This window comes from Rhodobacter viridis (assembly GCF_003217355.1).
GTDB lineage: Bacteria > Pseudomonadota > Alphaproteobacteria > Rhodobacterales > Rhodobacteraceae > Rhodobacter > Rhodobacter viridis.
Genome location: NZ_QJTK01000003.1, coordinates 205449 through 316773 on the forward strand (window position 1 = coordinate 205449; position 111325 = coordinate 316773).

Annotated in this window: 107 protein-coding genes and 1 pseudogene (1 of these 108 running past the window's edge); 59 read left to right on the forward strand and 49 right to left on the reverse strand. The window is 65.6% G+C overall.

The window, feature by feature from the left end; genetic code table 11:
- Positions 1 to 159 precede the first annotated feature (159 nt).
- Positions 160 to 2439 carry an NADP-dependent malic enzyme gene (locus tag C8J30_RS06480; RefSeq protein WP_110805029.1) on the reverse strand — a complete coding sequence of 760 codons (2280 nt, stop codon included), beginning with the start codon at positions 2437 to 2439 and terminating at the stop codon, positions 160 to 162.
- A gap of 87 nt (positions 2440 to 2526) precedes the next feature.
- Between C8J30_RS06480 and C8J30_RS06485 the strand changes: the two genes are divergently transcribed.
- From C8J30_RS06485 to C8J30_RS06505, 5 genes are all read left to right on the forward strand, one after another.
- Entirely contained in the window at positions 2527 to 2976 is a 450-nt protein-coding gene (locus tag C8J30_RS06485) for a cytidine deaminase (RefSeq protein WP_394341916.1), read from the forward strand.
- Positions 2976 to 4295: a thymidine phosphorylase gene (locus C8J30_RS06490; protein WP_110804897.1), complete on the forward strand. Its 1320-nt coding sequence runs from the start codon at positions 2976 to 2978 to the stop codon at positions 4293 to 4295. The genes C8J30_RS06485 and C8J30_RS06490 overlap by 1 nt, the downstream gene beginning before the upstream one ends.
- On the forward strand, positions 4295 to 5506 hold the full coding sequence (locus C8J30_RS06495; protein WP_110804898.1) for a phosphopentomutase: 1212 nt from the start codon (positions 4295 to 4297) through the stop codon (positions 5504 to 5506). The genes C8J30_RS06490 and C8J30_RS06495 overlap by 1 nt, the downstream gene beginning before the upstream one ends.
- 12 nt (positions 5507 to 5518) lie before the next feature.
- On the forward strand, positions 5519 to 6151 hold the full coding sequence (gene upp / locus C8J30_RS06500) for a uracil phosphoribosyltransferase (protein WP_110804899.1): 633 nt from the start codon (positions 5519 to 5521) through the stop codon (positions 6149 to 6151).
- A 141-nt stretch (positions 6152 to 6292) separates the two neighbouring features.
- Positions 6293 to 7936, forward strand: a complete 1644-nt coding sequence (locus C8J30_RS06505) for an SPOR domain-containing protein (RefSeq protein WP_220033704.1) — start codon at positions 6293 to 6295, stop codon at positions 7934 to 7936.
- A 64-nt stretch (positions 7937 to 8000) separates the two neighbouring features.
- Here the strand turns inward: C8J30_RS06505 and C8J30_RS06510 are convergent, their stop codons facing one another.
- A complete protein-coding gene (locus C8J30_RS06510) occupies positions 8001 to 9026 on the reverse strand; it encodes a hypothetical protein (RefSeq protein WP_110804901.1) in 1026 nt (341 codons plus the stop codon).
- Positions 9027 to 9235: 209 nt separating this feature from the next.
- Here C8J30_RS06510 and C8J30_RS06515 point away from each other — a divergent pair, with 209 nt between their 5' ends.
- From C8J30_RS06515 to C8J30_RS06525, 3 genes are all read left to right on the forward strand, one after another.
- Positions 9236 to 10135, forward strand: a complete 900-nt coding sequence (locus tag C8J30_RS06515; RefSeq protein WP_110804902.1) for a DMT family transporter — start codon at positions 9236 to 9238, stop codon at positions 10133 to 10135.
- 9 nt (positions 10136 to 10144) lie between these two features.
- The gene (locus C8J30_RS06520; protein ID WP_110804903.1) at positions 10145 to 10792 is read left to right on the forward strand and encodes a sulfotransferase family 2 domain-containing protein; all 648 of its coding nucleotides are present in this window, start codon (positions 10145 to 10147) and stop codon (positions 10790 to 10792) included.
- Positions 10793 to 10982: 190 nt separating this feature from the next.
- On the forward strand, positions 10983 to 11648 hold the full coding sequence (locus C8J30_RS06525; RefSeq protein WP_110804904.1) for a Hint domain-containing protein: 666 nt from the start codon (positions 10983 to 10985) through the stop codon (positions 11646 to 11648).
- 57 nt (positions 11649 to 11705) lie between these two features.
- Here C8J30_RS06525 and C8J30_RS06530 read toward each other — a convergent pair whose 3' ends face one another.
- The 7 genes from C8J30_RS06530 to C8J30_RS06560 form a co-directional block, all read right to left on the reverse strand.
- Positions 11706 to 12494 carry an amino acid ABC transporter permease gene (locus C8J30_RS06530; protein WP_110804905.1) on the reverse strand — a complete coding sequence of 263 codons (789 nt, stop codon included), beginning with the start codon at positions 12492 to 12494 and terminating at the stop codon, positions 11706 to 11708.
- Positions 12491 to 13267: a transporter substrate-binding domain-containing protein gene (locus C8J30_RS06535; protein WP_110804906.1), complete on the reverse strand. Its 777-nt coding sequence runs from the start codon at positions 13265 to 13267 to the stop codon at positions 12491 to 12493. The genes C8J30_RS06530 and C8J30_RS06535 overlap by 4 nt, the downstream gene beginning before the upstream one ends.
- Positions 13268 to 13327: 60 nt before the next feature.
- Positions 13328 to 14356 carry a HesA/MoeB/ThiF family protein gene (locus C8J30_RS06540; protein ID WP_110804907.1) on the reverse strand — a complete coding sequence of 343 codons (1029 nt, stop codon included), beginning with the start codon at positions 14354 to 14356 and terminating at the stop codon, positions 13328 to 13330.
- Positions 14357 to 14359: 3 nt separating this feature from the next.
- On the reverse strand, positions 14360 to 14827 hold the full coding sequence (dut, locus tag C8J30_RS06545; protein WP_110804908.1) for a dUTP diphosphatase: 468 nt from the start codon (positions 14825 to 14827) through the stop codon (positions 14360 to 14362).
- Positions 14828 to 14915: 88 nt separating this feature from the next.
- Entirely contained in the window at positions 14916 to 16112 is a 1197-nt protein-coding gene (gene coaBC / locus C8J30_RS06550) for a bifunctional phosphopantothenoylcysteine decarboxylase/phosphopantothenate--cysteine ligase CoaBC (protein ID WP_110804909.1), read from the reverse strand.
- Positions 16113 to 16163: 51 nt separating this feature from the next.
- Entirely contained in the window at positions 16164 to 16973 is an 810-nt protein-coding gene (locus C8J30_RS06555) for a ChaN family lipoprotein (RefSeq protein WP_110804910.1), read from the reverse strand.
- Positions 16970 to 17848: an RNA polymerase factor sigma-32 gene (locus tag C8J30_RS06560; protein ID WP_110804911.1), complete on the reverse strand. Its 879-nt coding sequence runs from the start codon at positions 17846 to 17848 to the stop codon at positions 16970 to 16972. The genes C8J30_RS06555 and C8J30_RS06560 overlap by 4 nt, the downstream gene beginning before the upstream one ends.
- A gap of 177 nt (positions 17849 to 18025) precedes the next feature.
- On the opposite strand from C8J30_RS06560, the gene C8J30_RS06565 reads away from it, so the two are divergent.
- A complete protein-coding gene (locus C8J30_RS06565; protein ID WP_110804912.1) occupies positions 18026 to 18736 on the forward strand; it encodes a glutathione S-transferase in 711 nt (236 codons plus the stop codon).
- Between the two features lie 44 nt (positions 18737 to 18780).
- Positions 18781 to 20295, forward strand: coding sequence for a YifB family Mg chelatase-like AAA ATPase (locus C8J30_RS06570; RefSeq protein WP_110804913.1), 1515 nt, complete (start codon positions 18781 to 18783; stop codon positions 20293 to 20295).
- On the opposite strand, the gene C8J30_RS06575 is transcribed toward C8J30_RS06570, so the two are convergent.
- Genes C8J30_RS06575 through rsmI form a run of 4 tightly spaced genes read right to left on the reverse strand, consistent with a single transcriptional unit; the run spans position 20261 to position 23453 of the window.
- Positions 20261 to 21184, reverse strand: coding sequence for an alpha/beta hydrolase fold domain-containing protein (locus C8J30_RS06575; RefSeq protein ID WP_110804914.1), 924 nt, complete (start codon positions 21182 to 21184; stop codon positions 20261 to 20263). The genes C8J30_RS06570 and C8J30_RS06575 overlap by 35 nt on opposite strands.
- On the reverse strand, positions 21184 to 22128 hold the full coding sequence (gshB, locus tag C8J30_RS06580; protein WP_110805030.1) for a glutathione synthase: 945 nt from the start codon (positions 22126 to 22128) through the stop codon (positions 21184 to 21186). The genes C8J30_RS06575 and gshB overlap by 1 nt, the downstream gene beginning before the upstream one ends.
- Before the next feature lie 57 nt (positions 22129 to 22185).
- Positions 22186 to 22545 (reverse strand): YraN family protein, encoded by a 360-nt coding sequence (locus C8J30_RS06585; protein ID WP_110804915.1) that lies wholly within the window; start codon positions 22543 to 22545, stop codon positions 22186 to 22188.
- Complete coding sequence (rsmI, locus tag C8J30_RS06590) at positions 22542 to 23453, reverse strand: 16S rRNA (cytidine(1402)-2'-O)-methyltransferase (RefSeq protein WP_110804916.1); 912 nt, start codon at positions 23451 to 23453, stop codon at positions 22542 to 22544. The genes C8J30_RS06585 and rsmI overlap by 4 nt, the downstream gene beginning before the upstream one ends.
- A gap of 93 nt (positions 23454 to 23546) precedes the next feature.
- Between rsmI and C8J30_RS06595 the strand changes: the two genes are divergently transcribed.
- From C8J30_RS06595 to murJ, 3 genes are all read left to right on the forward strand, one after another.
- Positions 23547 to 24722, forward strand: coding sequence for a penicillin-binding protein activator (locus C8J30_RS06595; protein WP_110804917.1), 1176 nt, complete (start codon positions 23547 to 23549; stop codon positions 24720 to 24722).
- A gap of 62 nt (positions 24723 to 24784) precedes the next feature.
- Positions 24785 to 27547, forward strand: a complete 2763-nt coding sequence (locus C8J30_RS06600; RefSeq protein WP_110804918.1) for a [protein-PII] uridylyltransferase — start codon at positions 24785 to 24787, stop codon at positions 27545 to 27547.
- The gene (gene murJ / locus C8J30_RS06605) at positions 27544 to 29094 is read left to right on the forward strand and encodes a murein biosynthesis integral membrane protein MurJ (protein WP_110804919.1); all 1551 of its coding nucleotides are present in this window, start codon (positions 27544 to 27546) and stop codon (positions 29092 to 29094) included. The genes C8J30_RS06600 and murJ overlap by 4 nt, the downstream gene beginning before the upstream one ends.
- Here murJ and C8J30_RS06610 read toward each other — a convergent pair whose 3' ends face one another.
- Complete coding sequence (locus tag C8J30_RS06610; protein ID WP_110804920.1) at positions 29095 to 29778, reverse strand: rhomboid family intramembrane serine protease; 684 nt, start codon at positions 29776 to 29778, stop codon at positions 29095 to 29097.
- An 86-nt stretch (positions 29779 to 29864) separates the two neighbouring features.
- Here C8J30_RS06610 and trpS point away from each other — a divergent pair, with 86 nt between their 5' ends.
- Positions 29865 to 30917 (forward strand): tryptophan--tRNA ligase, encoded by a 1053-nt coding sequence (trpS, locus tag C8J30_RS06615; RefSeq protein WP_110804921.1) that lies wholly within the window; start codon positions 29865 to 29867, stop codon positions 30915 to 30917.
- A 108-nt stretch (positions 30918 to 31025) separates the two neighbouring features.
- Here trpS and C8J30_RS06620 read toward each other — a convergent pair whose 3' ends face one another.
- The 3 genes from C8J30_RS06620 to C8J30_RS06630 are packed head-to-tail and all read right to left on the reverse strand — an operon-like array spanning position 31026 to position 33288.
- Entirely contained in the window at positions 31026 to 32351 is a 1326-nt protein-coding gene (locus tag C8J30_RS06620) for an MATE family efflux transporter (RefSeq protein ID WP_110804922.1), read from the reverse strand.
- Positions 32348 to 32854, reverse strand: coding sequence for a PaaI family thioesterase (locus tag C8J30_RS06625; RefSeq protein WP_110804923.1), 507 nt, complete (start codon positions 32852 to 32854; stop codon positions 32348 to 32350). Before C8J30_RS06625 ends, C8J30_RS06620 begins: the two co-directional genes overlap by 4 nt.
- Positions 32851 to 33288, reverse strand: a complete 438-nt coding sequence (locus C8J30_RS06630) for a PaaI family thioesterase (protein ID WP_110804924.1) — start codon at positions 33286 to 33288, stop codon at positions 32851 to 32853. Before C8J30_RS06630 ends, C8J30_RS06625 begins: the two co-directional genes overlap by 4 nt.
- Positions 33289 to 33410: 122 nt before the next feature.
- Between C8J30_RS06630 and C8J30_RS06635 the strand changes: the two genes are divergently transcribed.
- The 3 genes from C8J30_RS06635 (at position 33411) to C8J30_RS06645 (ending at position 36200) form a co-directional block, all read left to right on the forward strand.
- Positions 33411 to 33779 carry a MerR family transcriptional regulator gene (locus tag C8J30_RS06635; protein ID WP_110804925.1) on the forward strand — a complete coding sequence of 123 codons (369 nt, stop codon included), beginning with the start codon at positions 33411 to 33413 and terminating at the stop codon, positions 33777 to 33779.
- Between the two features lie 228 nt (positions 33780 to 34007).
- Positions 34008 to 34382 carry a MerR family transcriptional regulator gene (locus C8J30_RS06640; protein WP_110804926.1) on the forward strand — a complete coding sequence of 125 codons (375 nt, stop codon included), beginning with the start codon at positions 34008 to 34010 and terminating at the stop codon, positions 34380 to 34382.
- A gap of 42 nt (positions 34383 to 34424) precedes the next feature.
- Complete coding sequence (locus C8J30_RS06645; protein WP_110804927.1) at positions 34425 to 36200, forward strand: acyl-CoA dehydrogenase C-terminal domain-containing protein; 1776 nt, start codon at positions 34425 to 34427, stop codon at positions 36198 to 36200.
- Positions 36201 to 36375: 175 nt separating this feature from the next.
- Here C8J30_RS06645 and C8J30_RS06650 read toward each other — a convergent pair whose 3' ends face one another.
- Positions 36376 to 37137 carry a DUF1013 domain-containing protein gene (locus C8J30_RS06650; RefSeq protein WP_110804928.1) on the reverse strand — a complete coding sequence of 254 codons (762 nt, stop codon included), beginning with the start codon at positions 37135 to 37137 and terminating at the stop codon, positions 36376 to 36378.
- Between the two features lie 134 nt (positions 37138 to 37271).
- On the opposite strand from C8J30_RS06650, the gene C8J30_RS06655 reads away from it, so the two are divergent.
- Positions 37272 to 37907 (forward strand): ribonuclease T2 family protein, encoded by a 636-nt coding sequence (locus tag C8J30_RS06655; RefSeq protein ID WP_110804929.1) that lies wholly within the window; start codon positions 37272 to 37274, stop codon positions 37905 to 37907.
- 80 nt (positions 37908 to 37987) lie between these two features.
- Here the strand turns inward: C8J30_RS06655 and C8J30_RS06660 are convergent, their stop codons facing one another.
- Both C8J30_RS06660 and C8J30_RS06665 read right to left on the reverse strand, forming a co-directional pair.
- A complete protein-coding gene (locus C8J30_RS06660) occupies positions 37988 to 38956 on the reverse strand; it encodes an NAD(P)H-quinone oxidoreductase (protein WP_110804930.1) in 969 nt (322 codons plus the stop codon).
- Between the two features lie 17 nt (positions 38957 to 38973).
- Positions 38974 to 39654, reverse strand: a complete 681-nt coding sequence (locus C8J30_RS06665; protein ID WP_110804931.1) for a COQ9 family protein — start codon at positions 39652 to 39654, stop codon at positions 38974 to 38976.
- Between the two features lie 105 nt (positions 39655 to 39759).
- Between C8J30_RS06665 and rpsU the strand changes: the two genes are divergently transcribed.
- Positions 39760 to 39966 carry a 30S ribosomal protein S21 gene (gene rpsU, locus C8J30_RS06670; RefSeq protein WP_011748553.1) on the forward strand — a complete coding sequence of 69 codons (207 nt, stop codon included), beginning with the start codon at positions 39760 to 39762 and terminating at the stop codon, positions 39964 to 39966.
- Positions 39967 to 40060: 94 nt separating this feature from the next.
- Here rpsU and C8J30_RS18840 read toward each other — a convergent pair whose 3' ends face one another.
- The 3 genes from C8J30_RS18840 to C8J30_RS06685 form a co-directional block, all read right to left on the reverse strand.
- Entirely contained in the window at positions 40061 to 41767 is a 1707-nt protein-coding gene (locus C8J30_RS18840) for a methyl-accepting chemotaxis protein (RefSeq protein WP_110804932.1), read from the reverse strand.
- 1 nt (position 41768) lies between these two features.
- A complete protein-coding gene (locus tag C8J30_RS06680) occupies positions 41769 to 42044 on the reverse strand; it encodes a hypothetical protein (protein ID WP_220033706.1) in 276 nt (91 codons plus the stop codon).
- Positions 42045 to 42147: 103 nt separating this feature from the next.
- Positions 42148 to 42606 carry an Lrp/AsnC family transcriptional regulator gene (locus tag C8J30_RS06685; protein WP_110804934.1) on the reverse strand — a complete coding sequence of 153 codons (459 nt, stop codon included), beginning with the start codon at positions 42604 to 42606 and terminating at the stop codon, positions 42148 to 42150.
- A gap of 138 nt (positions 42607 to 42744) precedes the next feature.
- Here C8J30_RS06685 and ald point away from each other — a divergent pair.
- Positions 42745 to 43863: pseudogene (gene ald / locus C8J30_RS06690) on the forward strand (alanine dehydrogenase).
- A 102-nt stretch (positions 43864 to 43965) separates the two neighbouring features.
- Positions 43966 to 44667, forward strand: a complete 702-nt coding sequence (locus C8J30_RS06695) for a glutathione S-transferase N-terminal domain-containing protein (protein WP_110804935.1) — start codon at positions 43966 to 43968, stop codon at positions 44665 to 44667.
- Here the strand turns inward: C8J30_RS06695 and C8J30_RS06700 are convergent.
- From C8J30_RS06700 to C8J30_RS06715, 4 genes are all read right to left on the reverse strand, one after another.
- Positions 44658 to 45311, reverse strand: a complete 654-nt coding sequence (locus C8J30_RS06700; protein ID WP_146227872.1) for a hypothetical protein — start codon at positions 45309 to 45311, stop codon at positions 44658 to 44660. The two genes, C8J30_RS06695 and C8J30_RS06700, sit on opposite strands and share 10 nt — an antisense overlap.
- Positions 45312 to 45412: 101 nt before the next feature.
- Entirely contained in the window at positions 45413 to 46204 is a 792-nt protein-coding gene (locus C8J30_RS06705) for an inositol monophosphatase family protein (RefSeq protein ID WP_110804937.1), read from the reverse strand.
- Between the two features lie 61 nt (positions 46205 to 46265).
- Entirely contained in the window at positions 46266 to 47462 is a 1197-nt protein-coding gene (locus C8J30_RS06710; RefSeq protein ID WP_110804938.1) for an MFS transporter, read from the reverse strand.
- Positions 47463 to 47549: 87 nt separating this feature from the next.
- Positions 47550 to 48455, reverse strand: coding sequence for a LysR family transcriptional regulator (locus C8J30_RS06715; RefSeq protein ID WP_110804939.1), 906 nt, complete (start codon positions 48453 to 48455; stop codon positions 47550 to 47552).
- A 92-nt stretch (positions 48456 to 48547) separates the two neighbouring features.
- Between C8J30_RS06715 and metF the strand changes: the two genes are divergently transcribed.
- Positions 48548 to 49414, forward strand: coding sequence for a methylenetetrahydrofolate reductase [NAD(P)H] (gene metF / locus C8J30_RS06720; RefSeq protein ID WP_110804940.1), 867 nt, complete (start codon positions 48548 to 48550; stop codon positions 49412 to 49414).
- Between the two features lie 143 nt (positions 49415 to 49557).
- Complete coding sequence (locus tag C8J30_RS06725; RefSeq protein ID WP_110804941.1) at positions 49558 to 50049, forward strand: PaaI family thioesterase; 492 nt, start codon at positions 49558 to 49560, stop codon at positions 50047 to 50049.
- Here C8J30_RS06725 and C8J30_RS06730 read toward each other — a convergent pair.
- Positions 50001 to 51149 (reverse strand): DUF2235 domain-containing protein, encoded by a 1149-nt coding sequence (locus C8J30_RS06730; RefSeq protein ID WP_110804942.1) that lies wholly within the window; start codon positions 51147 to 51149, stop codon positions 50001 to 50003. The two genes, C8J30_RS06725 and C8J30_RS06730, sit on opposite strands and share 49 nt — an antisense overlap.
- A gap of 127 nt (positions 51150 to 51276) precedes the next feature.
- Positions 51277 to 52422: a type III PLP-dependent enzyme gene (locus C8J30_RS06735; protein WP_110804943.1), complete on the reverse strand. Its 1146-nt coding sequence runs from the start codon at positions 52420 to 52422 to the stop codon at positions 51277 to 51279.
- Between the two features lie 233 nt (positions 52423 to 52655).
- Between C8J30_RS06735 and C8J30_RS06740 the strand changes: the two genes are divergently transcribed.
- The 3 genes from C8J30_RS06740 to C8J30_RS06750 all read left to right on the forward strand — a co-directional run bounded on the left by C8J30_RS06740 (position 52656) and on the right by C8J30_RS06750 (position 56886).
- Positions 52656 to 53087 (forward strand): Lrp/AsnC family transcriptional regulator, encoded by a 432-nt coding sequence (locus C8J30_RS06740; protein ID WP_110804944.1) that lies wholly within the window; start codon positions 52656 to 52658, stop codon positions 53085 to 53087.
- A gap of 84 nt (positions 53088 to 53171) precedes the next feature.
- Positions 53172 to 53942 (forward strand): VOC family protein, encoded by a 771-nt coding sequence (locus tag C8J30_RS06745; protein ID WP_110804945.1) that lies wholly within the window; start codon positions 53172 to 53174, stop codon positions 53940 to 53942.
- Between the two features lie 76 nt (positions 53943 to 54018).
- Positions 54019 to 56886 carry a valine--tRNA ligase gene (locus C8J30_RS06750; RefSeq protein ID WP_110804946.1) on the forward strand — a complete coding sequence of 956 codons (2868 nt, stop codon included), beginning with the start codon at positions 54019 to 54021 and terminating at the stop codon, positions 56884 to 56886.
- Positions 56887 to 57029: 143 nt separating this feature from the next.
- Here C8J30_RS06750 and C8J30_RS06755 read toward each other — a convergent pair whose 3' ends face one another.
- Positions 57030 to 58469, reverse strand: a complete 1440-nt coding sequence (locus C8J30_RS06755) for a UbiA family prenyltransferase (RefSeq protein WP_110804947.1) — start codon at positions 58467 to 58469, stop codon at positions 57030 to 57032.
- 2 nt (positions 58470 to 58471) lie between these two features.
- Positions 58472 to 59341, reverse strand: a complete 870-nt coding sequence (locus tag C8J30_RS06760; RefSeq protein ID WP_110804948.1) for a lytic transglycosylase domain-containing protein — start codon at positions 59339 to 59341, stop codon at positions 58472 to 58474.
- 322 nt (positions 59342 to 59663) lie between these two features.
- Between C8J30_RS06760 and C8J30_RS06765 the strand changes: the two genes are divergently transcribed.
- The 16 genes from C8J30_RS06765 (at position 59664) to C8J30_RS06840 (ending at position 72210) form a co-directional block, all read left to right on the forward strand.
- Complete coding sequence (locus C8J30_RS06765; protein WP_110804949.1) at positions 59664 to 59858, forward strand: hypothetical protein; 195 nt, start codon at positions 59664 to 59666, stop codon at positions 59856 to 59858.
- A 249-nt stretch (positions 59859 to 60107) separates the two neighbouring features.
- Positions 60108 to 60302, forward strand: coding sequence for a hypothetical protein (locus C8J30_RS06770; RefSeq protein ID WP_110804950.1), 195 nt, complete (start codon positions 60108 to 60110; stop codon positions 60300 to 60302).
- Between the two features lie 290 nt (positions 60303 to 60592).
- The gene (locus tag C8J30_RS06775) at positions 60593 to 60787 is read left to right on the forward strand and encodes a hypothetical protein (protein ID WP_110804951.1); all 195 of its coding nucleotides are present in this window, start codon (positions 60593 to 60595) and stop codon (positions 60785 to 60787) included.
- A 198-nt stretch (positions 60788 to 60985) separates the two neighbouring features.
- On the forward strand, positions 60986 to 61180 hold the full coding sequence (locus tag C8J30_RS06780) for a hypothetical protein (RefSeq protein ID WP_110804952.1): 195 nt from the start codon (positions 60986 to 60988) through the stop codon (positions 61178 to 61180).
- A gap of 218 nt (positions 61181 to 61398) precedes the next feature.
- Complete coding sequence (locus C8J30_RS06785; protein ID WP_110804953.1) at positions 61399 to 61593, forward strand: hypothetical protein; 195 nt, start codon at positions 61399 to 61401, stop codon at positions 61591 to 61593.
- Positions 61594 to 61763: 170 nt separating this feature from the next.
- Entirely contained in the window at positions 61764 to 61955 is a 192-nt protein-coding gene (locus tag C8J30_RS06790; protein WP_110805031.1) for a hypothetical protein, read from the forward strand.
- Positions 61956 to 62083: 128 nt separating this feature from the next.
- A complete protein-coding gene (cpaB, locus tag C8J30_RS06795; protein ID WP_110804954.1) occupies positions 62084 to 62959 on the forward strand; it encodes a Flp pilus assembly protein CpaB in 876 nt (291 codons plus the stop codon).
- Positions 62960 to 63151: 192 nt separating this feature from the next.
- The gene (locus tag C8J30_RS06800) at positions 63152 to 64570 is read left to right on the forward strand and encodes a type II and III secretion system protein family protein (RefSeq protein WP_110804955.1); all 1419 of its coding nucleotides are present in this window, start codon (positions 63152 to 63154) and stop codon (positions 64568 to 64570) included.
- Between the two features lie 25 nt (positions 64571 to 64595).
- A complete protein-coding gene (locus tag C8J30_RS06805) occupies positions 64596 to 65243 on the forward strand; it encodes an OmpA family protein (protein WP_245909717.1) in 648 nt (215 codons plus the stop codon).
- A gap of 236 nt (positions 65244 to 65479) precedes the next feature.
- Complete coding sequence (locus C8J30_RS06810; RefSeq protein WP_110804957.1) at positions 65480 to 66745, forward strand: AAA family ATPase; 1266 nt, start codon at positions 65480 to 65482, stop codon at positions 66743 to 66745.
- Positions 66746 to 66766: 21 nt separating this feature from the next.
- Positions 66767 to 68245, forward strand: coding sequence for a CpaF family protein (locus tag C8J30_RS06815; protein ID WP_110804958.1), 1479 nt, complete (start codon positions 66767 to 66769; stop codon positions 68243 to 68245).
- A gap of 14 nt (positions 68246 to 68259) precedes the next feature.
- Complete coding sequence (locus C8J30_RS06820) at positions 68260 to 69228, forward strand: type II secretion system F family protein (protein ID WP_110804959.1); 969 nt, start codon at positions 68260 to 68262, stop codon at positions 69226 to 69228.
- 10 nt (positions 69229 to 69238) lie between these two features.
- Positions 69239 to 70252, forward strand: coding sequence for a type II secretion system F family protein (locus C8J30_RS06825; protein WP_110804960.1), 1014 nt, complete (start codon positions 69239 to 69241; stop codon positions 70250 to 70252).
- 3 nt (positions 70253 to 70255) lie between these two features.
- On the forward strand, positions 70256 to 70819 hold the full coding sequence (locus C8J30_RS06830; RefSeq protein ID WP_110804961.1) for a tetratricopeptide repeat protein: 564 nt from the start codon (positions 70256 to 70258) through the stop codon (positions 70817 to 70819).
- A gap of 25 nt (positions 70820 to 70844) precedes the next feature.
- Positions 70845 to 71705, forward strand: a complete 861-nt coding sequence (locus tag C8J30_RS06835; protein WP_110804962.1) for a tetratricopeptide repeat protein — start codon at positions 70845 to 70847, stop codon at positions 71703 to 71705.
- A gap of 1 nt (position 71706) precedes the next feature.
- Positions 71707 to 72210: an A24 family peptidase gene (locus C8J30_RS06840; protein ID WP_110805032.1), complete on the forward strand. Its 504-nt coding sequence runs from the start codon at positions 71707 to 71709 to the stop codon at positions 72208 to 72210.
- Here the strand turns inward: C8J30_RS06840 and C8J30_RS06845 are convergent.
- The 3 genes from C8J30_RS06845 to C8J30_RS06855 all read right to left on the reverse strand — a co-directional run bounded on the left by C8J30_RS06845 (position 72203) and on the right by C8J30_RS06855 (position 76540).
- Positions 72203 to 73063, reverse strand: coding sequence for a 4-(cytidine 5'-diphospho)-2-C-methyl-D-erythritol kinase (locus C8J30_RS06845; RefSeq protein WP_110804963.1), 861 nt, complete (start codon positions 73061 to 73063; stop codon positions 72203 to 72205). The genes C8J30_RS06840 and C8J30_RS06845 overlap by 8 nt on opposite strands.
- On the reverse strand, positions 73050 to 74768 hold the full coding sequence (locus C8J30_RS06850) for a tetratricopeptide repeat protein (protein ID WP_110804964.1): 1719 nt from the start codon (positions 74766 to 74768) through the stop codon (positions 73050 to 73052). Before C8J30_RS06850 ends, C8J30_RS06845 begins: the two co-directional genes overlap by 14 nt.
- A 110-nt stretch (positions 74769 to 74878) precedes the next feature.
- Positions 74879 to 76540: an electron transfer flavoprotein-ubiquinone oxidoreductase gene (locus C8J30_RS06855; RefSeq protein ID WP_110804965.1), complete on the reverse strand. Its 1662-nt coding sequence runs from the start codon at positions 76538 to 76540 to the stop codon at positions 74879 to 74881.
- Positions 76541 to 76794: 254 nt separating this feature from the next.
- On the opposite strand from C8J30_RS06855, the gene greA reads away from it, so the two are divergent.
- Together greA and C8J30_RS06865 are read left to right on the forward strand one after the other, a co-directional pair.
- Entirely contained in the window at positions 76795 to 77265 is a 471-nt protein-coding gene (gene greA / locus C8J30_RS06860; RefSeq protein WP_181420797.1) for a transcription elongation factor GreA, read from the forward strand.
- Positions 77266 to 77290: 25 nt separating this feature from the next.
- A complete protein-coding gene (locus C8J30_RS06865; protein ID WP_110804966.1) occupies positions 77291 to 78331 on the forward strand; it encodes a hypothetical protein in 1041 nt (346 codons plus the stop codon).
- A gap of 33 nt (positions 78332 to 78364) precedes the next feature.
- Here C8J30_RS06865 and C8J30_RS06870 read toward each other — a convergent pair whose 3' ends face one another.
- A complete protein-coding gene (locus C8J30_RS06870) occupies positions 78365 to 79810 on the reverse strand; it encodes a tryptophanase (protein ID WP_110804967.1) in 1446 nt (481 codons plus the stop codon).
- A gap of 165 nt (positions 79811 to 79975) precedes the next feature.
- Between C8J30_RS06870 and C8J30_RS06875 the strand changes: the two genes are divergently transcribed.
- The 5 genes from C8J30_RS06875 (at position 79976) to C8J30_RS06895 (ending at position 86588) form a co-directional block, all read left to right on the forward strand.
- Positions 79976 to 80188 (forward strand): hypothetical protein, encoded by a 213-nt coding sequence (locus tag C8J30_RS06875; protein ID WP_110804968.1) that lies wholly within the window; start codon positions 79976 to 79978, stop codon positions 80186 to 80188.
- 399 nt (positions 80189 to 80587) lie between these two features.
- Positions 80588 to 81799 (forward strand): acetyl-CoA C-acetyltransferase, encoded by a 1212-nt coding sequence (locus C8J30_RS06880; protein ID WP_110804969.1) that lies wholly within the window; start codon positions 80588 to 80590, stop codon positions 81797 to 81799.
- A complete protein-coding gene (locus C8J30_RS06885; RefSeq protein ID WP_110804970.1) occupies positions 81799 to 82296 on the forward strand; it encodes a cupin domain-containing protein in 498 nt (165 codons plus the stop codon). The genes C8J30_RS06880 and C8J30_RS06885 overlap by 1 nt, the downstream gene beginning before the upstream one ends.
- Positions 82293 to 84479 (forward strand): 3-hydroxyacyl-CoA dehydrogenase NAD-binding domain-containing protein, encoded by a 2187-nt coding sequence (locus tag C8J30_RS06890; RefSeq protein WP_110804971.1) that lies wholly within the window; start codon positions 82293 to 82295, stop codon positions 84477 to 84479. The genes C8J30_RS06885 and C8J30_RS06890 overlap by 4 nt, the downstream gene beginning before the upstream one ends.
- A gap of 93 nt (positions 84480 to 84572) precedes the next feature.
- A complete protein-coding gene (locus C8J30_RS06895; RefSeq protein ID WP_110804972.1) occupies positions 84573 to 86588 on the forward strand; it encodes a M3 family metallopeptidase in 2016 nt (671 codons plus the stop codon).
- A 105-nt stretch (positions 86589 to 86693) separates the two neighbouring features.
- On the opposite strand, the gene C8J30_RS06900 is transcribed toward C8J30_RS06895, so the two are convergent.
- Both C8J30_RS06900 and C8J30_RS06905 read right to left on the reverse strand, forming a co-directional pair.
- Positions 86694 to 87575: a cation diffusion facilitator family transporter gene (locus C8J30_RS06900; RefSeq protein WP_110804973.1), complete on the reverse strand. Its 882-nt coding sequence runs from the start codon at positions 87573 to 87575 to the stop codon at positions 86694 to 86696.
- A 51-nt stretch (positions 87576 to 87626) separates the two neighbouring features.
- Positions 87627 to 88166, reverse strand: coding sequence for an SH3 domain-containing protein (locus C8J30_RS06905; protein WP_181420798.1), 540 nt, complete (start codon positions 88164 to 88166; stop codon positions 87627 to 87629).
- A 168-nt stretch (positions 88167 to 88334) separates the two neighbouring features.
- On the opposite strand from C8J30_RS06905, the gene C8J30_RS06910 reads away from it, so the two are divergent.
- Positions 88335 to 89321 (forward strand): 2-hydroxyacid dehydrogenase, encoded by a 987-nt coding sequence (locus C8J30_RS06910; RefSeq protein WP_110804975.1) that lies wholly within the window; start codon positions 88335 to 88337, stop codon positions 89319 to 89321.
- Positions 89322 to 89351: 30 nt separating this feature from the next.
- Here the strand turns inward: C8J30_RS06910 and C8J30_RS06915 are convergent, their stop codons facing one another.
- On the reverse strand, positions 89352 to 89945 hold the full coding sequence (locus C8J30_RS06915; RefSeq protein WP_110804976.1) for a hypothetical protein: 594 nt from the start codon (positions 89943 to 89945) through the stop codon (positions 89352 to 89354).
- A 340-nt stretch (positions 89946 to 90285) separates the two neighbouring features.
- Here C8J30_RS06915 and C8J30_RS06920 point away from each other — a divergent pair, with 340 nt between their 5' ends.
- Positions 90286 to 92784, forward strand: a complete 2499-nt coding sequence (locus tag C8J30_RS06920; protein WP_110804977.1) for a GcvT family protein — start codon at positions 90286 to 90288, stop codon at positions 92782 to 92784.
- A gap of 162 nt (positions 92785 to 92946) precedes the next feature.
- Here the strand turns inward: C8J30_RS06920 and C8J30_RS06925 are convergent, their stop codons facing one another.
- The 6 genes from C8J30_RS06925 to C8J30_RS06950 all read right to left on the reverse strand — a co-directional run bounded on the left by C8J30_RS06925 (position 92947) and on the right by C8J30_RS06950 (position 101219).
- The gene (locus C8J30_RS06925) at positions 92947 to 93786 is read right to left on the reverse strand and encodes a GH25 family lysozyme (RefSeq protein ID WP_110804978.1); all 840 of its coding nucleotides are present in this window, start codon (positions 93784 to 93786) and stop codon (positions 92947 to 92949) included.
- A 97-nt stretch (positions 93787 to 93883) separates the two neighbouring features.
- On the reverse strand, positions 93884 to 94243 hold the full coding sequence (locus tag C8J30_RS06930) for a carboxymuconolactone decarboxylase family protein (protein ID WP_110804979.1): 360 nt from the start codon (positions 94241 to 94243) through the stop codon (positions 93884 to 93886).
- A gap of 44 nt (positions 94244 to 94287) precedes the next feature.
- The gene (locus tag C8J30_RS06935; RefSeq protein WP_110804980.1) at positions 94288 to 95361 is read right to left on the reverse strand and encodes an NAD(P)/FAD-dependent oxidoreductase; all 1074 of its coding nucleotides are present in this window, start codon (positions 95359 to 95361) and stop codon (positions 94288 to 94290) included.
- Between the two features lie 248 nt (positions 95362 to 95609).
- A complete protein-coding gene (locus C8J30_RS06940) occupies positions 95610 to 96311 on the reverse strand; it encodes a porin (RefSeq protein ID WP_110804981.1) in 702 nt (233 codons plus the stop codon).
- 162 nt (positions 96312 to 96473) lie between these two features.
- Complete coding sequence (gene carB, locus C8J30_RS06945; RefSeq protein WP_110804982.1) at positions 96474 to 99806, reverse strand: carbamoyl-phosphate synthase large subunit; 3333 nt, start codon at positions 99804 to 99806, stop codon at positions 96474 to 96476.
- Positions 99807 to 99908: 102 nt separating this feature from the next.
- The gene (locus C8J30_RS06950; RefSeq protein ID WP_181420799.1) at positions 99909 to 101219 is read right to left on the reverse strand and encodes a glycosyltransferase family 87 protein; all 1311 of its coding nucleotides are present in this window, start codon (positions 101217 to 101219) and stop codon (positions 99909 to 99911) included.
- Between the two features lie 168 nt (positions 101220 to 101387).
- Here C8J30_RS06950 and aspS point away from each other — a divergent pair, with 168 nt between their 5' ends.
- From aspS to C8J30_RS06965, 3 genes are all read left to right on the forward strand, one after another.
- Positions 101388 to 103169, forward strand: coding sequence for an aspartate--tRNA ligase (aspS, locus tag C8J30_RS06955; RefSeq protein WP_110804984.1), 1782 nt, complete (start codon positions 101388 to 101390; stop codon positions 103167 to 103169).
- A gap of 98 nt (positions 103170 to 103267) precedes the next feature.
- On the forward strand, positions 103268 to 104641 hold the full coding sequence (locus tag C8J30_RS06960) for a DUF1800 domain-containing protein (RefSeq protein WP_110804985.1): 1374 nt from the start codon (positions 103268 to 103270) through the stop codon (positions 104639 to 104641).
- A gap of 4 nt (positions 104642 to 104645) precedes the next feature.
- Positions 104646 to 105875 carry a DUF1501 domain-containing protein gene (locus C8J30_RS06965; RefSeq protein ID WP_110804986.1) on the forward strand — a complete coding sequence of 410 codons (1230 nt, stop codon included), beginning with the start codon at positions 104646 to 104648 and terminating at the stop codon, positions 105873 to 105875.
- On the opposite strand, the gene C8J30_RS19230 is transcribed toward C8J30_RS06965, so the two are convergent.
- A complete protein-coding gene (locus tag C8J30_RS19230; RefSeq protein ID WP_281269372.1) occupies positions 105876 to 106010 on the reverse strand; it encodes a hypothetical protein in 135 nt (44 codons plus the stop codon).
- A 136-nt stretch (positions 106011 to 106146) separates the two neighbouring features.
- On the opposite strand from C8J30_RS19230, the gene C8J30_RS06970 reads away from it, so the two are divergent.
- Positions 106147 to 106854 (forward strand): GNAT family N-acetyltransferase, encoded by a 708-nt coding sequence (locus C8J30_RS06970; protein WP_110805034.1) that lies wholly within the window; start codon positions 106147 to 106149, stop codon positions 106852 to 106854.
- Between the two features lie 84 nt (positions 106855 to 106938).
- Here the strand turns inward: C8J30_RS06970 and C8J30_RS06975 are convergent, their stop codons facing one another.
- On the reverse strand, positions 106939 to 107649 hold the full coding sequence (locus C8J30_RS06975) for a response regulator (protein WP_110804987.1): 711 nt from the start codon (positions 107647 to 107649) through the stop codon (positions 106939 to 106941).
- Positions 107650 to 107790: 141 nt separating this feature from the next.
- Between C8J30_RS06975 and mce the strand changes: the two genes are divergently transcribed.
- Positions 107791 to 108195, forward strand: coding sequence for a methylmalonyl-CoA epimerase (mce, locus tag C8J30_RS06980; RefSeq protein WP_013066282.1), 405 nt, complete (start codon positions 107791 to 107793; stop codon positions 108193 to 108195).
- A gap of 18 nt (positions 108196 to 108213) precedes the next feature.
- Here mce and C8J30_RS06985 read toward each other — a convergent pair whose 3' ends face one another.
- Both C8J30_RS06985 and C8J30_RS06990 read right to left on the reverse strand, forming a co-directional pair.
- Entirely contained in the window at positions 108214 to 108903 is a 690-nt protein-coding gene (locus C8J30_RS06985) for an EI24 domain-containing protein (RefSeq protein ID WP_110805035.1), read from the reverse strand.
- On the reverse strand, positions 108900 to 109505 hold the full coding sequence (locus C8J30_RS06990; RefSeq protein WP_110804988.1) for a nitroreductase family protein: 606 nt from the start codon (positions 109503 to 109505) through the stop codon (positions 108900 to 108902). Before C8J30_RS06990 ends, C8J30_RS06985 begins: the two co-directional genes overlap by 4 nt.
- A 93-nt stretch (positions 109506 to 109598) precedes the next feature.
- Here C8J30_RS06990 and C8J30_RS06995 point away from each other — a divergent pair, with 93 nt between their 5' ends.
- The 3 genes from C8J30_RS06995 (at position 109599) to C8J30_RS07005 (ending at position 110998) form a co-directional block, all read left to right on the forward strand.
- Positions 109599 to 109847 carry a DUF167 domain-containing protein gene (locus tag C8J30_RS06995; protein WP_110804989.1) on the forward strand — a complete coding sequence of 83 codons (249 nt, stop codon included), beginning with the start codon at positions 109599 to 109601 and terminating at the stop codon, positions 109845 to 109847.
- A gap of 230 nt (positions 109848 to 110077) precedes the next feature.
- Positions 110078 to 110341, forward strand: a complete 264-nt coding sequence (locus tag C8J30_RS07000) for a hypothetical protein (RefSeq protein WP_110804990.1) — start codon at positions 110078 to 110080, stop codon at positions 110339 to 110341.
- A gap of 9 nt (positions 110342 to 110350) precedes the next feature.
- A complete protein-coding gene (locus C8J30_RS07005) occupies positions 110351 to 110998 on the forward strand; it encodes a DUF1523 family protein (protein ID WP_110804991.1) in 648 nt (215 codons plus the stop codon).
- Between the two features lie 152 nt (positions 110999 to 111150).
- Here C8J30_RS07005 and C8J30_RS07010 read toward each other — a convergent pair whose 3' ends face one another.
- Positions 111151 to 111325, reverse strand: partial view of an aldehyde dehydrogenase family protein gene (locus C8J30_RS07010; protein WP_110805037.1) — the 3' portion only. 2165 nt of this gene lie beyond the right edge of the window; only the last 175 of its 2340 coding nucleotides appear in the window; its start codon lies off the right edge, out of view — the gene reads right to left on this strand; its stop codon occupies positions 111151 to 111153.

Sequence of the window (111325 nt, forward strand, 5' to 3'; positions counted from 1 at the left end):
AGGTTTGTGCAAGATTGTTACCGCTGCAGGTGCACGGTTGAGCCCGAAATTTGCAGAAGCTGGCCCGGCTGTTGCCGCAAACTTTTGCAAACATTGCGATTCTATGAATGTCGCCGCGAAAGCGAAAAGCGTTTTGCAAAGTTGCCCGGCTTTGCAGAATCAACCGTAAGCGGCAACCGGGGTGCCCGCCAGCACGGCGACGTTCAGCAGTCCGCGCGTGGTGATCGAGGGGGTCACGATATGCGCCCGGTTCCCCATGCCCATGAGAATCGGCCCCACCTCGAGCCCGTTCGCCTTCGCCTTGAGGATGTTGCGCACCCCCGACGCGGCATCGGTATTGGCAAAGACCAGCACATTCGCCGCCCCCTCAAGCCGCGAGTCGGGCAGAAGCCGGGTGCGGATCTGCGGATCGAGCGCGGCATCGATATGCATCTCGCCCTCGTAAACGAAATCGGGCTCGCGGGTGTCGAGCCGCTCCAGCGCCGCGCGCATCCGCCGCCCGGAATCGGTGTCGAGGTTGCCGAATTGGCTGTGCGAGCACAGCGCGACCTTCGGCGCCAGACCGAAGCGACGCACATGCCGCGCCGCCGCCATCACCGTGGCGGTGATCTCGTCCGGCGTCGGTTCGTGATGCACATGGGTGTCGGCGATGAAGAGCGGCCCGTCTTCGAGGATCATCAGGCTGAGCGCGCCGACCGGGTGCAGCCCGCCCCGCGCCAGCACCTGCCGCACATAGCCCAGGTGCCACAGATATTGCCCGAAGGTGCCGCAGATCAGGCTGTCGGCATCGCCCTGATGCACCATGATCGCGCCGATGGCGGTGGTGTTGGTGCGCAAGATCGCCCGGGCCAGATCGGGGGTCACGCCGCGCCGCGCCATCAGCCCGTAATAGGTCTCCCAATAGCTGCGGTAACGGGCGTCGTGTTCGGGGTTCACCACCTCGAAATCGCGCCCGGGCACGAGCGAGAGCCCGGCCCGTTCCGCTCGACGCTCGATCACCTCGGGGCGGCCGATCAGGATCGGTTTCACCGTGGTTTCCTCGATCATCGCCTGCGCCGCGCGCAAGACGCGCTCATCTTCGCCCTCGGCAAAGACGACGCGCCGCGCGGCGGTGGCAGCGGCCTCGAAGACCGGCCGCATCAAGAGCGACGAGCGCACGACCGAGCCTTCAAGCTTGCGCCGGTAGCCGTCCAGATCGGCAATCGGCCGGGTGGCGACGCCGGTTTCCATCGCCGCCTTGGCGACCGCGGTCGAGACAGTGGCGATCAGGCGCGGATCGAAGGGTTTCGGGATCAGGTAATCGGGGCCGAAGGTCAGCTTCTCGCCCCGGTAGGCGGCGGCGGCTTCGGCGACGGTGGTGGCGCGGGCAAGCGCGGCGATGCCTTCGATGCAGGCCAGCTGCATCTCATCATTGATCGTTGTCGCGCCGACGTCCAGAGCGCCGCGGAAGATGAAGGGGAAGCACAGGACGTTGTTGACCTGATTGGGAAAATCGCTGCGGCCGGTGGCGATGATCGCCTCGGGCGCGACGGATCGCACGGCCTCGGGCAGGATCTCGGGCGTCGGATTGGCGAGCGCAAAGACGATCGGGCGCGGCGCCATCCGCGCCACATGCTCGGGGGTCAGCACGCCGGGACCGGAGAGGCCAAGGAACAGATCCGCCCCCTCGATCACGTCATCGAGCGTCCGCTTCGTCGTCGGCTGCGCATAGGCGGCCTTGAGCGGGTTCATGTCGACCTCGCGGCCCTGATAGACCAGCCCGTGAATGTCGCAGAGCCAGACGTTTTCGCGCCGCACGCCCAGTTTCACCAGCATGTTCAGACAGGCGATCCCCGCCGCCCCGCCGCCGGTCGAGACGATCTTGATCTCGTCAAACCGCTTGCCCGCGATGCGCAAGGCATTCGTGGCCGCCGCGCCGACGACAATCGCCGTGCCGTGCTGGTCGTCGTGAAACACCGGGATCTTCATCCGCTCGCGGCAGATCCGCTCGACGATGAAGCAATCGGGGGCCTTGATGTCCTCAAGGTTGATGGCGCCGAAGCTGGGTTCGAGCGCGCAGACGAGATCGGCCAGTTTCTCCGGGTCGGGCTGGTTCACCTCGATGTCGAAGGCGTCGATATTGGCGAATTTCTTGAACAGAACCGCCTTGCCTTCCATCACCGGTTTCGCGGCCAAGGGGCCGATATTTCCCAGCCCCAGAACGGCCGTGCCATTCGTCACCACGGCGACCAGATTGCCCCGCGCGGTGTAGCGCGCCGCCTCGGCCGGGTCGGCCTTGATCTCCAGACAGGCTTCGGCCACGCCCGGCGAATAGGCGCGGCTCAGGTCAAGCCCGTTCGCCAGCGGCTTCGTGGCGCGGATTTCCAGCTTTCCGGGCTTCGGAAATTCGTGGTAATCCAGCGCCGGATGGCGTGCGGACGGGTGCCGATCGGTGGTCATCATGCCTCTCCCTGAAGATGGTTGAGCCTTAAACCAATTCCAGATCGTCGGGAAGCGTTGATAGCGCAAGCAGGCACCCCCCTTGCGCTGCCGCCCCGCCCGGCGCAGGATCACTCGAACCGAACCCTTTGCCGGAGGCGGACGATGTCCCTGCTCGATGCCGCGCGCGATGTGCGCGAGAATGCCTATGCCCCTTATTCGAAATTCAAGGTGGGGGCGGCGGTGCGGGGGGCCTCTGGCACGATCTATCGCGGGGTGAACGTGGAAAACGTCGCCTACCCCGAGGGCACCTGTGCCGAGGCGGGCGCGATTGCCGCGATGGTGGCGGCGGGCGAGACGGAACTGGTCGAGGTTGCGGTGATCGCCGACAGCCCGGCCCCGGTGCCGCCCTGCGGTGGCTGCCGGCAGAAACTGGCCGAGTTCGGGCGCGGTTCTGTGCCGGTGACGCTGGCGACGACCGCGGGGGCGCGGCTCGACACCACCATCGGCGATCTGCTGCCGGGCCGGTTCGACGCCAGTCACATGGACAACGTCTGATGGACGCCCGCTCGATCATCATGGCCGTGCGCGACGGCGCGGGCCTTGCCCCCGAGGCCGCCGCCTGGTTCGCCAAGGGGCTGGCCGATGGCACCGTCTCCGATGCGCAGGGGGGGGCCTTCGCGATGGCCGTCCTGTGCCGCGGCATCGGTCCCGCGGGCCGGGTGGCGCTGACGCAGGCGATGCGGGACTCGGGACAGGTGGTGCGCTGGGATCTACCCGGCCCGGTGGTCGACAAGCATTCGACGGGCGGCATCGGCGATTCCGTTTCGCTGCTGCTCGCCCCGGCGCTGGCGGCCTGCGGCGTCTATGTGCCGATGATCTCGGGGCGGGGGCTGGGCCACACCGGCGGCACGCTCGACAAGATGGAATCGATCCCCGGTTACAAGGCGCTGCCCGGCATCGAGGCGCTGCGCAAGATCGTGGGCGAGGTCGGCTGCGCCATCGTCGGCGCGACCGACGAAATCGCCCCGGCCGACAAGCGGCTTTACGGTATCCGCGATATCTCGGGCACGGTCGAAAGCATCGATCTGATCACCGCCTCGATCCTGTCGAAGAAACTTGCGGTCGGGCTTGGGGCCTTGGTGCTCGACGTTAAGGTCGGCTCGGGCGCCTTCATGGCCACGGTCGAGGACGCGCAGGCGCTGGCGGAAAGTCTGGTGAAGACGGCGAATGACGCGGGCTGCCGGACCTCGGCCTTGATGACCGACATGAACCAGAGCCTCGGGCAATCGGCGGGCAATGCGCTGGAAGTGCTTGAGGTGATGGAGACGCTGACCGGCACCTCGGTCAACGAGGCGCTGTGGGATGTGACCTCGGCTTTGGGGGGCGAGGTGCTGATGCTGGCGGGCAAGGCGGCGAGCCTTGATGATGGCGCCGCGCTGATCGACACGGCGATCGAGACCGGCCGCGCCGCCGAGAAATTCGGGCAGATGGTGGCGGCGCTGGGCGGGCCGCTCGATTTCGTCGAGCGCTACCCCGACCGGCTGCCGGCCGCGCCGGTGATCGTGCCGGTGCCCGCGCCGCGCGCAGGCTTCGTGGCGCGGGTCAACGGCCGCGCGCTGGGCGAGGCGGTGGTGCGTCTGGGCGGCGGGCGTCTGGTTGGCAGCGACCGCATCAACCCCTCGGTCGGGCTGACCGGGCAGGCGGTGATCGGCGAGGAAATGGTGCGCGGCGAGGCTTTGGCGCTGGTCCACGCCCCCGATCAGGCCCGGGCCGAGCGGGCGGTTGCGGCGGTTCTGGCCGCCTACGAACTCTCCGAGGAGCCGCCCGAGGAGCCGCCGCTGATCCATTGCCGGATCGGGCCGGAGGACGTCTGATGGCCCGTGCCTTTCTGATCGTGATGGATTCCGTCGGTATCGGGGGCGCCCCGGATGCCGCCGACTTCTTCAACGAGGGCCGCCCGGACACCGGGGCGAACACGCTTGCCCATATCGCCGCGGCCTGTGCCGAGGGTCGGGCGGAGGAGGGGCGCTCCGGTCCGCTCAAGCTGCCGCATCTGGATGCGTTGGGCCTTTCGGCGGCTGTTGACCTTGCCTCCGGCACCGCCCCCGCCGGGCTTGGCGTCGCACCGCAGGGCCTTTGGGGCGCCGCGACCGAGGTCTCGCGCGGCAAGGATACCCCATCGGGTCACTGGGAGCTGGCGGGGGTGCCGGTGCCGTGGGACTGGCATTACTTCCTTGACACGAAAGACAGTTTTCCGCCCGATCTGGTCGAGTTCGTCGCGAAAGCCGCCGGAACCGAGGGCATTCTGGGCAATTGCCACGCCCCGGGCACCGCGATCATCGAGCGGCTTGGCGCGGAGCATCTGCGCAGCGGTTGGCCGATCTGCTACACCTCGGCCGACTCCGTGTTCCAGATCGCAGCGCATGAGGAGAGCTTCGGGCTCGACCGGCTCTTGCAGCTGTGCCGCGACGTGGCCCCCCGCCTGCATGCGATGAAGGTCGGTCGCGTCATCGCGCGGCCCTTCACCGGCACGCCCGGCGCCTTCACCCGAACCCCGAACCGGCGCGATTTCGCCATCGAACCGCCTGCGCCGACCGTGCTCGACTGGGTCGAGGGCGCGGGCCGCGTGACCCATGCCATCGGCAAGATCGGCGACATCTTTTCCCATCGCGGCATCACCCATCTGCACAAGGGCAAGAACGATGCCGATCTGATGGAGCATCTGATCCGCCTTGGGTCCGAAGCCGAGGAGGGCAGTCTGACCTTTGCCAATTTCGTCGAATTCGACAGCCTCTGGGGGCATCGGCGCGACGTGTCGGGCTATGCCCGCGCACTGGAATGGTTCGACGCCTGTCTGGGCCGCTTCCTGCCCAGCCTTCGCCCGGGTGATCTGGCGCTTTTCACCGCCGATCACGGCAACGACCCGACCTGGTCGGGTACCGATCACACCCGCGAGCGCGTGCCGGTGCTGGGTCACGGGCTTGGGTTGCGCCCGGTGGGGCAGGTCGCCTATGCCGACATCGGCGCGTCGATCGCGACGCATCTGGGCGTGGCCCCGCACGGCCCCGGCCGCAGTTTTCTTTGAAAGGACAAGACCATGGATCAACAGGTCACCGTCGTCGATCACCCGCTGGTGCAGCACAAACTGACCTTGATGCGGGAAAAGGATACCTCCACCGCCTCCTTCCGCCAGCTTCTGCGCGAAATCAGCCTGCTGCTCGCCTATGAGGTCACGCGCGGGCTCGATCTGACCACGAAGCGCATCGAGACGCCGCTGTGCGAAATGGATGCGCCGATCCTTGAGGGCAAGAAACTCGCGCTGATCTCGATCCTGCGGGCGGGGAACGGGCTTCTCGATGGCATCCTCGAGCTGATCCCGGCGGCGCGGGTGGGCTTTGTCGGGCTTTACCGCGATCCCGAGACGCTGCAGCCGGTGCAATATTACTGCAAGGTGCCTGCGGAGCTTGAAGACCGGATGGTGATCGTCGTCGATCCGATGCTGGCGACGGGCAACAGTTCGGTCGCGGCGGTGCAGCTGATGAAGGACAAGGGGGCGAAGAACATCCGCTTCCTGTGCCTGCTCGCCGCCCCCGAAGGCATCGCGCGGATGCGCGCCGCGCACCCCGATGTGCCGATCGTCACCGCCGCGATCGACAGCCATCTGAACGATCACGGCTATATCGTTCCGGGGCTAGGGGATGCGGGCGATCGGATGTTCGGCACCAAATAGGCGGATTTTCCTTTACTCTGCAACAATTGTGCTGCAATTTTTCCGCAAAGATCATCGGGGGATGACATGCGGCGGTACGGTTGGTTGTTGGCTGCGACGGCAGTCGCGGCCGCAATGGGTGGCACGGCCGCCCTTGCGGAGATGAATCTCAATGGTCCGGCAGAAGTGCCGCCCCTGTCGTTCAAGGGGCGGCAATATGTCGACAGCGCGGGCTGCGTGTTCGTTCGCGCGGGCTATGGCGGCAATGTGAACTGGGTGCCGCGCGTCGATCGCACGAAGAACCAGCTTTGCGGCTACACGCCGACCCTCAAGGGCAATGAGCCCGTGATCGATATTGCCAAGGTCGCGCCCGCTCCGGCGACGACGCCGGTGGCCGCTGCGGCCACGCCGACAGGCACAGCCGCACCGACGGCAGTTGCAACGTCGGCGCCGGTCAAGCCCTCGAAATCGCCCTTCGAGCCCACGCCTTTCGTCGGCAAGCCGATGGAAACCATCGCGACCACCGAGGCCCCGCCCCGGATCGGTCTCGGCGTTGCCGCGGCACCACGTCCCGTCGCCGCGCCTGCCCGCGTGCCGTCGCCCGCGCCGGTTCAGGTTGCTGCGGCGCCGGTCGTGGTTGCCGTCGCGCCCCCGGCCCCTGCGCCGGTGATCGCGCCGACGCCCGCGGCGATGCCGACGCGCTCGGGCTATGTCTCGCCCTATGCGCTGAACGGGGGCATGGTCGCGTCAACGCCTGCCCCTGCGCCGGTTGCGCCGCCCGTTCGTGGCAGCGTGCGCTATCACAACACCCTTCCCGTTCCGGTCCAGATCGTCGGCACCGAGACGGTGGCTGCGACCGCGACCTCCTGCCCGGCGGGCACCAGCGCGGCGCAGCGCTACCTGCTTTCGGATGGGCGCTCCGTCGTGCGCTGCGGTGGCGCGGCCGCCAACCCGGAGGCCTTCATCAATGCCGCCGCCGTGCCGGGACTGGTCGTCGGCTCCGCGCCGATGGTGGGCGGCACGGGCTATGGTCCCTCGGCCTATGACGCAAGCGCCTATCCGGTCACCACAACCGCGCCGATGGTCGGTGGCACCGGCTACGGTGTCAGCTATTCGACGCAGGCCATGACGACGGTCTCGGGCGGGATGACGCCGCAGCAGGCCTATGCCACTGCCAGCCCCTACAGGCTGAACGGCGGTACGGTTGCGGTGCCGCAGACCGCCGGGCGGGTGTCGTCGAACAGCTATACCCCGCCGCCGGTCTATGTGCGCTCGCCCTCCGGGCAGTCGACGTTGACCCCGATCGAAGTGGCGACCGATGCCGGCCCGACAGGCTATGCCCCGGCCTTTGATGACGGGCGGCTCAATCCGTTCCGCGGTCCGCGTACGGCGATGGGCGATGCCCAGCAGGGCGTGCTCTGGACGAACGAGGTGCCCGCACGCCCGGTGACCGCAAAGACCCCGGCGCGCAAGCGGATCGTTCCGGCCGAGCCGGTCTATGTCGCGGCCCCCGCCTATGCCGTGCCCTATGCGCCGGTGGCAAGCCGGGTGTCCTCGAAATCCGTGGTGACCCCGGTGGCCCCGGCGCCGCAGGCGGCCGGGCCGCGCTATGTGCAGGTGGGAACCTTCGCGATGCCCGGCAATGCCGAGGCCGCCAAGGCGCGTCTGGCCGCGGCGGGCCTGCCGGTCTCGTCCGCGCAGACCGGACGTGGTCTGGTGGTGGTTCTTGCCGGTCCCTTCGCCGATGCGCGTCAGGCGCTGGCGACGGTGCGGGGTGCGGGCTTTGCGGATGTGATCCTGCGCTGAGCCGATCGTTCAAAGGATATCGCGGGCGGTCCCCTCACGGGCCGCCCGTTTCCGTTGCAGGCGTTCAGGAGCAGATGTCTTTCAGCGCCAGCCATTGATCGTCGGCCAGAACCGGTTCCGGCGCCGGCGAGCCGCGGAACGGATCGGCCTCGATCAGGCCCAGCGCCGCTTCGCCCGTCGGATCGATCGCATAGGCATAGGGCGTCGAGGACACGCCCGCGGCCTTGAAGGCGGCCAGCAGCGCATCGGTCTCGGCCTCGCTGTGCGTGATCGCCGTGGGCGTCGCCAGAACCGCGGCGCCAAACCCCTGCATCCGCTCGGCGGGCAGATCCCCCGTGGTCAAAAGCGTCAGCGCCGCGCCGCTGCCCGCCCAGGCCAGCGCCGCATGCAGCGGGTCTTCGGCCGCTTGCGCCTGCTGCGCCGCAAGGATCGCCCCCGCTGCCACCTCGGGCGTGTCGGGGCCGGTCAGCGTATCGGTGCCAAGCGCGACGACGCCACCGGGCAAGATCCGCGCCCCCTTCAGCCCGCGCGGCACGACCGCGATTTCGCTGATGTCCTGCAACCGGTTCGCCAACGCCTCAAGCGCGGCATCGCCCTCGGTCGAGTGACAGGCGACTCCGGTGCTGCGCTCCATGTCCATCAGCACCATGCGGCCGATATCGGTGCGCTTGGCGATCGGCACCACCCGCACCGCCTGATCGATCATCGCGCCGGGCAGCCAGAACACCGCGCCGATGCTCAAGGTCACCAGCCCGAGCCCCCAGCCGATCCGCCGCAGCCGCCCCGGATGCGGGCGCCGGGATTCAAGCACCGCCTGAACCTTCTCGATCGCCTCGACCATCAGCTCATCGCCGATCTCGAGTTCCTCGCCCGGCTCCTCGGAGGGGGTGTAAAGCGCGGGCTTGCCACCCGGATTGCGCCGGATCAGCGCCGCCAGCGACCAATGCGCCAGCGCCCGGTCGGAAAGGTTGTCGCGGATCACCAGAGTCGCATCGCCAAGCGACAACAGAACAAGCCGCCGCTGCGCCTGCGGCGTTTCCCGCCACAGTCCCTGCGCGGTCAGCATTTCATATTGCGGCAGCGCGGTCATTTTCGGCTTCGACTAAGGCTTGAGGCTTTTGCTCTCTTCACCTCAAAGAATAGCGATTGGGGCAGCGGGGTCAATTGCGTGATTCGTCACCCCGCAGACAGAGCGCAAGAGGTCGTTTTCACGCCGAATGGCGTCTCATGTGTCGGGATTGGACGCGCCAAACCGCAAAGCGACCGTCACACCTTGGTGAGGGACAGGGAGCAGCCGCAATGACGGACAAGAACCACACCGCGCTCGCCGCGGCGGCGATATCGGGCTATGCGCTGATCATCGGCTTTACCGACAATTACGTGCGCGTCATCGCCTCGGAAATCGGGTTGTGGCAATTTCACCTGACGCGCTCGCTGATGGTGGCGGTGCTGCTGCTGGTCGCCGTGCCGCTGTTCCGTCTTGATCTGCGGCCGCGCAACTTCCGTGCCGTCGCGGCACGCTCGGCCGTGCATGGCGTGGCGATGCTGTGCTATTTCGGCAGTCTCGGCTTTCTGCCGGTGCCGCAGGTGGCGGCGGGCCTGTTCACCGCGCCGATCTTCGTTTTGCTGATCACCCGCTTCGTCTATGGCGAGAGCATCGGCCTTGTCCGCATTGCCGCCGTGGCGATGGGCTTTGGCGGTATCCTTCTGGTGCTTGGCCCCGAGGCGGCGCGCATCGGCCCCGCCGCGGTGATCCCGGTTCTGGGCGGGGCGCTTTATGCGCTGGGCAATATCGCCACGCAGCGCTGGTGCCCGGGCGAGGGGGCGGTGACGCTGACGGCGGGCTTCTTCACCATGCTCGGCATCCTTGGCGCCTGTGGGCTGGGGCTTTTGACCCTTTTCCCGATGGCGGGCGAGGGGCCTTTGGCCTTCATCCTGCGCGGCCCCGCGATGCCCTCGAACACGGTGCTGTTCTGGGTCTTCGCGCAGGCGCTGGGGTCGCTGGTCGCCGTGGGGCTGATGGTGAAGGGCTATCAGCTGGCCGATGCCACCCGCGCCTCGGTCTTTGAATATACCGTGCTGCCCGCCGCCGCGCTCTGGGGCTTTCTGCTCTGGGCCGAGGTTCCGGGCCTGCGCGAATGGGCGGGCATGGGGCTGATCTGGCTCGCGGGTCTCGCGATCGTCGCGCGGGGGCGCTAGACTGCCCGCATGATCATCTCTCCGGGCCGTCGCTTCATCTTCGTCCATATCCCGAAAACCGGGGGCACGGCGCTCGCGCTGGCGCTGGAGGCGCGGGCGATGGCCGATGACATCCTGATCGGCGACACGCCGAAGGCGCAGCGGCGCAAGGCGCGGCTCAAGGGGGTGACGACGGCGGGGCGGCTGTGGAAGCATACGACGCTGGCCGAGGGGATCGGGCTTTACACCGAAGCGCAGGCGCGGGACTGGTTCACCTTCACGCTGGTGCGCAACCCCTGGGACCGGATGGTGAGCTATTACCACTGGCTGCGGGCGCAACGCTTTGCCCATCCGGCGGTGGCTCTGGCGCAAGGCCATGATTTCGCGGGCTTCGTCGCGCATCCGCAAACCGTCGCCTCGGTCGGAGGCGCTCCCTATGGCAGTTACCTGCGCCTGCCCGATGGCACCGAGGCCGCCCGCGCCTTCCTGCGGCTCGAGCATCTCGAAGAAGACGGCGCGGCGCTCGAGGCGCATCTGGGCTTCCGGCTGTTTCCGCTTGCCCGGGCCAATGCCTCGGACCGGCGGGCGGATTGGCGCAGCTATTACGACGACGCGAGCGCCGAACAGGTCGCGCGGATCGCGGCCGCCGATATCGACCGCTTTCACTATTCCTTCTGAGCCGTTTACCTTCACCCCCGGAATTGTCGATCGGGCGCGCAAAGGTTCTGGCCGCCGGCGCTCATTGCCGTCGCCTGCGGAAACAGTGCCTTGATTGCGCCCCAAACATGCCCCGGAAACTTCCTTTGAATCACCCGAAATGACCTCAGGAAACGCGGGTCCCACCCGGTAGAATACGAGGGGAAGACGGATGTTCGGACTGACCACTGCCAAACGTGCCGATGCCTGGGATCATGCCCGGGACTTCGACGAGCTCTTCGTGTCGCAGCGGTTCGAGACGAACTCCGGTCTTGGGCAATCGCAGGGCATCGTCGCCGGAACCCGCATCGCCACCGAGATGGGTTGGCGCCCGGTCGAGGCGATCGCGCCCGGCGACATGGTGATGACCTTCGATCATGGTCAGCGCCCGGTGGTCTCGGTGCATCGCAGCCATCTGTTCGCCGGTCGCAATGCCTGCCCGCGTCCTCTGATGCCACTTGCCGTGCCGGTGGGGGCGCTGGGCAATGCCAGCCCGATGCTGCTTTTGCCCGAACAGAATGTGCTGGTGGAAAGCGATCTCGCCGAGACGGTCTTCGGTGACCCCTTCGCGCTGATCCCGGCGGCCGCGCTCGAAGGCTATCGCGGCATCGACCGCATCACGCCGCATCAGCGCATCGAGATCGTCACCCTGCAATTCGCCGAGGAAGAGGTGATCTATGCCAATGGCACCGGCATGATCCATTGCGGCTCGGTCGCGGGTCTCTCCTTCGGCGCGATGAGGGTGGATGCGATCGGCTACAGCGCGTTGCCGATGGACATGGCCCGCGCCATCGTCGCGCAGTTGATCGAGACAGACGATCAGGGCTCCTCTCTCTGACACCCGGACACCTGCCTGATCGTCGAAAGGCCGCCGGTCCGTCCCCCGGCGGCCTTTTCAATCGCGTTCAGGCGCCCCACGTTTGCGCAGATGCGCCTCGAGCTTGCGCAAAGCCAGCGACAGCGTGACCGTCATCGCCAGATAGATCAGCGCGACGACGTTGTAGGTCTCGAAATAGCGGAAATTGCCCGCGGCCGTGACCTTGCCGAGCTGGGTGATATCGGCCACGCCCAGCACCGACACAAGCGAGCTGTCCTTCACCATCGCGACGAAATCATTGCCCAAGGGCGGCAGCACGGTGCGGAAGGCCTGCGGGAAGATGATCAGCCGGAACCGCAGCCAGCCGTTCAGACCGAGCGCTTTCGCCGCCTCGATCTGGCCGCGCTCGACCGAGAGCAGCCCAGCCCGAAAGACCTCGGCCAGAAAGGCGGCATAGGCGAGGATCAGCGCCAGCACCGCCCTTGCGAGCAGCGGGAAATCCCGCACCGAGGCCTCGGGCAGACCAAGCGCATTCCAGCCCGCCACCACCGCGGGCACCAGCGCGAAGGCAACGTAGAGCAGCATCACGATGATCGGCACGCCGCGGATCACCTCGGTGTAAAACCGCGCAAGCTGGCGCCAGATCAGATGGCGCGAGAGCGAGGCGACAGCCAGCACCAGCCCCAGAACCAGCGCGCCCGCAAAGGCGAAAAGCGTCACGAAGACAGTGATGCCGATGCCTTTCGACAGCGTGGCAAAGATCTTCGCATGCATCGGATCGGCGGCGACCGCCACGCCAAGCCCGAGGGCGGCCGCGCCAAGCGCCACCAGCCACCACGGGAAATCACGGTCGGCGTTGGGGCTCATTCCCCCATCTTGTAGTCAAGGAACCATTTCTTGTTCAGCTTGTCGAACGTGCCATCGGCCTTCATCTCGGCGATGGCCGCATTCACCGGCGCCACAAGATCCGAGCCCTTCGGGAAGATGAAGCCGAAATCCTCGGCGCCGAGTTTCTCGCCGATGATCTTCAAGGCGCCGTTCGAGGCCTTGGCATAGCCCTCGCCCGCGGTGGAATCGGTCAGTACCAGATCGACATCGCCCGCCCGCAGCGCCTCGACGCCCGCGCCGAAGGTCTCGAACATCTTGATGCGCGGGTTCGCCTCGTTGCCGTCCAGCAGGTCGTAGACGCCGACATAAAAGGGCGTCGTGCCCGGTTGCGCCGCCATCAGCAGGTCGGGATTGGCGGCAAAGCTCTTGCCGTCGGTGAAACGGCTCTCGTCGCCGCGCACCAGCATGATCATTTCCGAGCGCATGTAGGGGTCGGAGAAATCGACCGCGGTCTTGCGGTCGTCGCGGATGGTGATGCCGGTCATGCCGATATCATATTGCCCGGCGGACACGCCCGGGATCATCGCGTCCCAGCTCGAATGGTCGTAGCTGACGGTCATGTGCAGCCGCTGCGCCATCTCGGCCATCGCGTCATATTCCCAGCCCACCGGCGCGCCCGAGCCGTCGACGAATTGCAGCGGCGGATAGGCGTCCTCGGTCACCACGGTGACGGCGCGGCCCGCCAGATCGGGCAGCTCGGCCAAGGCGGGGGAAGCGGCAAGCAGGGCTGCGGCAAGCAGGGGCAGTTTCATCGGAAGGCTCCGGTTCAGGGGTCGGCTCACGCTATTCCCGAGGGCGGGGGCTGTCCAGCCTCAGCCGCCGCAGACCGGGCATGAGGGATCGCGCTTGACCTCGATGGTGCGATTTTCGCCGTAAAGCGCATCGATCAGCTGCAGCTTGCCGCGCAGGCTGGTGCCCGCCCGGGTGATCTCCTTGATCGCCTCGGCCGCCATCATCGTGCCAAGGATCCCGGGCAGGGCCGCCATCACGCCACCCTCGGCGCAGGTGGGGGCAAGGCCGGGGGCGGGCGCTTTCGGGAACAGGCAGGCCAGACAGGGGCCGCCGGTTGCCGGGTGGTAAAGGCCGATCTGCCCCTCCCACTGCGAGATCGCGGCGGAAATCAGCGGCTTGCCCGCGGCGACACAGGCGCGGTTGACCAGTTGCCGGGTCTCGAAATCGTCGCAGCCATCCAGCACCAGATCGTAGTCCGCGATCAGATCCGCGGCGATATCCTCGGTCAGGCGACGGTGATAGGGCTTGATCGCGATGAACGGATTGAGCGCCCTCAGCGCCGTCTCGGCGGCAAAGACCTTGGGCGTGCCGATATCGGCGTCGCGGTACAGCACCTGCCGCTGCAGGTTCGAGTTGCTCACCTCGTCATGGTCGATCACGCCGAGCGTGCCGACGCCCGCGGCGCTCAGATAGAGCAGCGCCGGCGCGCCGAGCCCGCCCGCCCCCACGACCAGCACCCGCGCGGATTTGAGCCGCCGCTGCCCGGTGCCGCCGATCTCGCGCAAAAGCAGGTGGCGGGAGTAGCGGTTCAGTTCGGTCTTGGAAAACGGCCCCTCGGCAGGCGCTTCGGGCGTCACCGCGCGGGCGCGCAGCCGGGCCAGCGCCCAGCGATAGGCCTGCACGATCCCAGCCACGACCCCAAGGCCGATCCAGGCGGGCAGGCTGCCGCCGATCAGCGCGGGCAGCGGATGGGTCGGGTCGGGAAAGAGCAGATGCACCAGAACGAAGGCGCCCCAAAGGATCGCCAGCGTCCCCCACAAAAGCCCCGCGGGGGCGCGCAGTTTCCAGCCAAGGGCGGCGATGACGGCCAGCAGGATCAGTCCGGTCACGGCTCAGCCCTTGCCGGTCGAGCCAAAACCGCCCGCGCCGCGGTCGGTCTCGCCCAGATCTGCGACGATCTCGTAGCGCGCCTGCACGACCGGGGCGATGATCGCCTGCGCCACCCGGTCACCGTGCCGGATCGTATAGGCCTCGGCGCCGAAGTTGATCATCAAGACGCCCAAGGGGCCGCGATAATCGCTGTCGATCGTGCCGGGCGTGTTCGGCAGGCCCAGTCCATGCTTGAAAGCCAGCCCCGAGCGCGGGCGGATCTGCATCTCAAAGCCTTCGGGGATCTCGACGCGCAACCCGGTCGGCACGATCACCCGGCCCATCGGCGCCAGCACCAGCCCGGTGTCGCGGATTTCGGGCGGCAGGTTGGCGCGAATGTCCGCCCCGGCCGCGCCTTGGGTTTCATAGCTCGGCAGCGGCACCGCCGGGTCAGCCCAGTCCTCGCGCAGCACCTTGATGATCGGCGTCATGCCTGCCCCTTCCGTTGTCTTTTGCGTATTTGGACCAAGAAGAAACTGCATGGGTTTCTTCTTGGCACAAATACGCCCTTTCGCCCTGTCAGCCCGCGGTCAGCGCGGCTGCGATGCGTGCCGCCAGCCTGCGGGCCACCTCGTCCTTGCCCATCCGCGCCCATGTCTCGGCCCCGGTATCGTCAAGGATCGTCACCGCGTTTTCGCTGCCGCCCATGATGCCGGTGCCCGGGCTCACATCATTCGCCACGATCCAGTCGCAGCCCTTGCGAGCGCGTTTCGCCGTCGCATGGGCTTCGACATTCTCGGTCTCGGCCGCAAAGCCGACCACCAGTTTCGGCCGCCCCGTCGTCAGCTTCGAGACGGTGGCCAGAATGTCCGGGTTTTCGGCAAAGGCGAGCGCGGGCGCCTGACCCGTGCCGTCCTTCTTCATCTTCTGCAGGCTCGCATTCGCCACCCGCCAATCGGCGACGGCGGCGGCAAAGATCGCCGCCTCGGCGGGCAGGGCGCTTTGCACCGCCAACAGCATCTCGCGCGCGGTTTCGACCTTCACCACCTTCACCCCCGACGGCGGCGGCACCGTGGCCGGGCCGGTGACGAAGGTGACATTGGCCCCCAGATCGCGCAGCGCGGCGGCCAGCGCCGTGCCCTGCGCCCCCGAGGAGCGGTTCGCGATGTAGCGCACCGGGTCGATCGGCTCATGCGTCGGACCCGAGGTCACCAGCACATGCCGCCCCTTGAGGGGGCCATCCGCCAGTGCGGCCTCGATCGCGGCCAGAATCTCGGTGGGCTCGGCCATCCGGCCAAAGCCATATTCGCCGCAGGCCATGTCGCCTTCGTTCGGGCCGACGGTCAGAACGCCATCCGCCTGCACCTGCTTCAGATTGCGCTGCGTCGCCGGGTGCTGCCACATCCGCACGTTCATCGAGGGCGCGATCAGCACCCGCTTGTCGGTGGCCAGAAGCAGCGTCGAGGCCAGATCGCCCGCCAGACCCGCCGCCATCTTCGCCATCAGATCGGCGGTCGCGGGCGCAACCACCACCAGATCGGCGGCGCGGCTCAGCTGGATATGGCCGATCTCGGACTCATGTGTCAGATCGAAAAGCGCCGTATGCGCGGCCTCGCCAGCGAGCGAGGAGACCGAGAGCGGCGTCACGAACTCTGCCCCGGCTTTCGTCAGCACCGGGGTCACGGCATAGCCCGCGCCGCGCAAAAGCCGGATCAACTCGGGACACTTCACCGCCGCGATGCCGCCGCCGATGATCAGCAGAATCCGTTTTGCCATGCGCCCCTCCGGTTTTGCCAAGGTGTAGGGCGGCAGCGCGCATGGCGCAAGTTACTGGAACGCCTTGCAGGGGTCTTCGCGCGGCGCGGGGTCGGTGACGATCCACAGATCGAAAGGTTGCGTTCCTTCCGCCGGGTGTTCGAGTTGACCGAGCGACAGCAGGCGCAGCCCCGGGTCCGCATGGGCGATCAGCGCAGGCACGGCGCGGTCGCTGCGGGCGTGACCCGAGCCGGTGATCAGCGCGACCGGCCCGCCGGTCTCGGCCAGCGCCGTGAGCGTCGCTTGCGCAAAGGCCGCATCGCGCAGCCGTTGCGCGGCGACCATCCCGGGCAGAAGCTCGGGCGGCAGGGCGTTGCAGTGATCCGCCTGCGTCTCGGCCTCGAGCCGCACTTGCAGATCGGCGGGGTAGGGTTTGTCGAGGCCGAACCGCGCCGCCTCGGGGAAGACCTGCGACAAGGGCTCCTTCATCGCGCGCCGCACCTGGTCGCGGGGCAAAGCCGCGCCATAGATCCGCGCCGTGGGAGCGGCGGCAAAGATCGGCGCATACATGGAAAAATCGGGCCAGCCCGCGGCGTCCCAGCCCAGCACCTTGGCCAGTTCGTCAGGCTCGCCGATCAGCGCGGGCGTCACCTTTGCCGCCTGCGCCGGGTCGAGCATCTCGAAAACCAGCGCCTTCGGTGTCAGCGCCGCCACCGCCGCGGCCTGCGCGCGGTGGTGCGCGGCGTTGTCATGCACCTCGCCCAGCACGGCCACCTGCGGGGCCGCGGCCACAATCCGGGCGGGAAGGTCGGCGGCCGTGATTTCCTCGGCCGCGACCGGAGCCGCAAAGACAAGCGCAACAAGACCCGGAGCAAACCTCATGCGAAGAAGCCGATGACCTCTTCACTGCGGCTTTCCAGCGATTTGCGCATCTTGGTGAAGGCCTGCGCCTCCAGCTGCCGGATCCGCTCTTTCGACAGGCCAAGTTCCTCGCCCAGGCTTTCCAGCGTCCGCGGCTCGTCGATCAGACGGCGCTGCGCGACGATATAGCGTTCCCGCGCCGAGAGCTGGCCCATCGCCTGCCCCAGCCAGTCGCGCATCTTCGCACCGTCATGCGATTCCGATACCCGCGCTTCGGGGCTGCCGCCCTCGTCCTCGAGCGTGTCGACCCATTCGCGGCCGTCCTCGTCATTCGACTGCGGCGCGTTCAGCGACAGGTCCGAGCCCGAAAGCCGCCCCTCCATCATCTCGACATCGGCCATCGAGACGCCGATCGAGATCGCCACCTTTTCGCGCAGCTGCGCGGCATCGAGAACCACACCCTCGGCCTCGGCCTCGCGCTGGATCTGCGCCTGCACCCGCTTGAGGTTGAAGAACAGCGCCTTTTGCGACGAGGTCGATCCGGTGCGCACCATCGACCAGTTGCGCATCACGAATTCCTGGATCGAGGCCTTGATCCACCAGACCGCATAGGTTGAAAACCGCACGCCGCGATCGGGGTCGAACTTGTCGGCGGCTTTCATCAGCCCGAGCGAGGCCTCCTGAATGAGGTCGTTCATCGGCGCGCCATAGCGGCGGAACTTCGAGGCCATCGAAATGGCAAGCCGCATGTAGGCGCTGACGAGCCGGTGCAGGGCCGCCTCGTCACGCTTGTCCCGCCAGGCGCGGGCCAAGGCTGCTTCGGTCTCGGCGTCCAGATATTCCGCGCGCATCGCTTGCCGAGGAAGCGTGTCGTCGGTCATTCCATCGAGTGCCATGTCAGTCTCCCCGGGTCTCCCAACCCGCTGTTAGGCGTGCTCACTGCACCTACACTGACAGAAACGATCTGGAATGTCTCCAAGTTGCACTGTGCATCACAAAAAAATCACTGTGCAGGATTCACCATTGCGAAAAGGCGCCTAGATCTTAGCATTCGCGCCAAAAGGGAGGCTGACATGGGATATGAACTGGCGATCGGGGATCGGTCGTATTCAAGCTGGTCGCTGCGGGGCTGGCTCGTGTTCGCCAAGGCGGGCGTGCCGGTGAAGACCGTTTCGGGGCGGCTTTACAGCGATGATTTCAAACGGCTTTTGGCGGAGTTTGCGCCCGCGCGGCTGGCCCCTGCGCTGCGTCTGCCCTCGGGGTTGGTGATCGGAGAGACGCTCGCGATTGCCGAAACGATCGCCGAGCGTCACCCCGAAGCCGGGCTGTGGCCCGCCGATCCTGACGCCCGCGCGATGGCGCGCTGGCTGGCCTCGGAAATGCACGCGGGGTTCACTGCCTTGCGCAGCCATTGCCCGATGAACCTGCGGGTGAGCTATCTTGACTGCGCGCCCACCGAGGCGGTTCTGGCCGATCTGGCCCGGATCGAGTCGCTCTGGTCGATGGCGCAGACGGCCCATGGTGCAGAGGGGCCGTGGCTCTTCGGGAAGTGGTCGCTGGCCGATGCGTTCTTCGCCCCGGTGGCGGCGCGGATCGCGGGTTACAACCTGCCGGTTGGTGCCGAAGCGGCGGCCTATGTGGCGACCTGGCTCGCCGATCCGGAGTTCCGCGCCTGGCGGGCCGAGGGCCTGTCCGAAGGCCCCGATCAGCCCTTTTACAAGCGCGATTGGCCGACCCGGCCCTGGCCCGGCGACGCGCGAGGCTCAGTCGTTAACCCTTCATAAACCAAACTGCGGCAAGCATGGGCGCAGCCTGAGCGGGTGTTTCAATGGTTGCGCGGACCTACACGGTGGCTTTCGAGGGCGTCGAGGCGCGCACGGTCGAGGTGCAGTGCGCCCTTGCCGCCGGGATGCCCAGTTTTGCCATCGTCGGCCTGCCCGACAAGGCGGTGTCCGAGGCGCGCGACCGGGTGCGGGCGGCGCTCGCGGCGCTGTCGATCGCGCTGCCGATGCGGCGGATCACCGTGAACCTGTCGCCCGCCGATCTGCCCAAGGAAGGTTCGCATTTCGACCTGCCGATCGCCATCGCGCTTCTGGCGGCGATCGAGGTGGTGCCGCGCGAGGAGGTCGAGGGGCTCGTTTCGATCGGGGAACTGGCGCTCGATGGCCGGATCGTGCCGGTCGTCGGCGCGCTGCCCGCGGCGATGGCGGCGGCGGCCGAGGATCGCGCGCTCATGTGTCCCAAACCCTGCGGCGCGGAGGCCGCCTGGGTCGCCGCGACGCAAGTCTTTGCCCCCGCAACCCTGACCGAGGCGCTGCGGCATCTGACCGGGCAGCAGCCGCTCGACCCGGCGCGGCCGGGCGAGGTGGAAACGCCGCCCACCGTCCGCGATCTGCGCGACGTGAAGGGGCAGGAGCGGGCGAAACGCGCGCTCGAGATCGCGGCGGCGGGGCGGCATCATCTGTTCATGGCGGGGCCCCCCGGCTCGGGCAAGTCGATGCTGGCGGCGCGGCTGCCCGGCATCCTGCCGCCGCTCTCGGCGCTGGAAGCTCTTGAAACCTCGATGGTGCATTCGCTCTCGGGGCTCTTGTCCGAAGGGGGGATTTCCCGCAATCGCCCGTTTCGCGAGCCGCATCACACCGCCTCGATGGCGGCGATGATCGGCGGCGGGCGCGGCGCACGGCCGGGCGAAGTGAGCCTTGCCCATAACGGCGTGCTCTTCATGGACGAGTTCCCGGAATTTCCCCGCCCGGTGCTGGAGACCCTGCGCCAACCGATCGAGACCGGCGAGGTGGTGGTCGCCCGCGCCAATGCCCATCTGCGCTACCCCTGCCGGTTTTTGCTGGTCGCGGCGGCCAACCCCTGTCGCTGCGGCTATCTGGGCGATCCCGCCCGCGCCTGCGCCCGGGTGCCGCAATGTGGCGAGGAGTATCTGGGTCGAATTTCCGGCCCGCTGATGGATCGCTTCGATCTGCGCATCGAAGTGCCTGCCGTCGATTGGCGTGATCTGGACCTGCCCGCCGCGGGGGACAGTTCGGCCACGGTCGCAGCCCGGGTCGCGGCGGCACGCGCCATTCAGACCCGTCGTTTTGCCGATCATCCGCAGATCCGGGTCAATGCCGAGGCCGAAGGCGTGGTGCTCGACGAAATTGCCGCGCCCGATGCCGAGGGGCGGGAGCTTCTGGGCAAGGTCGCCGCGCGGTTCGGGCTGACCGCGCGCGGCTATCACCGGGTGCTGCGCACGGCGCGGACGATTGCCGACCTAGAGGGCGCGGATCAGGTCCGCGCGCCCCATCTGGCCGAAGCTGTCAGCTATCGTCTGACCTTTGCGGCGGCGCGGTAAGCACGCGGGTCACGAAACGGGCGGCATCGCGCAGCGCGTCCCGCGCTTCGGGGATCAGCCCGTCCATCATCTGCCAGGCATGCGGCACGCCGGGCCAAAGCTGCACCGTGACCTCGGTGCCCGCCTTGCGCAGCTTCTCCTCCATCCGCAGCGCGTCATCGGTCAGGATCTCGGTCTCCGAGGTCTGCAGCAACACCGGCGGGCAATCTGGGAAGGCGGCAAAGATCGGCGAAGCCTCGGGGTCGTCGGCCGGATGGCCCTGCAGGTAGAATTGCGCGGCATCGGGCAGGCGATGTCCTGCCAGCATCGGGTCGGACTGCGCGTTTTGGTGCACCGAGGGCGAAGAGCCCGTAAGGTCGAACCAGGGCGAAAAGGCAAAGGCCCCTGCGGGCGGGGTGCCTTGGACGCAGAGTTTCGACAGCAGCGCAAAGGCCAGTGCCGCCCCCGCGCTGTCGCCCGACAAGATCAGGTTTTCAGGCCGGTATCCCTGTGCCAGCAGCGCCTCCCAGGCCGCTTCCGCGTCGCGCAGGGCGGCCGGGAACGGGTGTTCCGGGGCAAGGCTGTAGCTCGGCGCAATCACCGTGACCTGCGCCAGTTTCGCCAACCGCGAGAGCATCGGCAGATGCTCTCGCGGGCTGCCCGCGATAAAGACGCCGCCGTGGAAATGCACCACCGCCGCCCCCTCGCGCGGGATGCCCGCCCGGATCGAGAGCGCAGGCCGACCCGCCAGATCGAGCGGCATCGCCACGCTGCCCGGCGCGGGGCGCAAAGCGATCCGGGTGAACCGCTCCATCGCCTCGCGCAGTTCGGCCGGATCGGTCATCTTCGCCAGCTTCGGCTTGGTGAAAAGCCGCAGAGCAAGGGTCAGAAGACGCGCGCGCAGGCTCATCACAGACCCCGCTTCGCCTCGATCACCTGCCAGATCCTTTCGGCGACATTGGTGCCGTCGAACCGCTCCAACTCCTGAATGCCGGTGGGCGAGGTGACGTTGATTTCGGTCAGCCAATCGCCGATCACGTCGATGCCGACAAAGATCTGCCCCTTTTCGCGCAGGGTCGGGCCGATGGCGGCGCAGATTTCGCGTTCGCGGTCCGTCAGTTGCGTCGGTTCGGGGCGGCCGCCCACATGCATGTTCGAACGCGTCTCGCCCGCCGCAGGCACGCGGTTGATCGCGCCGACCGGCTCGCCGTCCACCAGGATGATGCGCTTGTCGCCCTTGACCACGGCCGGAACGTATTTCTGCACGATCATCGGCTCGCGGTTGATCGAGGTGAAGAGCTCGTGCAGCGAGGCCAGATTGCGGTCGTTCGGGTCGAGCCGGAACACCCCGGCGCCGCCATTGCCGTAAAGCGGCTTCAGGATCACGTCGCCATGTTCGGCCTTGAAGTCGCGAATCACCGCCAGATCGCGGGCGATCAGCGTCGGCGGGGTCAGGTCGGGGAAGTCGAGAACCAGCAGCTTTTCGGGGTAGTTGCGCACCCAGAACGGATCGTTGACGACAAGCGTCTTCGGATGGATCCGGTCCAGCAGATGCGTCGTCGTGATATAACCCATGTCGAAGGGCGGGTCCTGCCGCAGCCAGACCACATCCATCTCGGCCAGATCGAATTCGGCCTCGGTGCCGAGCGTGAAATGGGCGCCCTTCTCGCGCCGCACGGTCAGCGGCCAGCCGCGCGCCAGCACACGCCCCTGCCGATACATCAGCCGGTCCGGCGTGTAATAGAACAACGCGTGCCCGCGCGCCTGCGCCTCGAGCGCGATGCGGAACGTGCTGTCCCCGTCGATGTTGATGGCCGCGATCGGGTCCATCTGGAATGCAACTTTCAAGGCCATGACGCCCCCTTTCGTTGCCTCCTTGATGCCTTGCGCGCCCGGCCGATGCAATCGGGCTCAGTCGAACTGATAGGCGTTCTCGAGGATTTCGATCCGCCCCTGCGCATCCACCAGCGCCACGTCGAACCTGCGGTCGAGATTGGCGCAATCCGGTTGCCCGGCGACGAATTCATCGGCGGAGACGCCGATCCGCTCCAGTTGTCGACGGCTCACCCGCTCGACCGCCCAGGCGTGGGTCTGCGCCCGTTTGACTTCGATGAAGACGACGGTGTCGCCGTCGCGTGCGATCAGATCGATTTCGCCGCCATAGCGACCGCGCCAGCGATGCGCTGCGATCTTGCTGCCACCGCGCTGATAATGCGCTTCGACCTGATGCTCGGCCGCAAGGCCGGAGTGATATGACAAGGCGCCGCTCATCCGTCCTTCTCCATCGCCAAGGCGCGTTGATAGACCTCGCGCCGGGGTAGCCCCAGCATCTCGGCCACTTCCGCCGCCGCATCCTTCACGCTCATCCGCTGCAGCCGGTCCCGCAGCGCCGCTTCGACATCTTCGGGGCCAAACCTCGGCGCCCGGGTGCGATCGACAAGCACGACGATCTCGCCCTTGATCGGCGTATCTGCGCAGCTTTCGACCAGATCCGCCAACGTCCCGCGACGGACTTCCTCGAATCGCTTGGTCAGTTCGCGGCACAGCACGGCCTCTCGATCTGCGCCCAATTCTGAGGCCAGATCGGTTAACATGTCCCTAACGCGCTTTGGCGATTCATAGAAAACCAGCGTTGCGGGCACCTGTGCGAATTCGGCGATCCATTTGCGGCGGGCCTGCGCCGTGTTGGGCGGAAAACCCGCAAACAGGAACCGATCCGAGGGCAGGCCGGACACCGTCAACGCCGCCAGAACCGCCGAGGGGCCCGGCGCGGCAAAGACCCTATGGCCCGCGGCGATCGCGGCCCGGCCGAGTTGAAAGCCCGGATCGGCGACCAGCGGCGTGCCCGCCTCGGAGGCATAGGCCACCGCCTTGCCCTCGGCCAGCGCAGCGAGCAGCCGGGGGCGCACCGCCTCGCCATTATGGTCGTGATAGGCAACGATCGACCGCCCGCCGAGCGCGATGCCGTGAATGTCCATCAGATGGCGCAGGGTCCGGGTGTCCTCGGCCGCCAGCAGATCCGCCTCGCGCAGGATGTCGAGCCCGCGCAGGGTGATGTCCCGCGCCGCCCCGATCGGCGTCGAGACGAAATGCAGACCCGGCGCGGGCTTGCGGCCGCCCGGGCCATATTCCTCGAGCGGGGTCAGCGGCAGGTCGCACTCGTCATCAGGGTCCGTCATCGATCCGCCTACCGTTTCCGAGTCAAGTTTACTTCGCGCGGCGAAACGCTTACGGTTCGCCCAATTTCCCCCGCCGACACGGAGGCCGCTTTCATGTTCGCTGCTTTGCGCACCCCCCGCAACCCCCTGCTGATCTTCGTCACCCTGGTCTCCTCGCTTCTGCTGGCTGCCTGCGAGCCGGTTCCGGGCACGAACACCGGACCGAGCGTCGACAGCGGCGCTGCCGTGCCGGTCGCGCTTCTGGTGCCGGCGGGCTCTGGCAATACCGGCGATGAAACGCTGGCGGCCTCGCTCAAACAGGCGGCGCAGCTCGCGATTTCGGACCTCAACGGGGTGAAGATCGACCTGCGCGTCTACAACACCGGCTCCAGCCCCGATCAGGCGGCGGCGATGGCGACCAAGGCGGTGGACGAAGGCGCGAAGATCATCCTTGGCCCGGTTTTTGCCGAATCCGCGAATGCGGCCGGTCGGGCTGTCGCCAGCCGCGGCGTGAGCGTGCTGTCCTTCTCGAACAACACCGACATCGCGGGCGGCAACGTCTTCGTGCTGGGGCCGACCTTCCCGAACACGGCGAACCGGCTGGCCCGCTTCGCTGCCGCGCAGGGCAAGCGCAACATCATGGTCGTGCATGACCAGACCCCGGCCGGCACGATCGGCGCTGGCGCCGTGCAAATGGCGATTGCGCGCTCGGGTGCTTCGGTGGCGGGCATCGCCTCCTATCCGTTCTCGCAGCAGGGCATCGTCGAGGCGATGCCGACGATCGCGGGTCGGGTGAAGGGCGGCGGCGTCGATGCGATCTTCCTGACCGCCGACACCGCGGGTGCGCTGCCGCTTCTGGCCGAGATGCTGCCCGACAACGGCGTGAACCCGGGGCAGGTGAAGTTCATCGGCCTGACGCGCTGGGACATTCCCCCGGCCACTCTGGCACTGCCGGGGCTGCAGGGCGGCTGGTTCGCGATGCCGGATCCAAACCTGAACAACCGCTTCAAGGAGCGTTACGAGACCGCCTTCGGCGCGGCGCCGCATCCGATCGCGGGGCTCGCCTATGACGGCATCGCCGCGATCGGCGCGCTGGTGAAATCGGGCCGCCCCGATCCGCTCAGCCGCGATGCGCTGACCCAGCCCTCGGGCTTTGTCGGCGTGAATGGCATCTTCCGGCTGCGTCCCGATGGCACGAACGAGCGCGGCCTCGCCGTCGCCGAAATCCGCAACGGGCAGGCTGTCGTCATCGACGCCGCCCCCCGTTCCTTCGGCATGGCCGGGTTCTGATCCCGGCCGTTCCCCGCCGCCGAAACCCGCCGCCGAAAGGCCCCAAGGATCATGAGACGCACGTGAGCGACAGCGCCAGAACCGCCCCGGCCGACACCGGGGCGAGCCTGCTTTTCGACCTTCCCGCCCTGACCGCCCGGCTTGATGCCAGCCTGCAAGGCACGGAACCGCGCAACATCCGCGCCGAGACGGTGCGCCTGCTGATGGCCGAGCGCGATGCCGCCCTGCCGCGGATCGTGGCCGAGTTCGGCGCCCATCCGCGCAAGGCGGGCGAGACTGTCGCCGCCTATGCCGCGATGACCGACGGGCTGGTGCGCGCCGTCTTTCATGTCGCCACCACCCGGCTGCATCCGCTGCAGGCGCCGACCGCGGCCGAGGGGCTTTCGGTTCTGGCCGTCGGCGGCTATGGCCGTGCCGAGATGGCGCCCTTTTCCGATGTCGATCTGCTGTTTCTGACGCCCTGGAAGATCACCCCCTGGGCCGAAAGCGTGATCGAAAGCATGCTTTACATGCTGTGGGATCTGAAGCTGAAGGTCGGCCATTCCTCGCGCACGGTGGAAGACTGCATTCGCCTTGGCCGCGAGGATATCACGATCCGCACGGCGCTTTTGGAAAACCGCTATCTCGACGGCGATGCGGCTTTGGCCGAGCGGCTGAACCAGACCCTGCGCAACGATCTGTTCCGCAATACCGGCCCCGAATTCATCGAGGCGAAACTGGCCGAGCGGTCCGAGCGCCACCGCCGTCAGGGTGGGCAGCGCTATGTGCTGGAGCCCAACGTCAAGGAAGGCAAGGGCGGTCTGCGCGATCTGCAGACGCTCTATTGGATCGCGAAATACCTGCACGGGGTGAACGACACCGCCGATCTGGTCGGTCTGGGCGTCTTCACCGCCGAGGAATATGCGGTCTTCTACGAGGCCGAGGATTTCCTCTGGGCGGTGCGCTGCCATCTGCACCTGATCGCCAACCGCGCCGCCGACCAGCTGTCCTTCGATGCGCAGGTCGAGGTGGCCCGGCGCATGGGCTTTGCCGATACCGCGGGCCGCCGCGGCGTCGAGGTGTTCATGCAGCATTACTTCCGCCATGCGACGCGGGTGGGCGAGCTGACGCGGATCTTCCTCACCGTGCTTGAGGCCCAGCATGCGAAACCGGCGCCGGTGCTGAAACGGCTCTTCCGGCGCAAGAAGCCGCTCAAGGCGCCGTTCTTCGATGATGTCTCGCGCGTCAACGTCGCGGATACCCGGGCCTTTCTCGACGATCCGCTGAACTTCCTGCGCATCTTCGAGGAAGCCCTGCGCACCAACATGCTGCTGCATCCCGATGCGATGCGGCTGATCGCGGCCAATCTCGACCGGATCGACGACCGGCTGCGCGAAAGCCGCGAAGCGGCGCATATCTTCCTTGATCTGCTCTTGAACCACGGCAACCCGGAACGGGTGCTGCGGCGGATGAACGAACTGGGCGCGCTGGCCGCCTATATTCCCGAATTCGAGCCGATCGTGGCGATGATGCAGTTCAACATGTATCACAGCTACACGGTGGACGAGCACACCATCCAGTGCATCTCGACGCTGGCGCAGATCGAACGGCGCGAGCTGATCGAGGAGCTGCCGCTCTCGTCGCATATCCTCGACGAGGGGGTGAACCGGCGGGTGCTTTATGTGGCGCTGCTGCTTCACGACATCGGCAAGGGCCGGCCCGAAGATCACTCGATCCTGGGCGCGCAGATCGCGCGCCGGGTGGCGCCGCGGCTGGGGCTGACGGCCGAGGAAGGCGAGACGGTGGAATGGCTCATCCGCCATCACCTGCTGATGTCGGACGTGGCGCAGAAGCGCGATCTGTCGGACCCGCGCACCATTCGCGATTTCGCCAAGCAGGTGAAGACACGCAAGCGGCTGGATCTGCTGACCGTGCTGACCGTCTGCGATATCCGCGGCGTCGGGCCGAATGTCTGGAACAACTGGAAAGCGACGCTGCTGCGGCGGCTTTATTCCGACACCACCCGGGCGCTCGAGCACGGGCTCGAGGCGGTGAACCGCGAGCAACGCACCGACGAGGCGAAAAAGGCCCTGCGCGAGGCGCTGATCGGCTGGGAGCAAAAGGATATCCGCACCGAACTGGCCCGGCATTACGACCCCTATTGGCAGGGGCTGGGCACGGCGACGCAGGCGATCTTTGCCGATCTGCTGCGGGGCTTGGGCGATGACGAAATCCGCATCGACCTTGATCCCGACCCCGATCACGATGCCACGCGGGCGGCCTTTGCGCTGGCCGATCACCCGGGCATCTTCTCGCGGCTGGCGGGGGCTCTGGCGCTGGTGGGCGCCAACGTCGTAGATGCGCGGACCTATACCTCGAAGGACGGCTATGCGACCGCCGTCTTCTGGGTGCAGGACAGCGAAGGCCACCCCTACGAGGCCTCGAAACTGACCCGCCTTCGCGGGATGATCGAGAAGACGCTGAAGGGCGAGGTGGTGGCGCGCGATGCGCTGAAGGATCGCGACAAGATCAAGAAGCGCGAGCGCGAATTCCGCTTCCCGACCCATATCACCTTCGACAACGAGGGCTCGGATATCTACACGATCGTCGAGGTCGACACCCGCGACCGGCCGGGGCTGCTGTACGATCTGACCCGGGCGCTGGCGTCTTCGAACATCTACATCGCTTCCGCCGTGATCGCGACCTATGGCGCGCAGGTGGTCGACACCTTCTACGTCAAGGACATGTTCGGGCTGAAGCTGCATTCGGGGCAGCGGCAGGAGTCGCTTGAGAAACGGCTGCGCGATGCGATCATCCGCGGCGCCGAACGGGCAGGGCAGGCATGAAACCCATTCGACTGGTCCGCGGTTTTCTGACCGTGGGCGGCTGGACCTTCGGGTCCCGCCTTCTTGGCTTCGTTCGCGACATGATGATGGCGGCCTATCTTGGCTCCGGCCCGGTGGCCGAGGCCTTTCTGGTCGCCTTTTCGCTGCCGAACATGTTCCGCCGCTTCTTCGCCGAGGGCGCGTTCAACATGGCCTTCGTGCCGATGTTCGCGAAAAAGCTCGAAGGCGGCGAGGATGCTCTGGGCTTCGCGCAGGATGCCTTCAAGGGGCTGACGGCGGTCCTGTTCTTCTTCACCATCGTCGGCACCTTGGCGATGCCCTGGCTCGTCTGGGCGATGGCCTCGGGCTTTGCCGGAGATCAGCGCTTCGATCTGGCGGTGCTCTATGGCCAGATCGGGTTCAGCTACATCCTGTTCATCTCGCTTGTCGCGCTGCTTTCCGGCGTCTTGAACGCATTCGGTCATTTCACCGAGGCCTCGCTGGTGCCGGTGCTGATGAACCTGATCTTCATCATCGCGATGGGACTGGCGGATTATGCGGGCTGGGACATGGGGATGACGCTGGCCTGGACGGTGCCCGTCACCGGCGTCGCGCAATTCGCGATGACATGGGTTTCGGCGCATCGGCTGGGCTACACGCTCTTGCCCGGCATTCCGCGCTTCACCCCGGAGTTGAAGCGGCTTCTGATCATCGCCGGGCCCGCGGTTCTGGCGGGCGGCGTCGTGCAGGTGAACCTGATCGTTGGCCGTCAGGTGGCGTCTTTCACCGAGGGCGCGGTGGCCTGGCTTTCCTATGCCGACCGGCTCTATCAGCTGCCGCTGGGCGTCGTCGGCATCGCCATCGGCACGGTGCTGTTGCCGGTGCTGTCGCGCCATCTGCGCGCGGGCGAGCATGACGAGGCCCGCAACAGCTTTTCCCGCGGCGCCGAATTCGCGATCTTCCTGACCCTGCCCGCGGCGGTGGCGCTCGTCGTGATCGCGACGCCGCTGATTTCGGTGCTGTACGATCGCGGCGCGTGGCAGCCCGAAGATACGACCGCCACGGCGCTGGCGCTGGCGGCCTATGGCCTTGGTCTGCCCGCCTTCGTGCTGCACAAGGTGCTGCAACCGCTTTATTACGCGCGCGAAGACAGCCGCAGCCCGTTCCGTTTCGCCGTCGTCTCGATGGTGGTGAACGCGGCTTTCGCCGTCGGCATGATGCCGGTGATGGGCTTCGTCGCCGCCGCTTTGGCCACGACGGTTTCGGGCTGGGTGATGGTCGGGCAACTCTGGTGGGGGGCGCGCAAGATGGGCGACGCCGCCCGCCCAGACGCCCGCTTCTGGCGCAGGCTGTGGCGGATCGGCGTGGTCTCGGGGGTGATGGGGGTGCAGCTCTGGTTCACCGCCGACTGGCTTGCCCCGCAGCTGGCCCAGCACGGCGCCGCGCGCTGGGGTGCGCTGGGCATTCTTTGCGGGTCGGGGATCGCGCTTTACTTCGCGCTGGGGGCTATTGTCGGCGCCTATGGTCTGGGTGAGCTCAAGGGCATGTTGCGCCGCCGTCGCGGCTGATCAGCGCTTGCGGATCTTGCGCAGCAGATGCCCCCAGCCCCCCGGGGCGACGAAGAAGCTGATCAGGAACCCGGCGCCGAAGCCCGAGAACTGCGCGATCCAGTCCGGCCCGGTGCCAAAGAGCGCGCCAAAGACCAGCTGCAAGGCGGCCAGCATCCCGATCAGCGAAAACGCCCGCATCCGGTGCGGATGGCCCGCGCCAAGCCGCATCCAGAGGATCCAGGTGAAGGCACCAATCAGCCCGTAGGCGCCCGGATAGCCGCCGATCAGCATCATCTGGGTGAAGGGCATCAGCGCATAGACGAGCGCGCCGACGAGCGTCGAGCCGATGAAGACGGTCGCCACGGCCCAGCCCGGAAACACCTCGCCGACGAATTTGCCGATCGCCAGAATGAAGACCACGACCATCGCCGCATGGGTCAGATTGAGGTGGACAAAGGCATAGCTGACAAGCCGCAGCAGATCATGCACCGACCAGAGCCCGATTTCGGCCATATGGCGGAAGGTGACCGGATCGAAGCCCAGCTGCCCGAGGATCGCCAACCGCCAGCCCATCGCTTGCGCGCCAAGCGCCCCGGTCGTGCCCAGGGCGAACAGGATCTCGGTCACGATGATCGGCGCGGCCAGAACCCAGACGACGGGCGGCAGCGGGTTGACCGGGTGTTCGTCATGGCCGTGGTGCATTGTCCCTCCTTTTGGGCGCTCATTGACGCCCCGCGCCCTTTAGCGATAAGCGCAAGGCATCCGAATTTCCAGCCCGGAGCGCCCAGATGTCCGAACAGTCGCAACCTACCCCCGAAGAGATCAACGCCAAGTTCACGCCGCGGATCTTTTCCGGCATCCAGCCCTCGGGCAACCTGACGCTCGGCAATTATCTGGGGGCGCTGAAGCGGTTCGCTCAAAAGCAGGACGAGGGCATCGAGACGATCTATTGCCTCGTCGATCTGCATGCGGTCACGGTCTGGCAAGACCCCGAAGCGCTGAAGAAACAGACCCGCGAGGCGGCGGCGGCCTTCATCGCCTCGGGCATCGACCCGGCGCGCTCGGTGCTGTTCAATCAATCGCAGGTCTCGGCCCATGCGGAACTGGGCTGGCTGTTGAACTGTGTCGCGCGGATGGGCTGGATGAACCGCATGACGCAGTGGAAGGACAAGGCGGGCAAGAATGCCGAGAAGCAGTCGCTGGGCCTGTTTGCCTATCCCTCGCTGATGGCGGCGGACATCCTGCTTTATCACGCGACGATGGTGCCGGTGGGCGAGGATCAGAAACAGCATGTGGAGCTGTGTCGCGACATCGCCGCGAAGTTCAACCATGACTATGGGGTCGACTTTTTCCCGGCGCCGCTGCCGCTGATCGAGGGCGTCGCGACCCGGGTGATGAGCCTGCGCGACGGCTCGAAGAAGATGTCGAAATCGGACCCCTCCGATGCCAGCCGGATCAACCTGACCGACGATGCCGACACGATCGCGAAGAAGTTCCGCAAGGCTGTGACCGATCCCGAGCCGCTGCCCGACAGCCTTGAAGGGCTTGAGGGCCGGGCAGAGGCGCGCAACCTTGTGAACATCTATGCGGCGCTGGCCGACAAGACCCCCGCCGAGGTGATTGCGGACTACGCCGGGCAGGGGTTCGGGGTGTTCAAACCGGCGCTGGCCGATCTGGCGGTCTCGAAGCTCGAGCCGATCTCGACCGAGATGAGCCGGCTGATGAACGACCCGGCCGAGATTGACCGGATTCTGGGCAAGGGCGCAGACAAGGCCGATGCGATCGCCCAGCCGATCCTGCAAAAGACGCTCGAGATCATGGGGATGATCCGCTCGCGGTAAGCGACGGAGGCGGGGGCTCTGCCCCCGCACCCCCGGGATATTTGAGGCAAGATAAAGATCAGCCCCTTTATCTTGCCTCAAATATCCCGGGGGGTGACTGACCGCAGGTCAGAGGGGGGCAGCGCCCCCCTGCGCCGGTGCGGCTTTCGCCTCGGCCCGGGGATAAAGCCACGCCATCGTCACGCCGCGCGCGAGGTTCAGCACCATCAACGCCGCCCAGAGCCCGTGATTGCCGAACGCGGGGATCAGGGCGCAGAGCGCGGCGATATAGATCGCCACCGAAAGCAGCATCGCATTGCGCATCTCGCGGGTCAGCGTCGCGCCGATGAAGATGCCGTCGAACATCCAGGCGGCAATCCCGATCAGCGGCGCCAATCCCATCCAGGGCAGGTAGGTCCGGGCGGTTTCCCGCACTTCGGGCGCGGTGGTCATCGTGTCGATGATCGTGCCGCCGAAGATCACGAAGCCTGCCGCCAAAAGCGCCGCGCCGCCTGCGCCCCATTGCGCGGCGACGATTGCCGCGCGGCGTAACCGGGCGGGGGAGCGGGCGCCGACCGCCTGTCCGACGAGGCTTTCCGCGGCGAAGGCGAAGCCGTCGAGCGCATAGGCGGTGATTTCCAGAAACTGCAGCAGCACCTGATTGGCGGCCAGTTTCACATCGCCCTGACCCGCGCCCAGAAACAGGAAGGTGGTGAAGCTGCCCTGCAGGATCACCGAGCGGATCATGATGTCGGTATTGACCCGCGCCATCTGCTTGAGCGGCGCCGCGGCCAAGATCACCGCCCGGCTCAGCCCTGGCACAAGGGCCGCGCGGGCAAGCCAGAGCGCCAGCACCAGCCCCGAGAGTTCGGCGATCAGCGTCGCCGCCGCCACCCCCTTCACGCCGAGCCCGAGGCCAAGCACGAACCACAGATCCAGCCCGACATTCAACCCGTTCATCAGCAGTTGCAGCACCAGCACCGCGCGGGTGCGTTCCAGCGCGATCAGCCAGCCGGTGAAGGCGTAAAGCGAGATCGTGGCAGGGGCGCCCCAGATCCGGATCGACAGGTAATCGCGCGCAAGCGTCTCGACCTCGGGCGAGGCGGGGGCGATCTGGAAGGCGGCCCAGAGGACGGGGGATTGCAGCACGATCAGGCACAGACCCGCCAGCCAGCCGATCAGGACGGCGCGGATCAGCCCGGCCGAGACCTCGAGACTGTCGCCCTCGCCCCGGGCCTGGGCCACGAGCCCCGTGGTGCCCATGCGCAGAAAGCCGAAGATCCAGTAGACCGAGGCCAGCACCACCGCGCCGAGGCCGACGGCGCCAATGGGCGCGGCCTGTCCCATCTGCCCGACGACGGCCGTATCGACCGCACCCAGAAGTGGCACGGTCGCATTCGAGATCACGATCGGAAGCGCAATGCGCAGCACCCGGCCGTGGCTGATCTGGTTCATTCCTCGCGGTCCGGCATCAGGAAATGCCCGGTCGCCTGCGCGAAAAGTTTCGCCCGGTTGTCCTGCCAGGCCTCGACATGAACCGAGGCATAGCGCCGCCCGGAGCGGTTCACCCGCGCCCGCGCATAGGCATCGCGCGGCAGGCCGGAGCGCAGGTAATCCACGGTGAAATCGATGGTTTTCGGCAGTCGCGGCAGCACCGTCTCCGGGCCGGTAAGGTCGATCAGGCCGGCCTCCATCTCTTCCCAAAGCAGCGTCCACGACAGCTCCATGATCGCGGCGACTTCCAGGAAAGCCGCGGTCACGCCGCCGTGGATCGCCGGGATCAGGGGATTGCCGATCAGCTTGTCGTCATAGCGCATCACCGCGGTCAATTCGTCGCCGCGACGGTCGAATTCGATGCCGAGGAACTGGATATAGGGCACGCCGGACACAAGCGCGCGCAAGGCGGCATCGCGGCGGCCTTTCACCAGATGCACGGGTTCGGGCTTCGGGCGGCTCATTGCGCACCCCCTTTCGGGCGTTCGACGGTAAAGGCGCCGGTGGCCGAGGCGACGGGCAGGCCCGCTTCCTCGTCATGGGCGGTGGCGCGCAAAAACGCCACGGTGCGGGTGATGTGATAGACCTCTGCCCGGGCGGTGATGCGCTGGCGGGGCGTGGCCGCGCGCATGTAATCGATGCGCAGGTCGATCGTCGCCGTGCCCGCGGGCGCCTCGGGGTGGCTCATCACTGCAGCCCCGCAGCAGGTATCGAGCAGCGCCGAGACCGCGCCGCCGTGAATGACCCCGGTGCGCGGATCGCCCACCAGATCTTCGCGCCACTCCATCGACAGTTCCGCCGCTCCGCCGCCGATCGCGTCAAGACGCATCCCCAGCGCGCGGGCATGCGGGATCGCCTCGATGAACATCCGCGCCTGTTTCAGCTTTGCCTCGTCCATGTGCCCTCCGGTTTCGGCCACGATGCCGTGACGTTGCGACCAAGGCAAGCCACACGCGGCGCGAGAGAGGTTGATGCTGCGTCAACCGCGCGTTAGCTTCGCCCGCGAGGGGGGAGCAAGCCATGGCAGACGTGCTGAGCTTCAAGGAAATGTGCGCGCGCTTCGACGTCACGCCGCGAACGCTGCGCTATTACGAATATATCGAGCTGCTGGCGCCGCAGAAGGAAGGCCGGGCCCGGTTCTATGGCCCGCGCGAAGTGGCGCGGATGACGCTGATCCTGCGCGGGCGCCGCTTCGGCTTCAGCCTGGAAGAGCTGCGGCAGTGGCTCTTGATCTACGATCATCAGGGCACCGAGGCGCAGAACCGCGCCTGGATCGAACTGGCCGACCGGCAGCTGGGCGTTCTGGGCAAGCAGCTTGACGAGCTGCAGGCGGCGATCACCGACCTGCGCGCGCTGCGCGACGATGTCGCCCGGATCCTCACCGACTGACCTCGAATCGGCCTTCTTTCAGGGCCATCTTTTCCGCTGTGCGATCACTTTGCCCGCCCGTCGCGGGTAACCGGATTTCCATTTTGATGCGCTTTTCTGTCTGACATTACGTCAACGTAACCGTGACGCGACGTTACAGTGACGCGAACGTCAACCAAACTTGTAATGTGATGGTGGAAACTCGATCTGCCGCCTTACGTTACGCAAAGGGAAGCAAGGGGCGGCACGATGAGTGACGACGTGATGACGATCCGCGAGATGTGCGATGCGTTCGAGGTGACGCCCCGCACCTTGCGGTTCTACGAGGCGAAGGAGCTGCTGTTTCCGGTCCGCGAGGGGCAGAAACGGCTGTTCACCCGGCGCGACCGGGCGCGGTTGAAACTGATCCTGCGCGGCAAGCGCTTCGGCTTCAGCCTCGAGGATATTCGCCAGCTGCTGGACCTCTATGACATGGGGGACCAGCAGAAGACGCAGATGGCCGAGACGCTGAAACTGGCGCGTCAGAGGCTGAGGGAGATGGAGCGTCAGCGCGACGAACTCGGTCAGGCGATCGACGAGTTGGCGGCGCAGATCGCCTGGGGCGAGGGGAAGCTGGCAGAGTAGGCCGCGCTCCTTTCCCGGGTCGGAGGGAAAAGGGAGAGACCCATGCCGAGCTATACCGCGAACATCCGTGACATGCAGTTCGTGCTGCACGAGGTGCTGAACGTCTCCGGGCAGGATGTGCCCGGCTATGCCGATCTGGAGCGTGATTTCACCGAGGCCGTGCTGGATGCGGCGGGCAAGGTGGCCTCCGAGGTGCTGGCGCCGCTGAATGCGGTCGGCGACACGCAGGGCTGCAAGCTGGAAAATGGCACCGTGCGCACGCCCGCAGGCTTCGACAAGGCTTTCGCCGCGATGAAGGAAGGCGGCTGGACCGCGCTGGATTGCAACCCCGATTATGGCGGGCAGGGGATGCCCTATGTGATCAACTGCGCCGTGGGCGAGATGTTCGTGTCGGCCAACATGGCCTTCAACATGTATCAGGGCCTGACGCATGGCGCGGTCTCGGCGATCGAGGCGCATGGGACTGACGCGCAAAAGGCGACCTATCTGCCGAAAATGGTGGCCTGCGACTGGACCGGGACGATGAACCTGACCGAGCCGCATTGCGGCACCGATCTGGGGCTGTTGCGCACCAAGGCCGAGCCGCAGGCGGATGGCAGCTACAAGATCACCGGCACGAAGATCTTCATCTCGGCGGGCGAGCATGATCTGGCCGAGAACATCATCCATCTGGTGCTGGCCAAAGCGCCGGGCGGTGGCGAGGGAACGAAGGGGATTTCGCTCTTCATCGTGCCGAAGTTTCTGGTGAATGCCGATGGCAGCTTGGGCGCCCGCAATGCGGTGAGCGTCGGCAAGGTCGAGCACAAGATGGGCATTCACGGCTCGGCGACCTGCGTGATGAACTATGACGGCGCGATGGGCTATCTGCTGGGCGAGCTGCACAAGGGCATGCGCGCGATGTTCACGATGATGAACGAGGCGCGGCTGGGCGTGGGTCTGCAGGGCTATGCGGTGGCCGAGGCCGCCTATCAGAACGCGCTGGCCTATGCGAAGGACCGGCTGCAGGGCCGCGCCGTGACCGGCGTCGCGAACCCCGCGGGGGCGGCCGATCCGCTGATCGTGCACCCCGACATTCGCCGGTCGCTGATGGATCAGAAGAGCTTCCTCGAAGGGGCGCGGGCCTTCACCTATTGGGGCGCGACGCTGATCGACCGCGCGCATGGGCTGCAGGATGCGGGGGCCGAGGGGCTGATCTCGCTGATGACGCCGGTGATCAAGGGCTTCCTGACCGACAAGGGTTTCGAGACCTGCGTGCTGGCGCAGCAGGTCTGGGGCGGGCATGGCTATATCGAAGAACAGGGGATGAGCCAGTTCGTTCGCGATGCCCGGATCGCGATGATCTACGAAGGCGCGAACGGTGTGCAGGCGCTCGATCTGGTCGGGCGCAAGCTCGCGGCCGAGGGTGGCAAGCCGCTGATGGGCTTTTTCGAGATGGTCAAGGCCGAGTGCAAGGCGCATGACGGCGACGAGCGGATGAAGCCCTTCACCGATGCGCTGAAGGTGGCCTCGAAGCAGATGCAGGCGGCGGGGATGTTCTTCCTGCAGAATGCCGCGAAGAACCCGGATGCGGCGCTCTCGGGCAGCTATGACTTCATGCATCTGATGGGGCATGTCTGCCTGGGACTTATGTGGACGCGGATGGCCGCGGCGGCGCATGCGGCGCTGGACGGCGGGGCCTCGGATCGGGCCTTCTACGAGGCAAAGATCACCACCGGGCGCTATTACATGGCGCGGCACCTGCCCGCCTGCGGATTGCATCTGGCGCGGATCGAAAGCGGCGCGGAGACGGTGATGGGGCTGTCGGTCGACCAGTTTTGAGCGGGCGCAGATTTCGCCTCGGGCTTGCGCCCGAGGCGACCCGCCGGGGGCTCCGCCCCCGGACCCCCGGCGTATTGGGACCAAGAAGAAGCGGAACCCGGTTTCGAGGTTCGAAAATGGAAGAGGGGCCCTTCCGGCGAAGGAAGGGCCTCTTGCTTTTGAAACGGCGGAACGATCAGCGGCGCGGATCGTGGCTGTCGTCTTCATCCTCGTCGTCGTCGCCATGCGGCAGGTTGAAGAAGCTGTCGGCATCCGAGAAGTCTTTCGGATCCTCGGGCTCTTCGTCGCGCGGATCGAGGCCGAAGCCCTCGATGCCGGTGCCCGGCAGACGCGGCTCGGTGCTCATGCCGAGGCTCTGCTCGGTCGACACCAGTTTCCGGCGCTCGTCATCGCTCATCACGCCGTCGGCGGCGCGTTTCTTCGCGGCCTTCTGCACTTCGCTGTCGAGTTCCGACTGACGGCAGAGACCGAGCGCGACCGGATCGATGGCGGTCATCGAACCGATATTCCAATGCGTGCGCTCGCGGATCGAGGCGATCGTCGGTTTCGTCGTGCCGACCAGACGGGCGATCTGCGCATCGGCAAGCTCGGGGTGGAACTTGACCAGCCAGAGGATCGCATTCGGGCGGTCCTGACGCTTGGAGAGCGGCGTGTAGCGCGGCCCGCGGCGCTTGTCCTCGCCGACGGCGGCGGCGTTGAACTTGAGGCGCAGCTTGTAGATCGGGTCTTTCTCACCCTTTTCAATTTCGCGCGGGTCGAGCTGGTTCGAGCCGACCGGATCGAAGCCCTTCACCCCCACCGCGACGTCGCCATCCGCAATCCCCTGCACCTCGAGCTCATGCATGCCGCAGAAATCGGCGATCTGCTTGAAGGTCAGGGTCGTATTGTCCACGAGCCAAACGGCGGTGGCCTTCGCCATCAGGGGCTTGTTCGTCATCGGAGCGATCCTCTACACATATCTCTCCCGGGCCGAGAAATCGGCTGCGGCCCGGGTTCCCCCCGGCCGCGGTCCATCTCTGGTGGGGAATTGCCGGACTATATAGGGCCGAATGGCTGCGGAGGAAAGAGAAAATGAGACTTTTCGCCATTTGTGCCGCAGTTCTGATTGGCTCGACCGCCTTTGCCGAGGGCGAGCGGGCGGGCGATTTCGACTATTATGTGCTGGCGCTGAGCTGGTCGCCCGGATGGTGTGCGACCGAGGGCAGGGACCGGGACGCCCGCCAATGCGATCCGGGCAGCGGCGCCGCATTCGTGCTGCACGGGCTTTGGCCGCAATTCGAGGAGGGCTATCCGAGCTATTGCCGCAGTTCGGTGCGGGATCCGTCGCGGGCGCAATCGGCGGCGATGGCGGATGTGATGGGCTCGGACGGGGCGGCCTGGTATCAGTGGAAGAAGCACGGCCGCTGTTCCGGTCTGGCGGCGGCGGACTATTTCGCAACGGCGCGGAAAGCCTATGCGAGCATCGCGGTTCCGAAGCCGTTTCAAGCGCTTGCGCGGGATCTGCGGTTGCCTGCCTCTGTGGTCGAGGACGCTTTTCTGGACGCCAATCCGGGGCTGTCGCGCGAGTCTGTGACGGTGACCTGTGAGGGCGACCGGATCGACGAGGTGCGGATCTGTCTGACGAAGGATCTGGCGCCGCGGCGCTGCGGGGCGGATGTGCGGCGCGAGTGCAGCCTGCGCGATGCCCTGATGGAGCGCGTGCGATAAGCACCTGAAAGGGCGTATTTGAACCAGGAAAAGCCGCAGGGGTTCTTCTTGGCGCAAATACGCCCTGTCCGGGGGCGTTCTCAGGAGAGGCGCAGCACGATCTTGCCAATATGGGCGCTTGATTCCATGCGCGCATGGGCGGCCGCGGCCTCTTCCAGCGGGAAGACGCTGTCCTGCACCACCTTGAGCTTGCCCGCCTCGACCATCGGCCAGACTTGCGCGCGCAGTTGCCGGGCGATCTCGGCCTTGGCGGCGTCGGATTGCGGCCGCAGGGTCGAGCCGGTGATCGTCAGGCGCCGCAGCATCACCTGGGCGAAGTTGATCTCGGCCTTCGGGCTTTCGAGGAAGGCGATGAAGACCATCCGCCCCTCGTCCGCCAAGGCCTTGAGGTTGCGGGCGATATAGCTGCCGCCCACCATGTCGAGGATCAGGTTCGCGCCGCCCTCGGCGCGCAGGATCTCGGCGAAATCGGCCGCGCGGTAGTTGATTGCGGTGGCGCCCAAGGTTTCGCAGGCGGCGCATTTCTCGGCGCTTCCCGCGGTCGCCCAGACCCGGGCGCCGAGCGCGCGGGCGATCTGGATCGCCGTCGTGCCGATGCCGGAGGAGCCGCCATGGACCAAAAACCGCTCGCCCGCCGAAAGGCCGCCGCGCATCACCACGTTCGACCAGACGGTGAAGCAGGTCTCGGGCAGGCAGGCGGCGTCGCGCAGGCTGGTTCCGACCGGGATCGGCAGGGCATGGGCGGCGGGGCATGTTGCATAGTCGGCATAGCCGCCGCCGGGCAGGAGCGCGCAGACCGGATCGCCGACCGACCAGCCGGACACGCCGGGGCCGAGCGCCGCGACATGGCCCGAGCATTCGAGCCCGGGCAGGTCCGAGGCGCCGGGCGGGGCCTTGTAGGCGCCCGCGCGTTGCAGCGCATCGGGGCGGTTCACCCCGGCATAGGCGATCTCGATCAGGATCTCGCCCGGGCCGGGGACCGGAACGGCGCGGCTGGCAAGTTTCAGCACCTCGGGGCCGCCGGGGGCGGTGATCTCGATGCAGCGCATCGACTGCGGCAGGGCTTTCAAAGCGTGTCCCCCCGCGGCGAGAGACTGCCCGGCGCGGTCCGCGGCCCCGGCGCGCGAATCGTGTCGAGGAAACCGCGCAGGCCGGGCAGGCGCAGCAGCCCGCCCTTGATCTTTTCGAACTGCAGCACGTCCTCGATCCGGTGGTTCAGGAAGGCCCAGGTGTCGGCATGCTCGGGGCTTTCGTCGCCGATCCAGAACAGCACCGTCGCCGAGAACACGCCCGACAGCGTCAGGCGCTTCGAATACCAGTTGTAATCGCGGCTCTCATCGCCAAGGCCGAGCCAGATCGTATCGGCGGTTTCCCAGACGAGTCGCCCGCCCAGCGCCATGTTCTGCGGCAGGGCAAAGGCGGAACTGGCGCGGCGGACAAGCTCGGCATCGACCATGCCGATGCGCATCTTCACCGCTGCCGCCACCTTGTCGCGGAAGCGAAGGTCCTGAAAATCTTGCTCTTTCAGCGCCGCAGCCAGCGCCCGGTCAGCGGCGCGGTGATATTCTGCCGCCAGATCGATGGCGCCGCGCGGGCAGACAAGCCGCGCAAGCGTCGGATCGACGCCGAGGTCGGTCACTGCCGCGGCAAAGGCCGGATCGGACCAGCCATCGAAAGGCACATGCGGCGTGATCGCCTCGAGCAGGTCGGCCCGCAGGCGCGATGCCTCCAAATGGTCGTTTTTCATTGCTTTTCCCTTGCGCGGCAGCGGTGGACAAATGTCCGGACCTTTGCTATATGGCCGCTTCCTGCAAACTGATGCAACTCAAACTTAGGAAGGTGGTGACACCACATGCAGGTCAGCGTTCGCGACAACAACGTCGAACAAGCGCTTCGTGCCCTGAAGAAAAAACTTCAGCGCGAGGGGGTTTTCCGTGAAATGAAGCTCAAGCAGCATTTCGAAAAGCCGTCCGTGAAGAAAGCGCGCGAGAAAGCTGAAGCCGTTCGCCGTGCCCGTAAACTGGCGCGGAAGAAAGCTCAGCGCGAAGGCGCACTTTAAGAGGCGTTTGATAACGCTGGCGGGCTTGCCCGCACCGCGAACCCCCGTGGCTCAGCCAACGGGGGTTTCTGGTTTTTGGGGGGGGCAGTCTGGCTCAGGCCACGCGGCGCTGCGCTGCATCCATCGATTCGGTGCGGAACAGGATCATTGCCTCGCGCAACTGTGCCGACATGCCCGACAGCACCCGGCTCGCGGCCGTCGTTTCCTCGAACATGGCCACGTTCTGCTGCGTCACCGCATCGAGTTGCTCGACCGAGCCGTTGATCTCGGTCAGGGCGCGGGATTGCTCCTCGGCCGAGCGGGCGATTTCGGCGACCCGGGCCGAGATGTTTTCCACCGCAGCGACGATGCCATCGAGCGTGGTGACCATCTGGTTCACCAGGTCCACGCCGGTCTTCACCTGCCGTTCGGATGATTGGATCAGCGTCGAAATCTCGCGTGCGGAGGCCGAGGAGCGCTGAGCCAGATCGCGCACCTCCGAGGCCACGACGGCGAAGCCGCGGCCCGCCTCGCCCGCGCGGGCGGCTTCGACCCCGGCGTTCAGGGCCAGCAGGTTGGTCTGGAAAGCGATGTCGTCGATGACCGAGGTGATCGAGGCGATCTGATGCGAGCTCTGCTCGATTTCGCCCATGGCGCGGATCGAGGCGCCGACAACATGTGTGCTGTCGCGCGCCATCTTTTCCGCGGCCTGCGCCGCCTGCGCGGCCGAAGTTGCCATCTGCGCGGCAGACCCCACCGAACTCGACAATTCGTTCATCGCCGAAGCGGTGGTGGCCAGCGCATGCGCCTGCCGTTCCGTCCGCGCCGAGAGATTTTCAGAGGCCGAGGTGATGTCGGCGATCTGGGCGGTGATCTCTTCCGAGCAGGACAGCGCCACCCCGATCGCCTGGGCCAACTGGGTCACGGCGGCGTTGAAATCCTCGCTCAGCGAGCCGTAATCGCCGCCCTCAAGCCGGGCCAGCCGCACGGTCAGATCGCCGCCCGACAGGGCCCGCAGCACGTCGCGCAGGCGGGTGACGACCTCTTCCTGGCGTGCGGTATGGACATTGCGCTCGTCCGCCAGACGGGCGGAGGCTTCCAGTGCGCGGGCATTGGCTTCGGCCGCGGAGCGGGCTGTCGCCTCGGCCTCGGCGCGCAGGGCATGGGCCTCCTGCGCCACCTTTTCCGACTCGCGCCGACGGGTTTCGGCCTGCTGGGCGGCCTCTTCGGCGCGGCGCTGGGCTTCTTCGGCGTGGTGGGACATCTGATGCACGCTCTCGAGTTGCGCCGAAAGCGACGCCTCCATCCGCTGGCGATAGATCACGCTGGCAATCAGAACCGCGGTTTCCGCCACCACCAGGGCGCCGTGGAACAGGGTACGCAGGATGTTGGGCCAAAGTTCATTGCTGGGATAGACGAGACTTGGCACCAGAACGCTGAGCGAGAGGTGATGCAGCGCGATCGTGGCGGCCGAAATCAGCAGCACGCGGATGTCGACCATCGCCCCGAGCGTGGCCAGAACCGCGAAATAAACCATATGGCTGTCGATCTGCCAGGGTTGTCCGGACAGGGCGGCGGTAAAGGCGATCGCCTGACCGACGAGCCCCTGCGCCACCAGAGTGCGCCCGCTGGTGCATTCCCCGCGCAGATAGCCAAGCCCGGCAACGCCTGCAAAGGCCCAGGCGATCAGGCTTGCGGCCAGCGCCGCCGTGCCGACGTAAATCGCGACACCGGTGATGAGGACGGCACAGGCGAGCGTTGCAAGCAGAAAAAGCCGCAACCGGATCGAGATCACGTCCTGTTCCGTCGAGGGGGTCGTCATGTCAGTAAACTCCACAAAATGCGGTGACGGTCGCTGCGTCGACCACCGCCCAGGCGCCGGCATCGGACAGGCGCCCTGCCGCGCCCGGGTCCGACGCGGCCACCAGATGTCCAAGAGGGGCCTCGGTCGGGCCGATCAGATGCGCGCCCGCTTTTTCGGCGATCAGATCTGCGCTGCGCCAAGGGGGGACGACGATGACCCAAGGGCCAGCCCCCGATGCCTTTGCATCAAAAAGCGCCCCCGCGGGAGCGATCGTTATGGACAGGGCGAGAACCATGAATTCGAGTCGCATCGAAGCCTCCTCCCGGAAGCCTAGGCGCAAGCTCTTAACAACCGATGTTCAGGCTTCTTAAGCGCTGAAACTTGTGTGCAAATTCTGCTCAGATCGGCAGCGCGGTGGTCTTGAAGACGGTGCGCAGCGCGAAGGAGCTCTGCATGCCCTGCACGCCCGGCAACCGCGCCAGTTTCGAGCGGTGGATGCGGGCGAAATCCTCGGTATCCTCGGCCACGACCTTCAGCAGATAGTCGGCCGAGCCCGCCATCAGATGGCATTCGAGCACGTCGGGGATCTTTTTCACCTCGCGTTCGAAGGCTTCAAGCACCTCGTCCGCCTGACCCGAGAGCGTGATCTCGACGAAGACGGTGGTCGGGCGACCCAGCCGACGCGCGTCGAGCAGGGCGACGTAATCCTTGATGTAGCCCTCTTCCTCGAGCCGTTGCACCCGGCGGTGGCAGGCCGAGGCCGAGAGGTTGACCCGTTCGGAAAGTTCGGCGTTCGAGATCCGCCCCTGCTTTTGCAATACGGTCAGGATCCGGCGATCTGTGGCGTCAAGGCTCATGGGGGCGCAAGTTTCTTCGAAGGTGAGGGGGTTCCATCGAAGATATGGGCGGGGAATGGTGCGTTTTGCAAGCACATTTGAATGCCTTTTTCATCGTCGCAGGCGCAGACTGACCGAACAAAGTCCAGGGAGGGACCCATGAAAATCGGATGCGTGAAAGAGATCAAGGCGCAGGAATTCCGCGTCGGCATGACCCCGGCTGCGGCGCAGGAGGCGGTGGCGCATGGCCATGCGGTGATGATCGAAACCGGTGCGGGGCTGGGTGCGGGCTTCACCGACGCCGATTATGTCGCCGCCGGTGCGGCGATCGCGGCCGATGCGGCGACGGTCTGGACCGAGGCCGAGATGGTGGTCAAGGTCAAGGAACCGCAGGCGGGCGAGCGCGCGCAGCTGCGCCCCGGGCAGGTGCTTTTCACCTATCTGCACCTCGCGCCCGATCCGGAGCAGACCGCGGATCTGATCAAATCCGGCGCCACCTGCATCGCCTATGAGACCGTGACCGACCGCAACGGCGGGCTGCCGCTGCTGGCGCCGATGTCCGAAGTGGCCGGGCGGCTTGCGCCGCAGGTCGGGGCCTAGGCGCTGCAAAAGGCCAATGGCGGGCGCGGCGTGCTGCTGGGCGGCGTACCCGGGGTTCTGCCCGCGAAGGTTCTGGTGATCGGCGGTGGTGTCGTCGGCACGCAGGCGGCGCGGGTGGCGGCCGGGATGGGCGCCGATGTGACGGTGCTCGACCGCTCGCTGCCGCGGCTGCGCTATCTGGATGACGTTTTCGGCCGGGACTTCCGCACCGGCTATGCCTCGGCCGCGCTGACGGCGGAACTGGTGACCGAGGCCGACATGGTGATCGGCGCGGTTCTGGTGCCGGGGGCTGCGGCGCCGAAACTGGTCAGCCGGGCGATGCTGCAGACGATGAAACCGGGCGCGGTGCTGGTTGATGTCGCGATCGATCAGGGCGGCTGCTTCGAGACATCGAAAGCCACGACCCATCAGGACCCGATCTACGAAGTGGATGGAATCATTCACTATTGCGTAGCGAACATGCCGGGCGCCGTGGCTCGGACCTCGACCCAGGCGCTGGGCAATGCGACGCTGCCCTTCCTGCTCGCGCTTGCTGACAAGGGCTGGCGGCAGGCCTGTGCCGAAGATCCGCATCTGCTCGCCGGGCTCAATGTCCATGCGGGCCGGATCACCTGCGCCCCGGTCGGCGCGGCGCTGGGCCTGACGGCGATCGATCCGGCGACGGCGCTGAAGCTGTAAGATAATCCCTGTTCCGGCGTGCATGTCGGAACAGGGGCTGTTCGCCGGTGCGGCTTGCGCGTGGGCAGATTTCGGGCAGGCTGGTCCCACAGGAGGCCCCTCATGACCGATCTTTCGCTTTTCCCGATCACCCGGCGCTGGCCCGCGACCCGTCCCGAAGCCATCCAGCTCTACTCGCTGCCGACGCCGAATGGCATCAAGGTCTCGATCCTGCTCGAGGAGACGGGTCTGCCCTATGAGCCGCATCTGGTCAGTTTCGATACGCAAGACCAGATGACGCCCGAGTTCCTCTCGCTCAATCCGAACAACAAGATCCCGGCGATTCTCGATCCGAACGGGCCGGGGGGCAAGCCGCTCGCGCTGTTCGAAAGCGGTGCGATCCTGATCTATCTGGCCGAGAAATCAGGACAATTCCTGCCCCAGGCGCAGCGCTACGAGGTGCTGCAATGGCTGATGTTCCAGATGGGCGGGGTCGGGCCGATGTTCGGCCAGCTGGGTTATTTCCACAACTATGCGGGCAAGGACATCGAAGACCCTCGCCCGAAAGAGCGTTACCGCGCCGAGGTGGCGCGGCTGTTGCGGGTGCTCGACGAGGTGATGGCGGGCAAGGAGTGGATCGCGGGCGACTATTCCATTGCCGACATTGCGATCTGTCCCTGGTTGCGCGCGTTGCAGGTGCATTACAAGGTGACCGATCTGGTCGGCTGGGACGCGCTGCGCCATGTGCCTGCCTGGCTCGATCGATTCCTTGACCGCCCCGCCGTGCAGCGCGGTCTGTTGGTGCCGCTGCGCGATCAGGCCTGAGAGGGGCCGCCCGACATGCCGCGACCGGCGCGCTCGGCCAGCCGTGCGGCAAGCCAGGCCATCCAGCCCTCCGGCTGGGTGAAATGGAAGGGCGAGCCCTCGGGCGTCGGGATCGGTGCACCTGTCTGACGGGCTTCTGCTTCGAGCCGGGCGGCGGCAATGATCTGTGCCGGGCTGCGCGCCAGCGCGGCGCGGGCCAGTTCGACTGCCTCGTCCCGGGTCAGGGCCGGATCGAACAGATCAGCGCCCATCCCCTCGGTCTCGATGAAGCTGCGCAGACGCGACTGCGCGGCTTCGATCCGGACGACGGCATGATCGCGCTGATCGGCACGGAAGGCGCGTTCCAGCGGCAGCGTTTCCTCGAACGACGACAATTCTTCGCTCAGACCGTCGATCGCGGCGGCTAGTTCCAGCGCAACCTTCGTATCTTCCTGCACCGCGATTTCAGCGCGGCAGGCGGCGATCATGTCGCGCAAGACAGAAATCCGGTGCAGGGCGATCACATCGGCGGTTTCGGCAAAGGCGATATCGCGCGCGGCGCGGCCAAGATCGTCCATCGCCGATTCGAGCGGAAAAAGCGCCCGGGCAGGGCGGGCAGAACTGTACAGGTTTCCGGCAAGTGTCCAGGCAGCGTCGTGAAGCATGATGCATCCCCTTCTGGTGATGCAGGCACCCTGTCACAACGGGGTGAACAAGCGGTGAACGCTCAGCGCGATGTTCGCTGTGCGTTCATGCTTTGGGCCGATCAGTTCACGTCGCGGATGATCTTGCAGAGCGGCTCGAAGAGTTCCGCATTGCCCGCGATCACCGAGCTGCTTTCGAAAATGCCGCGATCGGCGCGCACCGGGCCGACAAAGCCGCCCGCTTCCTTCACGATGATCAGACCGGCGGCGATATCCCAGGCGTTGATGCCGCGCTCCCAATAGCCGTCGTAGCGGCCCGAGGCGACATAGGCGAGATCGAGCGCGGCAGAGCCGAAGCGGCGCACGCCCGCGCAGACCGGCATCAGCCGGGCCAGATCCTGCAGCGTCGCGGGCAGGGTCGAGCGGCCACCGAAGGGCACGCCGGTCGCAAACAGCGCCTCGATCATGTGACGACGGCCCGACACGCGCAGGCGGCTTTCGTTCATGAAGGCGCCAAGGCCTTTTTCCGCATAGTAAAGTTCGTCTTTCGCCGCGTCGAAGATGACGCCCGCGACGACTTCGCCCTTGTGTTCGAGCGCGATCGACACCGCCCAATGCGGCAGGCCGTGCAGGAAGTTGGTGGTTCCGTCGAGCGGATCGACGATCCAGCGGCGGGTCGGGTCTTCGCCGGCCTCTTCGCCGGTTTCCTCACCGAGCCAGCCATAGCTCGGACGGGCGCCGCGCAGCTCTTCCTTGATGATCCGCTCGGCTTCGCGGTCGGCTTTCGACACGAAGTCGCCCGGCCCCTTGGCCGAGACCTGAAGGTTCTCGACCTCGCGGAAGTCCTTCACCAGAGCCCGCCCCGCCTTGCGCGCGGCCTTGATCATCAGGTTGAGGTTGGCACTGCCTTGCATCGGGTGGGCTCCTTCGGTTCAAGCGCCTGCCTTACACGGCAGAAGTGAAGATTCCAAGAGGTCAGCCGCGGATCAATTCAGCGCGTTTGGGCAGGAAGATCGTCAGCACCCCCATCGCGGGCAGGACCGAGCAGATCAGATAGACCGTGCGAATCCCCACATGGTCGGCCAGAACGCCCAGACCTGCGGCGGCAATCCCGCCCATGCCGAAACTGAGGCCGAAGAAGATCCCCGCGACCATGCCGACACGGCCCGGCAACAGCTCCTGCGCCAGCACGACGATGGCCGAGAAGGCCGAGGCGAGGATCAGCCCGATGCAGACCGTCAGCACGCCCGAGGCGACAAGCCCGACATGCGGCAGCGCCAGGGTGAAGGGCAGCACGCCCAGGATCGAGATCCAGATCACCACCATCGGCCCCCAGCGATCCGCGATCGGACCGCCCAGCACCGTGCCCGCGGCCACGGCCCCGAGGAACAGGAACAGCATCAGCTGCGCGGTGCGGGTGTCGACGCCGAAACTCTCGATCAGGTAGAAGGTGTAATAGGAATGCAGCGACGCCATATAGGCGTTCTTCGAAAAGGTCAGGATCACCAGCACCGCGATGGCGGCGATGGTGCGGCCCTTCGACAGCGGCAGGGTCTTGTCGACAACTTTCTTCGCGCGGGAGGCGAGGTGGCTCGCATACCAGCGGCTCACCTGCACCAGAACGATCCCGGCCAGAACGGCGAGCCCGGCAAAGATCGCCACCGAGGGGCGGCCATAGGGCAGCACGACGAAAGCGGCCAAGAGCGGGCCGATGGCGGTGCCGAAATTGCCGCCGACCTGAAAGACCGATTGCGCCAGACCAAAGCGCCCGCCGGAGGCGACACGGGCGACGCGGCTGCTCTCCGGGTGGAAGATCGCCGAGCCGAGCCCGACCAGCATCGCCGCCGCGATCAGCGCCGGGTAGCTTGGCGCGAAGGCCAGCCCCATCACCCCCATGAAGGTGCAGACAGAGGCAAGCGGCAGCGACCAGGGCTGCGGTTTCGCATCGGTGTAGATCCCGATCGCCGGTTGCAGAAGCGAGGCCGTGCCCTGAAAGGCCAGCGTCATCAATCCGATCTGCCAATATTGCAGCGCGAAATCCGTCTTCAGGATCGGATAGATCGACGACAGCATCGACTGCATCACATCGTTCATCATGTGGCAGGCGGAAACGGCAAGAAGGATCGGAAACACGGTCGCTTGAGCGGCGCGCGGCTGGGGAATGGCGGTCATGGACGGTCCTCGGGCTGAGGCCGCGATCTAAGCCCGGCCCCGATCCCGCGTCACGCGCAACTTTGTGACGGTTACATCACCCTTGTGTTACGCGCGTTGCAGCTTGACCGGCTCGGTCCGCGCCAGACGCAGGAAATGCGCCATATAGGGCCCGGTCACGTCTTCCTCGCGCGTCGCCGCATAAAGCCGCTTCGTCAGCCCGTGTTCCGTCACCCGCTTGGTCACGTAATCGGGCTGATATTTCACCTCGCGCAGCACCCAATCGGGCAGCACGGCAACCCCGCGCCCCGAGGCCACCAGCATCAGGATGACGGTCGTCAGTTCCACCTGCCGATGCGCCTTCGGCTCCACCTTGGCCGGGGCGAGCAGCAGCGAGAACACATCCGACCGTGCCCGGTCGATCGGATAGGTGAGCAACGTCTGATCGGCAAAATCCTCGGCCACGACATAGGGTTTGGCCGCCAGCGGGCTGCTTGCCGCGGCAATGAAGGTCGGCGAATAATCGAAAAGCGGGTTGAAGGTGATGCCCTCGATCTTTTCGGGGTCGGAGGAGATGACAAGGTCGACTTCTTCGCGCGCAAGGGCGGCCAGCGCGGTGAAGGCCAGACCCGGGCGAATGTCGATGTCGATCTCGGGCCAGACGCGGCGAAAGGCTTCCAGCACCGGGAACAGCCATTCGAAACAGGCGTGGCATTCGATGGCGATATGCAGCCGCCCGGCGCGGCCCTGCCGGATCGCGGCGAATTCCGCCTCGGTCGCGTCAATCTCGGGCAGGATGCGTTCGGCCAGCCGGAGCAGCTTCAGCCCCGCGGCGGACAGACGCAAGGGCTTGGAGCGGCGGGCGAAAAGCTCGACGCCCGCCTGATCTTCAAGGCCCTTCACCTGATGGGAGAGCGCACTTTGGGTGATGTGCAGCAGATCGGCCGCCTTCGCCAGACCGCCCGCATCATGGATCGCCTTGATCGTGCGCAGATGCCGGAACTCGATATGCATTATGAGGCAGCCTCATCACCTTCTTGAAGATTATGAATTTGTCTCACATCGCGGAATCGGCGACAAGGGGGCAACGCACAAAGGACGCCGCCATGACCACGCCGAACATCAGTTTTGAATTCTTCCCGCCGCAGACGCTCGACGCCTCGTTCCGGCTGTGGGAGACGGCGCAGGTTCTGGCGCCGCTGAAACCCAGCTTCGTTTCGGTCACCTATGGCGCGGGCGGCACCACCCGCAAGCTGACCCACGAGGCCGTGGCGGCGATCCACAAGAATTACGGGCTGAACGTCGCCGCGCATCTGACCTGCGTCGATGCGACGAAAGCCGAAACGAAAGAGATCATCGACGCCTATGCCGAGGCCGGCGTGACCGAGATCGTCGCGCTGCGCGGGGATCCGCCGAAAGGCGCCGCCCGCTTCACGCCCCACCCCGAGGGCTTCGCCTCCTCGGTCGATCTGATCGAATGGCTGGCCGAGGATGGCCGCTTCACGCTCCGTTGCGGCGCTTACCCTGAGCCGCATCCGGAAGCCGCCGACAGCTTCGCCGATGTGCGCTGGCTGAAACGGAAATGCGAGGCGGGCGCGACCTCGGCGATCACGCAATTCTTCTTCGAGGCCGAGACCTTCTTCCGCTTCCGCGATGCCTGCGTGAAGGAAGGCATCACCGCCAAGATCATCCCGGGCATCCTGCCGATCCAGTCGTGGAAAGGCGCCAAGGGCTTTGCGCAGCGCTGCGGCACCTCGATCCCGACCTGGGTCGAAGAGGCGTTCGATCATGCGATCCGCGACGACCGCGAGGCGCTTCTGGCCACCGCGCTCTGCACCGAGCTGTGCGACAACCTGATCGCGGGCGGCGTGGACGATCTGCACTTCTACACGCTGAACCGGCCGCAAATGACCCGCGACGTCTGCCATGCGCTGGGCGTCAACCCGGATGTGGTGCTGGAAAACGTCGCCTGACAAGCCTGCCGCCAAAAGTGAGAGCCGGTTTGCGCTTCCCGGGCAGGCGTTTGCGCCGTGACGTGACGGAACAGGCGCAGGGGGCTTCGGCCCCCTTTTCCGTTTCTTTCCCCTGCGTCACGCTGGCGCAAAGGGAGAGAGAAATGACCGAACCGAAATATGCCGCTGGCCCCGAGGATTTTCTGACGCTTGCCGACCTGCAGGCGATGACGGGACTGGCGTTCATGCAGGCGATGCTTGCGGGCAAGGTGCCCACAACCACGATCGCGCGCGGCTGCAACTACCGCGTCACCCGGGTCGAGCCCGGTCTGGTCGAGGTGACGGGCACGCCCGGGCATGAGCACACCAACGCTTTCGGGGGCGTGCATGGCGGCTGGTACGGGGTTTTGCTCGATACCGCGCTGACCTGCGCCGTGATCACCGGGCTCAAGGCCGGGCAATATCAGACGACGACGGAATACAAGGTCAACATGCTGCGCGCGATTCCGCTTGGCACCGAGGTCCGCGCGATTGGCCGGACCGAGCATCTGGGCCGCTCGACCGGGGTGGCGCGTGGCGAGATCGTCGGCGTGGCAGATGGCAAGACCTACGCCCTTGGCACGGCGACCTGTCTGATCATGGGCGGCTCCGCCTGAGCGGGGGCGAGCGCCAGTTCCGGTTTCGGTCCGCGCTTCTTCAGCCCGGTGCCGACGCGGATCCACCATTCCAGCTTGCGCTTGCGCACCGAGTCGTGCAGCCGCTCCGACCCGTCGGTGCCGACCCGGCGCGGCTGGCGCATGATGTAAAGCTTGCCCCAACCGCCCCAGCTGCCGACCGAAGGCGCCGCGGGATCACAGGGAAATTCCGACTGCCATCCCCTCGGCAGGGAAAAGCCAAGGTTTTCGGCCTGTTCCAGCATCCAGACGAGGGGAATGTTCGACAGGGGCCGCGCCGCATCGTAATCGGCAAGCTGCCCGCCCACATCGGCATGGCAGCCGCGGAACCAGACCTGCTCGATCCGTGCGGCACCGGTGCCGTCGCTGTTCCACAGCAGCGGCGACAGGACGGGCCGGGTTTCGTGCAGGGCCAGGGCCTGAAAGCCGTGCCGGACCGAGCGGCCCAGCCGGTGATCGTGAAAGCGGATGCGTTCCGCGCTCATCGTCCACAGGAGCGGCAATCGCACGCCAAGCGCCGCCACGGTGTCGAAGACGCCGACCATCTCGATCGGTGCCGTGGCATGGCAGAGCGCATCACGAAAGGCGGTGGGCGAGACCTCGGCCCGGTAATGCCGCCACGCCTGTTCGACATTCCGCTCGGTCGCGGCATCCTTGCGCAAGAGCCCGACCCGGTCGATCAGCCCGGCGAGCGAGCGCGCGGCAAAGGCCCCGCGGGAATAGCCGATCAGAAAGATTCGATCCCCGGGACGATAGCGCATGGCGAGCCAGCCATAGGCGCGCAGGATCTGCGATTCCACGCCCCAGCCCAGCCAGATATCCTTGATGTCGCGCCATTCGCGATATTGCAGCCCCTTGCCGTAATAGACCGAGGTCCGCGGCGAGGCGCGGCGCAAGAACCTGTAGATCATCCCGATCGAGGTCAGATGCGCCTGCGAGAGCGAGCCAAGCGTGCCATCAAGCAGCACCACATGGTCGACCGAGCCGCGTGCGGGGCGTTTGACCGGACTTGCGTCGACGCGTGCCCCGCTGGCCTTGCGTTGCCGCCACTTCCCAACCACGCGATGAAACAGTCCGACCATGACGCGACCCCACCGTCTTGCGACATTGAAATGTTAACGGCCTTACCCTGTACTTAGGGCAAGGCCGTTAATCCTCAATTACGCGCGCGCCAAAGTGTCGCGGATGTCGTCAACTGTTGCTTCCGGGTCAGCCCTTCAGCGACAGCGCCGTGACAATCTCCATCTGACCGAAGCCATTGAAGCGGGTGTTGGTGGCCGAGCAATAGGCGCCCATGCCGTGGAACACCACATAATCGCCCTCGGAAAGCTCGGCAGGCAGGGCCACGTCGCCCGGCAACCGGTCGACCGAGTCGCAGGTCGGGCCGAAGACGATGCGATCGACCATGTCGCCGCCGCGCTGGAACCCCTCGGGCGACCAGACCTCGATCCGCTCGATGTTGCCGATCAGCGGCAGTTCCGCCAGACCGCCATAGACACCGTCGTTCAGGAACACATGCGTGTCGTCGCGCAGCGCCTTGACCTTGGTGATATGGGTGAAGGCATCGCCCACCAGCCCGCGGCCCGGTTCGCACACGAGGATCGGACGATCCGAGCCGAAAGCTTCAGTCGTGGCCCGGTCGATCAGGTCGAAGATGTCTTCGAGCACCGGGGCAGGGCCCATCTGGCGATGGTTCGGGAAACCGCCGCCGACGTTCAGCCGGTGCGCCCGCACGCCCGCGGTGGCACAGATTTCCGACGCGACAAGGATATAGGCTTCCCAGGCCGCCGGATCGGTGCATTGCGTGCCCGGGTGGAAGGTGAGCGAGGGGATGAAGCCCGCCTCGGCCGCGCGGCGCAGCAGCTCCGCCGCCAGATCCGCGGTGGCGCCGAACTTGGCGCCGAAGTTGTAGGCGGCACCCTGCACCGGCAGCTTGAAGCGCACCGAGATTTCGCAGTTCTCGGTCGGCACCATCTCGATCAGCTTTTCCAGCTCACTGCGCGAATCGACCGACCAGGTCTTCACGCCCGCGCGCACCGCATGGGCGATTTCCTCGCGGCCGCGGACCGGGTTGTGGTAATGCAGCGCCGCCCCGGGGGCGAGACGCTGGATCAGGTCGATCTCATAGGGCGAGGCGACGTCGAACCCCTTGACGCCCGCGGCGACGAGGTTCTGGATCACCATTTCATCCGGGTTCGACTTCACCGCATAGGTGACGACGCCCGGAAAGCCCTTCAGGAACCGCCGCGCGGTTGCCTGCAACGCGGTGGGCGAGAACACCAGCACCGGATGATCGGGTTGTTTCGTACGGATGATTTCGGACGGTTGAGTCCAAATAGTTTTGGAAAGTCCCATCGGCTTCTCCTCGCCAATAGAACGCAGCCACCTCTTGCCCCGGCTATGTTACGGGTGGGGAGACGCTTACGACGCGTTTCGACCTAACCCAGGCCAGGTGCGTATGAGCCGCCCTTTTCCTGCTCTCTCAGAATGCGCGATATGATGCACATTTTCACCGATCAAAAGAGTAGAAATGCGGCGATCTATCGTTATAATGACGAAATCATCGGTCAATCTGCAAGTGTCGCACAATGGACGAACTTGATACGGCAATCGTGGGGCTGCTGTCGGGCGATGCCCGGATTTCGGTGGCGACTTTGTCGCGCCGACTGAAGGTTGCGCGCTCGACGATTCAGGCCCGGCTGGAGCGGCTGGAAACCTCGGGCGTTATCGCGGGCTATACCGTCAAGCTGGGCGAAGCGGCCCGGGCGGGGCGGCTGCGGGCGACCGTTCTGCTGATGGTCGAACCCCGGTCGCAGGCCGGAATCCTGACCCGGCTGAAGTCGATCCCCGAGGTCGAGCGGATCTCGACCACCTCGGGGCGGATCGATCTTTTGCTGCAGGTGGCGGCGAATTCGACGGCGCAACTCGATGTGGTGCTCGACCAGATCGGCGAGATGCAGGGGGTGCGCAGCTCGGAAAGCCTGATTCACCTCAGCACGAAACTCGACCGCGCAGTGTAAGCCGGAGACGGCGCAAAGGTGAAAGCAGGGCCGATCTGTCACGCGAATCATGCTAGGCTGGGGCGTCCTTAGAAGGAGGTGCAGATGTCCTTTCACGGTCTTCCTTGCTGGTTCGAGCTTTCGGTGCCCGACCTTGATGCGGCGCAGGGCTTTTACGGTCCCGTCATGGGGTGGGAGTGGGGCAGCGCGGGCATGCCGACCCTCGACTACCGCCTTGGCCGCGCCGGGGCCGACATGGTGGCGGGGGCGTTCCCTCTGTCTGAATGTCCCGAAGGCACGCCGCCGAACTGGATGATCTACCTTGCCGTCGATGATTGCGACGCGACGGCCGCCCGGGCGCGCGATCTGGGTGGCCGGATCTGCAAGGAACCGGCCGACATCCCCGGCACCGGGCGCTTTGCGGTTCTGGCCGATCCGCAAGGTGCGGTCTTCGGGGTGCTGACGCCCTTGCCGATGGACCCGCCGCAGGTGGGCGGCGCGTGGAATCAGCGGGCCACGGGCCACGGTGCCTGGATCGAGCTGATCTCCTCCGATCCGCGAGCGGCGCTGGAGTTTTACCGGCAGCTGTTCGACTGGCGGCAGGACATGCTGTTCGACATGGGACCGGCCGGTTCCTATTACGTCTTCGCGCATCGCGGCACGCAGATCGGCGGCATGATGGGATTGGGTCAGGCGCCTTGCCCGCATTGGATGCCCTATTTCGGCGTCGCGACGGTCTCGAAAACCATTGCGGCGGTGCAGGCCGCGGGCGGCACCGTGCTGCATGGCCCGATGGAAGTTCCCGGCCCGGCCTACGTTGCCGGGTTTCGCGATCCGCAAGGCGCGCATTTCTCGGTCGTCGGCCCCAATCGCTAGGCCCGGCCCGCGTCAAAGGCTTTTCCTTGCGGGGGGCTCGCGCTAAAGAGCGTCAAGCCCTGAAAGGACAGAACCGATGAGCATGGAAAAGACCTTCGACGCGCGCGAAGCCGAGCCGCGGCTTTATGCGAAATGGGAACAGGCCGGTGCCTTCAAGGCCGGGGCCAATGCCTCGCGCGCGGAAACCTTCTGCATCATGATCCCGCCGCCGAACGTCACCGGCGCCCTGCACGTCGGCCATGCCTTCAACAACACGGTGCAGGACATCCTGATCCGCTGGCACCGGATGCGCGGCTTCGACACGCTCTGGCAGCCGGGGCAGGACCATGCGGGCATCGCCACCCAGCTGATGGTCGAACGCGAACTGGCGAAAACCGGGCAGCCCTCGCGCGCCGAACTCGGCCGCGATGCGTTTCTGGAGAAGGTCTGGGAATGGAAGGGGCAATACGGCTCGACCATCATCAACCAGCTCAAGCGCCTCGGCTCGTCCTGCGACTGGTCGCGCAATGCCTTCACCATGTCGGGCGCGCCGAATGCGCCGGCGGGCGAGGAGGGCAACTTCCATGACGCGGTGATCAAGGTCTTCGTCGACATGTACAACAAGGGGCTCATCTACCGCGGCAAGCGGCTGGTGAACTGGGACCCCCATTTCGAGACCGCGATTTCCGATCTGGAAGTCGAGAATATCGAAGTCGCCGGGCACATGTGGCATTTCAAATACCCGCTCGCGGGCGGCGAAACCTACACCTATGTGGAAAAGGACGCCGAGGGGAACGTGATCCTCGAAGAGGTCCGCGATTACATCTCGATCGCGACGACGCGCCCCGAGACGATGCTGGGCGATGGCGCGGTGGCGGTGCATCCGTCTGACGAACGCTATGCGCCGATCGTCGGCAAGCTCTGCGAAATTCCGGTCGGGCCGAAGGAACACCGCCGCCTGATCCCGATCATCACCGACGAATATCCCGATCCGACCTTCGGCTCGGGCGCGGTGAAGATCACCGGCGCGCATGACTTCAACGACTATCAGGTGGCCAAACGCGGCAACCTGCCGATGTATCGGCTGATGGACACCCGCGCGAAGATGCGCGCCGACGGGGCGGATTACGAAACCTGCGCCCGCCGGGCGATGGAGATTTCGAAAGGCGCCGCCTTCACCGAGGCCGAGGTCGACACGCTGAACCTGATCCCCGAGAACCTGCGCGGCCTTGACCGGATGGACGCCCGCAAGATCGTGGTCGAGGAAATCAACGCCGAAGGTCTGGCGGTGATGATCGCGAACCCGAAGGCGGGCGAGGAAGGCCAGCCCGAGCTGATCCCCTATGTCGAAGCGAAGCCGATCATGCAGCCCTTCGGCGACCGCTCGAAGGTGGTGATCGAGCCGATGCTGACCGACCAGTGGTATGTCGATGCCGAAAAGGTCGTTGGCCCGGCGCTTGACGCGGTGCGGACGGGCAAGACGAAGATCATGCCCGAGGCGGGCGAGAAGACCTATTACCACTGGCTGGAAAACATCGAGCCCTGGTGCATCTCGCGTCAACTCTGGTGGGGGCACCAGATCCCGGTGTGGTATGACGCCGAGGGCAACCACTACTGCGCCCCCTCCGAGGCCGAGGCGCAGGCGATGGCCCCGGGCAAAGTGCTGACGCGCGACCCCGATGTGCTCGACACGTGGTTCTCTTCGGGTCTCTGGCCGATCGGCACCCTTGGCTGGCCGAATTGGGACGAGAGCACCAGCAAGTATTTCCCCACCGATGTTCTGGTGACGGGCTTTGACATCCTGTTCTTCTGGGTCGCCCGGATGATGATGATGCAGCTGGCCGTGACCGGCGAGATTCCGTTCCACACCGTCTACCTGCACCAGCTCGTCCGTGACGAGAAGGGCAAGAAGATGTCGAAGACGGCGGGCAACGTCATTGACCCGCTCGAAATCATCGACGAATTCGGCGCCGATGCGCTGCGCTTCACCAACGCCTCGATGGCGGCGATTGGCGGCGTGCTGAAACTCTCGAAAGACCGGATCGCGGGCTATCGCAACTTCGGCACGAAACTGTGGAACGCCACCCGCTTTGCCGAGATGAACGGCGTCTTCGAGGCCGAGGTCGCGGGCATCCCTGCGCCGACGCAGACGGTGAACCGCTGGATCATCGGCGAAACCGCCAAGGTCCGCGAAGTGGTCGATGAAGCCTTCGCCGCCTATCGCTTCAATGACGCCGCCAACGCGCTTTACGGCTTCGTCTGGGGCAAGGTCTGCGACTGGTATGTCGAATTCTCGAAACCGCTCTTCGATGGCGAACACGCGGCGGAAACGCGGGCGACGATGCGCTGGGTGCTGGATCAGTGCTACACGCTGCTGCACCCGATCATGCCCTTCATCACCGAAGAGCTTTGGGGCCTGACCGGCACCCGCGCGAAGATGCTGGTGCATGGCGACTGGCCGACCTATGGCGCCGAGCTGATCGACGCCGAGGCCGACCGCGAGATGAACTGGGTGATCGCGCTGATCGAGGAAATCCGCTCGTCCCGCGCGCAGATGGGCGTGCCCGTCGCTTTGAGGCTGCCGATGGTTCTGGCCGAGGCCGATGGTCAGGCGCGTGAGGCTCTGGCGCGGAACGAGGCGCTGATCCTGCGCATGGCGCGGCTTGAGGCGATCACCGAAGGCGTGGTGGCCAAGGGCTCGATCTCGATCCCGGCGGCGGGGGCCTTGTTCGGGCTGCCGCTGGAAGGGGTGATCGATGTGGCGGCGGAAAAGGCCCGGCTCGAGAAATCGCTCGCCAAGGTCGAGAAGGAAGCGGCGGGGCTGAAGGCGCGGTTTGCGAACCCGAAATTCGTCGCCAATGCCGCCGAAGAGGTGATCGAGGAAGCCCGCGAAAACCTCGCCGCGCGCGAGGAAGAAGCGGCGAAGATCGGCGCGGCGCTGAAGCGTCTGGCCGAACTCGGATAAGAAGAAGGGGGGCTCTGCCCCCCGGCTTCGCCTCCCCCCGGGATATTTGGGGCAAGATAAAGGGGCCGGAAGCTTTCCATTTATCTTGCCGGAAATATCCCACGGGGGTGCGGGGGTGTGAAACCCCCGCCGCTGCGGCGAGATCAGCCGCCCATCCCGAACCATTTCGCCCAAAGGCCCGCGGCCCAGAACATCAGGCTCAGCGTCATCATCAGGATGCCGAGCCCGAACTTGTCGCGCAGCGCAAAGACGATCGGGTCGTAATCCTGCTTGCCGAACCAGCCAAGTGCCACCATGCGCACCAGCCACCAGCCCATCGGCAGCATCGCCAGCCACAAAAGCCAGGTGTCGGGGTAAAGCATCCGCCCTTGATCCGAGATCGAATAGAGGAAGAAGATCACCAGCGCGCCGACGACGCCGATCCCGGCGACGTTGAGCAGATCGCCCCGATCCGGGCGACCATAGCCGCGGCCGGGCAGGGGCTCGTCATTCGTGGCCAGCGTCAACTCGGTCAGCCGCTTCACGCAACCAAGGCTGAGGAAGATCGGGAAGATGAAGATCAGCATGTAGATCGAGACATCGACCACGCCCGCTGCCGCCCCGGCCACGACGCGGATCGTGTACAGCGCGGCCAAGGTGGTGATGTCGACCCAGCGCATCCGCTTCAGCTTCAGCGAATAGGCGAGCGAGGTGATCATGTAGAGCACGATGATGCCGAAGAAGCTCGCGTTCAGCGCCGCCGCGATGCCAAGGGCCGCGGCGGCAAGGCCGAGGAAGGCGATCATCCCGACCTTGATCGGCACCGCGCCGGAGGCAAAGGGCCGGTGGCACTTCGTCGGATGCAGCCGGTCGGCCTCGAGATCGAGCAGGTCGTTGACGATGTAGATCGAGGAGGCGGCAAAGGAAAAGGCGATCATGCCGAACAGGATCGGCAGCAGCGTCGCGGCATCGAAGCGATGCGCCGCGATCATCGGCAAGAGCAGAAGGACGTTCTTCACCCATTGATGCGGCCGGATCGCCTTGAGTAGCGACGCGGGTGTCCAGCCGCCGGGCAGGTTCACCACCCCGATGCCGCGCGCGGGCAGGGCATTCGCCTCGGAGACATGCCCGACCACCACCGCGGTCTCGGCATGTTCCCACACCGCCATGTCCGTGGCCTCGTTGCCGGCATAGACGAAGCCGCGCGGCCCGAAGGCCCGCACCAGCGCCCCGGCCTTGGCCGCCCCTTTCAGATTGACCCGACCATCCGAGGCGAAGACCCGCTCGGACAGGCCATGATCCGCCGCCAGCTGTGTCACCAGCGATCGATCCGAGGCCGAGGCCAGACAGACCTCGCGTCCTTCGTGCAGGGCCTCGATCACCACCTCGGCGACGGCGGCATTGACCGGCATCAGATCGGTGCGCAGCGGTACCAGCGCGGCCAACTCCGCCTTCAGCCGGGCGCGGTCGCCAAAAGAGGTCGCCGCAAGCCGCAACGTGCCGATCGGGTCGCGGCCAAGACCGGCCCAGAACCCCTCGTAGAGCAGATCCGTGGTCAGGAAGGTGCCGTCGACATCAAGCACCAGCGGTTTGTCGTTGCTCATTCTCATCCCTTCGATGCGAAGACGCAGCCGTCGGTGACCAATTCCGGCGGGCTCAGGCAGAGCCCCCGCGCCACCTGCCAGGCCGCCAGCACCTTGGGCACGTAATCGCGCGTCTCGGCATAGGGCGGAACGCCGCCATTGCCCTTCACGGCGTTTTCCCCGGCGTTGTAGGCGGCGATCACCATCAGCGGATCGCGGTCGAATTCCTTCATCAGCCAGTCCAGATAGGCGACGCCGCCCTTGATGTTCTGGCCCGGATCGCGGCTGTCGGCGACGGCGAAGCGGGTGGCCGTGGCCGGGATCAGCTGCATCAGCCCGACTGCCCCCGAATGCGAGACCGCATCCGCCTGACCGCCCGACTCGGTCGAGATCACCGCAAGCACCAGCGCCGGCGAGACCTCGGTGCCGATCGTCGCCGCAAGGATGTCGCGGCCATGCGTCTGTGCGATCGCCTGCAGATTGGCCAGCCGCGGCCCCCGAACCGCCTGCCCGCCCGGCCCCATGGTCAGCGCGTCAAGCGCCTGCTGGAACCGTCCCGAGCGATCCGCAAGATTGGGCGACACCACGCTCCAGAACCAGGCATAAGAGGCCGACCCGCCATCGGCGGGCCGCGTCGAGGCCGCGCCCGGGGCCGGAGGCGGCGTTGCGGTGATCGGCGCGAAGGGCTGGGCGGCCTGCGCCGCCAGCGCGGCGGCCTGTTCCTCGGGGTCGATCTGGATGGTGAGAAAGCGCGTCTGCCCCGCCTTCGGCGGCAGCACGCGGCGCGGCTCGAAATGGTGGACAGTCGGCGTTTTCGGGCCGATCTCAGCGAAAACCGGCACGACCGAAACGGTCGCGCTCAGGGCGAGACTGACAACAAATATACGGCGCATTTGCGCGATCCTGCTCTTGCGGTCCGATTTTGGACCCTTTGTCCGGCTGGTGCCGGTTGCGGTCACTATTCCCGAAATCGGCTGAAAAACCAAGGAAAACGCGATTTCCCCGGGAAAACGGCCGTGCTTTGGCGCCGAAGTGTTGCACGAAGGCTTGGTCTTGCCGGTACTTCAGGGGCGGGATGGCGGTTAACCTGTCTTGGATATGGCATCGTTGCGCCGCAATCGCGCCACGATCCGGGCCGGAAATCGACACGCCCGAAAGGCGAACTCACCCGACTTGCACAACCATGAATGCAACGCAGAGATCAGGAGAAACGCGATGACCTGCTTCAAACTTGCCCGTATGCTTCGTTCCGAGGAAGATGGTGCCGTGACCGTGGATTGGGTGGTGCTGACCGCGGCGGTGGTCGGCCTTGGCGCGGCGGCCCTTACGCTGGTGCGCTCGAACACCGGCGCGTTGAGCACGAAGGTCGGCGATTATCTGGCCAGCGCCTCGGTCAATACGTCGTTCTGAGACCCTTTGCGGGCGGGTCGGCGCTGGCTGGCCCCGGCGAAACGGGCTTGGACAATTTTCGCGCGCGGCGCTGTTTTGTTAGTACCTTCTTAACGAATTTCTGTCGCCGCGAAGATTTCTGGAAGCTGCCCCAATCGGGCCACGATTCGACGGCAGAAAGTCTCCATACCGCGATGCAGGGGAACGGAAGATACCCAGCCAACACCGCGGCGGACAGCTCGTCGAACCGGACAACCAAGGAGATCCCCGATGAAATTCTTCAAACTCGCCCGCAAGATCCGCACCGAAGAAGACGGCGCCGTGACCGTTGACTGGGTTGTGCTGACGGCCGCCGTCGTCGGTCTCGGCGCTGCCGCGCTGACCCTCGTGCGCACCAACACCGGCACGCTGACCACCAAGATCGGCAACTACCTTGCCTCGGCTTCGGTCAACACCAGCTTCTGATCGCGCCGCAAGACGAAGATCGCAAAGGCCGCCCTCGAGGTGGCCTTTTCGCTTTTGGCGCCGTGGGAATCGGCGTTGCGATTCTGCCTGACCCACGTCGTCAGAACGGCCCGGCCACCGAAATGGTTAATGTTTAATTTACTCCAAGACGGATTTGGCCTTGCCGCGAAGATATACCGCTTCCGCCCCAATCACGTCACGATTCACCGCCACAAAGAACCCATCCCGCGAGGCTGGAGATAGCGAAGCCCGGCAGCAGCGCGGCAAACCTGAACTCAAGGAGACTTCCGATGAACTTCTTCAAACTCGCCCGCAAGATCCGTACCGAAGAAGACGGCGCCGTGACCGTTGACTGGGTTGTGCTGACCGCCGCCGTCGTCGGCCTCGGCGCTGCTGCGCTGACCCTTGTGCGCACCAACACCGGCACGCTGACCACCAAAGTCGGCAACTACCTGGCCTCGGCCTCGGTGAACACCAGCTTCTGATCCCGTCGCAAGGCCAGGATCGCAAGGGCCGCCCTCGAGGCGGCCTTTCGCATTTCCGGCGGCCCTCACCCGCCTGAAAGAAAAACCGTTAAGGCCTTATTAACGTCATCATTTTTCGGCAGGCTTCGTCCATCCGCGAGGCATTCCGCTTGGCATTTTCCAGCAGCTCCGCATCCACACGACTTCAGGAGAGACGAGATGAAATTTTTCAAGATTGCCCACAAGATCCGCACCGAGGAAGAGGGCGCCGTGACTGTGGATTGGGTCGTGCTGACTGCTGCTGTCGTCGGAATTGGGGCTGCTGCGCTGACGCTGGTGCGTACCAAGACCGGCGTGCTGACCACCAAGATCGGCAATTACCTCGCCTCGGCGTCGGTCAACACGAGCTTCTGAGCCTTGCCCATGGGCTTTAGGGGCCGCCGCAAGGCGGCCTTTCCATTTGCGGGTCTGCGGGGCGATGCTATCTGGAAACGCGATGCAACCCTGACGCGAAATAATTTCGTTAATGCCTTATTAAGGTCGTTTTCTGTGGCGATACCATAAGCACCGGGTTGGAACCGGCATTGGCAGAAAACCGGTTTCACGCGTCTTTGGTAACAGGAGTTAACGATATGAAATTCTTCAAAATTGCCCGCAAGATCCGCGCCGAAGAAGACGGCGCCGTGACAGTCGATTGGGTTGTGCTGACGGCGGCCGTTGTCGGTCTCGGCGCAGCCGCGCTTGGCATCGTGCGCACCAAGACCGGAACTCTGAGCACCAAGGTCGGCAATTATCTGGCCTCGGCCTCGGTCAAGACCAGCTTTTGAGCTGACGGACCCGAGCGGGGCGGCCCGGGCTGCCCCGCATCGGTGCAGATCGACCGAGTTCGGATTTCGCCGAAAAAAATGCGTCGATCTGCCCCAATTACGCCGCCTTGCCCGTGCATAGCCGGGTTGGAATGCCGCAGGCCGCATGGAGCACAAGAATGGGGAAGAGCATGACAGCAGCAGGCTGGACCTGGATCCTTTGCGAAGAAGACGGCGCGATCACGGTCGATTGGGTCGTGCTCACTGCGGCCGTCGTGTCAATGGGCATGCTTGCCGGGGGGATCGTCTGGACGAACTCCGGCAGCGTCGCGCGCAATGTGTCATCCTACATCGGCTCGCAATCGGTGATCACCACGTTCTGAGTTGCAATGCGGTTTGCTGCACCGCCTCAGCGGCTTCCCCGAGGCCATGAAATTGCCCGAATTCACGTCGAGTGTCCGGAACAGTATTTTGGCCGAAGGTTCGGCCTTGAAAGGAACATGGTGAGCCGATGCGCATGATTGTCGCTCTTGTGCTGGTTTTGGGTGTCGCCCTTGCCGGTGCCGCCGTTTACATGGCGCAGCAGCAGATCTCGCAATTCCAGAACGAACGCGACATGCTTGTGGCCGAGCAGGCGAATGCGCCGAAGCTGGTCGATGTCGTGATCCTGCGCCGGGCGCTGGCCTATGGGGAACGGTTCACCGCCGCCGATCTCGGTGTGATCAAGATGCAGGAGGGCCATCTTCCCGAGGGGATCTTCCATTTGGTGGCAACGCCGCTTGGGGCGCCCGAAGAGGCGCTCGCGGCCTCGGTCTTCCCGGGCGGCGAAACCCGTCCGCGCGCCGCGCTGCGCTCCTATGATGCGTATGAGGCGATCCTCGCGAACAAGATCACCGCGCCCGGCGTCGATGCCGGGATCATGGCGAACCTGTCGCCGAACATGCGCGCCTTCACGATTTCGGTGAACGCGACGACCGGGGTTTCGGGCTTCCTGCGGCCGGGCGATCGCGTCGACGTCTACTGGTCGGGCGAGGTGAATGGTGAAAGGGTGACGAAGCTGATCGACACCAGCCTGCGTCTGATCGCGATCGACCAGAGCGCCGATGCCGACCGTTCCGAGGAAACCAAGGTCGCCGCCACGGTGACGGCGGAGGTGACGCCCGAACAGGTGGCGGCCCTGACGTTGGCGCAAGGCACCGGCGAGTTGACGCTCTCGCTCGTGGGGATGCAGAACACCTCCGATCCGGGTGCGATCGAGATCGACCGCAACAAGCTTCTGGGCATTCAGGCGCAAGAAGCGGTGAAAGTCGAAGCCGAACGGGTTTGCACCGTGAAGATGCGCAAGGGCACCGAACTGGTCGAGACCCCGATCCCCTGCAAGAACTGAGTGCCGAGCCCCCTGCCCGGGGCCGCGGCGGATATGCGGCTTGGGCACATTCCGCAGGAAAGGGGCCGCAAAAACGGTTGATTCTTGCAAAAAATCAAACACTAGGGCATTGTCAGTGCCACAGCGGTGAAAATCACCGATACCGGGCGTCAGATCCGGGTAGAGCAGCGTGATCGGAGAGGCAGGATCACCATGAATATGAAGAGTTTCTTCGGCGCTTGCGCGATGGGTGTCGCGCTCGCGTCCGGTGTTTCGGTCCCGCTGTTCGCGGAAACGCTGCGCATTGTCTCGGGCACCGGCAGCACACCGCTCGCTGTGCCGATGAACCGGGCCGTGGTTGTGGAAAGCGACAAGCCGTTCTCTGAACTGTCGATTGCCAACCCCGGTATCGCCGACGTCACGACCCTGTCGGACAAGACGATCTACGTTCTGGGCAAGGTTCCGGGCCGCACGACGATGACGGTTCTGGGCGCGGATGGCGCGCTGCTTTCGAACGTCGAAGTGCAGGTCACCCCCGACATCGCCGAATTCAAGGAACGCCTGAAGCAGATCCTGCCCGGCGAGAATATCGAGGTCCGCACCGCCAACGACGGCATCGTGCTGTCGGGCACGGTCTCGTCTTCGTCGAAGCTCGACCGCGCGCTTGATCTGGCCAAGCGCTATGCGGGCGACCGGGTTTCGAACCTGATGAACGTCGGCGGCACGCAGCAGGTGATGCTGAAAGTCCGCTTCGCCGAGATGCAGCGCTCGGTGTCGAAAAACCTCGCCTCGTCTCTGGCGATGAAAGGGACGGTTGGCGGTGGCAATGCCCAGACGGGCGTCAGCACCGGCACCGGCAATTTCACCGCCAACGGCGCGCTGGCGAATGCTTTCCCCTCCAGCGGCGACGGCACCTTCCCGATCTCCAGCAGCACGCAGGGCGCGCTGGGGCTTGGCTTCACCGTCGGCAACATGGAATTCGGCGTGCTGCTCGAAGCGCTTGAAAGCAAGGGCATGGTCCGCACGCTGGCCGAGCCGAACCTGACCGCGCTCTCGGGCCAGCAGGCCAAGTTCCTGGCGGGTGGCGAATATCCGATCCCGGTGGTGTCCGACAACGGCGTCTCGATCGAATACAAGCCCTTCGGTGTCGAGATGACCTTCGTGCCGCGCGTCGTCGAAGGCGATCTGATCAACCTCGAGATTGCGGCGGCCGTCTCGGCCATCGACACCTCGGTGACGATGACGAACAACGGCACCACCGTGAACGCCTTCAAACGCCGCGAGACCTCGACCACGGTCGAGATGCGTGATGGCGAAAGCTTCGCCATCGCCGGCCTGCTGCAGGACGATTTCAACGATCTGAACAGCCAGATCCCGTGGCTGGGCGACGTACCGGTGCTGGGCTCGCTGTTCCGCTCGACCGCGTTCGAACGCAAGCAATCCGAACTTGTCATCATCATCACGCCGCATCTGGTCACGCCCACGCATGGTGAGGCGCTGGCGCTGCCGACCGACCGCGTCAGGCTGCCGAGCGAATCCGAGCTTTTCCTGCGCGGCAAGACCGAAGGCGGTGCCGCGGGCGAAGTTGCCAAGCAGGACTTTTCCGGCTCCTATGGCTATGTGATGGAGTGAGAGGATGCAGGGTAGGGGCCAGACCATGCGCTATTGGGTGATCGTGGCGGGCGCATTGGCGCTGGCAGGATGCGGGACTTCGGAAGTGGGCAGCCAGTATGAAACCGGCGGTTTCGGCAATGCCACGATGAACAACACGCTGGTGATGACGGGGCAGCGCGACTTCGCCATCAGCCTGACCCGCAAGTTTGCGCAAGATGTGCCCAACACGGTCAACTTCGCCTTCAACTCCGATGTGCTCGACGGCACGGCTCGGGCGGCGCTGGTGCAGCAGGCGAACTGGATCAAACAGTTCCCCGAGGTGAAATTCCGCGTCTATGGTCACACCGATCTTGTGGGCTCGGATGGCTACAACAAGGCGCTGGGCCTGCGCCGTGCCAAGGCCGTGGTCACCTTCCTGACCGGGCAGGGGATTTCCCGCGCGCGGCTGGAGGCGGTCGTGTCCTATGGCAAGACGCAGCCGCTCGTCTACGATCCGGGTCCGAATGTGCAGAACCGCCGCACCGTGACCGAGGTCTCGGGGCTGGTGAAGCGCAACACGCAATATCTCAACGGCCAATATGCCGAGCTGGTGTTCCGCGAATACGTCGCCTCGGCGGCGACGGAGAGCACGATCACGCTTTCGACGGGCAGCGCCACCGGCGGCGGTGGCGGCGGCGGGTCGTCCAAGTAACTTGGTCAGGTATTCCGGTTTGCAGGCGGGCTTTGGCAACAAGGCCCGCTTGTTTCGTTGATCGTCGCCAATAATCCCACAATTGGAACAATCCGGCCCAAATGTCGCCCAGATTGGTCGCGACCTTGGGGAGGCAGGAAATGGCACGTCCGCTGAGTCGTGCCCCTTTCGTGGCTGTGCCGGTCGTTGTTTCCCCCCGGTTCACGTCACGGAATGCGTAACAAAGGACCGAGGCAATGAGTGCAGCAGCAATTCTTTCTCCGGAACCGGCGCCGATCGTGGCCTGCACGGTATCGCGGGACGTCTCGAATTTCGACCTTCTGATCGAGGACATGGAAGCCGAGCTTGGCGAAAGCTGGGGCGACCTGACCTTCGAGGATGCGGTGGTCTTCCTCAATCAACCCGACGCCGAGATGCTTGAGTTCGTCGCCATCGCCGTCGACAGCGAAGACGAAAACAATCTGGCGCGGATTTCCGGCATCATCGGCACCGCCAAGGAAAAGGGCATCCGGGTGATCCTGATCGCCGAGGAAGTCAGCCCGATCGCCCTGCACCAGCTGCTGCGCCTTGGCGCCGATGACTTCGTGCCCTATCCGCTGCCCGAAGGCGCGCTGCACGAGGCGATCGAGCGTCTCGGCCAATCCGACCTGCCGCCCGAGATGCCCGCCGTTCCCGCGGCGCCGCCGAGCTTCAAGAACACCGGTGGGCGCGATGGCGTCGTGCTGCCGGTGCATGGCCTGTCAGGCGGGGTGGGGGCGACGACCTTCGCCGTGAACCTGGCCTGGGAACTGGCCTCGCCCGAGGCCTCGAAAAAGGCGCCGGTGCAGCCGCCGCGGGTGTGCCTGCTCGACTTCGACCTGCAATTCGGCTCGGCCTCCACCTATCTCGACCTGCCGCGCCGCGATCTGGTGTTCGAACTGCTGCAGGACACCGCCCATATGGATGTCGAAAGCTTCAATCAGGCGCTTTTGACCTTCAACGACCGGCTGCATGTGCTGACCGCCCCCTCCGAGATGCTGCCGCTCGACATCGTCACGTCCGAAGATATCTCGCGCATCATCGAGATGGCGCGGTCGAACTTCGACTTCGTGGTGATCGACATGCCGAGCACCGTCGTCAGCTGGACCGAGACGGTGCTGAGCCAGGCGCATCTTTACTTCGCGCTGATGGAACTCGACATGCGCTCGGCGCAGAACACCTTGCGGATGATCCGCGCGCTCAAGGCGGAAAACCTGCCGATCGAGAAGCTGCGCTTCGTGCTCAACCGCGCGCCGAAATTCACCGATCTTTCGGGCAAGTCCCGGGTCAAGCGGCTGGCGGAAAGCCTCGATATTTCGATCGAGCTGATGCTGTCGGATTGTGGCCGCATCGTCACGCAGGCGAATGATCACGGTCTTCCGCTGGCGCTCTCGGCGGCCAAGGCGCCCTTGCGCAAGGAAATCCAGAAGCTCGCCCAGTCCATCGCCGATTTGACCCGCGCCACCGAGGCCGCCACGGCCTGAACGGCTCTCCGGAGTTAGCCCATGTTCTCGCGTTACAAGAAACCCGCCACCGGTGCGCCCACACCCGCTGCCCTTGCCCCCCGATCTGCCGCCGCTCCCGCGGCTCCGGTCGCGGCCAAGGCGCCGATTGCCGCGCCCGCCGAGGCCCCGAAAGCATCCGTGCAGCGCAAGGTGATGCCGGGGGCCCCGGTTTCGCCGCAGGTGGCGGCGGCTGACAAGGACCGCAAGCGCAAGGAACGGATGGGCGAGCTCAAGGTCGAGCTGCACAAGCGCCTTTTGGAAAACCTGAACCTTGCCGCGCTCGAACATGCCTCGGAAGCCGAGCTGAAATCCGAGATCGCCGCGATCTCGGGTGAGGCGATGACCGAAATGTCGGTCGCCCTGAACACCGCCGAGCGGCAAAGCCTGCATCAGGAGCTGTACGACGAGGTGATGGGCCTCGGGCCTCTTGAACCGCTTCTGAAGGACGACACCGTTTCCGATATTCTGGTGAACGGCCCGAACCAGATCTTCGTCGAACGCTTCGGCAAGCTGCAGCTCAGCGATGTCACCTTCAAGGATGAAAAGCACCTGCTGCGGATCATCGACAAGATCGTGTCGGCCGTGGGCCGCCGCGTCGATGAAAGCAACCCCTATGTCGACGCCCGTCTGGCCGATGGCTCGCGTTTCAACGCGATGGTGCCGCCGATCGCCGTCGATGGCTCGCTCGTCTCGATCCGGAAATTCAAGAAGGACAAGCTCGCGATCGACGATCTTGTCCGCTTTGGTGCCTTCACCGAGGAAATGGCCGCCTATCTGCAAGCCGCGGTTGCAACGCGGCTGAACGTCATCGTCTCGGGCGGGACGGGCTCGGGGAAAACGACGACGCTGAACGCGCTGTCCAGTTTCATCGACAACTCCGAACGCATCCTGACGATCGAAGACACGGCCGAACTTCAGCTGCAGCAGACCCATGTCGGCCGGATGGAAAGCCGTCCGCCGAACGTCGAGGGCAAGGGCGCCGTGACCCAGCGCGACTGCTTGCGCAACGCGCTGCGGATGCGTCCCGACCGGATCATCGTCGGCGAAACCCGCGGCGAGGAAGTCATCGACATGCTGCAGGCGATGAACACCGGCCACGACGGCTCGATGACGACGATCCACGCCAACAACGCCCGCGACGGCATCTCGCGTCTGGAAAACATGGTGGCGATGGCGGGCATCGAAATGCCGCTCAAGGCCGTGCGCAGCCAGATCGCCAGCGCCGTCAACCTGATCGTGCAGGCCTCGCGTCTGCAGGACGGCTCGCGCCGGATGGTCTCGATCACCGAACTGACGGGGATGGAAGGCGACGTGATCTCGATGCAGGAAATCTTCCGCTACGAACGGCTTGGCCTTGCGCCGGATGGCAAGATCATCGGCCGCTTCACCGCCACGGGGGTGCGCAGCCACTATTCGGACCGGTTCCGGCAATGGGGCTATGACCTGCCCGCCTCGATCTACGAACCGGTTCAGGACTGACGAGGGAAGCACGCATGATCATTTCCGCCACGCCGATCATCTATGGTCTGATCTTCGTCGCCGTGCTTTTGCTGGTCGAGGGCATCTACCTGCTCGTCTTCGGCAAGTCGATCTCGCTCAACAACCGGGTGAACCGCCGTCTCGAGATGCTCGACAAGGGGCAGCGGCGCGAACAGGTGCTGGAGCAACTCCGCAAGGAAGCGACGCAGCATTCGAATGCGCAGGGCATCCCGCTGTATTCGCTGCTCGCTTCGAAAGCGCAAAAGGCCAATATCGCCTTCTCGCCCCCCGCGCTGATGGGGGTGATGGCGCTCGTCAGCTTCGTGGCTTTTCTGGGTCTGACGCTCGGCACACAAGCCTCGACCCCGGTCCGGGCCGCTCTGGCCGTTCTGATGGGTGTGGGCGGGGTCTATTTCTGGATCAACGGCAAGGCCAACAAGCGCCTGAAACTGGCCGAGGAACAGCTGCCCGATGCGGTCGAGCTGATGGTGCGCAGCTTGCGCGTGGGCCATCCCTTCGCTTCGGCGATTCAGGCGGTGGCAAAGGAAATCCCCGATCCCTTGGGCACCGAATTCGGCATCATCGCCGACGAGGCCGCCTATGGCCGCAACGTCGTCGATTGTCTGCGTGATCTGGCGGAACGGCTCGACATGCAGGATCTGCGCTTCCTCGCCGTCGCCGTGTCGATCCAGCAGACCTCGGGCGGCAACCTCGCCGAGGTGCTGGAAGGTCTGGCCAAGGTGATCCGCTCGCGGTTCCGGCTGTTCCGCCGCGTCCGCGCCATCACCGCCGAGCCGAAATGGTCGGGCATCTTCCTGTCGGGCTTCCCGATTGCGGTGCTGGTGGTGATCCAGGTGGTCTCGCCGAACTATTACGACGGGGTCAAGGACACGCCTTCGTTCATTCCGGCCGCGCTGATCGTCTTTGCGCTGCTCGGGGCGAACATGCTGTTCATGAAGGTCATGACGACGATCAAGGTGTGAGGAGGCCGGAATGTCCCTGAGTGCGATCACCGAGACGCTGACCAACATGCTGGGCCCGATGGGCCCGGTCATTGTCGTTGCGGGCCTTGGCGCGGTCCTGATCCTTGCGGCGCTGCCCGCGCTCTTGTCGAAACGCGAAGACCCGCTCGACAAGTTGCGCAAGAGCGTGGCGGCCAGTGGGGGTGTCCCCGGCGGCGCCCAGCAGGCGGCGGCGAAGAAGGGACAGAAGCTGCGCAACACCTCCGGCCCCGACAAGCTGGAGAAATTCGCGGGCTTTCTGGAGCCGCAAAGCAAGGAAGAGATGTCGGAAAGCCGGAAATGGCTGCAAAAGGCGGGCTATCGCGGCCCGCATGCGGTGCGCCATTTCCACGCCGTGCAATTCGCGCTGGCGATCGGGCTTCTGCTGCTCGGCGTGCTTTACGTGCTGTCCTACAATGCCGGGCATGAAGTGCCGCTCGACTCGACCAAGGCGGTTCTGGCGATCATCGGCCCGGCCGTGCTTGGCTATTATGCGCCGCGCCGCTGGGTGAACCAGCGCGTCGATGCCCGCACCGCCGAGATGCAGAACGGCTTTCCCGATGCGCTCGACATGCTTCTGGTCTGCGTCGAGGCGGGCCAATCGCTCGATCAGGGCATCATCCGGGTGTCGAAGGAACTCGCCACCTCCTATCCCGCGCTGGCCGAGGAATTCGAAACCGTCGCCCACGAGATCAAGGCCGGTCTCGACAAGCCTTCCGTGCTGCGCGCCTTTGCCGATCGCTCGGGCGTTCCCGATGTCGCCTCCTTCGTCACCGTGATGATCCAGTCGCAACAGTTCGGCACCTCGATTGCCGAGGCGCTGCGGCTTTACGCGGCCGACATGCGCGACAAGCGGATCATGCGCGCCGAGGAAGCGGCGAACAAGATCCCGACCAAGATGACGCTCGGCACGATGCTCTTCACCGTGCCGCCGCTGCTCATCATCCTTGTCGGTCCCTCGGTCCATGATATGATGGAAAACTTCAAAGCCTTCAGTCAGATGTGATCCATGGGCCTTTCCTTTCGCGCTTTGGGCGCGGCACTGTCGCTCTGCCTTCTGGCCGCCTGCATGTCGGGCGGCCTTGGCGCATCGAAGGGCAGCCCCTTTGCGCCCGGCGCGGCCGAGGGCGACGGGGTGGACGGGCTTCTGGTCGGGCACCGGCTGATGGAGGCGGGGGAATATGAACTCGCGCTCAAGGCCTATTACCGCGCGGCGGCGGAAAAGGGCGCGACGGTCGACGTGCTTTCGGCCATCGGCTCGGCGGACCTGAAGCTTGGCCGTCTGGGGCAGGCGGAACAGATCCTGCGCCGTGCCACCGAAAAGGACGAACGCTTCGTGCCCGCCTGGAACAACCTTGGCGTCGTGCTGATGGAGCAGGGCCACCCGGCCGAGGCGGCGCGGGTCTTCCAGATCGCCTATGGGCTCGACAGTGGCGATTCGGACTCGATCCGGCAAAACCTGCGTCTGGCTCTCGCAAAAAAAGAGAAACCTGATTATGATCCGCCGACGGACAGACCGTTCAAGCTGGTCCGGCGGGGGGTGGGCGAGTACCTTCTGCTGACCGAGCAGTGAGGCACGAGCAAAAGGACGCAGAAACATGCGCCACCCGATCTTTCTGGCCGCCCTTGCGGGCGGAGCGCTTGTTCTTGGCGGCTGCATGGGCAGCGAAAAGGCCGAGGTCAACAAGGCGCTCGACTCGGTCAACGCGGTTGATGCGACGAACCTTTCCGACATCATGCTCACGGTGGGCGACCCGCGCGAGGCGGTAAGCTATTTCACCCGTGCCACGAGCGAACACCCCGACCGGATCGATTTGCAACGCGGGCTCGCCAAATCGATGGTGCGGGCCGGGCAGGCCGATGCGGCGATCGGGGTCTGGAACCGCGTCCTTGCCATGCCCGCGGCGAATAATGACGACAAGGTTTCGCTGGCCGATGCGCAGATCCGCGCGGGCAAATGGGATGAGGCCAAGGCGACGCTGAACACCATTCCGCCGACGCACGAAACCTTCGAGCGCTACAAGCTCGAGGCGATGGTGGCCGACAGCGAGAAGAACTGGAAGAAGGCCGACAGCTTCTATGAAACCGCGGTCGGGCTGACGACGCGGCCGTCGAGCGTGCTGAACAACTGGGGCTTCTCGAAGCTGTCCCGGGGCGATGCCAAGGGCGCGGAAAAGCTTTTCTCCGAGGCGCTGACCTATGATTCCGCCTCTTTCACCACGAAGAACAACCTGGTGATGGCGCGGGCGGCGCAGCACAAATACGATCTTCCCGTCGTCGACATGACCCAGACCGAGCGCGCGAAGCTGCTGTATACGGCCGCGCTCTCGGCGATCAAGCAGGGCGACGTGGCGATCGGCAAGGGCCTGTTGCAGGACGCGGTCGATACTTCGCCGGTCTATTTCGAAGAAGCCGCGCGGGCGCTCGAAGCGCTTGATGCCGGCGGCAAGCGGGGCTGACATGCTGGGTCTGAGCGTCTCGCAGGCGGCCTTGGCGCTGTTCGTCGCCGTGCTGCCGATCTGCGGTTGGGTGATCTACACCGACCTGAAATTCATGAAGATCCGCAACGTCGCGGTTCTGGCGCTGGTCGCGGTCTTCGCGGTCGCGGGCTTTCTGGTCCTGCCGCTCGAGGTCTGGATGTGGCGCTGGGTGCATCTGCCGGTGATCCTTGTCATCGGGCTCTTGCTCAACATCGCGCTGGGCGTGGGCATGGGCGACGTGAAATTCGCCGCTGCAGCCGCACCGTTCTTTTCCGCCGATCCGGGGCGGGTGATGCTGGCGATCCTGCTGCTGCAGGCCTGCCTGATCCTCTGCTTTGCGGCCCATCGCATCGCCCGGGCGATCCCGGCGGTGCGCGCGGCAACGCCCGACTGGGCCAGCTGGGGGCACAAGAAATTCCCCTTCGGCCTCGTGCTGGTCGCGACGCTGCTGGGCTATCTCGGGCTGATCGCGGCGATCACCTGACGGTGGCCGCCGCCTTTTGCGCCTGATCGCCAAGGCTGCCATGCGCGCTCCACCAGCCCGGGTGGCTTGCCGCAAGGGCAGTCTGCGCCGCTTCCGCCTCGGCTTCCGAGCCGAAGAGGCCAAAGCAGGTGGCCCCCGATCCCGACATCCGCGCCAGCTTGCAGCCGGGCAGGGCGGCGAGCACGGCCAGCACCTCGGCAATCACCGGCGCCTGCGCCACGGCCGGGGCCTGAAGATCGTTGCGCTGATCCGCAAGCCAGCCAATGCAGGCGCCCGCATCGGCAAAGGCGGGGATCTCGGGCAGGGGCGGGTTGTCCTTCACCGTCAGCGCCTTGAAGACCGATGGCGTCGGCACCTCGACGCGCGGATTGACCAGCACGGCGGGAAGCGGGGGCAGGGCGACCGGGGTCAGATCCTCGCCGATGCCGCGGGTGCGGGCCGGGCGCGGGTCAAGGCACATCGGCACATCGGCCCCGAGTTTCAGCACCGCGGCCGCATCGGGCAGGGGCTGGCCGGTCAGCGCCGCCATGCCGCGCAGCGCCGCCGCCGCATCGGAGGAGCCGCCGCCGATCCCGGACGCCGCGGGCAGGCACTTTTCAAGCGTCACCGCCGCGCCCACGCCAAACAGCGCCGCGGCCTTCAGAACAAGGTTCTCCGGCCCTTCCGGCACGGCAGCGCCCTCGGGGCCGCTGACCTTCAGCACCAGCGCGTCAGCCGGGGCGAGCGTCAGCGCATCGCCCACGGGGGAAAACGCGACAAGACTGTCGAGCAGATGATAGCCATCGGCGCGCTGGCCGGTGACATGCAGGGCAAGGTTCACCTTGGCGGGGGCAAAGACGTCAATTCTGGGCATGTTCGGGGTGCAGCGGTTTTGCACCTTCCTCCTTCAGCACGACATCCAGTCCGACCTCGAGCTTGCGGCGGACACGGTTCAGATCCAGATCATTCGACGGACCAAGGTTGAGCGCCCGGCGCCACTGGAATTCGGCCTCGCGGGTGCGGCCCACGGCCCAGTAAACATCGCCCAGATGGTCGTTCAGCAGCGGATCGGCGGGGGTCAACTCGACCGCCTTTTCCATCTGCACCACCGCCTCTTCGTAGCGGCCCAGCCGGTAATAGGCCCAGCCCAGACTGTCGGTGATGTAGCCATCATCCGGTCGCCCGGCGACGGCCTTCTCGATCATCTCGAGCGCCTCTTTCAGGTTCTCGCGTTTCTCGACATAGGAATAACCGAGGTAATTCAGCACCACAGGCTGATCGGGGGAGAGTTTCAACGCCTCGCGGAAGCCCTTCTCGGCTTCTTTCCACGCGCCAGACCGCTCCTGCGCGATGGCGCGGGAATACCACAGGCCCCAATCCTCCGGGCGCGGTTCGCCATTCAGCGCGATCGCCTTGTCATAGGCTTTCGCCGCCTCGGCATAGCGTTCTTCATGGCGCAGCGTGTCGCCGAGCGAGGACCAGGCATTGGGCAGGTCGGGATGAGTGCGGCTGAGTTGCTCCAGCACCTCGATCGCCGCATCCGAACGCCCTGCCGAGACCATCGCCTGCGCGCGCCCCAGTTCTGAGGCGTAGAAGGCCGGATTGTCCGGGCCGATTTCGGCATAGGCGGAAATCGCGAGGTCGAATTGATCTTGCGATTCCAGGATGTCGGCCGCCAGAAGCGCGGCATCGACGTCGTCCGGCCGCAGCCAGAGCGCCAGCCGCGTGTGGATCAGCGCGAAACCGGGCAACGAATCCGCATTCAGGGCGAGGGCCACCGACTGGAACACCTCGGCCACGCCATCGCGCGCCGATCCGATCCGGGTGAAGGGCAGGGTTTCCCCGGCTTCAAGCTGCTTGCGGATCGCGGCGATCTCGGGCGGCAGCGCCGCGCCATAGGCCTTGTCGATCAGCGCGATCGCATCCGGGTCGCGTTCCAGCTGCGAGAGCACCTGCACATGCGCCAGAATCCCGCGCCGGGTGCTGTTGAAGTAATCCGCATACTTGCCCGAGAAGATCGCTTCCGCGCTTTCGTAATCGCCGACCAGCGCCGAAGCCAGCGCCCGGTGATAGCCCGCAAAGCCGTCAAGCCCGTCGATCTTGCCCAGCTTCTCGAAGCCGTCCATCGCCTCGGACATCTTGCCCGCCCCGGCCAGCGCCCAGGCCTTGTAAAGCCCGCTCACCAGTTGACCGGCATCGCCGCCCTTTGCGAGCAGCGCTTCCCCGGCGGCAAAATTCCCCGATTTCGCGGCATCGGCGAGCATCACCAGCACCGCCACCTGCGAGGGTTTCTCGGCCTTGACCATTTGGGCGGCCAGATCGCGGGCGGCATCGACATCGCCCAGCGACAGGAGGCTGATCAGCAGACCCTCCTGCACGCGCCCGTCGGTGGGGTCGTCGGCCAGCAGACGCTGATAATATTTCGTCGCCTCGGCGTAGTTGTTGTCCATCGATGCGGCCTGCGCCGCCAGATAGGCGCCGTCATCCTCGGACCGGGCGGCGGTGACAGGCAGGGTCACGCCAAGGCCAAGGGTGGCGATCAGGCACAGGGCTGGCGAAAGTCTCGAAAGGAAGGGCACGGATGGGTCCTTATGCTCGGGCTGCCGCAAAAGGTAGCGAGGCCCATCGTGCAAAGCAATCGGGGGAGGCATTCGCCTCCCCCGCAACACGCCGATGTGACGCGCAAGACTCACATATTGGGGTAGTTCGGGCCGTCGCCGCCCTGCGGCGTGGTCCAGGTGATGTTCTGCGACGGGTCCTTGATATCGCAGGTCTTGCAGTGCACGCAGTTCTGGAAGTTGATCTGGAAGCGGGCCTGATCGCCTTCGCCCAGCACTTCATAGACGCCCGCCGGGCAGTAGCGCTGCGCCGGTTCCGCATAGTCGCGCAGGTTCACCGCGATCGGCACCGACGGGTCCTTCAGCCGCAGGTGGCAGGGCTGGCTTTCCTCGTGGTTGGTGAAGGCGAAGCTGACGTTGGTCAGCCGGTCGAAGCTGATCTTGCCATCCGGCTTCGGATAGTCGATCGGCGCGAAATCCTTCGCCTTGCCGGTATGGGCGGCATCGGTCTTCTTGTGCTTGAGCGTGCCGAAGAACGAGAAGCCGAAAAGCGAGTTCGTCCACATGTCGAGCCCGCCGAGGAACATCGACGCCCAGATCCCCCACCACGACCACATCGGCTTGACGTTGCGCACCGGGATCAGGTCTTTCGCGATCGGACCCGAACGCACATCGGCTTCGTAATCCACGAGTTCGTCGCCCTCGCGCCCGGCCTTGATCGCCTTCGCGGCGGCTTCGGCGGCGGCAATGCCCGAGAGCATCGCATTGTGGTTGCCCTTGATCCGCGGCACGTTCACGAAGCCAGCCGAGCAGCCCAAGAGCGCGGCCCCCGGCACCGTCAGTTTCGGGATCGACTGCCAACCGCCTTCCGAGATCGCCCGCGCCCCATAGGCCACGCGCTTGCCGCCTTCCAGCAGCTGCGCGACCATCGGGTGGTGCTTGAAGCGCTGGAATTCCATGTAGGGCGACAGATAGGGGTTCTGGTAGTTCAGGTGAACCACGACCCCGATGTAGATCTGATTGTTCTCGATATGGTAGATGAACGACCCGCCGCCCGCATTGTGGTCGAGCGGCCAGCCCATCGTGTGGCTGACGGTGCCCTCGCGGTGCTTCTTCGGGTCGATCTCCCAGATTTCCTTCATGCCCAGACCGAATTTCTGCGGGCATTTGCCGTCCGAAAGGTTGTAGCGCTCGATCAGCTGCTTCGAAAGCGATCCGCGCACGCCTTCAGCGAGGAAGACATATTTGCCGCGCAGTTCCATGCCCGGCTCGTAGTTCGGACCGGGCGTGCCATCCGCGGCCAGACCCATCTCGCCCGCGACGACCCCGGCGACGCGGTCCTTGCCGTTCGCGTCCTTGTCCCAGACGAGTTCCGAGCAGGACATGCCCGGGAAAATCTCGACGCCCATCCCCTCGGCCTGTTCGGCCAGCCAGCGGCAGACATTCGCCATCGAGACGATGTAATTGCCGTGATTCGACATCAGCCCCGGCATCGGCCAGTTCGGGATCCGGGTCTGACCGGCCGCCGACAGCAGGAAGAAGTTGTCTTCCTTGACCGGCGTCTTGATCGGCGCGCCCTTTTCCTTCCAGTCCGGAATGAGCTTGTTCAGCCCGCGCGGGTCCAGAACGGCGCCCGAAAGGATATGCGCGCCCACTTCCGAGCCCTTTTCGAGCACGACCACGTTCAGATCGGGGTCGATCTGCTTGAGCCGGATCGCCGCAGAAAGACCCGACGGACCGGCCCCCACGATCACCACATCGTATTCCATCGACTCGCGTTCGATTTCGGCCATATCGGGGGGCTCCTTCGTTCAGGCAGCAGCAGCGCGTTCCGGCGACGTGGTAACGCGAATGAGAACATGAAGCAATTGTTACGCAGCGCCGCGACGCAACAATCTTTCGCATCTGCAGAAAAGACACGCCCGCCCGGATGCGGCACCCGGTCGGCGGAAAACGCCCTGCCACCCTTGACACCGGACCCGCTTGGCGGATTTACCTCACAGGGCTAAGAAGAAGAATTGTCAGCCAGCACAGGTCAAGCACCTCCATGGAAAAGATACCGATGACGCGCGCCGGTTACGACGTGCTCGACGAGGAACTGAAAACGCTGAAGTCCGTGGAACGGCCGACCGTCATCAAGGCGATCGCCGAAGCCCGCGAGCATGGCGACCTTTCCGAAAACGCCGAGTATCACGCCGCCCGTGAAAAGCAGAGCTTCGTCGAGGGTCGGATCAAGGAACTCGAATCGATTCTGAGCCGGGCCGAGGTGATCGACACGGTGAAGCTGTCGGGCTCGATCAAGTTCGGGGCCACGGTGACGCTTGTCGACGAGGATACCGACGAAGAACGCACCTATCAGATCGTCGGCGAACACGAGGCCGATCTGGAACGCGGTCTTCTGAACATCAAGTCCCCCCTTGCGCGCGCGCTGATCGGCAAGGACGAAGGCGACAGCGTCGAAGTTCGCACTCCGGGCGGGCAGCGCAGTTACGAGATCCTGTCGGTCCGCTTCCTGTAAGCGGACCCCGGTCAAGGATGGCGAGATGGGCGAGCCCCAGTCCGAGCGCAAGACCCCTGAAAGCGGTGCGGTGGCATGGTCGCCTGCGCCGCTGCCGTCTGCTGTGCCGTCGAACCGCACCGAATGGGTCGCGGGGGGGCTGACGGCGCTCTGGCTGGCGCTTGTGGGTGCGTTCTGGCTCTTCATGCCCTCGGGCGATGCGACCGGGCTGAATGCCGCCTCGCTGGTGATGACGGTGGTGGGCGTCGTGCTGCCGGTGGTGATGATCTGGGTCGCCGCCGTCACCGCCCGCACCGCGCAGGAGATGCGCGCCGAGGCGCAGGCGCTGAAGGTCGCACTCGAGGCGATGCGCTCGGCCTGGCTCAACCAGACCCAGATCCGCGGCGGTCAGGCGCTGGAAAAGAAGCTCGACGAGGTGGCGATCGCCGCGCGGCAAGCGGAATCGGCGCTGGCGACCTTTTCGACCCGGCGCGACAGTGCCGCCGCCCACCCCCCGGCCGATCGCAAGGCGGCACTGCCCACGCCGAAGCCCGCGGTTCCGGTTGACGACCAGCCGACGCTTGCGCTCGGCACACCGGCCGAAGACCTCAAGCCGCCGGTTTCGGTCGCGGATTTCATCCGCGCGATGCAGTTCCCCGACAATGCCGAGGACAAGGAGGGCTTCCGCGCCCTGCGCCTTGCGCTCGAAGACCGGACGATGGCGAAATTGCTGCGCGCCGCGCAGGACGTGCTGAACCTGCTGGCGCAGGACGGCATCTACATGGACGATCTGAAACCCGACCGCGCCCGGCCCGAGCTGTGGCGCCGCTTCGCCAAGGGCGAGCGCGGCCGCGAGATCGCGGCGCTGGGTGGCGTGCGGGATCGCTCGTCCTTGGCGCTGACCTCGGGGCGGATGCGCACGGACACGATCTTCCGCGACGCGGCGCATCATTTCCTGCGCCAGTTCGACCGCACCTTCGTGGAATTCGAGCAGAACGCCAGCGATCAGGAAGTGGCGGAACTGGCCGAAACCCGCACCGCCCGCGCCTTCATGCTGTTGGGGCGCGTCACTGGCACCTTTGATTGAGGATCGGGGCCCGAAGGCCCCGACCTTTCGACCTTACAGGCTGTCGCCGAAATCGGCGCGGAATTTCGCCGCCAGTTTCTGCTGCCAGTCGCCCACCGGATCAAGCCGCCCGTAGAAGAAGCGCAGGATCTCCGGTTCCTCGACAAAGACCAGCCCGCCAACCAGATCGCGGTTCTGATAGAGCCAGTCGATCCGGTCGATCGCGTATTTGACCTGAGACAGCGTGAACACCCGCCGCGGCATTGCGAGGCGCAGCAGTTCCATGTTCGAATAGACTTCCGTGCCGTCCGGGTTGCGCTGCTCGGAGAGCGAGCCCCGCTCCATGCCCCGAATGCCCGAGGCGATGAACAGCGCGGACGCCAGCGCCCCCGCCGGATATTGCGATTGCGGAATATGCGGCAGGAAGCGCATCACATCGATATGGCAGCCGAGGCCCCCGGGCGGCGTGATGACGGGCACACCGCGTTTGACCAGTTCGGTCACCATGTAGTCGATGAAGAGCGGGCCTTGCGAAATCATGTCCACGTCCATGGTTTCTTCAAGGCCGACGGTCAGCGCCTCGATTTCCCGCACCGACATGCCGCCATAGGTCAGGAAGCCCTCGTAGAGCGGCACCAGCACCCGCATCTTGCGGTAAAGTTCCTCGGAGCGGATGCAGATCGCCCCGCCGCGGGCACAGCCCAGCTTGCGCGCCGAGAAATAGATCACGTCGCACAGATCGGCGATCTGCCGGGTGATCTCGGCGATGCTCAGATCCTTGCAGCTTTCCTCGCGGGTCTTGTTGAACCACAGGTTGTCGGCCAGGAGCGAGGCATCGAGCACGAAGATCATCCCGTGCTTGTCGCAGGCGGCACGGATCTCGCGCAGGTTGGCGATCGAGATCGGCTGCCCGCCGATCAGGTTCGTCCCCGCCTCCATCCGCACGAAGGCGATCTTCTCGGCGCCATGCGTGGCGACAAGGCCTTCGAGCTTGGAAATATCCATGTCGCCCTTGAACGGATGGGTCGAGGTGACCTCAAGGCCGCGATCGTAGGGGATTTCCTCGACCGAACCGCCGTTCAGCACGATATGCGCCTTGGTGGTGGTGAAGTGGTAGTTCATCGGCACGATCGTGCCCGGCTTCACCAGCACCTGGCTCAGGATGTTTTCGCAGGCGCGGCCCTGGTGGGTCGGCAGGATGAAGTTCATCCCGAAGAGTTCGACCAGTTTCGCCGCGAATTTCTCGTAGGTGGCGGAACCGGCATAGCTGTCGTCGGCCACCATCATCGCCGCCATCTGCCGGTCGGACATCGCGTTCACGCCGCTGTCGGTCAGCATGTCCATGAACACGTCGCGGTTTTGCAGCAGGAAGGTGTTGTTGCCCGCCGCGGCGATCGCCGTCAGCCGGTCCTCGATCGGCGCGAGGGTGAGCTTCTGCACCACCCGCACCTTGTGCATTTCAAGCGGTACGGTATCGCCGCTGTAGAATTTCACGACCATGTTGTCCTCCCGGGCCGGTGGCCCTGTTTCCCGCCGCGATTGAGCGCCAGAGCACGGCCGCGATCAATCCGGTGCGGCTGCGGCACAAGATCACGGCAAGGATCCGTGCCCTCTGGCCTTCGCGGGTCCGCCCGCTTAGCTTGGCGGGGCAACAAGGACTTGCCCATGCCCAAACGCCTGCGCCTGACGCGCCGCTTTCCGGTCTCGCTGACGAATGATGCCTATCGCGCCCTGCACCGCTTCGCCGAAGAGGCCGGGCTGAGCCCGGACGAGGCGCTGTGCTTCCTCTTCGAGCATTTCAACTCGGTCACGCATCATGAAAATCTGACGGTGCGGCTGCGGCTCTTCAAGGCGGAACTCGAAGATCGCAAGGCCTGAGGGCGCGCTTGGGGCCTGCGGCGGCAAGGGCGTATTTGGGCCAAGAAGAAATGGCAATCGCAAGACGGGTGGGGCGGATGCGCCCCGGCTGACGGAGGTCACTCAAGCCTCTGAGGAAGGTCATCCCACGCGCCGGGGCGACTTCTCCTTGGGCGGTCATCGGCTCGCCAGCCTGTACCGCAGGGTGAGCCTGACAGAGTTTGGTTACCTAAAGATTTCGCTCTTTCTTCTTGGTCCAAATACGCCCCTTTGCGACCTCTCCGCTGCGGGCCTTCGTGACGTTGCGCCACTTCGTCGCCAAGCTAGTTACGCGCACGTCAATTCGTTGCAATATGTCTGCCGACGCGGGGCTTCCCGCGAGGGGAGCAGGCCCGGTTTCGTCCGGGCAGAGGAGGAACGATGACCGAAGCCTATATCTATGACGCCTGCCGCACGCCGCGGGGCAAGGGGCGCGCTGATGGCAGCCTGCATGAAGTGACCTCGGTCGCGCTCTCGGCGCGGCTTCTCGATGCGGTGGCAGAACGCAACGGCCTGACCGGGCATGCGGTCGAGGATGTGATCTGGGGCAATGTCACGCAGGTGGGCGAGCAGGGCGGCTGCCTTGCGCGCTCGGCGGTGCTGCTCTCGGGGCTCGATGAATCGATCCCCGGCCTCTCGATCAACCGTTTTTGCGCCAGCGGAATGGAGGCAGTGAACCTTGCCGCCAACCAGGTCAAGGCAGGCGCGGGCGCGGCCTATATCGCGGGCGGCGTCGAGATGATGAGCCGCGTCGCGATGGGCTCGGACGGGGCGGCGATCGCCGTTGACCCCTCCCTCGCGATGAAGACCTATTTCGTGCCGCAGGGGATTTCGGCCGATGTGATCGCCACCGAATATGGCTTCACCCGCGAGATGGCCGATGCCCTGGCGGTCGAGAGCCAGCGCCGCGCCGCCGAGGCCTGGGCCGAGAACCGTTTCGCGAAATCCATCGTTCCGGTGCGCGATCAGAACGGTCTGATCATCCTTGAGCGTGACGAATATCTGCGCCCGGGAACCACGATGGAAGACCTGGCCAAGCTCAAGCCCGCCTTCAAGGACATGGGCGAGGTGATGCCCGGCTTTGACAAGGTGGCGATGCTGAAATACCCGCATCTGGAGCGGATCGAGCATATCCATCATGCGGGCAACTCCAGCGGCATCGTCGATGGCGCGGCGGCCGTGCTGATCGGCTCGAAGGAATTTGGTGAGGCGCATGGGCTGAAACCCCGCGCCCGCATTCGCGCGACGGCGAAGATCGGCACCGATCCGACGATCATGCTGACCGGCCCGGTGCCCGTCACCGAGAAGATCCTGCGCGACAGCGGCATGAGCATCTCTGACATCGACCTTTTCGAGGTGAACGAGGCTTTTGCCGCCGTCGTTCTGCGCTTCATGCAGGCCTTCGACGTGGGGCAGGACAAGGTCAACGTGAACGGCGGCGCGATGGCATTGGGCCATCCGCTTGGCGCGACCGGGGCCATCATCATCGGCACGCTGCTCGATGAGCTCGAACGTCGCGACCTGTCCACGGGCCTCGCGACGCTCTGCATCGCGTCGGGCATGGGCGCGGCCACGATCATCGAGAGGGTCTGATGCCGAAGCTCGACCCGTCCAAGGCGCCGGTGAAGACCGGCTCGATCTACCCGGCGCCCTACGCCGCGCAGATGGCGGGGCGGTCCTCGATCCGGTTCGGGGATCTGGCCGGGCTGACGCAGTTCGGCGTCAATATCGTGACGCTGGAACCCGGCGCTGCGGCCTCGCTGCGGCACTGGCACCTGTGCGAAGACGAATTCGCGCTGGTGCTGGAAGGCCGTCTGACGCTGATCGAGGACGACGGCGAGACCGAGATGGGCCCGGGCGATTGCGCGGCGTGGAAGGCGGGCGTGCCGAACGGGCATCGCTTCGTCAACCGCTCGGACGCACCGGGGAAATTCCTGATCGTCGGGACCAAGGCCGCCGAGGAGGTGGCGACCTATTCCGACGTCGACATGCAGATTCACATTGCGGGCGGCAAGGCCCGCTTCACCTACCATGACGGCAGCGACTGGGCGGGCCCCCGCGACCTTGCGCCGAAGGGAGAGAGCAAATGACCGATTTTACCTGTGATCTGGGCGCCGATGGCGTCGCCGTCATCACCTGGGACGTGGCCGACAAGTCGATGAACGTGATGAGCCTCGAGGGCTTTGCCCAGCTCAGCGCGTTGGTTGACGGCTGTTTGGCCGATCCGGCCTGCAAGGGCATCGTGCTGACCAGCGGCAAGAAGGATTTCGCCGGGGGCATGGACCTGAACGTGATCGCGAAGATGCGCGCAGGCGGGGCCGAGGCGATCTTTGCGGGCGTGATGCAGATGCATGCCGTGCTGCGCAAGATCGAGCGCGCGGGGATGGACCCGAAGACGCTGAAAGGGGCCAAGCCGATCGCCTGCGTCCTGCCGGGCACGGCGCTTGGCATCGGGCTGGAACTGCCGCTGTCGTGCCACCGCATCTTTGCCGCCGAGAACCCGAAGGCGAAGATCGGCCTGCCCGAGATCATGGTCGGCATCTTCCCGGGCGCGGGCGGCACGACGCGGCTGGTGCGCAAGATGGGCGCGATGATGGCGGCGCCGTTCCTGCTGGAAGGCAAGCTGAGTGATCCGAAGGCCGCGAAAGCCGCGGGCATCATCGACGAGGTTTGCGCCGATCCGATGGCCGCCGCGCGCGACTGGGTGCTGAAAGCCACCGACGCCGATCTGGTCAAGCCCTGGGATGCCAAGGGCTACAAGATGCCGGGCGGTGCCCCCTATCACCCCGCGGGCTTCATGACCTATGTCGGCGCCAGTGCCATGGTGCATGGCAAGACGATGGGCGTTTACCCGGCCGCCAAGGCGCTCCTGTCCGCGGTTTATGAAGGCGCGCTTGTGCCCTTCGATCAGGCGCTGCGGATCGAGGCGCGCTGGTTCACGAAAGTTCTGATGAACCCGTCCTCGGGCGCGATGATCCGCTCGCTCTTCATCAACAAGGAGGCGCTGGAAAAAGGCGCGAACCGGCCGAAGGTCGCCGATCAGTCGGTGACGAAGCTGGGCGTTCTGGGGGCGGGGATGATGGGGGCGGGCATCGCCTATGTTGCCGCCAATGCCGGGATCGAGGTCGTGTTGATCGACGCGAGCCAGGAGGCCGCCGACCGTGGCAAGTCCTATTCGACCGGCATCCTCGACAAGGGCATTCAACGCCGCAAGGTAACCGAGGCGAAGAAGGCCGAGGTTCTGGACCGTATCACCGCCACCACCGATTATGCCGCGCTGGCGGGTTGCGATCTGGTCGTCGAGGCGGTCTTCGAAGATCCGAAGGTCAAGGCCGAGGTGACGGCGAAAGCCGAAGCGGTGATCGGCGCGGGGGCGATCTTTGCCACCAACACCTCGACCCTGCCGATCTCGGGTCTGGCGAAGGCCAGCCAACGCCCGGCGAATTTCATCGGCATTCACTTCTTCAGCCCGGTCGACAAGATGAACCTTGTCGAGATCATCCGCGGCAAGGACACCGGCGAGGTCGCCGTGGCGAAGGCGCTCGATTTCGTCCGCGCCATCCGCAAGACGCCGATCGTCGTCAATGACGCCCGCTTCTTCTACGCCAACCGCTGCATCATCCCCTATATCAACGAGGGCATCCGCATGGTGGCCGAGGGGGTGAACCCGGTGCTGGTGGAAAATGCCGCGAAACTGGTCGGCATGCCGCTGGGGCCCCTGCAGCTGGTCGACGAAACCTCGATCGATCTTGGGGTGAAGATCGCCAAGGCGACCAAGGCCGCGATGGGCGACGCCTATCCCGATGGCGCGGTGGACGAGGTCGTGTTCTGGATGGCCGAACAGGGGCGGCTGGGCAAGAAGGCCGATGCGGGCTTTTACACTTATGACGCAGGCAAGCGCGGCGGCATGTGGGACGGTCTTTCGGCGCAATATCCCCGCGCCGCGGATCAACCCGACCTGACCCATGTGCAGCACCGTCTGCTGATGGTGCAGGTGCTCGAAGCCGTCCGCGCCTTCGAACAGGGCGTGCTGACCGACATCCGCGAAGGCGACGTCGGCGCGATCCTTGGCTGGGGCTTTGCGCCCTGGTCGGGCGGCCCCTTCGCCTGGCTCGACATTCTGGGCGCGGCCCGGGCGGTCGAGATCTGCGACGGGCTTGCCGCTCAATACGGCGCCCGGTTCGAACCCCCCGCGCTTTTGCGCGACATCGCGGCCAAGGGCGACAGTTTCTACGCCCGCTTCGGTGCCGGCACGGCGGCAAAGGCCGCCTGAGCCAAACGAAAACGCGAGCAGGGGCGGTGCCATGGGCATCGCCCCTTTTCCTTTGCCCCGGCGCGTCCTAGCTTTCCGCCAAAGGAGTTCCGCATGACCAATCCCGTTCTGGCCGAGGGCCTTGGCCCCTTCGCCCTTCCCGATTTCGCCGCGATCACCGACGCCGATTTCGCCCCCGCCTTCGATCAGGCACTGACCGAGGCCCGCGCGAATATCGCTGCCATCGCCGCCAACCCGGAGGCGCCGAGTTTCGCCAATACGATCGAGGCGCTGGAACAGGCCGAGGGGCTGCTCGACCGGGTGGCGGGCGTTTTCTACAACCTCTCGGGCGCCGACAGCACCCCCGCGCGCGAGGCGCTGATGCGCGATCTGGCGCCGAAAATGGCGGCCTTCGCTTCCGAAGTGACGATGAACCGTCCGCTCTTCGCCCGTGTCGAGCGGCTGTGGGAGATGCGCGAAAGCCTGGAGCTGACCCCGGAACAGGCCCGGGTGCTGGAGCTCTATTTCAAGATGTTCGTGCGATCGGGCGCGGCGCTGCAGGGCGTCGATGCCGAGCGGATGACCGAGATCAAGGAACGGCTGGCGGTGCTTTCGACCGCGTTTTCGCAGAACCTGCTCGCCGATGAACGCGACTGGTTCCGCCCGCTCGCCGAAGACGAACTGGAGGGTCTGCCCGATTTCGTCGTGGCCGCCGCCAAAGCCGCCGGGGCGGAGCGCGGGCAGGACGGCCCGGTGCTGACGCTCAACCGCTCTCTGATCGTGCCGTTCCTGCAATTCTCGTCGCGCCGCGATCTGCGCGAGACCGCCTATGAGGCCTGGGTGGCGCGCGGCGCGAATGGCGGGCCGACCGACAACCGGGTGATTGCCGCCGAAATCCTGAACCTGCGCGAAGAACGCGCGAAGCTTTTGGGTTACGACAGCTTCGCCGCCTACAAGCTGGAACCCGAGATGGCGAAGACGCCCGAAAACGTCCGCGATCTCTTGATGCGGGTCTGGACGCCTGCCAAGGCCCGGGCCGAGGCCGATGCTGCGAAGCTGACGGCGATGATGCATGCCGACGGCATCAATGGCGATCTGGAGGCCTGGGACTGGCGCTACTATTCTGAAAAGCGCCGCGTGGCCGAGCATGATTTCGACGAGGCGGCGCTGAAACCCTATCTCTCGCTCGACGCGATGCTGGGCGCGATGTTCGACACGGCCAACCGGCTCTTTGGCCTCGACTTCCGCCCGATCGCGGGGCCGTTCTACCACGCGGATGTGCGCGGCTGGGAGGTCAGCCGCAAGGGCCGCCATATCGCGGTGTTTCTGGGCGATTACTTTGCGCGGCCCTCGAAACGCTCGGGCGCCTGGTGTTCTGCGATGCGGTCGCAAAAGAAGCTGGGCGGCGAGACGCGGCCGATTGTGGTGAACGTGTGCAACTTCGCCAAGGGCGATCCCTGCCTGCTGTCCTATGACGATGCGCGCACGCTGTTTCACGAATTCGGCCATGCGCTGCATCAGATGCTCTCCGATGTGACCTATCAGTTCGTCTCGGGCACCTCGGTCGCGCGGGACTTCGTGGAGCTGCCGAGCCAGCTTTACGAACATTGGATGGAAGTGCCCGAGGTGCTGGAAAAGCACGCCCGCCACTGGCAAACCGGCGAGGCGATGCCGAAGGCTTTGCTCGACAAGCTGCTTGCGGCGGCGACCTATGATCAGGGCTTCCTGACGGTCGAGTTCGTCGCCTCGGCGCTGGTCGATCTGGCCTTCCACGAAGGCGCGGCCCCGGCCGATCCGATGGCGCTGCAAGCGCAGGTGCTGGCCGAGATCGGGATGCCGAAAGCGATCCGGATGCGCCATGCCACCCCGCATTTTGGCCATGTCTTCAGCGGTGACGGTTATTCCTCGGGCTATTACAGCTACATGTGGTCCGAGGTGATGGATGCCGATGCCTTTGCGGCTTTCGAGGAAACCGGCAATGCCTTCGACCCGGCCACGGCCGAGCGGCTTGAACGCTGCATCCTGTCGGTCGGCGGCTCGGTGCCTGCCGATGCGGCCTGGATGGCCTTCCGGGGCAAGACCCCGGGGGTCGAGGCGCTGCTGAAAGGCCGGGGCCTCGTGGAGGCCTGAGAAAAGGGCGTATTTGAGCCAAGAAGAAACCCTGTGCTTCTTCTTGGGGAAAATACGCCGGGGGGAGCCTCCGCAGGAGGCCGGGAGGCAGCGCCCCCGCCTTCGTCAGCCTTGCCAGACATCCATGTGAATGATCACATCGGTCTGCGGATAGGCCTCGCGGATCGCGCGTTTCAAACTGCGCGCGATCGCATGGGCGGCGTCGAGGGTCTGCTCGCCGTCAAGTTCGATATGGATCTGCACGAAGACACGCGCGCCCGCGGTGCGGGTGCGCAGATCGTGGTGGCCGCGTACCCCGGGCCAGAGATCGGCAATGTTCGAAATGCCCTGCACCAGCTCGGCGGGGGCGGCGCGGTCCATCAGCGCGTGCCAGCTGGAAATCCCGATGTGCAGCGCGCCGCGCAGCATCAGAAGGGCGGCCAGAATCGCGATCACGCTGTCCGCCCGCGACCAGCCGAACCGGGCCGAGAGGCCGAGCGCCAGAATTGCGCCGACCGTCGGCAAGAGATCGCCCACGTAATGCAGCATGTCGGCGGCCACGACCTTGTTGCCGGTCTGCCGCGCCACCCGGCGTTGCCAGAGCACCAGTGCCGCCGTCAGAGCCGCCGAAACCGCCATCACCGCAATGCCCGCCCCTTCGGCGGTCAGCGGCACCGAGGCGGCCAGAAGCCGCTCGACCGAGACCCAGAGGATCAGCCCGCCCGAGGCCGCGACAAAGATCGCCTGACCGAGCGAGACCAGATCCTCGACCGAGCTGTGCCCGAAGGTGTGGTCATCGTCCGCTGGTCGCGCCGCATAGACGATCGCCGCCAGACCTGCGGCCGAAACGAACAGATCCATCGCCGAATCGGCGAGCGAGGCGGCGATCGACAGGGCTCCGGTCGCCCAAAGCGCCCAGAGCTTCAGCACCACCAGCGTCGCTGCCACGGAAACCGAGGCAAACCCTGCCGAGATATTCAGCTTCTGAGCGGGACCATCATAGGGCATCGGCGACTCGGGATCAGGTTGCGGGCCCTGTCCCTAACCGATCCCCGTGCCTCAGTCACGGATTTCATCGGGGTCGACGCCCCAGATGGCGGTTTTTTGCACCCAGCCGTCGGCTTCCTCGGCGCTGATCTCGCACCACTCGAGCGTGCAATCCCCGAGTTTCGCCACTGCGCCCATTTCGGCCAGCGCCACCACCGCCGATTTCGCATCGGCGCGGGCGTGCAGCTCGGTCATGTCATCCTCGACGATCACCGTCCGCACCCCCGACAGCAGCGAGTAATGCACCCAGCCGCCCGCACCGTCGCGATCCTCGACCCGGCGCCAGTGGCCGAATTCGGCGGTGATCCGCAGCGGCATTCCGGCATGGGTGAAGACCCAGTCGATGCGGTGGCTGAGCGAGGGGCCGCGCCTTGCGTTGCCCTCGGAGCCCTTGAGCGAGACGTAGCGCGGCAAGGGCAGGTTGGTCACCGGACCGCGGCCGCTTTGCGTTGCCAGCGCCTGCGCCACGGCTTCTTCCGTGGGCGGCGGGCCGTCGTCGATTTCCTGCGCCGGTGCAGGCAGCGTGCCAAGTCCGAGCGTCAGGGCCAGCATCAGCCCCGGCAGCCTGCTTGACAGGTGTCGTTCACGATCGCGCGCGCAAGAAAATTGCGCTAACACGCCAAAAATCGTCATTTCTGCTCTCTCCGGGCCTTGTAACTTGCCCCTTTGACGGTCAATTTGCACCCAAGCACAGGAGTTTGGAAGAGAGGAGAGACAACCATGCCCGCACCGCGACTGAGTGTTGTCGTGACGCGACGGTTGCCCGAAGTGGTCGAGACGCGGATGAAGGAACTTTTCGACGTGACCCTGCGGGAGAGCGACGAAAAGATGGCCCGCGAAGAGCTGGTGGCGGCGATGCAAAGCGCCGACGTGCTGGTGCCGACGCTGACCGACCATATCGACGCCAACATGCTGGCAGGCGCGGGCAACCGCCTGCGTCTGATCGCGAATTTCGGCGCCGGAGTCGATCATATCGACGTCGCCTCGGCGCGCTCGCGCAATGTGCTGGTGTCGAACACGCCCGGCGTGGTGACCGAGGATACGGCCGACATGGTGATGTCGCTGATCCTTGGCGTGACCCGGCGTCTTCCCGAGGGGCTGGCGCAGATGGCCAGCGGCGAATGGCAGGGCTTTGCGCCCACGGCCAACCTTGGCGGGCGGATCGGCGGCAAGCGTCTGGGCATCATCGGCATGGGCCGGATCGGTCAGGCCGTCGCCCGTCGTGCCGCCGCCTTCGGGATGGAGATTCACTACCACAACCGCCGCCAGCTGCGCCCAGAGACCGAGGCCGAGCTGCAGGCGACCTGGTGGGAAAGCCTCGACCAGATGGTGGCGCGGATGGATGTGATCTCGGTGAACTGCCCGCACACGCCCTCGACCTTCCATCTGATCAACGCGCGGCGGCTGAAGCTGATGAAACCCTCGGTCGTCATCGTGAACACCTCGCGCGGCGAGGTGATCGACGAGAACGCGCTGGTGCGCGCGCTGAAGGCGGGCGAAGTGGCCGGGGCGGGGCTGGACGTTTACGAGCACGGCGCCAACATCAACCCGGCGCTGCGCGAACTGCCCAATGTGGTGGCGCTGCCGCATATGGGCTCGGCCACCCGCGAAGGTCGGATCGAGATGGGCGAAAAGGTGATCCTGAACATCAAGACCTTTGCCGATGGTCACCGGCCGCCGGATCTGGTCGTGCCCGGGATGCTGTAAGCGAAAGGGCGGCCCCCGGGGCCGCCCTTTTCACATCGTCAGCCGGATCTTGCGGCCCTGCTGGGCCTGTGAACTGACGGCCGCCAGCGAGAGCGTCGAATAGGCGCTTTCCTGCGACTGGGCAGCGTGCAACTGCTGCTGCATCTGTTCCACGGCACTCGGCTTGTCGGTCAGGCTGGTGCCGCGCTCGGCCCGGCCCTGCGCCAGAGCCTGCTCGGCCACCTTGCGCATCTCGGCATCCTGCGTCCGCGCATCGGGCCGACTCGCGGACAGATCGACCTTTTGCGCCAGGGGCGAGGTCTGTTCGATCATTGCGTTCAGTTCTTCGACATTGCCACCCGGCTTGCCGCCCGCCTGCTGCTCCTTGAGGATCTCGATCGGCGTCGGCTCGCGGTCCTTCATCTCGGTTTCGGCTTCGGTCGCGATTTTCTTGACCGAATAGACCGCCCCGGCCGGTTGGCTTTCGGTGCTGGCGATTTCCCGCTTCATCGTGTCGGCGGCGGTGTTTTCGGGCATCTTCGCCGCTTCCTGCGAGATGTCTCGGATGCCGCGCAGGGGCGTCGTGTCCCGGCTTTCGGCCAGTTCCGCAGGCCCCATGAGCGAGGCTTCGACGACATGACCCATCACGCCGCTGGTCGGACCCGGTCCGGCGCCCCAGGAGCTTGTGGAGGCGGGGGCGGCGACAGCCGCAGCGCTTTCGCCGCTTGAGCGGGAAGACCCCCGGGAAACGGCGGAGACGGAAGAGACGGCAGAGATGGACGCGATCATCGCAGGACAGCCTCTGAGCAATAAATACGAAGCGACTTTACACCCGATGGCCCCGCCAATCATCGTAAAGCTGTCTGAATGGTAAACCCGACCGGCCTTCATCGGTTTGTGTCGTTTTTAGCCAATAAATGTCGGCAACGCTTGCCCGAAGCTTCGCCAACCTGCGACAACGGGGGAAACGCTTCAGGAGTTCCCGATGAAGACCCATGTCAAAGCCCTTGTCGTCGGCGGTGGTGCCGTCGGCTGTTCGATCGCCTATCACCTTGCCAAGGCGGGCTGGGAGACGATGCTTGTCGAGCGCGACGAGCTGACCTCGGGCTCGACCTGGCACGCCGCCGGTCTGCTGCCGCTCTTCAACATGAGCTATGCGACCACCCACATCCACAAATACTCGGTCGATCTCTACAAGCAGCTGGAGGCCGAAACCGGCCTGAACGCGGGCTTCTCGGTCTGCGGCAACCTGCGCATGGCGCAGACGCAGGACCGGATGGATGAATACATGCTCTATTCCTCGGTCGCCGAGACCGCGGGCGTGTATCATGAATTCCTGACCCCCGCGCAGATCAAGGAGCGCTGGCCGCTCGTTCGCACCGACGACCTGAAGGGCGCGCTCTTCCACCCGCAGGACGGCTACATCAACCCGGCCGACGTGACCCAGGCGATGGCCAAGGGCGCCCGTCAGCGTGGCGTCGACATCGTGCGCAAGTTGCAGGTGAACGGCTACAAATGGACCGGCTCCGAGTGGATCGTGACGCTGGAAAAGATGGTCGAAAAGGGCGGCAACCTTGTGGGCTCCGGCGAGTTCGTCGACGTGCATGCCGAGCATGTGGTGACGGCGACGGGCAACCACGCGCAGCGCACCGCGCGGCTTCTGGGCATCAAGATCCCGGCGATTCCGGTCGAGCACCAGTTCATCGTCACCGAGCCCGATCCGATGCTGCAGGAATGGCGCAAGTCGAACCCGGAACACCCGGTTCTGCGCGATGCCGATGCGAAATGGTATGTGCGCGAGGAACGCGGCGGCTGGATCCTTGGGCCGTATGAAAAGGGCGCCCCGGCCCGCTTCCTCTATGACGTGCCGGAAACCTTCCGCGCCGACCTCTTCCCGCTCGATCTGGAGCGGATCGAGGCGGAATACATGTCGATGATCCACCGCCTGCCGTCCTCGGAAACGGTTGGTCTGAAAGACGACTTCAACGGCCCGATCTGCTACACGCCCGATGGCAACCCGCTCGTCGGCCCGGCGCCGGGGCTGCGCAACATGTGGCTGGCCGAGGGCTTTTCGTTCGGTATCACCGCCGCGGGCGGCACCGGCTATTACCTCGCCCAGCTGATGGTGAATGGCGAAGCCGAGATCGACATGGCCTCGCTCGATCCCAAGCGCTACGGCAACTGGATGACGACGGAATATGCCGCGCGCAAGAACGAGGAATGCTACGACCACGTCTTCATCCTGCACCACCCCGACGAAGAACGCGAAGCCTGCCGCCCGCTGCGCACCGCGCCCGCTTATGACCGCCAGCTCGCGCTCGGCGCGCAGATGGGTCAAGTGAACGGCTGGGAACGCCCGAACTACTATGGCCCGGTCGATGCGCCCGCCGATTTCGACCACAACAGCCGCAGCTTCCGCCGTGGCGCGTGGTGGCCCTATGCGGTCGAGGAAGCGAAAGCGATCCGTGACACTGCGGGGATCATCGACGCGGCGGCCTTCACCAAGCATCTGGTGCGCGGCGCGGGGGCGACGGCTTTCCTTGACCATTTCACCTGCAACAAGCTGCCTGCGGTGGGCCGGATCAACCTGACCTATGCGCTGACCGATGCCGGCACGACGCGGACGGAATACACCATCGTCCGTCTGGCCGAGAACGAATACTACCTGATCTCGGCTGGTGCCTGGACCGCCTATGACTATGACTTCCTGCAGAAATCCGCCGATGATTTCATGGCGGCCGGTGGCGGTCACATCGACATCCACGATGTCACCACGCAATGGGGCGTCTATGCGCTGGCGGGCCCCAATGCCCGCGCGATCCTGAACGAGATCGTCAAGGATGCGACCCCGGAGACGGTGCTTGGCAACAAGCGCTTCCCGTGGCTGAGTTGCCGCAACATCGAACTGGGCATGTGCCCGGTCCGCGCGATCCGCGTCGCCTATACCGGCGAGCTTGGCTGGGAACTGCACTACCCGATCGAATTCGGCCGCTACCTCTGGGATCTGATCTGGTCGGTCGGGCCGAAGCACGGGCTGAAACCGGTCGGCGCCCGCGCGCAGAACTGGCTGCGTCAGGAGAAATCCTACCGCGCCTTCGGCAACGAACTGGGCCGCGATGCGACGCCGATGGAGGCCGGTCTCGACCGCTTCATCGACCTCTCGAAGGACTTCCGTGGCAAGCAGGCGATGCTCGACACCGGCATCCGTGCGAAATGCGTGACGCTGCTCATCGACGGACCGTCGGACACCGATCCGTGGGGCAAGGAAGCGCTTATCCACAATGGCGAGAAGATCGGCCGTCTGACTTCGGGTGGCTGGTCGGTCGCCTTCGGCAAGCAGATCGGCATGGGCTATGTCCGCCCCGATCTGGCCGAGGTCGGCACCAAGCTGAAGGTGAAGATCCAGCTCAAGGAATGGGATGCGGTCGTCACCGAAGACAGCCCGCATGATCCGACGAACGCGCGCATCCGCAAGGATGGCTGAAACCAGCGGGCCGGGGGAAACCCCGGCCCGTTCGCTTTGGGGCTGCGGTCGCAAGGGCGTATTTGGGCCAAGAAGAAGCTGGGTGTGTTTCTTCTTGGCCCAAATACGCCGGGGGGTGAATTGGCCGAAGGCCGAGAGGGGGGCAGCGCCCCCCTTTTCCTGTCAGCGCTGGGCGCGGGCGGCGAGCCAGCTTTCCCACGCCCCGCGCGATCCGGCAAAGGCGTTGATGTCGACGATGCCGCCCACGCCCGGAACGACGCCGGTGCCGGTATATTGCCAGAAGGTCCAGCGCTCGCCCGGGTAGCGCTCGGACGGATGCGCTGTGACGGCGCGCAGCCAGAAATCCACCCCCGACATGCTGCCCAGATCGTTGTCGCGGTAGAAATCCGGGGTGGTGTAGACGACCGGCTGGGTGCCGTAATGGCGCTCGAGCAGGCTCAGGAAGGTGCGCATTTCCGACCGCACCCAGGCCGCATCGGGGCGCGCCTTGCAGCTGGGCGAATCGGGGTTCCACTCGATGTCGAGCACCGGCGGCAGATCGCCCGCCTGTTCGGGGACATTGCGGATGAACCAGGCCGCCTGTTCCGAGGCCGGGCGGCAGAAATAGTAGAAGTGATAGGCGCCGACCGGCACACCGGCCGCGCGCGCGGGGCCCGCGTTCTGTTCAAATCCCGGATCGACACGGTCGCCGCCCTCGGTCGCCTTCAGCCAGGCAAAGGACACCCCGGCCCGCCGGGCCGCGCGCCAATCGATCGCGCCCTGATAGCGCGAGGCATCAAGGCCATGCACCGCGTAGCGCGCGGGTGTGATGCCCTGCCAGTCATGCGGATCGGTGTCGCCAAAGCCCGAGGGCAGGCCGGGGGCGCGGAAATCGGCGGCATCCATGCCCGAGGGCGATTCGAGCCGCCCTTTCACCGGGCCATGATGCCCGCGCCCGTGATGGCCGCAGCCCATAACCAGCGCGCAAAGCGCCGTCGTGACGAGAATCGTTGAAATCCGCATGCCTGCCTCTGCCCGTGCTGGTCTGATTGGAGCAAAGGGTGACGCAAAACGCCCCCGCTGTCACGGGGGCGTGGCCGGGCTTGCGGAAATTTGACGCTCAGGCGCTGGTGGCGCCCGGCTGATCGGCGGCGAGTTCGTCCCAGCAGGCCAGCGCATGGGCCGCATACATCATCGCCGGGCCGCCGCCCATCTGGATCGCCACGGCGCAGATATCGGCCAGCTCTTCGCGCGTGCCACCCGCGCGCATCATCGCGCCGATGTGAAAGCCGATGCAGGGTTCGCAGCGTTGGGCGATGCCCATGGCGAGCGCGATCCATTCCTTCTGGCGCTTGTCCATCACGCCGTTCTCGGTGATGGCCTTTTCCATCTCGCCAAAGCCGCGCATCGCATCGGGGATGATCTTGCGCATCACGCGCAGCTCACCGCGCATCGTCTCGATCTTGGTCTTGTAGCTCATCTGGGCCTCCTTTTGAGACCTAGATATATTCATATTTTGGAATGTCAACCGAAACGCGACGGCGCGAGGTTGGACAGAAGCGCGCGGTCGAGCGCGGGCGGGCGGCCAGAGATCAGATCGGCCACCAGTTCCGCCGCTGCAGGCGCCAGCTGGAAGCCGTAGCCGCCCTGACCGGCCAGCCAGAAGAAGCCGGGCGCGGCCGCGTCAAAGCCGATCACCGGCGCGCGGTCGGGGGCGAAGGTGCGCAGCCCCGCCCAATTCGCCAGCAGCCGGGTCACCGGGGCGGTCACGGCCTCTTCATAGCGCGCCAGCCCCTCGGCCAGCACCATGTCGTCGGCCCAGGCATCATGCGGCTCGGCCGGGTCTTCGTCGGCGGGCGAGACGATCAGCGCCCCGGCATCGGGCTTCGTATACCAGTCCTCGCCGCCGCCGATCACCATCGGCCACGAGCGCACATCCATCCCCTCGGGCGCCGGGATCCGCGCCATCGAGCGGCGCAAGGGCGTGAAACCAAGGGGCTTGACCCCGGCGAGCGCGGCCACCTGATCGACCCAGGCGCCCGCCGCGTTGATCAGGATCTTCGCGGTGAAGACCGCGCCCCCGGCCTCGACCTCCCAACCCGCGGGGATGCGGGTGATCCGCGTCGCCCGCGCGCGGGTGCGGATCGTGGCGCCTGCGGCCCGCGCCTCGCGGGTGTAGCGGGCCAGAAGCGCATCGGTGTCGATGTCCTTGGCGCGCGCGGCATAACCGGCAAAGGCCACCGTCTCGGGGTTCAGGATCGGCCAAAGCGCCTGCGCCGCGGGGATCGTCAGTTCATCCAGTTGGAAATGGTCAAGATGATCGCGGAACCGCGCTTCGTGCGCGGCGTCATCCACCACCATCAGCCCGCGCGGGGTGAGCAGGCCGGAGCCCTCGTAGAATGCCTGCGACGCCAGCGACAGCGCCACCACGACCGGATTTCCGTAGCGCGGTTCGTAAAGCGCGGCCGAGCGCGCCGAGGCGTGATAGGCCAGATCGGCCTCGGCCTCGAGCAGGGTCGCCGTGCCGAGGGGGGCCAGATGGGCGGCCGCGGAAAGCCCCGCGATGCCACCGCCAAGAATGAGAAAATCGGTCTGCATGGCGGCAGGTTAGTGAGGAGCAAGCCGGTTGAAAAGGGAGATTGCATCGGGTCCATTGCCGGGCCTAGGCTGGGGACACCCAAGGAGGCTGCGATGAAACATGTTCTGATGCTTGGACTGCTGCTGACTTTGGCTGCCTGCGGTGACAGCGTGCCGCTGGTGCCGTTCCTCTGAACCGAAACGACCGGAACGAGGCTGCGTTCCGGTCGTTCTCGTATTGCGGGTGGGGCATTTTCCCCGGTCGTGGCTTAGAGTCCCGGCCAGATGGCCAGCAATCCGCGCTGCTCGAAGGTTGTCCCGCGCTTGGCTCCGAAGGTGACTTTGGCGCCAACGCCAAAGTAGGTTTCCGACCCGAAACCCTCGGCATCGGCGCTGCCGAGCTGGGCGGTCACGGCGAAGTTGTCCATGCGGTATTCCGCTTCCAACTGGGCCCGCGAGAGGTCGTAGCTGTCGACGTCGATATTGTCGTAGGAGGCGCCGAGCGTGAAGGCGTCGGTCGCTTTATAGGCGCCGCCGATCCCCATCAGCGTGCCATCTGCCAGCGGGTCGTTCATGTGCGAGACATAGACATTGCCGCTGAACTGGCCCTGCTCGAACCCGGCTTCCGCGCCATAGAAGGTATCGCCGTCGCCCTCGATCGAGTCACGGCCGATGAAGGCGCCGACCGAGGCGAATTCGCTGGCATGATAGATGCCATGCACCGCGGCACCGAAGGTATCGACATCGGTGAGCCCGAAATGGCCGATCGACATGTCACCCTGCAGGCTGAAATTGCGGTCGAAGCCAAGCTCGACGCTGCCGGAGAGCGCAGTCTTGTTCGCGGTGCCGCCGGTGTCGTCGGTGAAGGCGCTGTAATCGAGACCGAGGGTGGCCCCGGTGACGTCTGCGGCCTGAGCGACCGGGGCGCTGATCGCGCTGCATGCCAACATGCAAAGGAAAATGCGTTTCATTCCTGCCTCCAAATTTCTTGTCGGGCGGAACCTAGGCGGATCGAGGGGGCGAATCAACCCACGATTGCCGCTGGTGGTGGTGCCAGCATGTCGCAGCGCGAAATGTTGCGACGGACTACAAACTGTGGCGGCACGGAGCCGCTGGGGCTCCGTGCCTTGGGATCAGGCCTGCAGCGGCCGCACCGAGATTTCGCCCTCGGCACGGCTCTTCATCGCGGCGACAGCGGCGATGGAGGCGGCGGCGGTGGTGAAATAGGGGATCTTGTCGTAAAGCGCGACGGCGCGGATTTCCCGGCTGTCCGAAACCGACTGGTTGCCGTCGGTGGTGTTGAAGACCAGCGCGATATCGCCATTCTTCAGCCGGTCGACGATGTTCGGACGGCCCTCGTAGACCTTGTTCACCGCCTCGGCCTCGACGCCCTTTTCCTTCAGCCAGGCGCCGGTGCCGCGGGTGGCAATCAGCGTGAAGCCCATCGCGATCAGATCGCGGGCGGCATCGGCCAGATCATCCGACTTGTCGGCATCCTTGATCGACAGGAACACCCGGCCGCTTTCCGGCAGATGCGTGCCCGCGCCCATCTGCGCCTTGAGGAAAGCGCGCGGGAAGTTGCGGTCCCAGCCCATGACTTCCCCGGTCGAGCGCATTTCCGGCCCCAAGAGGGTATCGACGCCGGGGAAGCGGGCGAAGGGCAGCACCGCCTCCTTGACCGAGAACCACGGCGTGTTCGGATCGGCGAGCGTCAGCGGATCGGCGAAGGGCAGGGGCGTTTCCGGGCCGACGCCTTCGGGATAGGCGGCGCGCATCGGGAAATTCGCCATCGGCTCGCCCGCCATCAGACGCGCGGCGATCGAGGCAATGGCCGAGTCGGTGGCCTTGGCGACGAAGGGCACGGTGCGGCTGGCACGCGGGTTGACTTCCAGAACGTAGATCACCCCGTCCTTGATCGCGAATTGCACGTTCATCAAACCGACGACGCCAAGGGCGAGCGCCATTTTCTCGGTCTGCGCCTTCAGCTCCGCCACGGTTTCGGCCGACAGCGAATAGGGCGGCAGCGAACAGGCCGAGTCGCCCGAATGGACGCCCGCTTCCTCGATATGCTGCATGATGCCCGCGACATGGACGGTCTTGCCATCCGAGAGCGCATCGACATCGACCTCGATCGCGCCCGACAGATAGCTGTCGAGCAGCACCGGGCTGTCACCCGAGACATGCACGGCGGTGGTGATGTAGCGTTTCAGATGCTCGGTGTCGCGCACGATTTCCATCGCGCGGCCACCCAGCACATAGGACGGGCGAATGACGAGCGGATAGCCGACACGTCCTGCGATTTCAAAGGCTTGCGCCTCGGTCGAGGCGATGCCGTTGACCGGTTGCTTCAGCTCCAGATCGTTCAGCAGGTGCTGGAAGCGCTCGCGGTCTTCGGCAAGGTCGATCGCGTCGGGCGTGGTGCCAAGGATCGGAATGCCTTCGGCTTCGAGCGCATTCGCGAGCTTGAGCGGCGTCTGGCCGCCGAATTGCACGATCACGCCATGCAGCGTGCCGTTATCCTGCTCGACGCGCAGGATTTCCAGCACATGTTCCAGCGTCAGCGGCTCGAAATAGAGCCGGTCCGAGGTGTCATAATCGGTCGACACCGTTTCCGGGTTGCAGTTGATCATGATGGTTTCATAACCCGCCTTCGTCAGCGCGAAGCAGGCATGGCAGCAGCAATAATCGAACTCGATCCCCTGACCGATCCGGTTCGGGCCGCCGCCAAGGATGACGACCTTCTTGCGGTCGCTCGGCCGGGCCTCGCATTCGACATCGCCCATCGCCGGGACTTCGTAGGTCGAATACATGTAGGGGGTCTGCGCCTCGAATTCGGCGGCGCAGGTGTCGATGCGCTTGAAGACGGCGGTGACGCCCAGATTGCGGCGGGCGCGGCGGACCTGGCCCTCGTCGCGGCCGGTCAGCTTCGCCAGACGGGCATCGGTGAAGCCCATCATCTTCAGCTTGCGCAGGCCCTTTTCATCGAGCGGCAGGCCGGTCTTGCGGATCGCGGCCTCGGCCTCGACGATTTCGCGGATGCGGGCGAGGAACCAGGGATCGAAGGCGGTGGCCGCAACGATTTCGGCATCGGTCAGGCCGTGGCGCATGGCTTGCGCGATCAGGCGCATCCGGTCCGGGGTCTGGCGAGAGATCGCCTTGATCACCGCGGCCTTGTCGGGGGCGCCTTCGATGGCGATTTCGTCAAAGCCGGTCAGGCCGGTTTCCATCGAGGCGAGCGCCTTTTGCACCGATTCGTGGAAGGTCCGGCCGATCGCCATCGCCTCGCCTACCGATTTCATCGCGGTGGTCAGTTCCGGCTTCGAGCCGGGGAATTTTTCAAAGGCAAAGCGCGGGATCTTGGTCACGACATAGTCGATGGTCGGCTCGAACGAGGCGGGCGTGACCTTGGTGATGTCGTTGTCGAGCTCATCGAGCGTGTAGCCGACGGCGAGCTTCGCCGCGATCTTCGCGATCGGGAAGCCGGTGGCTTTCGAGGCCAGCGCCGAGGAGCGGCTGACGCGCGGGTTCATCTCGATCACCACCATGCGGCCATCGGCCGGGTTGATCGCCCATTGCACGTTCGAGCCGCCGGTTTCGACGCCGATCTCGCGCAGCACGGCGATCGAGCCGTTGCGCATGATCTGGTATTCCTTGTCGGTCAGCGTCAGCGCCGGGGCAACGGTGATGGAATCGCCCGTATGCACGCCCATCGGATCGACGTTTTCGATCGAGCAAACGATGATGGCATTGTCGGCTTTGTCGCGCACCACCTCCATCTCGTATTCTTTCCAGCCCAGGAGCGACTCGTCGATCAGCACCTGCGCGACGGGCGAGGCATCAAGCCCCGAACGCACGATGGCCTCGTAGTCGTCGCGGTTGTAGGCGACGCCGCCACCGGTGCCGCCCAGCGTGAAGGCGGGGCGGATGATCGCGGGCAGGCCGATGTGCTCAAGGTCGATCAGCGCCTGACGCACGCCCGCCGAGATGTCGTATTTGCCGTTTTCCAGCTTCGGCGCCGAGATGATCGTGGCTTTCGGGTTTTCGAGCCCGATCCGGTCCATCGCCTCGCGGAAAAGCTTGCGGTCTTCGGCCATCTCGATGGCCTCGCGGTTGGCGCCGATCAGCTCGACGCCGAATTTTTCCAAAACGCCCATGTCGGCCAGCGCCAGCGAGGTGTTCAGGCCGGTCTGCCCGCCCATCGTCGGCAGAAGCGCATCGGGGCGTTCCTTTTCGATGATCTTCGCGACAACTTCGGGGGTGATCGGCTCGATATAGGTCGCATCGGCCATTTCCGGGTCGGTCATGATCGTCGCCGGGTTCGAGTTCACCAGGATGACCCGGTAGCCCTCTTCGCGCAGCGCCTTGCAGGCTTGGGCGCCCGAATAGTCGAACTCGCAGGCCTGCCCGATGATGATGGGGCCCGCGCCGATGATGAGGATGGACTGGATGTCGGTTCTCTTCGGCATGGGGGACCCCTTTATGTCATGGCGCGGCAAGACGCACCGGGCCGTGGGGTCCGGTGCGCAAATTGATGGGGGTTATAGTCAGGTCGCGGCGCGGCGCAAGCGTCATTGCATGGGCGGGATGCGGTTTTGAGGCAGGGGGCGGAAGGCCGCCCACAGGAAGACCGCGATCATGACGAGCATCGCCAGCGATGTCGAGACATGGGCGAAGGGGGAAAGCCAGCCGGGCAGGGCGGGACCGCGGCCGAGGTTGATCAGAAGAAGGACAGGACCCGGCAGGAGCAGCGCCCGCAAGCCAAGCGCCGGAACGACAAGCGGCAGCAGCACGAGCGACACCAGGTAGTAATAAAGCCAGCCGATCGGGCCGAGGAAGGCGAGCGTCGCGATCGCCGCCCCCCAGAGCAGGGCACGGGGCAGCGGATCGGTCTTGCGGTGCAGGGCCCAGCCGAAGCCCGCGAGCGCGATCACGATTGCGAGCTTTTGCGCGCCGGCCCAAAGCGCGGATTTCGGCAAGATGAACCAGCCGGTGGTCGAGGTCCCGATTTCGGGCGGCAGGTCGGGGATTTTCTGTGCCAGATCCGAGCAGCAGAGGCTGCCCCAAAGCTGATCGAAGGAGGCGACGACCATCGACGAGATCGCCGTGGCATTGATCGCCTGCAGATGCGCCAGAAAGAGCGCGTGCACCGGCCAACCGGCCCAGGCGATGGAGACCAACGCCAGCGCCGCCGCAGTGGCCAGCGCGATGCCAGCGGCGCGGCCCTGCCCGGTGACGCACCAGAGCAGCGCCAGCGGCAGCGGCGTCAGCTTGAGCGCGATCGCCACCCCCATGCACAGCCCCGCGCTCAGCGGGCGTCCCGCTGCGGCGCGTTCCAGCGCCAGAAGGGTCAGAAAGGCAACGGTGATTTGCGGTTGCCCCTGCGTCAGGGCAATCGGCACGCCATGGCTCAGGATCAGCGCGGCCACGGCGCCGATCCAGAACAGGATCTGCGCCCGCGCCGGGGGCGCGACAAGGCCCGCGAGCCGCAGCGCCAGCATCGGCATCAGCGCGAGCAACCCCGCCTGCACCCCGAGCACCGCCGCCGCGAAATTGGCAAAGCCGATCTGCCCGGTCAACGGCGCCAGCAGATGTGCCCAGAGCGGCGGATAAAGATAGGGATAGACCTGCCCGGGCCGCCCCAGCACCTCGGCCCTCGCATACCAGTCCATTGCCGGGCGCATGGTGAAGAGCGGCTCGAGCGGGGCATAGATCCGGTCGGGCGTTCCCGCCGCCACCTCCTGCGCCGCCAGCCAGAGTGCCATCAGATCGCGCGAGGGCGCCGCAAAGCCCAGAACCCGCGTCGCCGCAAGCGCACAAAGCGCGGCAAGGGCAAGATGCAGCGCGACAGAGCGGCGGGGCGACGGGTCAGGTGTGGGCATGGTCCGGGTCATTTCGAGGTGTTGCGCCCGGATAGGCGGCGAATTTGGCTTAATTTGGGCGATTGTTCACGCAATGGCGACGGTGCGGCGCAAGGCGGTGGCTTGACTTTGCCCGGCCTTCGCGGTTGATCGGGCGACGATACGACAAGCCCGGGAAAGGGGAGAGTTATGCACGCCTATCGCAGCCATACCTGCGCCGCCCTCAGCGCCGCGAATGCGGGTGAGGAAGTTCGTCTGTCCGGCTGGGTGCATCGGGTGCGAGATCACGGCGGTGTGCTCTTCATCGACCTGCGCGACCATTACGGCATCACGCAGATCCTGTGCGACGGCGACAGCCCGGCGTTCGCGGCGCTGGAAAAGGTCCGCGCCGAATGGGTGATCCGCATCGACGGCAAGGTGAAGCTGCGCGATGCCTCGCTGGTGAACAGCAAGATCCCGACCGGCGAGATCGAGGTCTACGTCAAGGACGTGGAAGTGCTCGGCCCGGTCGAGGGCGATCTGCCGGTGCAGGTCTTCGGCGAGCCGGAATATCCGGAAGAAACCCGCCTGACCTATCGCTTCCTCGATCTGCGCCGCGAAAGCCTGCATGCGAACATGATGCTGCGCTCGCATGTGGTGCGCAGCCTGCGCAACCGGATGTGGAACACCGGCTTCACCGAATTCCAGACGCCGATCATCACCGCGTCTTCGCCCGAAGGGGCGCGCGACTTCCTCGTGCCGTCGCGCCTGCATCCGGGCAAGTTCTACGCGCTGCCGCAGGCGCCGCAGCAGTTCAAGCAGCTGATCATGGTGGCGGGCTTTGACCGTTACTTCCAGATCGCGCCCTGCTTCCGCGACGAAGATCCCCGCGCCGACCGCTCGCCGACCGACTTCTATCAGCTCGACATCGAGATGAGCTTCGTGAAGCAGGAAGACGTGTTTGCCGCCGTGCAGCCGGTCATTCAGGGGCTGTTCGAGGAATTCGGCAAAGGCAAGAAAGTCGATCCGAACTGGCCGCTGATCGCCTATCGCGACTCGCTTCTGTGGTATGGCTCGGACAAGCCCGACCTGCGCAACCCGATCAAGATGGCCGATGTGTCGGAGCATTTCCGCGACTCGGGCTTTGCGATCTTTGCGAAGCTGCTCGAAAACGACGGCACCGAAGTGCGGGCGATCCCGGCGCCGACGGGCGGCTCGCGCAAGTTCTGCGACCGGATGAACGCCTTTGCGCAAGCGAACGGCCTGCCGGGCATGGGCTATATCTTCTGGCGCAAGGCCGAGGATGGCTCGATGGAAGCCGCCGGTCCGATCGCGAAAGCGCTGGGCGCCGAGCGCACCGAAGCCATTCGCACGCAGCTGTCGCTGACCGAAGGCGATGCGGTGTTCTTCCTTGGCGGCAAGGCCGAGCAGTTCGAATCCGTCGCGGGCAAGGCCCGCAACGAGATCGGCCGCGAGCTGGGCCTGACGGAAACCGACACCTTCCGCTTCGCCTGGATCGTCGATTTCCCGATGTACGAGAAGACCGACGAGGGCAAGATCGACTTCAGCCACAACCCGTTCTCGATGCCGCAAGGCGGGCTCGAGGCGCTGATGGGCGATCCGCTCAAGGTCTATGCCTATCAATATGACCTCGCCTGCAACGGCTACGAACTGGTTTCGGGCGGCATCCGCAACCACCGCCCCGACATCATGTTCAAGGCCTTCGAGCTGGCGGGCTACCCGAAGGAAGAAGTCGAGAAACGCTTTGGCGGCATGGTCAAGGCGTTCCGCTACGGGGCCCCGCCCCACGGTGGTTGTGCTGCGGGCATCGACCGGATCGTGATGCTGCTGGCCGATACGGCGAACATCCGCGAAGTCATCATGTTCCCGATGAACCAGCGCGCCGAAGACCTGATGATGGGCGCGCCCTCCGAGCCGCTGAACGAACAGCTGCGCGAACTGCGCCTGCGGGTTCTGCCGAAAGACGCGTGATCTTCACGCAAGCGTGAGAAAAAGGGTGCCGAAGGTGACGACGGCATCCTTTCCTTTTTGCGTAACATCCATCGCAACGTCTCTGAGGGGAGGGCAGGATGGAGTTTTCGCAACTGGCACAGGTGCGGTTCGGCTTCGGCCCCGCACCGGGCAAGCCCGCTCCGGCCGATGCGGGCGCGATGCTTGAAACGCTGGCCGGTCCCGATGTTCTGGCCTCGCGATGGCCGGGGCTGAGCACCGAAGATGCCCTGGCCGCGGCCCGCGACTTCCGCGCCGCCAAGAAAACCGCCAAACATGCGAGCAAGGCTGATGCGGAGGCGACGCAGGCCGCCTTCACGGCGCAAAAGCAGCGCATGACCACGATCCTGCTGCAGAACCTGCAAGTGTCCCTGGCCCGCGCGGTCGAGGCCCCGGACGGGTTTCGCGAAAGGCTCTGGGCGTTCTGGCGCGATCATTTCACCGTCATGGCGAAGCGGCGGCAGGATGTCGGCCTGTCCTGCGCGCATGGCGAGGCCCTGCGCCCTCATATCGCGGGCAATTTCAAGACCTTGCTGCGGGTGGCCGAAACCCATCCGATGATGCTGATCTACCTCGATCAGAGCTATTCGATCGGGCCGAATTCACGCCGCGCGCAGAAGCGGCCCGGCCTTGGCCTGAACGAAAACCTCGCGCGCGAGGCGATGGAGCTGCACACGCTGGGGGTGGGCGGCCATTACAGCCAGACCGACGTGCGGCAGCTGGCCGAGCTGTTCACCGGCATGCAGGCGGATTCGGGCGAGGATTTCGCCTTTGCCCCCAATCTGGCCGAGCCGGGCACCGAGACGGTGCTGGGCAAGACCTTCGGCGGCGATCCGGCCAAACTCGAAGACATCTACGCCGTGCTGGATACGCTCGCGCTGCATCCTGACACCGCGCGCCATCTCGCCTCGAAACTGGCGGTGCATTTCGTCGGCCCCGCGCCCGATCCGGCCTTGGTCACGGCGATGGCCGAGGCCTACAGCCGATCGGGGGGCGAGCTGATGCCGGTCTACAAGGTGCTCCTGACGCATCCCGGCGCGCTGACCCCGCAGTTTGCCAAGGTGCGGCAGCCCTTCGACTATGTGGCGACCGGGCTGCGGGCGCTGGGTGTCGACGGCGATGCGGTGAGGGCGCGCAAGATCAAGGAAATCCGCAACACGGCCTTTGCTCCGATGCGCCAGATGGGGCAGCCGTGGCTGGCCACGAACGGCCCCGACGGCTGGCCCGAGGAAGACGAGGAATGGATCTCGCCGCAGCAGCTTGCGGCGCGGATCAACTGGGCGATGCGGGCGCCGTTGCTTTATGGCGCGGCCCCCGCGGATCCGATGGCCTTTGCCGAAGCGGCCCTTGGCCCGCGGCTGTCCCCGGCTTTGGCACAGGCGGTGCCACGGTCCGAAACCAAGGCCGAGGCGGTGGCACTCGTGCTGGCTTCGGCAGAATTCATGAGGAGATAAGCCCATGCTGACACGGCGTTTCTTCCTGCAAAGCGCGATGCTGGCGGGCTGCTCGGCGGCGGCGCATCCGCTGATGAATTCGGTGACCTTCGCGGCCGTCCCCGGGGATCGGCGGCTTGTCGTGATCATCCTGCGTGGCGGCATGGACGGGCTCGACATCGTGCAGCCCTATGGCGATCCGCTGCTGGCCAAGCTGCGCCCCGATTTCGCCATCGGGCCAAAGGCCGGGGCGGCCGATCTGGACGGGTTCTTCGGCCTGCATCCGCTGCTCGTGCCGCAGCTGATGCCGATGTGGACCGCGGGCGAGCTTGGCTTTGCCCATGCCGTTTCCACCCCCTATCGCGACAAGCGCAGCCATTTCGACGGTCAGGACATGCTGGAAGCCGGGACCGGGATGGATGTGCCGGTCTCGATGATCCGCGACGGCTGGCTGAACCGGCTGCTGCAGACCCTGCCGGGCGCGACGGCCGAGACCGCCTATTCGGTGGGCGAGGAAGAGCTGCGCCTCCTCTCGGGCGCGGCGCCGACGATGTCCTGGACCCCGGATGCCTGGCTTGGCCTGTCCTCGCAGGGGCGGCGGCTGCTCGAGTCGATCTATCACGACGATCCGTTGTTCCGCGATGCGGCGGCCGATGCGCTGACGATGACCGCGCCAGAGGCGACGATGGAGGATGATCTCTCTGGCGATGATGTGCCCACGGCCCGGCGGCGCCCGCCGAAACCCGAGACGGAAAAGGTCCCCGGCCATAATGCTCTGGCGGCCTTTGCGGCCTCGCGGCTGAAGGGTGCGGCGCGGATCGCGGCCTTTTCGCTGACCGGCTGGGACACCCACCGCGGTCAGGAACATGCGCTGCGCCGCCCGGCCGAGCAATTGGCGGCGATGCTGACGACGCTGAAGACCGAACTCGGCCCGGTCTGGCGCGAGACGCTGGTGCTGGCGATGACGGAATTCGGCCGCACCGCACGGCAGAACGGCACGGCGGGTACCGATCACGGCACCGGCGGCGCGATGGTGATGGCGGGCGGTGCCCTCAAGGGCGGCAAGGTCTATGGCAAATGGCCGGGGCTGGCCGATGCCGATCTTTATGCCGGGCGTGACCTGATGCCGACGGCGGACATCCGCGCTTACGGCGCCTGGGCGCTGGCGGGGCTTTACGGAACCCCGCGCGAGACGCTGGAGCGCACGATCTTTCCGGGGCTCGACATGGGAACGGACCCGCGCTTCCTCGCCTGATCAGGCGAAGAAGGCGGTCCAGGCGGTGCCACCGATGGCGACGACGAGGCTCGTCGCGCCAAGGCTGAAGCTGGTCCAATGCGCCGCATCGATCAGGCGCTTGTCATTCATCAGGCGAAGGGCGTGTGCTTTCATGGCGGTCCTCTGGCAGGGGGATCCCGCTCAGGATCGCCGTGGATTGCGGCAGGATCTGGGAAGCATTGGTGCCTTTGCGCGGCAATTGCGCCGCCGCGCCGGGGCGGTTAGCCTGATCCGAAAGGGGAGGGTGAAGATGAAGAAATTTGGCGAAGCGCTGACGGGCTGGGTGGCGCCGCGGTTTCCCGATGCAGAGGTGATCGAGGGCCGGGCCTGCCAGTTGGAGCGGCTCGAGGAACGCCATGCCGATGCGCTTTTCCGCGCCAACAGCGAGGATGACGCAATCTGGGATTACCTGCCCTATGGGCCGTTCCCCTCGGAAGCGGGCTACATCCGCTGGGTCGGCGACATGGCCGCGTCGCGCGATCCGCTGTTCTATGCGGTGGTGGAGAAGGAAACCGGGCTGGCTTCCGGTGTGATGTCCTATCTGCGAATTACCCCGGAAATGGGGGTGATCGAACTCGGTCACATCAACCTGTCGCGCCGTCTGTCGCGCTCGACCGCGGCGACCGAGGCGATGATCCTGATGATCTCCTGGGCGTTCCGGGCAGGCTATCGGCGCTTTGAGTGGAAATGCGATGCGCTCAACATCCCCTCGCGCCGCGCGGCCGAGCGGCTTGGCCTGAGCTACGAGGGCACGTTCCGGCAGGCGGTGATCGTCAAGGGGCGCAACCGCGACACCGCCTGGTTCGCCGCCACCGACAAGGATTGGCCGGGATTGCAGGAAGCCTATGAGGCCTGGCTCTCCCCGGCGAATTTCGATGCCGACGGGCGGCAGATCGAGCGCCTGACCGACCTGACGCGGCTGGTGCGCGTCGCCTCGGACCCGGTGCTGCAGGGGTAGGACGGTTTGCGTATTTGAGCCAGGAAAAGCCGTGGTTTTTTCTTGGCCCAAATACGCCCTTGCGCGGGCTCGTCCGGGCGAGCCTCAGAACCCCGAGGCGGCGGCCAGTCGGGCCTGCACGATCCCGGTGAGCCGCGAGATCGCCGCCTCGGTCGGGGCAGTCTTGCCGCCAAGCGCCGAGGCCGCCGATTCGAGATCGCCGTCATGCGCGGAGCGCGCCACACCGGCGAGGAACTGCGCCACATAGCCCAGCACCGCGCCATCGGGTTCGGCTGCCAGAACATCGGCCACATGGCTCAGATCGTCGCGCAGCGCGAGCGGGTCGGGCAGCACCTTGTCGTCATTCATCGGCCGCACCCCGGCCGGGCGCACGTCGGGCGGCAGCACCGAGAGCACGCGCGCCTGGAAGGCCACGAGCGAATCGAGCGGTTTCTCCATGAAGGCATCCGCGCCGGCCTCCATCGCCTCGGCCATCATGCCGGGATCGCCGGAAAGTCCGATCACCGCCGGGCTGCCGGGACCGGCGGCCTTGATGTGACGGATCAGATCGGCGCCCGAGCCATCGGGCAGGCCCATGTCCACCACGACCACATTCGGTCGATAGGTGGCCAGATGCCGATGCGCCGAACGCAGGCAATCCGCCCGGCGGATGCGTGCGCCGGAGCGCAGGCACAAAAGCCGCACGGCTTCGGAGGCGAAGCGGCTGTCTTCGACCAGAAGCACGGTCAAACCAAGCAGCGGTCGTTCCGCCGTGGCCGGGCGGCAGGAGATGAAAGAGGTCAGATCGTCGGTCATGGCGCCACCCTGGCAGAGGAATCGCGTTTCCCTGAGTTAACGGTGCATTTGCCTAACGTCGGGTTAACGCAAACAACGAACGGCGCGCTTGCATCGCGGTTTCCCCCCCCCTATGCGAAGAAAAGCAACTGGAGGCCCACCATGATCGGACGTCTGAACCATGTCGCCATCGCCGTGCCGGATCTTGCGGCAGCGTCGGCGCAATATGCCAACACGCTTGGCGCCAAAGTGAATCCGCCGCAGGACGAACCCGACCACGGCGTGACCGTGGTGTTCATCGAACTGCCCAACACCAAGATCGAGCTTCTTTACCCTCTGGGTGAAAACAGCCCGATCCAGGGATTTCTCGACAAGAATCCTTCGGGCGGGATCCACCATATGTGCTTCGAGGTCGAAGACATCCTGGCCGCGCGCGACAAGCTCAAGGCCGAAGGCGCCCGCGTTCTGGGCACCGGCGAGCCGAAGATCGGCGCGCATGGCAAGCCCGTGCTGTTCCTGCATCCGAAGGACTTCAACGGCTGCCTGATCGAACTCGAGCAGGTGTAAGCCTTTCGGCTGGCGCGGTTACCGCTGCGCCAGCCGGTGAAACAGGTGGGTGAAGGCGGCAGCCCCCACCACGGGCACGGCCAGGTTCAGAACCGGCACCGTCAGCGGCAGCGCCATCAGCGCGCCCGAGGCCCAGATCGTCGTCTTGTTGGCCGCATAAAGCGCCCGTGCCTCGGCCCGGCCCATGCGCCGCAGAGCCGCCATCTGGAAATATTCGCGCCCGAGCAGATAGCCGTTCAGCGCGAAGAAGACGACGGGCGCCAAAGGCCCGACGAACAGATAGACGATCAGCGCCACAAGGTTCGCCGCAAGCACCACGCCGAAGAAGCGCAGACTGTCGCCCAGCGTTTCCGACAGGCTCAGGCCGCGCACCGGCGGCAGGCCGGGGTAATGCGCGCGCTCGACCAGATCGGCAACCTCGTCGAGGAAGAACCCGGTGAAGATCGAGGCCACCGGCACCATCAGGAAGATCGAGGCGATCAGCATCACGCCGATCGAGGCGATCGACAGCGCCGGATCGATCCAACCGATCTCGCCGATCCACGGCAGGGTGATCGTGTCGGGGACGAACCAGCCGATCAGCTCGAAGAGGCCGAACCAGACGGCAAGCAGCAGCAGGATCGCAAGGCCGATGCCCTTGAGCAGAACTTTCAGCGCGCCGGGCCGGGCCAGATCGGCCCAACCGCGCAGGAAGATGTCGAAGATCATGCGGTCACCCATGTGATGAGGCAGTCAAGATCGGGGCGGGGGCGTTCGGGCGGGGGGGCGGTCTCGGTGCCGATGTGAATGAGGCCCGCAACCCATTCGCCCTCGGCCAGACCAAGTGCCGGGGCGGCAAAACGCCGATCATGCGCGACCCAGCCGGTGAGCCAGGCCGCCCCCCAGCCCGCGGCCAGCGCGGCATTCACGAGCTGCATCCCGGCGGCGCCGACAGACAGCGTCTGCTCGATCGCGGGCACCTTGTCGGTCGGGCGCGGCACGGCGATCAGCGCGACGCAAAGCGGGCTTTGCACGAATTGCGACACGCCCTTGGCCGCGACCTCCTCGGGCAGAAGATGCGTGGCGGCGAAAACCGCAGCCTCGTCGGCCAGCCGCTCGAGCGCGGGTTTTTCAAGGACGATGAACCGCCAGGGCTCGAGCTTGCCGTGATCGGGCACGCGCGCGGCGATCGTCAGGATCTCGCGCAGCGCGGCGCGGTTCGGCGCGGGGGCGGCGAGCATCTTCGGCGGCCGCGAGCGGCGGGTGGAAAGGAAGGTGAGGGTCGTCTCGTCGCGCAAGGCGCGGTTGACGGTGCCGGGGGGAATATCCATCGCGCATCTCCTGTCTGTGAAAGATATCGGCGGGGGCGGCCGGGATTGCAAGCAGGGGGCTTGCCGGGCGAGGCGGGCGCGGTAGAAGGGGGTATGAGTGATCTGAGCCATCTTGCGCAGCCGGGCGCGGAAATCGCCCTGCGCGTGACGCCCAAGGCGTCGCGCAATCAGATCGTGGCGGCCGAGGATGGGTTGCGCGCCTATGTGACGGTGGTGCCCGAGGGCGGCAAGGCCAATGCGGCGGTGCTGAAACTGCTGGCAAAAAGCCTTGGCGTGGCGAAGACGCGGCTCACCCTGATCCGGGGCGAGACGGCGCGCGACAAGGTCTTTCGCCTCGATTGAGGGCCCGTCCCGCCGTGTGGACCGCGCCACGGATCGGCAGATTTTTTCCCTGCGGCATCGGTGCATCTGTTCTCTGACGAATTTGTGAGTTTTCCTGACCAAAGGGTCGAAGCGGACCTCTGTCCGCATTTGGGCGCAGCCACAGCGCATTCCGGACGGGTCGGGCTGTTCGGGAACGCGGTGTCTTGTCCGCGGTCCTGTCACATGTTCGGACTGGTCGGGGACGAAAAATGATCGGATTTGGCAGATTACTGGTGTTTCTCGCCATCATGGCGGTATCGGGGTACTGGGTCTTGCGCTTGTCATTGGCATCGCGAAAACGTGAAGCGCTGGAGACGGCTTGGAACGATGGCGCCGGTGATGCGTTGGACTTCGATGCCTATCTACAGAGCGGAATGGCCGCATGGGAAAGCAGCCTGCCTTTGCGCATGTTGCGTCTGGTGATGCTTCTGCCCTTCGCGGTCGTGGGAGCGCTTGTCTATTTCGCCAACTGAGAGGTGAGTATGGGATACGTCAAATGGACTTTCTGGCTGCTGATCACGGTGATCTTCGGCAGCTTCCTGCACTACACCCTGCCCCGGCATGAAGTCGTCCGGGTGGTCAACATCTATCAGGAACGGCAGGATCTGAGCGGCTGGACCAGCATCTTCTGGTCGGGGCCGGATGTGAAGACTGCGGGCCAGACCAACTATGACGTGCAGTTCATCTCGACGGTGACGCCCGAGGGCAAACCCGTCGTCTATCGCAACGAGGACACCGGCTGGGGTTGGCCGCCCTATTTCAAATTCGACACCGCGAACCTGTCGACGCAGGCGGCTGACCTGCAATCGACGGCCGAGGCGCCGAAATGGGGCGTGGTCACCTATTACGGCTGGCGCAGCGAGCTGTTCTCGATCTTCCCGAACGCGATCTCGATCAAGACCGTGGATGCGCCGGATGTCTCGATCATTCCGTGGTTCAACATCGTCTTCCTGACGCTGCTCGCCATGGCGATCCTGACGGTGCGGGCGCTCTGGATCCAGTTTCGGCGCAATGCGATCGATCCGGTGCTGGGCGATGTCGCCGATGCGATCGAGGATGTGACCGACCGGGCCGAATCGGGCGTCGACAAGGCCCGGGGCATGTTCGACGATCTGACCGGGAAGAAGTGACACAGGCCGGGGGCGCTGCCCCCAGGGCTGCCACGGGCAGCCCGTTCGATGGGGCCACCTTCCACTGGAAAGTGGCTCGATCCCATCTCACCTTGAGATATTTCGGGCAAGATAAAGCCAACCGCGTCCGGGTTCCGGGCGCGGTTTTCGCTTCACATGCCGTAGGGCACCCAGATGGTTTTCGTCTGCGTGGCTTGCGTGAGCGTTTCGCGCAGATCCTGTGCCGCCCAGTCACGACCCGTCGGGCACCATGTGGCCTTGAGGTTGGCGGCGCTGTCGCGCTCGACCCTCGCGGCGCCTTCGGGCGTGCCCGCATACCAAAGCGCG

Bases quoted from the DNA above. Each gene is read 5' to 3' on its own strand.
- C8J30_RS06480 (WP_110805029.1), bottom strand. From the start codon at position 2,439: ATGACCACCGATCGGCACCCGTCCGCACGCCATCCGGCGCTGGATTAC.
- C8J30_RS06490 (WP_110804897.1), top strand. From the start codon at position 2,976: ATGGACGCCCGCTCGATCATCATGGCCGTGCGCGACGGCGCGGGCCTT.
- C8J30_RS06495 (WP_110804898.1), top strand. From the start codon at position 4,295: ATGGCCCGTGCCTTTCTGATCGTGATGGATTCCGTCGGTATCGGGGGC.
- upp (WP_110804899.1), top strand. From the start codon at position 5,519: ATGGATCAACAGGTCACCGTCGTCGATCACCCGCTGGTGCAGCACAAA.
- C8J30_RS06505 (WP_220033704.1), top strand. From the start codon at position 6,293: ATGAATCTCAATGGTCCGGCAGAAGTGCCGCCCCTGTCGTTCAAGGGG.
- C8J30_RS06510 (WP_110804901.1), bottom strand. From the start codon at position 9,026: ATGACCGCGCTGCCGCAATATGAAATGCTGACCGCGCAGGGACTGTGG.
- C8J30_RS06515 (WP_110804902.1), top strand. From the start codon at position 9,236: ATGACGGACAAGAACCACACCGCGCTCGCCGCGGCGGCGATATCGGGC.
- C8J30_RS06520 (WP_110804903.1), top strand. From the start codon at position 10,145: ATGATCATCTCTCCGGGCCGTCGCTTCATCTTCGTCCATATCCCGAAA.
- C8J30_RS06525 (WP_110804904.1), top strand. From the start codon at position 10,983: ATGTTCGGACTGACCACTGCCAAACGTGCCGATGCCTGGGATCATGCC.
- C8J30_RS06530 (WP_110804905.1), bottom strand. From the start codon at position 12,494: ATGAGCCCCAACGCCGACCGTGATTTCCCGTGGTGGCTGGTGGCGCTT.
- C8J30_RS06535 (WP_110804906.1), bottom strand. From the start codon at position 13,267: ATGAAACTGCCCCTGCTTGCCGCAGCCCTGCTTGCCGCTTCCCCCGCC.
- dut (WP_110804908.1), bottom strand. From the start codon at position 14,827: ATGACGCCGATCATCAAGGTGCTGCGCGAGGACTGGGCTGACCCGGCG.
- coaBC (WP_110804909.1), bottom strand. From the start codon at position 16,112: ATGGCAAAACGGATTCTGCTGATCATCGGCGGCGGCATCGCGGCGGTG.
- C8J30_RS06555 (WP_110804910.1), bottom strand. From the start codon at position 16,973: ATGAGGTTTGCTCCGGGTCTTGTTGCGCTTGTCTTTGCGGCTCCGGTC.
- C8J30_RS06560 (WP_110804911.1), bottom strand. From the start codon at position 17,848: ATGGCACTCGATGGAATGACCGACGACACGCTTCCTCGGCAAGCGATG.
- C8J30_RS06565 (WP_110804912.1), top strand. From the start codon at position 18,026: ATGGGATATGAACTGGCGATCGGGGATCGGTCGTATTCAAGCTGGTCG.
- C8J30_RS06570 (WP_110804913.1), top strand. From the start codon at position 18,781: ATGGTTGCGCGGACCTACACGGTGGCTTTCGAGGGCGTCGAGGCGCGC.
- C8J30_RS06575 (WP_110804914.1), bottom strand. From the start codon at position 21,184: ATGAGCCTGCGCGCGCGTCTTCTGACCCTTGCTCTGCGGCTTTTCACC.
- gshB (WP_110805030.1), bottom strand. From the start codon at position 22,128: ATGGCCTTGAAAGTTGCATTCCAGATGGACCCGATCGCGGCCATCAAC.
- C8J30_RS06585 (WP_110804915.1), bottom strand. From the start codon at position 22,545: ATGAGCGGCGCCTTGTCATATCACTCCGGCCTTGCGGCCGAGCATCAG.
- rsmI (WP_110804916.1), bottom strand. From the start codon at position 23,453: ATGACGGACCCTGATGACGAGTGCGACCTGCCGCTGACCCCGCTCGAG.
- C8J30_RS06595 (WP_110804917.1), top strand. From the start codon at position 23,547: ATGTTCGCTGCTTTGCGCACCCCCCGCAACCCCCTGCTGATCTTCGTC.
- murJ (WP_110804919.1), top strand. From the start codon at position 27,544: ATGAAACCCATTCGACTGGTCCGCGGTTTTCTGACCGTGGGCGGCTGG.
- C8J30_RS06610 (WP_110804920.1), bottom strand. From the start codon at position 29,778: ATGCACCACGGCCATGACGAACACCCGGTCAACCCGCTGCCGCCCGTC.
- trpS (WP_110804921.1), top strand. From the start codon at position 29,865: ATGTCCGAACAGTCGCAACCTACCCCCGAAGAGATCAACGCCAAGTTC.
- C8J30_RS06620 (WP_110804922.1), bottom strand. From the start codon at position 32,351: ATGAACCAGATCAGCCACGGCCGGGTGCTGCGCATTGCGCTTCCGATC.
- C8J30_RS06625 (WP_110804923.1), bottom strand. From the start codon at position 32,854: ATGAGCCGCCCGAAGCCCGAACCCGTGCATCTGGTGAAAGGCCGCCGC.
- C8J30_RS06630 (WP_110804924.1), bottom strand. From the start codon at position 33,288: ATGGACGAGGCAAAGCTGAAACAGGCGCGGATGTTCATCGAGGCGATC.
- C8J30_RS06635 (WP_110804925.1), top strand. From the start codon at position 33,411: ATGGCAGACGTGCTGAGCTTCAAGGAAATGTGCGCGCGCTTCGACGTC.
- C8J30_RS06640 (WP_110804926.1), top strand. From the start codon at position 34,008: ATGAGTGACGACGTGATGACGATCCGCGAGATGTGCGATGCGTTCGAG.
- C8J30_RS06645 (WP_110804927.1), top strand. From the start codon at position 34,425: ATGCCGAGCTATACCGCGAACATCCGTGACATGCAGTTCGTGCTGCAC.
- C8J30_RS06650 (WP_110804928.1), bottom strand. From the start codon at position 37,137: ATGACGAACAAGCCCCTGATGGCGAAGGCCACCGCCGTTTGGCTCGTG.
- C8J30_RS06655 (WP_110804929.1), top strand. From the start codon at position 37,272: ATGAGACTTTTCGCCATTTGTGCCGCAGTTCTGATTGGCTCGACCGCC.
- C8J30_RS06660 (WP_110804930.1), bottom strand. From the start codon at position 38,956: ATGCGCTGCATCGAGATCACCGCCCCCGGCGGCCCCGAGGTGCTGAAA.
- C8J30_RS06665 (WP_110804931.1), bottom strand. From the start codon at position 39,654: ATGAAAAACGACCATTTGGAGGCATCGCGCCTGCGGGCCGACCTGCTC.
- rpsU (WP_011748553.1), top strand. From the start codon at position 39,760: ATGCAGGTCAGCGTTCGCGACAACAACGTCGAACAAGCGCTTCGTGCC.
- C8J30_RS18840 (WP_110804932.1), bottom strand. From the start codon at position 41,767: ATGACGACCCCCTCGACGGAACAGGACGTGATCTCGATCCGGTTGCGG.
- C8J30_RS06680 (WP_220033706.1), bottom strand. From the start codon at position 42,044: ATGGTTCTCGCCCTGTCCATAACGATCGCTCCCGCGGGGGCGCTTTTT.
- C8J30_RS06685 (WP_110804934.1), bottom strand. From the start codon at position 42,606: ATGAGCCTTGACGCCACAGATCGCCGGATCCTGACCGTATTGCAAAAG.
- C8J30_RS06695 (WP_110804935.1), top strand. From the start codon at position 43,966: ATGACCGATCTTTCGCTTTTCCCGATCACCCGGCGCTGGCCCGCGACC.
- C8J30_RS06700 (WP_146227872.1), bottom strand. From the start codon at position 45,311: ATGCTTCACGACGCTGCCTGGACACTTGCCGGAAACCTGTACAGTTCT.
- C8J30_RS06705 (WP_110804937.1), bottom strand. From the start codon at position 46,204: ATGCAAGGCAGTGCCAACCTCAACCTGATGATCAAGGCCGCGCGCAAG.
- C8J30_RS06710 (WP_110804938.1), bottom strand. From the start codon at position 47,462: ATGACCGCCATTCCCCAGCCGCGCGCCGCTCAAGCGACCGTGTTTCCG.
- C8J30_RS06715 (WP_110804939.1), bottom strand. From the start codon at position 48,455: ATGCATATCGAGTTCCGGCATCTGCGCACGATCAAGGCGATCCATGAT.
- metF (WP_110804940.1), top strand. From the start codon at position 48,548: ATGACCACGCCGAACATCAGTTTTGAATTCTTCCCGCCGCAGACGCTC.
- C8J30_RS06725 (WP_110804941.1), top strand. From the start codon at position 49,558: ATGACCGAACCGAAATATGCCGCTGGCCCCGAGGATTTTCTGACGCTT.
- C8J30_RS06730 (WP_110804942.1), bottom strand. From the start codon at position 51,149: ATGGTCGGACTGTTTCATCGCGTGGTTGGGAAGTGGCGGCAACGCAAG.
- C8J30_RS06735 (WP_110804943.1), bottom strand. From the start codon at position 52,422: ATGGGACTTTCCAAAACTATTTGGACTCAACCGTCCGAAATCATCCGT.
- C8J30_RS06740 (WP_110804944.1), top strand. From the start codon at position 52,656: ATGGACGAACTTGATACGGCAATCGTGGGGCTGCTGTCGGGCGATGCC.
- C8J30_RS06745 (WP_110804945.1), top strand. From the start codon at position 53,172: ATGTCCTTTCACGGTCTTCCTTGCTGGTTCGAGCTTTCGGTGCCCGAC.
- C8J30_RS06750 (WP_110804946.1), top strand. From the start codon at position 54,019: ATGAGCATGGAAAAGACCTTCGACGCGCGCGAAGCCGAGCCGCGGCTT.
- C8J30_RS06755 (WP_110804947.1), bottom strand. From the start codon at position 58,469: ATGAGCAACGACAAACCGCTGGTGCTTGATGTCGACGGCACCTTCCTG.
- C8J30_RS06760 (WP_110804948.1), bottom strand. From the start codon at position 59,341: ATGCGCCGTATATTTGTTGTCAGTCTCGCCCTGAGCGCGACCGTTTCG.
- C8J30_RS06765 (WP_110804949.1), top strand. From the start codon at position 59,664: ATGACCTGCTTCAAACTTGCCCGTATGCTTCGTTCCGAGGAAGATGGT.
- C8J30_RS06770 (WP_110804950.1), top strand. From the start codon at position 60,108: ATGAAATTCTTCAAACTCGCCCGCAAGATCCGCACCGAAGAAGACGGC.
- C8J30_RS06775 (WP_110804951.1), top strand. From the start codon at position 60,593: ATGAACTTCTTCAAACTCGCCCGCAAGATCCGTACCGAAGAAGACGGC.
- C8J30_RS06780 (WP_110804952.1), top strand. From the start codon at position 60,986: ATGAAATTTTTCAAGATTGCCCACAAGATCCGCACCGAGGAAGAGGGC.
- C8J30_RS06785 (WP_110804953.1), top strand. From the start codon at position 61,399: ATGAAATTCTTCAAAATTGCCCGCAAGATCCGCGCCGAAGAAGACGGC.
- C8J30_RS06790 (WP_110805031.1), top strand. From the start codon at position 61,764: ATGACAGCAGCAGGCTGGACCTGGATCCTTTGCGAAGAAGACGGCGCG.
- cpaB (WP_110804954.1), top strand. From the start codon at position 62,084: ATGCGCATGATTGTCGCTCTTGTGCTGGTTTTGGGTGTCGCCCTTGCC.
- C8J30_RS06800 (WP_110804955.1), top strand. From the start codon at position 63,152: ATGAATATGAAGAGTTTCTTCGGCGCTTGCGCGATGGGTGTCGCGCTC.
- C8J30_RS06805 (WP_245909717.1), top strand. From the start codon at position 64,596: ATGCGCTATTGGGTGATCGTGGCGGGCGCATTGGCGCTGGCAGGATGC.
- C8J30_RS06810 (WP_110804957.1), top strand. From the start codon at position 65,480: ATGAGTGCAGCAGCAATTCTTTCTCCGGAACCGGCGCCGATCGTGGCC.
- C8J30_RS06815 (WP_110804958.1), top strand. From the start codon at position 66,767: ATGTTCTCGCGTTACAAGAAACCCGCCACCGGTGCGCCCACACCCGCT.
- C8J30_RS06820 (WP_110804959.1), top strand. From the start codon at position 68,260: ATGATCATTTCCGCCACGCCGATCATCTATGGTCTGATCTTCGTCGCC.
- C8J30_RS06825 (WP_110804960.1), top strand. From the start codon at position 69,239: ATGTCCCTGAGTGCGATCACCGAGACGCTGACCAACATGCTGGGCCCG.
- C8J30_RS06830 (WP_110804961.1), top strand. From the start codon at position 70,256: ATGGGCCTTTCCTTTCGCGCTTTGGGCGCGGCACTGTCGCTCTGCCTT.
- C8J30_RS06835 (WP_110804962.1), top strand. From the start codon at position 70,845: ATGCGCCACCCGATCTTTCTGGCCGCCCTTGCGGGCGGAGCGCTTGTT.
- C8J30_RS06840 (WP_110805032.1), top strand. From the start codon at position 71,707: ATGCTGGGTCTGAGCGTCTCGCAGGCGGCCTTGGCGCTGTTCGTCGCC.
- C8J30_RS06845 (WP_110804963.1), bottom strand. From the start codon at position 73,063: ATGCCCAGAATTGACGTCTTTGCCCCCGCCAAGGTGAACCTTGCCCTG.
- C8J30_RS06855 (WP_110804965.1), bottom strand. From the start codon at position 76,540: ATGGCCGAAATCGAACGCGAGTCGATGGAATACGATGTGGTGATCGTG.
- greA (WP_181420797.1), top strand. From the start codon at position 76,795: ATGGAAAAGATACCGATGACGCGCGCCGGTTACGACGTGCTCGACGAG.
- C8J30_RS06865 (WP_110804966.1), top strand. From the start codon at position 77,291: ATGGGCGAGCCCCAGTCCGAGCGCAAGACCCCTGAAAGCGGTGCGGTG.
- C8J30_RS06870 (WP_110804967.1), bottom strand. From the start codon at position 79,810: ATGGTCGTGAAATTCTACAGCGGCGATACCGTACCGCTTGAAATGCAC.
- C8J30_RS06875 (WP_110804968.1), top strand. From the start codon at position 79,976: ATGCCCAAACGCCTGCGCCTGACGCGCCGCTTTCCGGTCTCGCTGACG.
- C8J30_RS06880 (WP_110804969.1), top strand. From the start codon at position 80,588: ATGACCGAAGCCTATATCTATGACGCCTGCCGCACGCCGCGGGGCAAG.
- C8J30_RS06885 (WP_110804970.1), top strand. From the start codon at position 81,799: ATGCCGAAGCTCGACCCGTCCAAGGCGCCGGTGAAGACCGGCTCGATC.
- C8J30_RS06890 (WP_110804971.1), top strand. From the start codon at position 82,293: ATGACCGATTTTACCTGTGATCTGGGCGCCGATGGCGTCGCCGTCATC.
- C8J30_RS06895 (WP_110804972.1), top strand. From the start codon at position 84,573: ATGACCAATCCCGTTCTGGCCGAGGGCCTTGGCCCCTTCGCCCTTCCC.
- C8J30_RS06900 (WP_110804973.1), bottom strand. From the start codon at position 87,575: ATGCCCTATGATGGTCCCGCTCAGAAGCTGAATATCTCGGCAGGGTTT.
- C8J30_RS06905 (WP_181420798.1), bottom strand. From the start codon at position 88,166: ATGCTGGCCCTGACGCTCGGACTTGGCACGCTGCCTGCACCGGCGCAG.
- C8J30_RS06910 (WP_110804975.1), top strand. From the start codon at position 88,335: ATGCCCGCACCGCGACTGAGTGTTGTCGTGACGCGACGGTTGCCCGAA.
- C8J30_RS06915 (WP_110804976.1), bottom strand. From the start codon at position 89,945: ATGGGTCATGTCGTCGAAGCCTCGCTCATGGGGCCTGCGGAACTGGCC.
- C8J30_RS06920 (WP_110804977.1), top strand. From the start codon at position 90,286: ATGAAGACCCATGTCAAAGCCCTTGTCGTCGGCGGTGGTGCCGTCGGC.
- C8J30_RS06925 (WP_110804978.1), bottom strand. From the start codon at position 93,786: ATGCGGATTTCAACGATTCTCGTCACGACGGCGCTTTGCGCGCTGGTT.
- C8J30_RS06930 (WP_110804979.1), bottom strand. From the start codon at position 94,243: ATGAGCTACAAGACCAAGATCGAGACGATGCGCGGTGAGCTGCGCGTG.
- C8J30_RS06935 (WP_110804980.1), bottom strand. From the start codon at position 95,361: ATGCAGACCGATTTTCTCATTCTTGGCGGTGGCATCGCGGGGCTTTCC.
- C8J30_RS06940 (WP_110804981.1), bottom strand. From the start codon at position 96,311: ATGAAACGCATTTTCCTTTGCATGTTGGCATGCAGCGCGATCAGCGCC.
- carB (WP_110804982.1), bottom strand. From the start codon at position 99,806: ATGCCGAAGAGAACCGACATCCAGTCCATCCTCATCATCGGCGCGGGC.
- C8J30_RS06950 (WP_181420799.1), bottom strand. From the start codon at position 101,219: ATGCCCACACCTGACCCGTCGCCCCGCCGCTCTGTCGCGCTGCATCTT.
- aspS (WP_110804984.1), top strand. From the start codon at position 101,388: ATGCACGCCTATCGCAGCCATACCTGCGCCGCCCTCAGCGCCGCGAAT.
- C8J30_RS06960 (WP_110804985.1), top strand. From the start codon at position 103,268: ATGGAGTTTTCGCAACTGGCACAGGTGCGGTTCGGCTTCGGCCCCGCA.
- C8J30_RS06965 (WP_110804986.1), top strand. From the start codon at position 104,646: ATGCTGACACGGCGTTTCTTCCTGCAAAGCGCGATGCTGGCGGGCTGC.
- C8J30_RS19230 (WP_281269372.1), bottom strand. From the start codon at position 106,010: ATGAAAGCACACGCCCTTCGCCTGATGAATGACAAGCGCCTGATCGAT.
- C8J30_RS06970 (WP_110805034.1), top strand. From the start codon at position 106,147: ATGAAGAAATTTGGCGAAGCGCTGACGGGCTGGGTGGCGCCGCGGTTT.
- C8J30_RS06975 (WP_110804987.1), bottom strand. From the start codon at position 107,649: ATGACCGACGATCTGACCTCTTTCATCTCCTGCCGCCCGGCCACGGCG.
- mce (WP_013066282.1), top strand. From the start codon at position 107,791: ATGATCGGACGTCTGAACCATGTCGCCATCGCCGTGCCGGATCTTGCG.
- C8J30_RS06985 (WP_110805035.1), bottom strand. From the start codon at position 108,903: ATGATCTTCGACATCTTCCTGCGCGGTTGGGCCGATCTGGCCCGGCCC.
- C8J30_RS06990 (WP_110804988.1), bottom strand. From the start codon at position 109,505: ATGGATATTCCCCCCGGCACCGTCAACCGCGCCTTGCGCGACGAGACG.
- C8J30_RS06995 (WP_110804989.1), top strand. From the start codon at position 109,599: ATGAGTGATCTGAGCCATCTTGCGCAGCCGGGCGCGGAAATCGCCCTG.
- C8J30_RS07000 (WP_110804990.1), top strand. From the start codon at position 110,078: ATGATCGGATTTGGCAGATTACTGGTGTTTCTCGCCATCATGGCGGTA.
- C8J30_RS07005 (WP_110804991.1), top strand. From the start codon at position 110,351: ATGGGATACGTCAAATGGACTTTCTGGCTGCTGATCACGGTGATCTTC.